Source organism: Streptomyces longisporoflavus, from assembly GCF_014649775.1.
GTDB lineage: Bacteria > Actinomycetota > Actinomycetes > Streptomycetales > Streptomycetaceae > Streptomyces > Streptomyces longisporoflavus.
Map to the genome: position 1 here is coordinate 1 of NZ_BMTR01000027.1, position 82,622 is coordinate 82,622.

General features: G+C 68.9%; 79 protein-coding genes and 2 pseudogenes. 32 read left to right on the plus strand and 49 right to left on the minus strand.

The genetic code is table 11. The features are described 5' to 3' along the window. The 3 genes from IE226_RS35835 to IE226_RS35845 all read right to left on the minus strand — a co-directional run. Positions 1-258: WXG100 family type VII secretion target (locus IE226_RS35835; protein WP_506417424.1), on the minus strand; the 258-nt coding region annotated here is incomplete at its 3' end. Between the two features lie 115 nt (positions 259-373). After that, positions 374-1,015 (minus strand): hypothetical protein, encoded by a 642-nt coding sequence (locus IE226_RS35840; RefSeq protein ID WP_190085667.1) that lies wholly within the window; start codon positions 1,013-1,015, stop codon positions 374-376. A gap of 96 nt (positions 1,016-1,111) precedes the next feature. Then, the gene (locus IE226_RS35845) at positions 1,112-1,390 is read right to left on the minus strand and encodes a GntR family transcriptional regulator (protein WP_190085668.1); all 279 of its coding nucleotides are present in this window, start codon (positions 1,388-1,390) and stop codon (positions 1,112-1,114) included. Between the two features lie 160 nt (positions 1,391-1,550). Here IE226_RS35845 and IE226_RS44360 point away from each other — a divergent pair, with 160 nt between their 5' ends. Together IE226_RS44360 and IE226_RS35855 are read left to right on the plus strand one after the other, a co-directional pair. After that, a complete protein-coding gene (locus IE226_RS44360) occupies positions 1,551-1,841 on the plus strand; it encodes a hypothetical protein (protein WP_229871751.1) in 291 nt (96 codons plus the stop codon). After that, complete coding sequence (locus IE226_RS35855) at positions 1,838-2,161, plus strand: hypothetical protein (protein WP_190085741.1); 324 nt, start codon at positions 1,838-1,840, stop codon at positions 2,159-2,161. Before IE226_RS44360 ends, IE226_RS35855 begins: the two co-directional genes overlap by 4 nt. A gap of 113 nt (positions 2,162-2,274) precedes the next feature. On the opposite strand, the gene IE226_RS35860 is transcribed toward IE226_RS35855, so the two are convergent. After that, on the minus strand, positions 2,275-2,439 hold the full coding sequence (locus IE226_RS35860) for a hypothetical protein (RefSeq protein ID WP_190085669.1): 165 nt from the start codon (positions 2,437-2,439) through the stop codon (positions 2,275-2,277). 190 nt (positions 2,440-2,629) lie between these two features. Here IE226_RS35860 and IE226_RS35865 point away from each other — a divergent pair, with 190 nt between their 5' ends. The 8 genes from IE226_RS35865 (at position 2,630) to IE226_RS35900 (ending at position 11,657) form a co-directional block, all read left to right on the plus strand. Then, positions 2,630-3,313: a hypothetical protein gene (locus IE226_RS35865; protein WP_190085670.1), complete on the plus strand. Its 684-nt coding sequence runs from the start codon at positions 2,630-2,632 to the stop codon at positions 3,311-3,313. Continuing rightward, positions 3,310-4,341: a hypothetical protein gene (locus IE226_RS35870; RefSeq protein WP_190085671.1), complete on the plus strand. Its 1,032-nt coding sequence runs from the start codon at positions 3,310-3,312 to the stop codon at positions 4,339-4,341. The genes IE226_RS35865 and IE226_RS35870 overlap by 4 nt, the downstream gene beginning before the upstream one ends. Before the next feature lie 457 nt (positions 4,342-4,798). Next, complete coding sequence (locus IE226_RS35875) at positions 4,799-5,137, plus strand: hypothetical protein (protein ID WP_190085672.1); 339 nt, start codon at positions 4,799-4,801, stop codon at positions 5,135-5,137. Position 5,138: 1 nt separating this feature from the next. Next, entirely contained in the window at positions 5,139-6,377 is a 1,239-nt protein-coding gene (locus IE226_RS35880) for an enoyl-CoA hydratase/isomerase family protein (protein ID WP_190085673.1), read from the plus strand. Positions 6,378-6,485: 108 nt separating this feature from the next. Continuing rightward, positions 6,486-7,226 (plus strand): hypothetical protein, encoded by a 741-nt coding sequence (locus IE226_RS35885; protein WP_190085674.1) that lies wholly within the window; start codon positions 6,486-6,488, stop codon positions 7,224-7,226. Next, a complete protein-coding gene (locus IE226_RS35890; RefSeq protein ID WP_190085675.1) occupies positions 7,153-8,028 on the plus strand; it encodes a hypothetical protein in 876 nt (291 codons plus the stop codon). Before IE226_RS35885 ends, IE226_RS35890 begins: the two co-directional genes overlap by 74 nt. A 151-nt stretch (positions 8,029-8,179) precedes the next feature. Continuing rightward, entirely contained in the window at positions 8,180-10,288 is a 2,109-nt protein-coding gene (locus tag IE226_RS35895; RefSeq protein ID WP_229871752.1) for a hypothetical protein, read from the plus strand. 13 nt (positions 10,289-10,301) lie between these two features. Continuing rightward, positions 10,302-11,657 (plus strand): hypothetical protein, encoded by a 1,356-nt coding sequence (locus IE226_RS35900; RefSeq protein WP_190085734.1) that lies wholly within the window; start codon positions 10,302-10,304, stop codon positions 11,655-11,657. 3 nt (positions 11,658-11,660) lie between these two features. Here the strand turns inward: IE226_RS35900 and IE226_RS35905 are convergent, their stop codons facing one another. Next, positions 11,661-12,173 (minus strand): hypothetical protein, encoded by a 513-nt coding sequence (locus tag IE226_RS35905; RefSeq protein ID WP_190085676.1) that lies wholly within the window; start codon positions 12,171-12,173, stop codon positions 11,661-11,663. A 62-nt stretch (positions 12,174-12,235) separates the two neighbouring features. Here IE226_RS35905 and IE226_RS35910 point away from each other — a divergent pair, with 62 nt between their 5' ends. Together IE226_RS35910 and IE226_RS35915 are read left to right on the plus strand one after the other, a co-directional pair. Further along, positions 12,236-12,403, plus strand: coding sequence for a hypothetical protein (locus IE226_RS35910; RefSeq protein WP_190085677.1), 168 nt, complete (start codon positions 12,236-12,238; stop codon positions 12,401-12,403). A 238-nt stretch (positions 12,404-12,641) separates the two neighbouring features. Further along, positions 12,642-13,238 carry a hypothetical protein gene (locus IE226_RS35915; protein WP_190085678.1) on the plus strand — a complete coding sequence of 199 codons (597 nt, stop codon included), beginning with the start codon at positions 12,642-12,644 and terminating at the stop codon, positions 13,236-13,238. Between the two features lie 91 nt (positions 13,239-13,329). Here IE226_RS35915 and IE226_RS35920 read toward each other — a convergent pair whose 3' ends face one another. From IE226_RS35920 to IE226_RS35945, 6 genes are all read right to left on the minus strand, one after another. Next, positions 13,330-13,911: a hypothetical protein gene (locus tag IE226_RS35920; protein ID WP_190085679.1), complete on the minus strand. Its 582-nt coding sequence runs from the start codon at positions 13,909-13,911 to the stop codon at positions 13,330-13,332. 2 nt (positions 13,912-13,913) lie between these two features. Beyond that, on the minus strand, positions 13,914-14,531 hold the full coding sequence (locus IE226_RS35925; RefSeq protein ID WP_190085680.1) for a hypothetical protein: 618 nt from the start codon (positions 14,529-14,531) through the stop codon (positions 13,914-13,916). Between the two features lie 24 nt (positions 14,532-14,555). Continuing rightward, positions 14,556-15,269 carry a hypothetical protein gene (locus IE226_RS35930; protein WP_190085681.1) on the minus strand — a complete coding sequence of 238 codons (714 nt, stop codon included), beginning with the start codon at positions 15,267-15,269 and terminating at the stop codon, positions 14,556-14,558. A gap of 131 nt (positions 15,270-15,400) precedes the next feature. Further along, on the minus strand, positions 15,401-16,804 hold the full coding sequence (locus IE226_RS35935) for a hypothetical protein (RefSeq protein WP_190085682.1): 1,404 nt from the start codon (positions 16,802-16,804) through the stop codon (positions 15,401-15,403). A 3-nt stretch (positions 16,805-16,807) separates the two neighbouring features. Beyond that, the gene (locus tag IE226_RS35940) at positions 16,808-17,131 is read right to left on the minus strand and encodes a hypothetical protein (protein ID WP_190085683.1); all 324 of its coding nucleotides are present in this window, start codon (positions 17,129-17,131) and stop codon (positions 16,808-16,810) included. A gap of 103 nt (positions 17,132-17,234) precedes the next feature. After that, positions 17,235-17,537 (minus strand): WXG100 family type VII secretion target, encoded by a 303-nt coding sequence (locus IE226_RS35945; RefSeq protein WP_190085684.1) that lies wholly within the window; start codon positions 17,535-17,537, stop codon positions 17,235-17,237. Between the two features lie 389 nt (positions 17,538-17,926). On the opposite strand from IE226_RS35945, the gene IE226_RS35950 reads away from it, so the two are divergent. Further along, on the plus strand, positions 17,927-22,651 hold the full coding sequence (locus tag IE226_RS35950; protein WP_190085685.1) for an FtsK/SpoIIIE domain-containing protein: 4,725 nt from the start codon (positions 17,927-17,929) through the stop codon (positions 22,649-22,651). Positions 22,652-22,717: 66 nt separating this feature from the next. Here IE226_RS35950 and IE226_RS35955 read toward each other — a convergent pair whose 3' ends face one another. After that, positions 22,718-24,376: a serine/threonine-protein kinase gene (locus IE226_RS35955; RefSeq protein ID WP_190085686.1), complete on the minus strand. Its 1,659-nt coding sequence runs from the start codon at positions 24,374-24,376 to the stop codon at positions 22,718-22,720. 149 nt (positions 24,377-24,525) lie between these two features. Then, entirely contained in the window at positions 24,526-25,413 is an 888-nt protein-coding gene (locus IE226_RS35960) for a menaquinone biosynthetic enzyme MqnA/MqnD family protein (protein ID WP_268251308.1), read from the minus strand. A 336-nt stretch (positions 25,414-25,749) separates the two neighbouring features. On the opposite strand from IE226_RS35960, the gene IE226_RS35965 reads away from it, so the two are divergent. Further along, a complete protein-coding gene (locus IE226_RS35965; protein WP_006138897.1) occupies positions 25,750-25,953 on the plus strand; it encodes a cold-shock protein in 204 nt (67 codons plus the stop codon). Between the two features lie 263 nt (positions 25,954-26,216). On the opposite strand, the gene IE226_RS35970 is transcribed toward IE226_RS35965, so the two are convergent. Beyond that, positions 26,217-26,837 (minus strand): helix-turn-helix domain-containing protein, encoded by a 621-nt coding sequence (locus tag IE226_RS35970; RefSeq protein WP_190085688.1) that lies wholly within the window; start codon positions 26,835-26,837, stop codon positions 26,217-26,219. 114 nt (positions 26,838-26,951) lie between these two features. On the opposite strand from IE226_RS35970, the gene IE226_RS35975 reads away from it, so the two are divergent. Continuing rightward, the gene (locus IE226_RS35975) at positions 26,952-27,782 is read left to right on the plus strand and encodes an AzlC family ABC transporter permease (protein WP_190085689.1); all 831 of its coding nucleotides are present in this window, start codon (positions 26,952-26,954) and stop codon (positions 27,780-27,782) included. Next, the gene (locus tag IE226_RS35980; protein WP_190085690.1) at positions 27,779-28,093 is read left to right on the plus strand and encodes an AzlD domain-containing protein; all 315 of its coding nucleotides are present in this window, start codon (positions 27,779-27,781) and stop codon (positions 28,091-28,093) included. Before IE226_RS35975 ends, IE226_RS35980 begins: the two co-directional genes overlap by 4 nt. On the opposite strand, the gene IE226_RS35985 is transcribed toward IE226_RS35980, so the two are convergent. After that, positions 28,059-30,011, minus strand: a complete 1,953-nt coding sequence (locus tag IE226_RS35985; protein ID WP_190085691.1) for an AMP-dependent synthetase/ligase — start codon at positions 30,009-30,011, stop codon at positions 28,059-28,061. The genes IE226_RS35980 and IE226_RS35985 overlap by 35 nt on opposite strands. A gap of 188 nt (positions 30,012-30,199) precedes the next feature. Here IE226_RS35985 and IE226_RS35990 point away from each other — a divergent pair, with 188 nt between their 5' ends. Both IE226_RS35990 and IE226_RS35995 read left to right on the plus strand, forming a co-directional pair. Beyond that, positions 30,200-31,216, plus strand: coding sequence for an AraC family transcriptional regulator (locus IE226_RS35990; protein ID WP_190085692.1), 1,017 nt, complete (start codon positions 30,200-30,202; stop codon positions 31,214-31,216). 87 nt (positions 31,217-31,303) lie between these two features. After that, positions 31,304-32,479, plus strand: coding sequence for a lipase family protein (locus IE226_RS35995; RefSeq protein WP_190085693.1), 1,176 nt, complete (start codon positions 31,304-31,306; stop codon positions 32,477-32,479). 134 nt (positions 32,480-32,613) lie between these two features. Here IE226_RS35995 and IE226_RS36000 read toward each other — a convergent pair whose 3' ends face one another. From IE226_RS36000 to IE226_RS36010, 3 genes are all read right to left on the minus strand, one after another. Next, positions 32,614-33,570: an AraC family transcriptional regulator gene (locus IE226_RS36000; RefSeq protein ID WP_190085694.1), complete on the minus strand. Its 957-nt coding sequence runs from the start codon at positions 33,568-33,570 to the stop codon at positions 32,614-32,616. Between the two features lie 50 nt (positions 33,571-33,620). Further along, positions 33,621-34,280: a hypothetical protein gene (locus IE226_RS36005; protein WP_190085695.1), complete on the minus strand. Its 660-nt coding sequence runs from the start codon at positions 34,278-34,280 to the stop codon at positions 33,621-33,623. 298 nt (positions 34,281-34,578) lie between these two features. Then, positions 34,579-36,051 (minus strand): MFS transporter, encoded by a 1,473-nt coding sequence (locus IE226_RS36010; RefSeq protein ID WP_190085696.1) that lies wholly within the window; start codon positions 36,049-36,051, stop codon positions 34,579-34,581. Between the two features lie 152 nt (positions 36,052-36,203). On the opposite strand from IE226_RS36010, the gene IE226_RS36015 reads away from it, so the two are divergent. Beyond that, positions 36,204-37,058 carry a helix-turn-helix transcriptional regulator gene (locus tag IE226_RS36015; RefSeq protein WP_190085697.1) on the plus strand — a complete coding sequence of 285 codons (855 nt, stop codon included), beginning with the start codon at positions 36,204-36,206 and terminating at the stop codon, positions 37,056-37,058. 23 nt (positions 37,059-37,081) lie between these two features. On the opposite strand, the gene IE226_RS36020 is transcribed toward IE226_RS36015, so the two are convergent. The 3 genes from IE226_RS36020 to IE226_RS36030 all read right to left on the minus strand — a co-directional run bounded on the left by IE226_RS36020 (position 37,082) and on the right by IE226_RS36030 (position 42,168). Next, positions 37,082-38,731, minus strand: coding sequence for an alpha/beta hydrolase (locus IE226_RS36020; RefSeq protein ID WP_229871755.1), 1,650 nt, complete (start codon positions 38,729-38,731; stop codon positions 37,082-37,084). 95 nt (positions 38,732-38,826) lie between these two features. Further along, positions 38,827-40,725 carry an AMP-dependent synthetase/ligase gene (locus IE226_RS36025; RefSeq protein ID WP_190085698.1) on the minus strand — a complete coding sequence of 633 codons (1,899 nt, stop codon included), beginning with the start codon at positions 40,723-40,725 and terminating at the stop codon, positions 38,827-38,829. A 165-nt stretch (positions 40,726-40,890) separates the two neighbouring features. Next, positions 40,891-42,168 carry an acetyl-CoA C-acetyltransferase gene (locus IE226_RS36030; RefSeq protein WP_190085699.1) on the minus strand — a complete coding sequence of 426 codons (1,278 nt, stop codon included), beginning with the start codon at positions 42,166-42,168 and terminating at the stop codon, positions 40,891-40,893. A gap of 72 nt (positions 42,169-42,240) precedes the next feature. Here IE226_RS36030 and IE226_RS36035 point away from each other — a divergent pair, with 72 nt between their 5' ends. Continuing rightward, a complete protein-coding gene (locus IE226_RS36035; RefSeq protein WP_190085700.1) occupies positions 42,241-43,560 on the plus strand; it encodes a 3-oxoacyl-ACP reductase in 1,320 nt (439 codons plus the stop codon). 145 nt (positions 43,561-43,705) lie between these two features. Next, positions 43,706-44,548 (plus strand): MaoC/PaaZ C-terminal domain-containing protein, encoded by an 843-nt coding sequence (locus IE226_RS36040; protein WP_190085701.1) that lies wholly within the window; start codon positions 43,706-43,708, stop codon positions 44,546-44,548. 18 nt (positions 44,549-44,566) lie between these two features. On the opposite strand, the gene IE226_RS36045 is transcribed toward IE226_RS36040, so the two are convergent. Both IE226_RS36045 and IE226_RS36050 read right to left on the minus strand, forming a co-directional pair. Beyond that, the gene (locus tag IE226_RS36045) at positions 44,567-45,202 is read right to left on the minus strand and encodes a TetR/AcrR family transcriptional regulator (protein WP_190085736.1); all 636 of its coding nucleotides are present in this window, start codon (positions 45,200-45,202) and stop codon (positions 44,567-44,569) included. A gap of 260 nt (positions 45,203-45,462) precedes the next feature. Beyond that, a pseudogene (locus IE226_RS36050) lies at positions 45,463-45,615 on the minus strand (dicarboxylate/amino acid:cation symporter); the annotation flags it as partial. A gap of 67 nt (positions 45,616-45,682) precedes the next feature. Here IE226_RS36050 and IE226_RS36055 point away from each other — a divergent pair. Then, the gene (locus IE226_RS36055; RefSeq protein WP_190085702.1) at positions 45,683-47,125 is read left to right on the plus strand and encodes a recombinase family protein; all 1,443 of its coding nucleotides are present in this window, start codon (positions 45,683-45,685) and stop codon (positions 47,123-47,125) included. A 122-nt stretch (positions 47,126-47,247) separates the two neighbouring features. Here the strand turns inward: IE226_RS36055 and IE226_RS36060 are convergent, their stop codons facing one another. The 3 genes and pseudogenes from IE226_RS36060 to IE226_RS36070 form a co-directional block, all read right to left on the minus strand. Then, a complete protein-coding gene (locus tag IE226_RS36060; RefSeq protein ID WP_190085737.1) occupies positions 47,248-48,624 on the minus strand; it encodes a replication initiator in 1,377 nt (458 codons plus the stop codon). A 295-nt stretch (positions 48,625-48,919) separates the two neighbouring features. Beyond that, positions 48,920-49,117 carry a hypothetical protein gene (locus tag IE226_RS36065; RefSeq protein ID WP_190085703.1) on the minus strand — a complete coding sequence of 66 codons (198 nt, stop codon included), beginning with the start codon at positions 49,115-49,117 and terminating at the stop codon, positions 48,920-48,922. Then, a pseudogene (locus IE226_RS36070) lies at positions 49,114-50,343 on the minus strand (FtsK/SpoIIIE domain-containing protein); the annotation flags it as partial. The pseudogene IE226_RS36070 and the gene IE226_RS36065, both read right to left, overlap by 4 nt. Positions 50,344-50,420: 77 nt before the next feature. On the opposite strand from IE226_RS36070, the gene IE226_RS36075 reads away from it, so the two are divergent. Further along, a complete protein-coding gene (locus IE226_RS36075; RefSeq protein WP_229871756.1) occupies positions 50,421-50,900 on the plus strand; it encodes a hypothetical protein in 480 nt (159 codons plus the stop codon). 68 nt (positions 50,901-50,968) lie between these two features. On the opposite strand, the gene IE226_RS36080 is transcribed toward IE226_RS36075, so the two are convergent. The 7 genes from IE226_RS36080 to IE226_RS36110 form a co-directional block, all read right to left on the minus strand. Continuing rightward, complete coding sequence (locus tag IE226_RS36080) at positions 50,969-52,360, minus strand: restriction endonuclease subunit S domain-containing protein (RefSeq protein ID WP_190085705.1); 1,392 nt, start codon at positions 52,358-52,360, stop codon at positions 50,969-50,971. Then, entirely contained in the window at positions 52,357-54,351 is a 1,995-nt protein-coding gene (locus IE226_RS36085) for a type I restriction-modification system subunit M (protein WP_190085706.1), read from the minus strand. The genes IE226_RS36080 and IE226_RS36085 overlap by 4 nt, the downstream gene beginning before the upstream one ends. Before the next feature lie 405 nt (positions 54,352-54,756). Continuing rightward, positions 54,757-56,121: a dicarboxylate/amino acid:cation symporter gene (locus tag IE226_RS36090; RefSeq protein ID WP_190085707.1), complete on the minus strand. Its 1,365-nt coding sequence runs from the start codon at positions 56,119-56,121 to the stop codon at positions 54,757-54,759. A gap of 468 nt (positions 56,122-56,589) precedes the next feature. Continuing rightward, on the minus strand, positions 56,590-56,880 hold the full coding sequence (locus IE226_RS36095) for a DUF4229 domain-containing protein (protein ID WP_190085708.1): 291 nt from the start codon (positions 56,878-56,880) through the stop codon (positions 56,590-56,592). Between the two features lie 114 nt (positions 56,881-56,994). Then, on the minus strand, positions 56,995-57,519 hold the full coding sequence (locus IE226_RS36100; protein ID WP_190085709.1) for a GNAT family N-acetyltransferase: 525 nt from the start codon (positions 57,517-57,519) through the stop codon (positions 56,995-56,997). A 150-nt stretch (positions 57,520-57,669) separates the two neighbouring features. Further along, a complete protein-coding gene (gene mqnE, locus IE226_RS36105; protein WP_190085710.1) occupies positions 57,670-58,833 on the minus strand; it encodes an aminofutalosine synthase MqnE in 1,164 nt (387 codons plus the stop codon). Positions 58,834-58,935: 102 nt separating this feature from the next. Then, a complete protein-coding gene (locus IE226_RS36110; RefSeq protein ID WP_190085711.1) occupies positions 58,936-59,394 on the minus strand; it encodes an Lrp/AsnC family transcriptional regulator in 459 nt (152 codons plus the stop codon). A gap of 164 nt (positions 59,395-59,558) precedes the next feature. On the opposite strand from IE226_RS36110, the gene IE226_RS44945 reads away from it, so the two are divergent. Further along, positions 59,559-59,687 carry a hypothetical protein gene (locus IE226_RS44945; protein WP_268251307.1) on the plus strand — a complete coding sequence of 43 codons (129 nt, stop codon included), beginning with the start codon at positions 59,559-59,561 and terminating at the stop codon, positions 59,685-59,687. Here IE226_RS44945 and IE226_RS36115 read toward each other — a convergent pair. The 3 genes from IE226_RS36115 to IE226_RS36125 are packed head-to-tail and all read right to left on the minus strand — an operon-like array spanning position 59,684 to position 62,757. After that, positions 59,684-60,364 carry a UbiX family flavin prenyltransferase gene (locus IE226_RS36115; RefSeq protein WP_190085712.1) on the minus strand — a complete coding sequence of 227 codons (681 nt, stop codon included), beginning with the start codon at positions 60,362-60,364 and terminating at the stop codon, positions 59,684-59,686. The two genes, IE226_RS44945 and IE226_RS36115, sit on opposite strands and share 4 nt — an antisense overlap. Before the next feature lie 9 nt (positions 60,365-60,373). Further along, complete coding sequence (mqnP, locus tag IE226_RS36120; RefSeq protein WP_190085713.1) at positions 60,374-61,297, minus strand: menaquinone biosynthesis prenyltransferase MqnP; 924 nt, start codon at positions 61,295-61,297, stop codon at positions 60,374-60,376. A 2-nt stretch (positions 61,298-61,299) separates the two neighbouring features. Continuing rightward, positions 61,300-62,757 carry a menaquinone biosynthesis decarboxylase gene (locus IE226_RS36125; RefSeq protein ID WP_190085714.1) on the minus strand — a complete coding sequence of 486 codons (1,458 nt, stop codon included), beginning with the start codon at positions 62,755-62,757 and terminating at the stop codon, positions 61,300-61,302. An 88-nt stretch (positions 62,758-62,845) separates the two neighbouring features. Here IE226_RS36125 and IE226_RS36130 point away from each other — a divergent pair, with 88 nt between their 5' ends. Together IE226_RS36130 and IE226_RS36135 are read left to right on the plus strand one after the other, a co-directional pair. After that, positions 62,846-63,169 carry a PLDc N-terminal domain-containing protein gene (locus IE226_RS36130; RefSeq protein WP_190085715.1) on the plus strand — a complete coding sequence of 108 codons (324 nt, stop codon included), beginning with the start codon at positions 62,846-62,848 and terminating at the stop codon, positions 63,167-63,169. After that, a complete protein-coding gene (locus tag IE226_RS36135) occupies positions 63,169-64,080 on the plus strand; it encodes a LysR family transcriptional regulator (RefSeq protein ID WP_190085716.1) in 912 nt (303 codons plus the stop codon). Before IE226_RS36130 ends, IE226_RS36135 begins: the two co-directional genes overlap by 1 nt. On the opposite strand, the gene IE226_RS36140 is transcribed toward IE226_RS36135, so the two are convergent. The 8 genes from IE226_RS36140 to hemL form a co-directional block, all read right to left on the minus strand. Next, positions 64,025-64,942 carry a DMT family transporter gene (locus IE226_RS36140; protein WP_190085717.1) on the minus strand — a complete coding sequence of 306 codons (918 nt, stop codon included), beginning with the start codon at positions 64,940-64,942 and terminating at the stop codon, positions 64,025-64,027. The two genes, IE226_RS36135 and IE226_RS36140, sit on opposite strands and share 56 nt — an antisense overlap. A 212-nt stretch (positions 64,943-65,154) precedes the next feature. Then, on the minus strand, positions 65,155-66,261 hold the full coding sequence (gene ccsB, locus IE226_RS36145) for a c-type cytochrome biogenesis protein CcsB (RefSeq protein WP_190085718.1): 1,107 nt from the start codon (positions 66,259-66,261) through the stop codon (positions 65,155-65,157). Next, positions 66,258-68,054: a cytochrome c biogenesis protein ResB gene (resB, locus tag IE226_RS36150; protein ID WP_190085719.1), complete on the minus strand. Its 1,797-nt coding sequence runs from the start codon at positions 68,052-68,054 to the stop codon at positions 66,258-66,260. The genes ccsB and resB overlap by 4 nt, the downstream gene beginning before the upstream one ends. Positions 68,055-68,057: 3 nt before the next feature. Continuing rightward, complete coding sequence (locus IE226_RS36155; protein WP_190085738.1) at positions 68,058-68,822, minus strand: cytochrome c biogenesis CcdA family protein; 765 nt, start codon at positions 68,820-68,822, stop codon at positions 68,058-68,060. Positions 68,823-68,832: 10 nt separating this feature from the next. Further along, entirely contained in the window at positions 68,833-69,462 is a 630-nt protein-coding gene (locus IE226_RS36160) for a TlpA family protein disulfide reductase (protein WP_190085720.1), read from the minus strand. 66 nt (positions 69,463-69,528) lie between these two features. Next, complete coding sequence (locus IE226_RS36165; protein ID WP_190085721.1) at positions 69,529-70,758, minus strand: polysaccharide deacetylase family protein; 1,230 nt, start codon at positions 70,756-70,758, stop codon at positions 69,529-69,531. Between the two features lie 229 nt (positions 70,759-70,987). Continuing rightward, positions 70,988-71,671 (minus strand): histidine phosphatase family protein, encoded by a 684-nt coding sequence (locus tag IE226_RS36170; RefSeq protein WP_190085722.1) that lies wholly within the window; start codon positions 71,669-71,671, stop codon positions 70,988-70,990. Next, positions 71,668-73,005 (minus strand): glutamate-1-semialdehyde 2,1-aminomutase, encoded by a 1,338-nt coding sequence (hemL, locus tag IE226_RS36175; RefSeq protein WP_190085739.1) that lies wholly within the window; start codon positions 73,003-73,005, stop codon positions 71,668-71,670. The genes IE226_RS36170 and hemL overlap by 4 nt, the downstream gene beginning before the upstream one ends. A 162-nt stretch (positions 73,006-73,167) precedes the next feature. On the opposite strand from hemL, the gene IE226_RS36180 reads away from it, so the two are divergent. Next, positions 73,168-73,767 carry a hypothetical protein gene (locus IE226_RS36180; RefSeq protein WP_190085723.1) on the plus strand — a complete coding sequence of 200 codons (600 nt, stop codon included), beginning with the start codon at positions 73,168-73,170 and terminating at the stop codon, positions 73,765-73,767. Between the two features lie 32 nt (positions 73,768-73,799). Here the strand turns inward: IE226_RS36180 and IE226_RS36185 are convergent, their stop codons facing one another. The 3 genes from IE226_RS36185 to IE226_RS36195 form a co-directional block, all read right to left on the minus strand. After that, positions 73,800-74,390 carry an FMN reductase gene (locus IE226_RS36185; RefSeq protein ID WP_190085724.1) on the minus strand — a complete coding sequence of 197 codons (591 nt, stop codon included), beginning with the start codon at positions 74,388-74,390 and terminating at the stop codon, positions 73,800-73,802. Next, the gene (locus tag IE226_RS36190; protein WP_190085740.1) at positions 74,387-75,481 is read right to left on the minus strand and encodes an LLM class flavin-dependent oxidoreductase; all 1,095 of its coding nucleotides are present in this window, start codon (positions 75,479-75,481) and stop codon (positions 74,387-74,389) included. The genes IE226_RS36185 and IE226_RS36190 overlap by 4 nt, the downstream gene beginning before the upstream one ends. A 240-nt stretch (positions 75,482-75,721) precedes the next feature. Further along, on the minus strand, positions 75,722-76,309 hold the full coding sequence (locus IE226_RS36195; protein WP_190085725.1) for a TIGR03086 family metal-binding protein: 588 nt from the start codon (positions 76,307-76,309) through the stop codon (positions 75,722-75,724). Positions 76,310-76,405: 96 nt separating this feature from the next. Here IE226_RS36195 and IE226_RS36200 point away from each other — a divergent pair, with 96 nt between their 5' ends. Continuing rightward, complete coding sequence (locus tag IE226_RS36200) at positions 76,406-77,236, plus strand: helix-turn-helix domain-containing protein (RefSeq protein ID WP_190085726.1); 831 nt, start codon at positions 76,406-76,408, stop codon at positions 77,234-77,236. Between the two features lie 23 nt (positions 77,237-77,259). Here IE226_RS36200 and IE226_RS36205 read toward each other — a convergent pair whose 3' ends face one another. Next, positions 77,260-77,766 carry a GNAT family N-acetyltransferase gene (locus IE226_RS36205; RefSeq protein WP_190085727.1) on the minus strand — a complete coding sequence of 169 codons (507 nt, stop codon included), beginning with the start codon at positions 77,764-77,766 and terminating at the stop codon, positions 77,260-77,262. A gap of 73 nt (positions 77,767-77,839) precedes the next feature. On the opposite strand from IE226_RS36205, the gene IE226_RS36210 reads away from it, so the two are divergent. Together IE226_RS36210 and IE226_RS36215 are read left to right on the plus strand one after the other, a co-directional pair. Continuing rightward, entirely contained in the window at positions 77,840-78,175 is a 336-nt protein-coding gene (locus tag IE226_RS36210; RefSeq protein ID WP_135335738.1) for a YnfA family protein, read from the plus strand. Positions 78,176-78,243: 68 nt separating this feature from the next. Next, entirely contained in the window at positions 78,244-79,026 is a 783-nt protein-coding gene (locus tag IE226_RS36215; protein WP_190085728.1) for an SDR family NAD(P)-dependent oxidoreductase, read from the plus strand. A gap of 81 nt (positions 79,027-79,107) precedes the next feature. Here IE226_RS36215 and IE226_RS36220 read toward each other — a convergent pair whose 3' ends face one another. Next, entirely contained in the window at positions 79,108-80,301 is a 1,194-nt protein-coding gene (locus IE226_RS36220) for an RtcB family protein (protein ID WP_190085729.1), read from the minus strand. A 199-nt stretch (positions 80,302-80,500) separates the two neighbouring features. On the opposite strand from IE226_RS36220, the gene IE226_RS36225 reads away from it, so the two are divergent. Beyond that, positions 80,501-81,379 carry a DUF3558 domain-containing protein gene (locus tag IE226_RS36225; protein ID WP_190085730.1) on the plus strand — a complete coding sequence of 293 codons (879 nt, stop codon included), beginning with the start codon at positions 80,501-80,503 and terminating at the stop codon, positions 81,377-81,379. A gap of 116 nt (positions 81,380-81,495) precedes the next feature. Then, positions 81,496-82,350 (plus strand): DUF3558 domain-containing protein, encoded by an 855-nt coding sequence (locus IE226_RS36230; RefSeq protein ID WP_190085731.1) that lies wholly within the window; start codon positions 81,496-81,498, stop codon positions 82,348-82,350. Positions 82,351-82,622: the final 272 nt, after the last annotated feature.

Below are 82,622 nucleotides of genomic sequence, written 5' to 3' on the forward strand. Positions count from 1 at the left end.
CTCGTAGCTCTTCTTGAGCTTCTTCAGCTTGCCCGGCGCGTCCTCGAACTCCGCCGTGAAGGACTCGGCCGTCTTGCCCGCCCAGGTGAGGATCGCGTCCTCGCCCGCCATCCCCTTGATGTCCCGCAGGACCTTGGAGACGTCGTCGGCGAAATCGTGCAGGTTCTTCGCCAGGTTCCGCACCCGGTCCGGATCACCCGGCGTCGGGTCCTTGTCCAGGTCCAGGACATGCCAATCCGCCGGACGATTCCCCGCCATCCCGCAACCCCCGTCACGTCCGCCCCTCAAGTACCCGTACGCACACGCGAAGTTACTAGCCGCGTACGGGTGATGAAAAGGCGTCAGTGCCGCGGGGCGTCAGGGCCTGGCTCGCTTACTCCGCGAAGCGGAACGTCGACGTCACCGCGTCGAAGATGTCGAAGAACGACTCCGCCAGGTCCAGGATCTGGCTGCTCCCCGCCACCAGTGCGACCTTGCCCTCCTGGCCCGGGACCGGGATGAACGTCTGCATCAGTACGACGCGCATCGTGCGGTCGTCGCCGGGGACCGAGACGTCCTCGATGCCGTACGTGCGGGCAGCCAGCCCCACGCCCGGTATCTCGACCGTCTTCACCTTCCGGTACGTGTCGCCCTCGCGCTTGGCCTCCCGTACGCCGAGCTGGGCCACGATCGCGGCGGGGTCGGTCGGCATCACGTCGCCGTTCGACGTGCGGGCGCCGACCAGGGAGACCGTCACCGAGCCGGTGATCGGCACGTCGCCGCCGAAGCTCTCCGCCATGCAGCCGCAGTACAGGGCGCCGGACTGCCAGGCCTCCTTGGACGCCTTGCGCAGGAAGCCCTCGAAGGTGTTGCGGTGCGGTTCGAGCTCGGGGCGTTCGCGTATGCGGTCGTTGATCATCTGCCGGATGCCGGCGTCGCGCGACTCCGGGCGGACGTCGAACTCCCACCACGTCTCCGGCACCTTGATGCTGAAACCGCCGCGGGCGATGGTCTGCGCTTCGGTGTAGCGGGCCATGCTGTTGTCCCCGTCCCCTTTGTCGTGCGTCTTTGTCGTACGTCGACTCTGGCTGTCAGCGTACGAGGCGGCGGGGCGCGGCTTCACGCCGCGCGGCTAGCTCCCGGTGCCCGGTTGCGTGTCCGCGTTCGGCGCGACGTACGTACCGCGCTGCGGCACCGTGAAGACCAGGCCGTCTTCGACGAGCACTGCGATCGCCCTGCGGACAGTCGTCCGCGCAAGGCCGTACTGCTGGACAAGCTGGGACTCGCTGGCGATGGGCCTGTTGGGCAGCCAGTCCCCGCGCTCGATCCGGGCCCGCAGGATGCCCGCGAGCTGGCGGTACGGCGTCACTGGCCCTTCGTGATCAATTTCAGCATCCGGCTGGAAGTTCATGATCAAGAAGCTACTCGTACAGAGAAGGCCTCTGTCATAGAGCTACGTCTCTATACGTAGCGATACAAGGCGAGCTAAGTTGGAGCACGTAACACGCAGGACCCCCGCAGCCGCTGGAACGGCTCGGGGGCATGGCCAACGCTGCTCAAGGAGCGTCGACGTGAGAGACCCTATCGTTCGATTCCTGGGACGGATGCTTGCCGCGTTCGCCCCACGCCCTCGGGGCCGGCACCGCCTCGGCGGCGCCATCCCGCACCCGCGAATCCCGCTGCCCCCACCCCGCTTCACCGAACGCCTCGACGGTCAGGCGTCACCCCTCGTCCGCCCCTACCTCCTCACGCCGGACGAGCGTCGGCTCCAGCGCGAACGCCGCCGCGCCCTCTATCTGGCGACCCTTGGCATCGACACGGGCCCGCGGCACATCCACGGCGTAACGGTGGCCGCGCGGTGAACCCGCGTCCTCCGGTGCGGATGTGCGCCCGTTGCCAGCGCACCACCGACGCCCCCGTCCTCGTACACGAAGTGCATGCCGCGACCGGGCCGGGGTTCAACGTGTACGCGTGCGGGGAGTGCGCCGCGTCCTATCCGCCGGCCGGTGACGTCCTGGAGCTGCTCGACCTTGCCACCGCCCCGGCCCGGCGCTCCCCGTCCCGCCTCACCCTCCGCTTCTACAAGGTCAACTCCGACGGAGACGTCATCGAGGACCGCGGCGAGGTCGTGATCGTCGCGGACGACGATCTCGACGCTCATCGGCTCCAGTCCGGGGGCTGATCCAGGGGGTGGGCGGCGTTGCAGGAAAGTCCCGCCGCGGGGGCGGTTCTGCCGTACTTCGCCGGGACTTTCCTGCAATCCGTGCGCCTGTTGACCGGGGAGGGGGAGTTGAGTTACCCGTGGGGTTTCACCCAGGTCGCCGTCAGGTCCGCGGACGCGAAGGCCCATGCCCCGTCGGGCAGTGCTCCTCGGAGGGCGGGCAGTACTGCCAGGTATTCACGCGGGTCGACTCGAAAGCCGTGCCATTCTTCGTCCCAGTCGGCCTGCACGTACTTCATTTGATGGAGCTTTCCATTCCGCAACACTGGGCGGGCCATACGTCCGGGCTGCGACCGAACTGGGTCGGTTTGTACGGCCATTCGCCTCACGAGACCTTCACTACTCCGCAAAGTTAACCCTGGCGAAGGCATTGACCACTTCAGTACCTTCGGATGGCTTGTAGAACTGTCGCCCCACCGGGAGTCACACGTGAACCGCAGTCGCGCCCTGCCCGCCGCCGTCGTCTCGCTGACGGCTGCCACTGCTCTGCTCCTGACCGGATGCGGGGGTGGCGGCGACGACAAAGACTCGGGCAAGGACAAGATCGCTGGGGCGGACGAGGGGGGCGCGAAGAAGACTGCGTCGCCCAGCGACAAGGCGAGCGACGCAGGCGTCACCGACCGGCCGGAGATGAAGTTCCCCTCCGACGTGCAGCTCACCTTCGACAAGGCCAATGTGTCGGATCCGGCCCAGACCGCGGCCGCGAATGACGCCGAGAACTTCGTGAAGGCAATCCGGTACGGGATCGTGAAGCAGGACACGGAAGACGCCGCGTACAAGTTCTACTCCGAGTACCAGAGCCCGGCCTTCACCTACGCCAAGGACCAGATCAAGCAGCGCGTCGATGCGGGCTTCACGATTTCCGGAGAGATGCGGTTCACCAAAATCAAGGTCGAGCCGGTCAAAAACAAGAAGTCGACGGTTGTCTCCTTCTGCAGCGACAGCAGCAAGTTGTACAGCAAGGAAGTCAAGACCAAGAAGGTGCACCACACGAAGGAGAGCATCAGTGACTTCGACTCCTGGCAGGTCCTCATGACCGCATCCGACAGCAACAAGGGGCTGTGGCGGGCCAAGCAGGTCGAGGTGGCGACCAAGGCGGAGGAGTGCAGGTGAGGACACCGCGCGGAGCGGCACTGCTGCTCGCAGCCTGCTCGACCTCGCTCATATTTGTGGCGATCGGCCCTGCGGGCACCGCGACGGCCGGTGAGGACGGGCCCACCAACGGCACCACTTCGGCAAAGAAGCAGGGCGACACCCTGACCGCCCTCGCCAAGATCACCTATAGGTCTTCGGGCGGCGGCAAGGGCGGCGGCCCCATCACCTCTGTCGACACCAACTGGACCCCGCCCGCCTGCTGGTACGCGCCGGAGTGGAAGGCCACCGAGTTCCAGGAGTACCGCCAGCGGCTCTACTTCGGCGCCCGGCACGACCCGGACGCCCCGCGCGATGTTCTCGGTGAGATGTCCGACCAGAACCAGGCGTACGCCAAGGACGGCTACAACATCGACAAGGAGAAGGACGGGATGTGGTGGGGGGCCCAGCAGAACCCGGACGCCTCCATGGCCGACCAGTACGCGTGCGACAGGGAACCGTTCTGGGTCGAGAACGGCGAGACGCCCGATGTGCCGCAGGCCATCAAGCCCGAGATCCTCGCCGAACTCGCCTACAACCAGATCAAAGTCCCCGGCACTAAAGTCAGCCTCGCCCCCGACGGTCCCTCCAAGGTGAACCTCCCCACCTGGGCCTGGCTCGACAAGGGGGACTTCCAGCCCGTGTCCGTCACCGCCTCGCTCGACGTGCCCGGTCTGCACATCGAGGCCACGACGACCGCGAAGCCCACCGCGCTCAGCATCAAGCCGGGCACCGAGGACGCCGTCCGCATTCCCGCGTCCGGGAAGTGCGAGCTCAACGAGGACGGTTCGATCGGGGAGCCGTACGCGAAGGGCAAGGCGAAGCAGGAGCCGCCCTGCGGTGTGACCTACCAGCGCTCCTCCGGGAACGGGACGTTCAATCTCCAGGCCACCGCCACGTGGGACATCACCTGGACCGGGACCGGCGGTACGGGCGGCGATCTCCCGGACGGCGAATACGGGAACGACCAGCCGGTCACCGTAGAGGAAGTCCAGTCCGTCAACCGCTGACCAGGCGGGGTCGGTTGGCGTGGCGCGCGGTCGTTTGACCGCGCCGCCGCGCCGCCGCGCCCCGGCGAACGCAAGCAGGCCCTCCAACTCGATCTCGCGCGGCGCGACAGCGTCGACCGCGCCGGGATCCGGCGGAGGGCCTGTTGCCGTTCTCCGCTGCCCGTACGGGCTCCGCGCAAATGCCGTAGTAAAGGGAAGCAAAGAAGCTGGCAAAGGGAAGGGCAAGAAGTGGCGGTGGGCGTCGGGCCCTTGCCCCGCATAGTGGAACCTGCCCTTCACCGCCTCTTCACATTAAAGGTTCAGCACTCTCCCCTACCTCCGCCTTCGCTCTAGCAAGTCCCTACCCGACGAATACCGTTGGCCCCCTCGGCGATACCCTCGCCGGACGGAACTCGCGTGTGAACTGCCGCCGAGCTCCGGTACGACGAACGCCCAGAGAGAGACCGGGGGACACGACGTGAGCGATCTACGCCTCGACGACACGATCTTCGAAGAGCTGCGGAAGACCTTCTCCACGGTCAGCGATCGCATGGACGCCGCCCGGCGCACGCTCCGTGGCACGGACGGCTCCGTCGTCGGCGCGGGCAAGCTCGTCGAGGACGTGCACGAGTTCGCCGACGAGTGGGGTTACGGCGTCAAGCAGCTCGGCAAGCACACGCACGGCGCCGTGAAGATGATCAACAAGATCGGCGAGAAGTTCAGCGAGCTGGACCAGGAGCTCGCCGAGTCCCTCAAGTCGGCGAAGGCCGACTCGAAGGCAGGCCCGAAGGCGGGCTCGAAGAAGGAGGGCAAGTAGCGTGGGGCGTCGGCCTGCCTTTCCGCACATCGGCTGGGACCCCACCCCCGGGGACGTGACGGACACCCGTGAGCTCGCGAAGAAGCTGAGCGGGCTCGCCACGGAACTCGGCAACGCCGTACGGGACTTGGAGCGGATCGAGTGCGGGGCCTGGAAGGGCAAGACCGCGCTCGCCTTCACCGAGTACATCGGGCAGGACGTCACGCCCCTCGTACGCAAGAGCCACGAGTCGTTCGACAAGGCCTCCCGCGCGCTGCACAAGTGGGCCGGTGAGCTCCAGGATTTCCAGGACGAGGCGGACCGCCTGGAGAAGTCGGCCGGGGAGAAGCTGGATGCCCGGGCGGAGGCAAAGCCCGACAGCGAGGAGTCCGCCAAGGCGTCGGGAGACGTCGACGGGGTCGCCCAGAAGGTCCATGAGCTGGAGGAGCGCTACAAGCGTGCCGCCGGCAACATCAGCAAGGAGCTCGACAAGGCCGGCGACATCGCCCCGGACGAGCCCGGCTTCTGGGACAAGCTCACCAAGGGAGTCGCCGAAGCGTGGGACGCCACGGGCCAGTGGATCAAGGACCACGCCGACATGATCAAGCTGATCGGCGACCTGTTGAGTGATCTGAGCGGTGTTCTGGGGATGCTCGCGATCATCACTGCCCCCTTCGAGCCGATCGGCGCGATCTTCGCCACCGCTGCGGTTCTCACGAGCGGCCTCGCCCTGGTGTCGCATCTCGTGGCCAAGGCCGCGGGTGCCGACGTCAGCTGGGTGTCCATCGGGTTCGACGCCCTGGGGTCGTTGCCCGGCATCGGCGCCTTCTCCAAGGGGGTCAAGGTGGCTGACGGCGGCGTGGCCGCCGCGCGTGCGGCGCAACTGGGCAAGGGCTTCAAGGGTGTCTCGACCATCGGCCGCAACATCGTCGGCGTGGGTGACAACGTCGCCGGTGCCGCGAGCCTGACCATCAAGGGCAAGACGATCGGCCTGGGCGGTCTCAAGGCCGGGGGCTTCATCTCGACCGAGGGCGGACTCATGAACCGTATGAGCCTGGTCGCCGAGCAGACCGTCCGCAACGGACAGTGGATCGGCACCCGCGGTATCCCCGGCCTCAAGAACATCGACTCCATGAGCAATCTGGGCCGCGGGATAGACGCCGCGATCAAGATCGCACCCAAGGCCTGGTCCATCCCGAACCACATCGGGGAGATGACCAGCCCCGGCGATCGCCTCCAGGAATCCGCGGCAGCCCACTGAGCGGCCGCAGCAGCCCACTGAGCACCCGCACCCGCACCCGCACCCGCACCCGCACCCAAGGAAGTCGCGCCGCACCGAGCGGCCGCAAGCTGAGAGGACTTGAGGGCCGTGGACTGGTATCCGCCCCGGGACGAGACGCTGCTCATGCGCGTCAACGCCTCCTTCGCCACCGGGAGCGCCCCGAAGGTCGCCGGACTGCGATCTTTCCGGGACACCGAACGACGAGACATCGAAGGCGAACTCGTCGCCGGGGGCTGGCCGTCGGGCGCCGCCTTCGCCGTACGGGGAAAGGCGGACAGCGCGGGCGTACGAGCCCTGGACATCGCTCTGCTCGGCATCCCCCGCCTGCTCAACATGGTCGCGAACGCGGGCGCCCCGAGTGGCGCGCCCTTCGGTGATCCACAGAGCGCGGGAAAGCCGCAGGAACCGGAGAACGAGGTCGAGGACTTCCCCGTCGTCTGGGCCGCGCCGGGCACCACGGCCCGCACCCTGCCCTGGCAACTGGACCCCGCGCGGCGCCCCAAGGGATACCGCACCGAGACGGTGTTGACCGATCGCCGCCTCGTCGTGCTCGGCGTCGAGCCCTCGGCCGGTCTGGCGCCGGCCCGGGAATTGTGGGACCTGCCCAGAGACCGCGTGGCGGGCGCCGAGCGGATGACCTTCTCGGAAGGCGGGACCGACGTCAGGATCCGGTTCACGGATGGCTCCTGGACGCGCTGGAAGGCCGGCGACGCCGCCAAGTTCGTGGCCCGGATCAACGCGGAGGACGGGGACGATGAGCGATCTCGACGGGCGGACGGAGACGATGAGCGATCTCGACGTGCGGACGGAGACGATGAGCGATCTTGAGGGGCTGACGGAGACGATGAGCGATCTCGACCGGCTGATCGGTGAGCGCGTCGCCCGCACTGTGCCACCGATCACCTTCGTCGTGCCGGAGGGGATACACGCCCTGCCCGTGGACGCCTCGGCCGAGGAACGCGGTTCGGCCGCGGCCGACTTCGTACGCGAGCTCTATCCCGGCGGCGACGACACCCTCTGGGAATCAGCAGCCCCGTACTACGCGCAGGTCACAGCGGCGATGGCCACGGCCGGCCTCGCCTTCTCCGCGCTCGGTATCTTCGGCCTCGACGGCCCCGGTGTCGCCCACTGCTCGCTCACGGCTGCTTTCCTCAAGACGGACCACCGGGATCCTGATGTCGCGGCCCAGGGCACCCTGGCGACGCTCACGAGCGACCCGCTCAACGACGCGCGCTGGCTCGACCTGCCGTGCGGGCCCGCCGTTTCCTGTGTCACCTTGCGCGAACTCGCCCTCGATCTGGAGCCACCGCAGCCGGCGGAGGAACAACCGAAGCTCATCACCGGCCAGATACAGGTCCACATCCCCTTTCCCACCGGTCCCTACATGGCTGTCTTCACGCTCGACACGGCGTCCATGGAGTACTGGGGCGAGTTCTGCGACATGATCATGGCGATCCTCCAGACGGTCAGCTTCTCGGATCCGGAACCGGAACCGGAACCGGAAAAGGGCGGGACGGCTGGAGAGGACGGAACGGCCGGAGACGGCGGTCCGCATGTCAGGGGAGCCTCGGTCGTCGCACCCTCTGGAACTGTCCCCTGTCCGGCGGCAACGCCCCCGTCGCGACAGTAAGGTGCGCCCAATGAGCTACGGGGTGGGGCGACGGGTGAGCGGGTCGGGGAGCAGGGGGTACGAGGGGGCGGACGGCGCCCGGGGCATACGGGTAGACGGCGCCGGTGACATGCCGTGCGTGAGTCCTCGTGGACGGAGCCTCCTCGTCGCGGTGCTTGCCACCCTTTGCTCCGTTCTCCTCGCCGTTACCGGTGCGGGTCCAGCCGGAGCGGCACCTTTCCCAACGGATCCTTCCTCAACGGCACTTGCCCCGGCCGACGACAACGACGCCCCCACCCAAGCCGCCGCCCTCGCCGCCCTCCTCCGCGACAACCCCGTCCACGTCACCGACCAACTCCCCCGCGACATCCCCCGCTCCGCCGCCCCCGAGTTCGCCAACCTCGCCAAGCGCACCGGCGTGCCCACCTACGTCCTCGTACTGCCTGACCAGGGCAGCGGCGACCGGCTGCTCGCGGCCGTGCACGATCGGCTCGGGCGGGACGGTCTGTACGTGCTCGTCGATGAAATGGGGGTCGCCGATGCCGCCGCCTTCGGGGTACGCGCGCCCGCCGATGACGCGTCCACCGTGGCGCTCTACGAGCTTCCGTACGACGCCGGGCCCCTGCTCAGCTTCGAGCGGTTCACCGACGTCATCGCGCTCGGCGGCAAGAAGGCCGCCGAGCGTGCGAACGCCGCCCGCGAGAAGAACGAGGCCTCGGGCGGCGAAGGCGTCGAGGAACTGCACATCGACCCCGTCGACCGCGACAACCAGTCCTTCGTCACCGGGATCGCCCTCACCGGCGTACCGCTGCTGATCCTGCTCCTGAGTCCGTACGTACGGCGGTGGATCCGGCGGCAGCGGGCCACGGGCGGGCCGGGTGCGGTGGAGCGGCCGAGCGGATACCGGCGGCATTTCACTCCTCTCCGCATCGAAGCCGGCGTCGCCGTCCTCGCCGCCGCCACGGTCGCCCTCGGCGCCTCCCTCGCCTTCCACGAGGACTCGTCCCGCACCTCGCCGCCGCCCACCGCGTCCGACCTTTCGAGCCGCATCGAGCGCGTCGCCGCGGGGTTGCAGGAAGACGGGAAGCAGGGCGGGAAACAGGGCGGGGCGATCTACAGCGATCCCGAGAGCCCGCGTCCGCTCGATCCCGCCCAGCACCGCGAACTACTCGAACGAATCGAGAAGTTCGACCGCGGCCCCGTCCATATCGCCCTCGTCCCGCAGCTCACCGAGGACGAGTCCGGCGGCGAGCCGGAGATCTTCGTGGAGGCCGTGCGGAAGAAGATGGGCCGCGAGGGTGACCGCGGCGTGTACGTCGTCGCCGATCCGCTCGGCGGCTCCATCGAAGTCGTCACCTATGACGTACGTATCGACGCCAACCTCATCGCCTTCGACATCCCCGACTCCATCCGCTACGGCGATGACGACGACCGCTCCATCGACCACCAGCTCGGCGAGCGGCTCGACGACCTGATGACCTTCCTCGACAAGGCGCCGCGCACCGCGCACGCGGAGACCTCCTCGCTCGGCATGGACGACGCGCCCGAGCCCGTCGAGGACGAGGCCCTGCGCCCGCTCTTCTCCGGCGACTTCTGGCCGGGCCTCATGATCGGCGCCCTCGCGGCGGGGCTGCTCTTCGGGATCGTCGCCGCGATCCTGGGGCTGCTGCGGCTCGCGGTGCCGGGGCTGCGCCGGACGCCGGCCACCACCGTCTCGCCCGACGGCGCGCTGCGCTTCACGGCGCCGCCCGACCCTTCTCCGGACTTCCTGCGCCGTACCGCACGAGACGAACTCGACGCGCTGGCACGCGAGTTCGACGCGGCCGCCGATCTCCGTTCTTCTATCCGCACTCGCGTCTACGACTGTCTCGACGCCGCGACGCTGCTCGCCGACCGCGACCCCGACGGCCATGTCGACGCCGACGCCACACCCGCCGACCTGGCCGCCGCGATCGTCCTCGCCCGGGTCGGCCGGGGCGCGCTCGTCGGCGCCGACAAGCCCTGTTGCGGGCTCAACCCCCTGCACGGCCCGTCCACCGGGTGGCGTGACGCCCGGTACTCGCCGGACGACCAGCGCTTGCGCACCATCCCGGTGTGCGCGGAGTGCCGCGTCCTGGTCGAGGTGCAGCCGCGCCTCGCCTACACGCTCCGGCTCACGCTGCCGGGTGCGAGCCGCTCGGAGCGTGTGCCGTACGAGGATGCGCAGGGTCCGCTGCCCGCCATCGCCGACGGGGTGTCTCAACTCATCAGCCAGGTAAGGGAGTACGCCGGTGTTCAGTGACATGTTCGGTGACATGTTCAGTGACCTGAAGCGTCTCGCCGTGGTCGGGGCCGTCAGGCGCGCCGCGGCCGTGCTCGTCGCACTGGCCGCCCTGCTGGCCACGGCCGCGCCGTCCGTGGCGCAGACTCCGGACGCTCCCGCTCCGAGCCACGGCGAGAAGATCGCCGACGCCCTGCGCAAGTCGCCGGTGTACGTCGACGCCTCGTACGCCGACTCCGTGCCGCCCGCCCGCCAGAAGCAGCTCGTGCGGCAGATCGAGAAGACCGGCCTGCCGATCAAGGTCGCTCTGGTGCCGCTGGTCCAGGGGGACGCGTACGAAGGCGAGTCCGACGTCTTCGCCGAGGTCGTGCACGACCGCCTCGCCCAGCGCGAACTCATCCTCGTCACCGGGGGCGACAGGTGGACCGGCGATCTGAACGGCTTCGAGTGGCCCGGCGAGAAGCAGCAGGCCCACGACGCGGTGGGCGCGGTCGGCTTCCTGGACGAGATGAAGGACGCGGGGCTCGCGGAGCAGACGGAGAAGGCGATCGAGCTGATCGCGCGCGGCAACGGCACGAAGACGTACGAGAAGGCGACGGAGGACCTGGGGGCCGGCGGCGACAGCGGCAGCCGTCCCGAGGCGGGGTCGGAGGAGAAGAGCGAGGGCTCCTCCTCCTGGCCGGCCTGGTTGCTGCCGGTCGCTGTCGCGCTCGCGCTGGCCGGTCTCTCGCTTTCCGTCTTCCTCGTACGCCGCCGGGGGCGCGACCGGTCCGGCCGGTACCCGAGCGCCACGGGCGCGCCCTTCGCCTTCCCCCGGGCTGTTTTCGCGGCGGCGCGTACGGCGGACGAGGCGGCGCTGCGGCGCCAGACGGAGGCGGAGGTCCTCGCACTCGGCGAGGCGGCAGCGGAGGCGACGCCCGCCTCGACGCCGCGTCTACAGCGCGCGCTTGACGCCTACGCCGCCGCCGGGGCAGTCCTGGACTCGGCCCGCGGACTGCCGGACCTGGCGGGCGTCCTCGCCCTGGTGGCAGAGGGCCGGGACGCACTGGCCCCGGCCCGCGCCGGGGACGCCCCGCCTCTCCCCCTCTGTTTCTTCAACCCCCTGCACGGCCGCGCCGACATGCGCATCCGCTGGCGTCCGCTGGGCCGTCGCGATCAGCTGCACGTCGCGGCGTGCGAGGAGTGCGGGTCGGCGGTACGCGCCCGCCGGGCCCCGGAGGTACTGACGGCCGACTTCGAGGGCCGCACCATCCCGTACTTCGAGGTCCCGGCAGCCCAGAGCGTATGGGCAGCCACGGGCTACGGCTCCCTGCTCAGGGACACGGAGGGAGAAGCGGAGGGGCTGGCGGTGCGGGTGGGGCGGGGGGACTTTTCGCGGGGGCGGGGGTAGCGATCAGCCGATCGGGCCCCAGTCGCGCCGCGGTCGCGGCGGTTCGGCAGGTCCCGGTGCGGGTGTCGTGCGACTGCCTCGCCGCGGGGAGCGCGCCAGTGTCCACAGTCCCGTCGCTCCGACCACGATGAACGGCATCCCGAGCACCGTCGCAAACCCGAGCGCGAACCAGCCCCCACTCTCGCCGCCCATGAGCTGCCGTACCCCGGTGACGATCATCACCACGAGGAGAAATACGTAAGGCAGGGCCCACGGCCAGAAGTTGGGCTCCGGCGCCGGTTCGGCGCGGCGGCCCTGAGTGAAGGCCGCGTACCAGTAGCGGACGCACCACCAGGCCACCGTGTACACCGACAGCGCCCCCGCCGCGAACGCAACCCGCCAGAGCGTGCTGGCTCCGTCCCTCAACACCTCGCCCGTCATCACCGCCCCCAGCAAGAGCATGATGAGGAAGAGCAGGGTGCCGACAACCATGCGGTGCCGAGGGCTTCCTTCGAGGGCTCGATGCGAGATGAACATGCGGGCCACCCTAAGAGGGCCTGCCAACTCCACATCAGTTGGTCATGAGACACCATCAACGCATGGGGTGCTCCGCCACGCCTGGCAAGCTTCGTGAACCCCGCATGGACGACCTCCTCGACCCCGAGCAGGTGGTTTCCCTTGCGGCTCTGGTGGCTCTGATCTCCTACACCGCCTCCGTCGCCCGGAAGGTAACACTGGTCGACGTAACCCCGCAGGACGGGCCGTAACCGGAACTGGAATCGGAATCGGAATCGGAATCGCCGAGCGACACCCCGCCCTCGCGTCACGGCACGATGACGGTTCGCCGAATTAGTACGCCTTTTCCGCTTTCGACTCTGGTGGAACCGCCAACCCCACGGACAGCGTCGGCAGCTCCAAGGACAATGACAAGATCGTCGGCGTCGATCAGGGGAAGCCCGAGAAGTCGGCGGAGCCTTCAGCCACTCCGGCGCGATGGAGCTACGCATGATCTTCTACGAGACCGAGGCCGAGCCGGCCGAGTGGTTCCCGCTCCCCCTGCACTGGAAGGCCACGGACGTGCAGCGGATCGAGGAGTGGGCACAGACCTGCGCCGAGATCATGTATCGCCGTCACAAGGGCTGGTGGAAGCGGCCCGACCGCAAGGCGCTCACCGCCCGTTTCCGTCTCCTCCAGGAGGCTCACCCGCATCCGAGCATCCCCGCTGATCAGGTGTTCCTCTACGGCGGCGACCCGCGCCGTGTGCCCCAGCCGGTCTACGCACTCTCGGTCCGGTCAGACGGGGAGGACCGCAAGAAGGGGCTGCGCAAAGTGGTCCAAGCCGACGAGCAGAACCCGGTTCGCCCGTCCGACGTCACCCCCTTTGTCTTCGACCGCATGGGAGCGGAGGGTCTGCGCTGTCTGCGCTACTTCGGTGATGGCGAGCAGCTCTGCGTATCGGTCAACTACGGCTGGTGGTCCGAGGAGCATCAGGTTTACGCGTCGTTGCGCACCGTAAGCGGCGACCTCGGCTGGCTGTTCGCGCACGATGATGTCTTCGACGACTTCGCTCGGAGCGTGTGGTTGAACGAGAATCCGGAGTAGCCGGTTGCCCTGAGGAGCTGGGTCAACCGGTAGACCCGACGCCCTCCCTCGGTCAGCGACGAGGGCGGGTCAGGTACGGAGGGCTCGGAGGCTACCGTGCCTCCCGGCTCTTTCCCTTGCCCTTCTTCCGCAGCCTTCGCAGCCGTGTCCGGTGTGCGGCTCGGCGTTGTTCCTCGCGGGTCGAGTGGACTCGGTAGGCCGCCCAGGCCAGGGCCGCGGCAGTAACGGCGTAGGCGAGGAGAGCCGGGAAAGCGCCGTCGACCTGGCGACAAGTGGGGCTGGAAGAGCTGCAGTTGCGGCCCGGCAGTGCGGAGATGATGTACGCCGTCACGATCACCGGCACCGCCCAGCACACGCCCTTGGCTGCGCGACGTGCGACACGCCCCGGGGTCTCGTCGCCCCGCAGCGCGTCAGCTGCCCACAGGCCGCCGTAGGCTCCCGCGACGGCCAATACCCCGGCCATGATCCCGAAGAGCCACGCGCCGCCGGGCCAGTCCGCGATCAGGTTCGGCGACTCACGGATCACCGCGCGCCAGGCGCCCTTGGTCCAGAGGAACCCGGCGGCCAGGGCGAGCAGCGCCAGCACGAAGGCCACGAGGGCGAAGGCGTCGCGGGTGCGTGAGCTGGGGCGGGGGCTGGGGCGGGGGCCGGGGGTGCTGTCGGGGCGCGTCATCGTCAGTCCCAGTGCAGGGTGCCCGCCACCACGTCGAACAGTTCCACCATCTGGTCCGCCAGCGGGTCCATGGGCGTGGAGAAGTTCAGCAGCAGCCAGCTCTTGGTCGCGGGGATCGGTACGTAGTACGTGAGCAGGGTGTTCGGGAGCTCATTGCCCAGCTGGGACTCGGGGTCCGGGGCCTCCTTGCGGCGCTGGCGGACCGCCCTGCCCGCTGCCGCCAGGGTGACCACATCCACTTCGGCATCGGTCTCCGCCGATCCGTCCTTGCTCGCCAGATGCTCCGCCAGCTCTTCCACGTCCGTGACCTTCGGCCACTCGTCGGGACCCGGAATGCTGATGAGGAGCGAGGAGGCCAGGGGGAGTTGGCCGACCGACAGGGTGGAGATGTAGAGCTCGGTGCCGCCGACGCCGTACGCGCTCTTGGCCTTGCGCTGCATCTCCCGCATGAACTGCTTCTTGATGTGCGGGGCGTTGTCCACGCCCCGGAACTGCTGGTCCGCGAGGGCGACGATGCCTCGGTCGCGGTGTTCCGGGGCGAGCGGCAGCTGGAACCAGCCGTCGGGGACGATGACGTTGTAGTCGGAGGGCGGCGAAGTGAATTCGCTGGCGTTCTTCATGAGGTTCTGGGCTCTCGAATTCACTCAGGGTTGTTCGGGTTCCGGCTTCGCGTTCGGGCTCGGATTCGAGCCCGGATTCGTGCCCGGATTCGGCGTGAGTTCGTTTCCGTCCTCGTCCACCAAGTCCAGCCTCAGCGTCGGGACGATCTCGTCCACACGCTGTGTGTTCTCCTCCGTCAGCTGGATCTTCTCCCACGTCGCCGTGACGACGACCAGGCTCTGCATGCCGGGCGGAAAGACCGCGTACCTCACGAACTCGGTGATACGGCGGCCGAGGCCGAACATCCGCTTGATCTTCAGCGTCGCCTGGACACGCAGCGCGGGACCCGCCGCCAGTTCCAGGCGGGACACCTCCGGCTCCCCCACGACATCGCCGTTCTCCCACTCCAGGAGCAGCGGAAGGACCTCGTCCGCCGTGGGGCGCGGGACGCCCTCGTCGCCGTACGAGTCGACCATCAGGTTGATCAGGCCCTCGCCGCTCTCGGCGTAGTACGCCGCCGCGAGCGCCGGAGCGTCCTCGTTGAGGTTGAGCGCCCGTTCGGCCATGTCGTCGAAGACCGCGCTCTTCTCGATCTCCAGGGAGAGCGGGTTGAGCTCGTTGACCGTCTTCGTTGCCAGCGCCTTCGCCTCCGCCTTCGAGCCCTCGCGCAGCGTCAGGTCGACCCAGCCGGGCTGGAGGTCGATACGGACCGCGAAATCCTCGGACAGCGCCGGGATGTCGTCGTCAGGTGTGTTCACTGCGTTCCTTCTTCGGTGGGGGAGCACGGTGGGGGAGCAAGCCACTACGGTGGGGGCCAGCCAGGCCAGCCGATTCGGCGGGTCATTCGGCGGTCATCCGGCGGGGCGTTCGGCGGGTCATTCGGCGAGCCTCAGGCCACGAGCGGGTTGAGATTACCGTCAAGGCCGAGGCCGGCCAGCGTAATGCCCGCTCCGGTGACTCCAAGGCGCGTCGCCGTCTTCGAGATCTGGCTCACGGCATTCGCGTCGAAGTTACCGAGTCCGGCCGCACCCGCCTTGATTCCCTTCAGGTCGGACGCGACGCCGGGGTCGGCCATGGAGAACGACTTCCCGATGCCCTTGAAGGCACTTCCGCCGCCCCGCTCGGCCAGTTCGTTCCTGGCGGCCGCGAAGTTCCCTTCGCCCGGCTTGAGGGTTTTGAGATTCTTGCCCCAGGCCGCCTTCGAGAACGGCTCGGTGAACGGCTCCTTGAGGGACTTCCAGCCCTCGCCCCTCTCCAGCTTGAACTTCTTGCCGGAGAGCTTGCGCAGGTTCTTGTTCGCCCTGGTGACCTGCTTCGTGGTCCGCGCCGCTCCGGCCCGGTTCATCTTGCTGAGCGCCGTCTTCGCGAACTTGCCCGCCACCTTCGAGAAGGCCTTGCCCACGCCCATCAGCAGGAAGCCGACCGCCGCGAGGCCCACGTCCATCCAGTCCGCATTGCCCTGGAATACCTGGATGATGGTGCAGATGGTGGTGATCAGCGTGGCAATCATGGCGATTGCGCCCAGCACTCCCGCCAGCGCCTGGCCGATCACCGGAATCCAGCCGACCACCAAGGAAAGGATTCCGCAGACCGTGGAGATCAATTCCGTCACGGACTTGATGTCGTCGACGAGGGTCTCCCAGAACCCGTCCTTCAGGGAGTCGTCCGCGATGACGTCCTCGATCGCGTCACGGGCGCGCTTGGCCGCGTCGTCGCGGACCTTCCTGGCCTGGTTGATCTTCTGCCGGGCGGCCTCGATCTCGTCGCCCGCGCTGTCCCGCGCCTCTTCGAGCTTCTTCTTGTCTTCCTTGCTGCTGTCCTTGCCGTCCGCGCCGCCCTTGTCCTTGCCGCCCTTGTCCGAAAGGGCGTCCAGGCTCTTCTGGTTGGCGCTCTTGCGCTCCTCCGCGTCCTGCGCCTCCTTCAGCGCGAGGTCCGCCATCTCCTGGGCGCGGTTGAGGTCAGAGGCGTAATTCTTCGGCTTGGCGTGCAGCTTGTCGTCGAAACGACCGCCGACCTCCGTCACCTCACTGCCGAAGGCATCCGCCGCCGTGTCATACCGCTTGAAGGCAGCTTCCAGCTTCTTTACGTTGCCCTTGGCCTTCTCGCGGAACTCCTTGCCCGCCTTGCTGTCCCAGGCCTCCACCTCGGAGACCGCCTTGATGTTCCTGATCTGCTTCTCGAGCTCATCGGCGGTCTTGCGGAGTTTCTTCCCCAGATTCGCTACCCGGTCGGCATCACCGGGAATGGGGTCGCTGTCCGCGACCGGGTGCCAATCACGCGGGCGTCCGGCCATGGTTCAGCCCTTCTTCTTCGACTTGGGATCATCCGCACCGCGGATCGCCTCGGCCAACTGGTGGTCGATGTCCTCGTACGCTTCGGCGGCGGCCTTGGCGATCTGCGCGAGTGCGTCGACCTCGTCCGTCAGCCTTTTGCGGCTCAACTTCCAGTTGTCCGCGAAATCACCGAATTTGTCGGCGAGATCACCGTTTCCGAAGTCGTCCTCGTACTGACCGCCGAGATCTTCCAGGCCGTCGAAGGCCTTCTTCACGTTGTTGAGCCCGGTGCCCATGCCCTTGATCACGTCAAGGTCAAGCCTGGCCCGGTCGCCACCGCCACCCACAGCGCCCCCATGCGTTTCACTACCGACATACGACCGGTGCGATGGGCCGCCGCGAAACGCGGCGGCCCATCGCACCGGGTTGTTCACCTGCCCGAAGGCCGGGTCACTTGCCCTTGACGCCCTTGGCGAGGTCGTCGTCCAGGTCCTCGTACGCCTTCGCGGCACTGGTCAGGAACTTGCCCATGCCCGTGAGGCCCTCGATGGTGTCCTTGGCGCCCTTCTTGAACTCCTTGAAGGAGTCCTCGAAAGCCTGCGAACCCTTGCGAGTCGTGTAGCCGTTCTTCACCAGGTTCTCGACGTAACGCTCAAGGGCGTCGAGCTTCTCGTCGATCTTGTCCTTGGCGTCGTTCAGCTTGCCCGCCGCGGTCCGCATCTCCTCATAAGTGATATCGGCGTCTTTGGCCATGTGGCTTCACATCCAATCCAACTCGCCGCAGGGCCATCCCCCTTGGCTCCACCAGTGCGGGCCGCTCAAGCCCGTGCGCCCCCGCGTGCGAGGACGATCAGTTGCTCGTGCGATCTTCCGCTCTTGGGTCAGCAGCTTACGGGTGGGGCTGAAGTGAGCACAGCCCGGTTGAGTCACAGCTCTGCTATGAGCCCGTGCGGCTCCCGCACAGGCCGTTGCCTGTGGGAAGGGTGGAGCGGCTATCGTCACAGGCACTGTGGACAGCCTCGCGGGCACTGTGTGACGAGTGCCGCGCAGGCAGTGTGTACCAGTGCTTCACAGGCACTGTGGACCAGCCGCTGCGACCGCGTTCCGGAAGCGGTCACAAGCGTCTTATGGGGAGGACGATCGTGCGCCTGACTCTGACCGTCGTCGATCCGCTCGGCGGCGCGAACGCCGACGTCGTGCTCGACGCCGATCCTGAGTCCTCCGTCGGGGACATCGCCAGGGAGCTGGCCCAGCAGGTGGGTTACGGCGGTGGTGACGCCCAGATCATCCCGATCGGCGGGCATCAACTCCAGCCCGGCGGCGGCGGTCAGGGCGGGGCGCCGGTCGTCTTCGTGGACGGCTACCCCATCGACGCCTCCGCGACCATCGGGACCTCCGCGCTGCGCGAGGGCGCCGTGGTCAGCCTGCACGACCCGGCGGGCTGCCTGCCCGGCGAACCCAGCGGCCTCGTCGAGCTGCGCGTCGCGGGCGGCCCCGCGGCCGGCGCCGTGCACCGGCTCGGCATCGGGCGCTACGACATCGGCAGCGGCCCCGCCTCGTACATCCGTATCGACGATCCGGAGCTTCCCGCCCGGGCCCTCACGTTGTCAGTTGCAACCGATGGCACCTGCCAAGTCGCCGTACATGGGGACATAGACGGCGTGACCCTCGAGGGCAAGAAGTTCAGCGAGGCCGATGACAGCGATAAAGGCGAGAAAAGCGAGAAAAAGGGCGAGGGCGGCAGCAAGCCGGAAAAGCGCAAGAAGCGCGACAAGAACAACAGGGCGGACAGCGGCAACGGTAAAAAGCGGGACAAGGGCGAATGGCCGCTCGGCGCCCAGATCGCCGTCGGAAACACCCTGCTCGAACTCGACAGGTACCAGCCGCCCAACGCCGCCCTGAAATGGTCCGAGGACGGCACCGGTCTCGACTACAACCGGCCTCCGCGACTGCGCCCTCCCGAGCGGCAGACGAAATTCCGGCTGCCCAGTCCGGTACGTGACTTCGAGGCACGCCCGCTGCCCTGGCTGATGGCGCTCACACCGCTCGTCGGTGCCGTCGTATCTGTGATGATCTTCGGTCGCTGGTACTACCTGATCATGGCGCTGCTCAGCCCGCTCATCCTGTTCGGCAACTACTTCATGGACAAGAAGCACGGGCGTAAATCCCATGCCAAACAGGTCAAGGAGTACAACGAACACAAAGCGCGGATCGAGAAGGACGCGCAGGAAGCCCTCGTCGCCGAGCGGATGGACAAGCGGCAGGCCGTTCTCAGCCCGGCCGGCATCCTCTCCCTGGGCACCGGCCCCCGCACGCGCCTCTGGGAGCGGCGGCGCACCGACTCCGACCATCTCCTGGTGCGTGTCGGCACCGGACGGCTCGACTCCGAGGTCGTGCTCGACGACCCCGAGCAGGACGACCACAAGCGCGAGGTCACCTGGAAGATCGAGGACGCGCCCGTCGCGCTCTCGCTGCGCGATCTCGGCGTCATCGGCATCGCGGGTCCCGGCGACTCGGCGAAGGCGCTCGGCCGATGGGCCGTCGCGCAGTCCGCGGTCCTGCACAGCCCGCTGGACGTGCAGTTCTACATACTGACCGAGAACTCCGCGCGCGAGACCTGGGACTGGACGCGCTGGCTGCCGCACGCGCGGCCCTCAGGGTCCCAGGACGTCAACCTGCTCATCGGCACGGACGCCGAGACCGTCGGCTCCCGCATCGGCGAGCTGACCCAGATCCTCGCCGCGCGCCAGAAGGCCGCCAAGGAGAACAACCGCGGCGGCGCGACCTCCTTCGGCGATCCCGACATCGTCGTGGTGTGGGACGGCTCGCGGCGGCTGCGGTCGATGCCCGGCGTGGTGAAGCTGCTGCGCGAGGGTCCCGCCGTCTCCATGTACGCGCTCTGCCTCGACGACGAGGAGCGGTTCCTGCCCGGCGAGTGCCAGGCCATCGTGATCGCCGAGCCGAAGGCCGCGGAGATCGGCCTGCCCGCCCCCTCCACGCCCGCCATGCCTGACGCAACCACGCCCGCCGCCAACGCTCCCGGCGGCTTCCCCTCCTTCCAGGCCTGGCACACGACCGCCGCGAACGAGGGCGAGCAGGGCGCCGAGAAGCCCCTCGAACTGCGGCTTCGCGTCGAGAAGACCGACGCCGCCCGCATCCGTGACGTACGGCCCGACTTCGTCTCCGCCGCCTGGTGCGGGCGGCTCGCCCGCGCGCTCTCCCCGTTGCGGGACATCAGCGGCGAGACCGAGGACTCGGCGCTGCCCGGCTCCTCCCGGCTGCTCGACGTGCTCCAGCTCGAGCCGCCGACGGCCGACCAGATCACCGCGCGCTGGCGGATGGGCGGGCAGTCGACGATGGCCGTCATCGGTGAGTCGTACGACGGTCCTTTCGGCATCGACATGCGGCGCGACGGGCCGCACGGTCTGATCGCCGGTACCACCGGTTCCGGTAAGTCGGAGCTCCTGCAGACCATCGTGGCGGCGCTCGCCGTGGCCAACACCCCCGAGAACATGACCTTCGTCCTCGTGGACTACAAGGGTGGCTCCGCGTTCAAGGACTGCGTGAAGCTGCCGCACACCGTCGGTATGGTCACCGACCTCGACGCGCACCTCGTCGAGCGCGCCCTGGAGTCCCTGGGCGCCGAGCTGAAGCGGCGCGAGCACATCCTCGCCGCCGCCGACGCCAAGGACATCGAGGACTACCAGGACCTGGTGCGCCGCGATCCCTCGCACCCGCCCGTGCCCCGGCTCCTCATCGTCATCGACGAGTTCGCCTCCATGGTGCGTGACCTGCCGGACTTCGTGACGGGTCTGGTCAACATCGCCCAGCGAGGCCGTTCGCTCGGCATCCACCTGCTCCTCGCCACGCAGCGTCCGAGCGGTGTGGTCTCCCCCGAGATCCGCGCCAACACCAACCTCCGTATCGCCCTGCGCGTGACGGACGGCGCGGAGTCCGCGGACGTCATCGACGACCCGGCGGCGGGTCACATCGCCAAGAGCACGCCGGGACGTGCGTACGTCCGCCTCGGTCACGCCTCGCTCGTCCCCTTCCAGTCGGGTCGTGTCGGTGGCCGCAGGCCCGGCGCCGCCGACCCCGCGCTGCTCGCGCCGTGGGCGGGCGCGCTCGGGTGGGAGGACCTGGGCCGTGCCGCGCTGGTGAAGCCCAAGGCGGCGGCGCGCGAGGAGGAGGAGATCACCGACCTCAAGGTCCTCGTGGACGCCGTGCGTGACGCCAACGCGACCATGGGCATCCCCGCCCAGCACAGCCCGTGGCTGCCGGCGCTCTCCGAGCAGCTCCAGCTCGACGAGATCCCGCTGCCGGCCGTGAGCGACAAGCCCGGAGCGCTCGCGCCCGCGCCCTTCGGTCTGGAGGACATCCCCTCCGACCAGGCACGCCGCCCCGTCGCGGTCAACTTCGAGACGTTCGGGCACCTGCTCATCGGCGGCGCCCCGCGCAGTGGCCGCTCGCAGATCCTGCGTACGATCGCGGGCTCCATCGCCCGTACGCACTCCTCCGCCGACGTGCATCTGTACGGCATCGACTGCGGCAACGGCGCGCTCAACGCGCTGACCCGGCTTCCGCACTGCGGCGCCGTCGTCAGCCGCAACCAGACCGAGCGTGCCGTGCGGCTCATCACCCGGCTCAAGGGCGAGGTCACGCGCCGCCAGGACCTCCTTGCCGACAAGGGCTTCGCCGACATCGGCGAGCAGCGGGCCGCGGTGCCGGAGGACGAACGCCTTCCGCACATCGTCGTACTCCTCGACCGCTGGGAGGGCTGGCTGCCGACCCTCGGCGAGTACGACCACGGCGAGCTGACGGACGAGTTGCAGGCGATGATGCGCGAGGGCGCGAGCGTCGGCATCCACCTGGTCATCACCGGTGACCGCCAGGTCCTCATCGGCCGCATGGCCTCGCTCACCGAGGACAAGTACGGCCTGCGGCTCGCCGACCGCTCCGACTTCTCGATGCTCGGCATGAACGCGCGCAAGGTGCCCGAGGAGATTCCGCCGGGTCGCGGCTTCAAGAACGAGCACGGTACGGAGACGCAGTTCGCGCTGCTCTCCGAGGACTCCACGGGCCAGGGTCAGGCCGCCGCGCTCTCCGAGATCGGCGAGGCGGCGGCAGCGCGGGACGCGGATGTGCCGCGGGCCCGCAAGCCGTTCCGTGTGGACAGCCTGCCGAGCCGTATCAGCTTCGCCGACGCGTGGGAGATGCGGGACCCGGAGGCCTCGCGCTCCAAGCTGTGGGCCCTCGCGGGCATCGGCGGCGACGACATCATGGGCTTCGGCCCGGACCTCGCGCAGGGCGTGCCGACGTTCGTGGTGGCGGGCCCGGCCAAGTCGGGCCGCAGTACGACGCTGATGAACCTGGCGCGCTCGTACATGACGCAGGGCGTACGCCTCGTGATCGCCGCCCCGCGCCCTTCGCCCCTGCGCGAACTGGAAGGCCAGGAAGGCATCCTGAAGGTCTTCAAGGACGACGACATCGAGAGCGACGACTTCAAGGAGGTCGTGGAGTCCGCGTCCCCCGAGGACCCGATCATCTGGATCATCGACGACGGCGAGGTCCTGGAGGACTGCGACGCCGAACGCGAGTTCAAGCGCCTGGTCCAGCGCGGCGCCGAGCGGGGCCTCGGCCTCATCATCGGCGGCGACGAGGAGGAGGTCTGCGGTGGCTTCTCCGGCTGGCAGGTAGAGGCGAAGAAGGGCCGCCGCGGCATCCTGCTCTCCCCCCAGGACTCCTCGAGCGGCGAACTGATCGGCATCCGCACGACCCGCAGCATGGTCGGCGGCCCGATCGCCCCTGGCAAGGGCCTGCTGTACACGGGCAGCGGGGAGCCGGTGACGGTCACGACTCCCCTGTGACGCGCCGTCCCGCCCACCCTTGCCGCAGGGCGATCGGGTGGGCGGGAAAGGCCGTCCGGTCCAGGCTCACGTACGTGAGAGTCGTGCCTCCGGATTGCCCGACTCCGCGTTCTCCGAGAGGTACATCAGGTCGTCGCCCTTGGGGCGGAGGCGGACCGTGTGGGTGTTCTTGGTGCACTGTGCGGCGCTGTCCGGCCGGCCCTTGCCGCGGGCCACGATCTCGTTCTGCGACACCGACTTCAGGGTCAGGTCCACCGCGCAGACTCCGCCCAGTTGGTCCGTCTGCGTCATGACCGCGAAGCGCTCGCCCACCTTGCCCTGCTCCACCTTGAGCCGGAACGTGCCCATCGGGACCGCGCCGTTCGCCGCGACCGCCTGGCCTTCCCAGGTGCCGCGGTAGGAGGCCGGGACCTTGCCCGCGTCGTCGTCCGATGTTCCGCCGTCGCCGGGCTGGTCGCTCGCCGTGGCGGCCGGGGGCTGCTGCGGGCCCGCGTCGCTCGACTTCTCGCCGTTTCCGGGGAGCAGCCCGAACACGAAGACGGAGCCCACCGTCACCGCGGCCAGCGCGCCCGCCACGCCCAGGACCAGGGTGCAACTGACCTTGCGGCCACGCCCGTCGGACCCGCTCGGCGTCGATGTCGCGGTGGCCGAGAACCTCACCCGGCCGGGCTGCCGACTGTCCGGTGCGGTCTCCGACGCCTGCGTCGGGACGTAGGCCGCCGCCGGCATCGGTGCGTACGACGGGTCCGGCGGGCCGAAGGAGCCGCTGCCCACCGCCGGAGCGGCGAACGGCACGGGGCCCGACGGCTGCTCCGCGACCCCGGCCCCGTCCGTCTCCAGGTCGAGGATCCGTACGGCGCTCCGGCTCACCCGCTCCACCAGCGGGCCCGGCAGCCATCCCGCCGCCACAAGACCATCCGCTCCCGCGGGCGCCAGACGCCGGGCGATCTCGGCCGGGGCCGGGCGCTCACCAGGGTCCTTGGCCAGGCACTGCCGGGCCAGATCGCGCAGCTCACCCGTCAATGAGCCGAGATCCGGCTCCTCGTGCACCACCTTGTAGAGGAGCGCAGCCGAGGAGTCACCGGGGAACGGCGAAGACCCCGTCGCCGCGTACACCAGGACGGCGCCCAGCGAGAACACGTCCGCCGAACCCGCGACGCCCCTGCCGAGGATCTGCTCCGGCGCCATGTAGCCGGGCGAGCCGACGGAGACTCCGGTCGACGTCAGCGAGGCCGTGCCGTCCGTCGCGCGTGCGATGCCGAAGTCGATCAGGCGGGGACCGTCCATCGTGAGCAGGACGTTCGACGGCTTCACGTCACGGTGGACGAGGCCCAGGCCGTGTACGTGGGCGAGCGCCTCCGCCAGGCCCGCCACCAATACGCGTACGGAGTGCGCGGGCAGCGGGGACAGGTCCCGTACCGCCTCCGCCAGCGAAGGACCCGCCGCGTACCCCGTGGCCACCCACGGAACCGCCGCCTCCGGGTCGGCGTCCAGGACCGGCGCCGTCCAGTCGCCGCCCACCTTCCGCGCCGCGTCCACCTCGCGCCGGAAGCGGGCGCGGAACTCCTCGTCGAGCGCGAAGTGCGGATGGACGACCTTCACCGCGACCGTACGGCCACCGGAACTGCGCCCCAGGTAGACCCGGCCCATACCGCCCGAACCCAGTCGGCCGAGCAGCCGATAGGGCCCGATGGCGGTCGGTTCGCCGGGATCGAGCGGGTGCATGACGAAGGCCTCCCCCGAACGCGCCGCACGGACGCGGCCACTGTCTGAAGCTCAGCTCAGGGTAGTCCGCGGCCATCACCGGCGGCCCCGGCCGTTGGCCCGGCTAGCACGGCAGGGCTTGCGGTGGCTGCCCCGCCCGCGGCCTTCGGTCAGGCGGGGTGCGGCTCCAGCAGCTCCACCTTGACGTCCGCCGGGAACCCCGTCGTCTCCCCCACCCTGCGCGCGAACTCCTCGACGCCCTTCAACTGCGCGCTCCCGAACCGGAAGTCGAGCGTCGTGAAGTACTGCTCCAGGACGGTGGCGTCGAAGGCCTCCCAGCGTGCCGCCTGCTCGGCGACCTTGCCGACCTCCTCCAGGGAGAGGTCCCGCGAGGCGAGGAACGCCTTGTGCACGGCGTGCACGACCTCGGGCTCGCGCCGCGCGTAGTCCCGCCGGGCCGCCCAGACCGCGAAGACGAACGGCAGACCCGTCCATTCCTTCCACATCTGGCCCAGGTCGTATACGTCGAGACCCAGCCGCGGGGCGTCGATCAGGTTCGCCCGCAGCGCCGCGTCCCCGATGAGCACGGCGGCGTCCGCCTCCTGCATCATCACGCCGAGGTCGGGCGGGCACGTGTAGTAATCGGGCTGCACGCCATAGCGCTCGGCGAGCAGCAGCTGCGCCAGGCGCACGGAGGTGCGCGAGGTCGAGCCGAGCGCGACCCGCGCGCCGTCCAGCTGGTCGAGAGGCACCTGCGAGACGATCACGCAGGACATCACCGGGCCGTCGCAGCCGACCGCCAGATCGGGGAAAGCGACGAGATCGTCGGCGTTCCTGAGGAACTCGACGAGAGTCACGGGTGCGATATCGAGATCGCCCCGCACCAACTGCTCACTGAGCTTCTCGGGGGTGTCCTTCGTGAGCTCGAAGTCGAGCAGCGTTCCGGTGCGCGCGAGGCCCCAGTACAGAGGCATGCAGTTCAGGAACTGAATGTGGCCGACGCGCGGCCGGGGGGTGCGGTGATGGCCGGGGGGCTGATCCGCGCCTGCCCCGGCGATGGTGTCAACGGGAGAATTGTCCACATCGGGGAGGCTAGCCCCCTTGCGGTACGGTGCGGAAAGCGGGGCCTCGTTCCCGCCCTTGTCAAGAGCTTTCGACCTGGTACGTCAACCCCTCTGGGGGGTCCGTCAAACATCCGGGTGACGTGATCTTGCCCCCTATTGCATTCGGCTGCCTGCGTGCTAAGCTCGCCGCAAGTTGCAGTTTGGTTTCCCTTGCAGTACAGAGCCTGCGGAGCATGTAACCCGCAGGCTCTCGTCGTTTTCAGACTTATGCAGTTGTTTCAACAATCGCAGGTTCTGGAGCAGGGCAACCCTTTGGCCCAAGGAGGGCTTATGGCTACCGGAACCGTGAAGTGGTTCAACGCCGAAAAGGGCTTTGGATTCATCGCCCAGGAAGGCGGAGGCCCCGACGTCTTCGTCCACTACTCCGCGATCAACGCAAACGGCTTCCGCTCCCTTGAGGAGAACCAGGCCGTGAGCTTCGACGTCACGCAGGGCCCGAAGGGTCCGCAGGCGGAGAACGTCACCCCCATGTAGTGGGGCGCCCCATGCGAATGGGGCGTGTGACAGTTCCGGTGACTTGATCCGGACATGGATAGCAGTACCCAAGGGGCCCTGCCTTTCCGCGTGAGCGGGGGGATGGGGCCCCTGCCTTTTTCTGGCCCCTGGGCCTTTTGCGGGGTTGGGGGGGTGGGGTCGGGGGGGTTTTCTCTCTGCGGGTGGTTTTGGGCTGGGCGCGCAGTTCCCCGCGCCCCTTCGGGCGCAGTTGCCCGCGCCTCTTCGGGCGCGGTTTCCCCTGGCTACACGTGTTGCATGATCAGGACGAAGGTTGTGTTCGGGGTCAGGGCCTCGTAGAGGTGGGGGACGTCGCCTCTGTACGACATGTAGTCGCCGGGCGCCAGTTCCTCCGGGGCGTCGATCGGGCCCGCCAGCAGGCGGCCCGTGGAGACGATCAAGTGCTCCACGGACCCCGGGATGTGCGGCTCCGACTCCCGTACCGAGCCGGGCTCCACCGCCCCGTGGTAGATGTCGCGCCGGACGCCGGAGGGCCCGGGCGAGAGCAATGTCCCCGCGTACGACGCCTGTTCGGCGTGCATGGTCGGGCCCTCGCCCGCCCGGATCACCGTCACGGGGGGCGCCGGTGACTCCACCAGGACGCTGAACGGCACGCCCAGCGCGACGGCGAGGGCCCACAGCGTCTCGATGCCCGGGTTGCCGGTGGCCGCCTCGAGCTGGGAGAGCGTCGACTTCGCGATCCCGGCCCGCTTGGCCAGCTCGGAGAGCGAGATCCCCGCCTTGGTGCGCTCGCGGCGCAGGGCGGCGGCGACCCATTCGCGGGGGAGGCCGGCGGGGGCGGCTGCGGCCCCTCCGTTACCGGCAGGCGCTGGCGCTGGCGCTCCGGAAGCTTCGCCGTCGGTCATTGCTCGCGCTCCTTCGCCCTGGCTGTCGCCGTAGCGGCGTTCATTCGGTCGTTCGCTGTAGCGGACCATTCGTTCGCCTTGACGAACGCGATCCCCTCCAGTCATCGTACTCCTATGCGTTCGTCACACCGAACAGAAAGCCCGCCAGAGCGAACGAACGAAGGTTTCGTCCGCCTCTCCCACCTACCTCGCGGCGTCCTGCGCGACATCGCACTCGTCTGGCTCGCCGACGCCGTCGTCGGTGTCTCCTTCGGCGCGATCGCCGTCGCGGGCGGCCTGCCCGTGTGGGTGCCCGTCCTGATGTCGCTGCTCGTGTACGCGGGCTCCGCCCAGTTCAGCGCGGTCGGCATCCTCGCCGCGGGCGGCGGCCCGGTGGCCGCGGCGGCGACCGGCCTGCTGCTCAACTCCCGTACGGCGGCGTTCAGCCTGGCCGTCGCGGACAGCCTGGGGCGCTCCCGGGCCGCGCGGTTCCTCGGCGCGCATCTGATCACCGACGAGACCGCGGCCTTCGTCCTCGCCCAGCCGGACCAGAAGCGCCGCAAAGCCGCGTTCTGGATATCCGGGCTCGGCCTTTTCGCCGTATGGAACGTCAGCGTTCTGGGCGGCGCGCTCGCCGGGTCCGTCATCGGCGACACCGCACGCTTCGGGCTCGACGCCGCGTTCCCCGCGGTGCTCCTCGCCCTGGTCCTTCCCGCGCTGCGCGCCGACAGCATGACGCGGCGGGCGGCAGCCGCGGGTGCCGTGATCGCGGTGGCCGCCGCGCCCGTGCTGCCCGCCGGGGTGCCGGTGCTGCTTGCCCTGCTCGGGCTGCTGGCGGCGCGGCGCGGGCCCGGGCCCCGGTCCAGGTCCGGGCCCAGGTCCGAGTCCGGGTCCGGGTCCAGGTCCGGGCGGGCCGTCGGCCGTCGTGGACCGAGCCGTACCGCCGCCCCCGGGAGTGACTCGTGAACGCCTACCTCGCCTGTGTCCTCGTACTCGCCGCCGGAACGTACGCCTTCCGTCTCGCGGGGCCCCTGCTGCACGGGCGCGTCGAACTGCCCGCTCGCCTCCAGGAACTCCTGACCGTCGGGGCCACCGTCCTGCTCGTCGCTCTGCTCGCCACCGGCGCGCTCACCGAGGGGCACGGCTTCGCTGGTTGGGCTCGGACGATCGGCGTCCTGGCCGGCGGGGTGCTTGCCTGGCGGAAGGCCCCGTTCGCCGTGGTCGTGGTGGGCGCGGCGGCGGCTACGGCGTTGTTGCGTCTTGCGGGGGTGGCTTGACCGGCGCCGGATCGTGCTTCTCGGGCGGGCTCGTGTCCTGCCGGTACGTCCCGTACAGGCCGTCGATCACCTCCGCGTACCGCTCCGTCACCGCCCGCCTGCGCACCTTCAGGCTCGGCGTGAGCAGGCCGTCCTCCACCGTGAAGTCCTCGTCGAGGAGGGCGAATCCGCGGATGCGGGCCGGACGCGAGACCTCCGCGTTGGCCGCGTCCACCACGTCCTGGACGAGGGCGCGGACGCGGGGGTCCTGCGACGGCGGCTCGGCCGGCGTCACGCCCTCCCGCTCCGCCCAGCCGCTGATCTCCTCCGCGTCCAGCGTGATCAGGGCGACGGGGTAGGGGCGGTGGTCGCCCACCATCACGGCACGGGACACGAAACGGGAGCGCTGGAGGGCGAGTTCAGTCAGTGACGGGGTGAGGTTCTTGCCGCCGGAGGTGATGATCAGGTCTTTCTTGCGGCCGGTGACGCTGAGGTAGCCGTCGGCGTCGAGGGCGCCCAGATCGCCGGTGTGCAGCCACCCTCCGTCGTCCAGGGCTTCGCGGGTGGCGGCGGGGTCCGCGTGGTAGCCGGGGAAGACCATCGCGCCGCGGGCGAGGATCTCTCCGTCGTCGGCGATACGGACCTCGCAGCCTTCGACGGGGCGGCCGACCGTGCCGTACCGGACCGCGCCGGGGTGGTTGAGGCTGATGACGCCGGCCGACTCGGTCATCCCGTACCCCTCGAAGAACGCGATCCCGCAGGCCCGCAGGAAGTCGATGACGTGCGGCGCGATCGGGGCGCCGCCGGTCAGCGCCCACCGCACGCGCCCGCCGAGCGCCTGCCTCACCAGGCTGTAGAGGGCCTTGTCCGCGGCCTCGTACGCGTCCCGGAGCTCGGGCGGCAGGGCGCCGTCCGCCGCGAGGACTCCGATGCGTATCGCCTCCTCGAAGCGTTCGCGACCCCCTTCCTGCGACTCCGCGAGGGAGAGCACGACGGAGTACACCTTCTCGAACAGCCGGGGTACGGACGGCAGATGCGTGGGCTTGGCCTCTGCAAGCTCGGCTACCACGTTCTCGATCTTCCCGCCGTAGAAGCAGAGTTCGCCGCCCTGTACGAGGGTCGTGAACTCGATGAGCTGGGCGAGGAGGTGGGCGAGCGGGAGGTAGAGGTACGTGGAGTCACCGGGGCCGCCCTGGATCAGGGGCAGCGTCGCGGACTGAACGGCACCGAGATTGCCGTGGGTGAGCAGGCAGCCCTTGGGCAGGCCGGTGGTGCCGGAGGTGTAGGTGATGGTGGCCGGGTCGGCGGGGGTACGGGCCCGGGCGCGGGCCAACAGGTCGGTGGGTGGGGGTGGTTCGGTGGGCTGGGGTGGTTCGGTGGGCTGGTCGGGGGTGGTGAGTCGAACGCCTTCGGAGCCCTGCTCGTGGGGGAGGCTCGGGCTCCCGTCAGCGTCCCGCGCACGGTCAGCGCCCTGCTCACCACCCCCGCCCACCACGCACTCCGTCAACACCAGCACATGTCGTACGTCGGGCAGGGCGGAGCGCAGGACGTTGATCTTTGCCGCCTGTGTGGCCGTTTCGACCAGGACGACCGAAGCCCCTGAGTCGCCGATGACCCACTCGACCTCCTCGTCGCCCGCCGTCGGGTAGACGGGGACGACCACCGCGCCTGCCGCGAAGGCGGCGAAGTGGGCGTAGGTCCACTCGGGGCGCGTCTCCGCGAGGATCGCCACGCGGTCGTTCGGGCGGACGCCGAGTGTGAGGAGCCGGGTGCCGAAGTCCCTTACGCGGGCGCGTAGTTCCTCGTACGAGATCACCTGCCACGCCCCGCCGCTTTCGGACACCGTGGACCTGAAGCGGAGGGCGGGCAGCTTGCCGTGGCGGTCGGCCGCCCACTCGGTGAGGACGGCCAGGGTCTCGGGACGCTCCGTCGGCTGCATGCGTACGACGCTAGGGACACCGCGGCCCGTCCCGGGATGACGGGAAGCGTCAGCGGGATTGACCGGGAAGCTCAGCGCGGCGCTTCCGAACACGCGGGAACGCGGCGCTTCCGAACACGCGGGAACGCGGCGCTTTCGAACACGCGGCGTCGAGTTCGAGAAGGGGACTGACGGGGGAAGGTCACCCCATGCCGAGCCGGACCATCACCGTCCACCACGTCCGCGCCATGCTGCACGGCGCCGAACGCCACGGAATCGACACCGTCCCGCTGCTCCGCACCGCCCAGATCCCGCCGCTCCTCCTCGGCGACGACCGGGCCCGCATCACCGAGGTGCAGTTCGCCCGCCTCTTCCGGGAGCTGTACCGCGCCACCGGCGACGAATTCCTGGGCCTCGGCTCGGCCGCCAGCAGGCCCGGCACCTTCGCGATGATGTGCCACGCGTCCATCGGCTGCCGAGACCTCGGCGCCGCCATGGAGCGGGCGGTCACCTTCTACGGGCTGTTTCCCGGCGGCCCCGACCTCACGCTCGAGCACCGCGGCACCGGCAGCGCCGTCTTCGCCGTACGCAACGACCTCGAACACGACTACTTCCTCGCCGAGTGCCTCGTCATCATCTGGCACCGCCTGTGCAGCTGGCTCATCGGACGCCGCATCCCGCTCCACTGGGCCGAGTTCGGGCACCCGCCGCCCCCGCACAAGGACGAGTACGGGCTGCTCTTCGGATGCGCAGTCCGCTTCGGCGCGCCACGGACCGGCGCCGGGTTCGACGAGCACTGGCTGTCCGCACCGCTGATCCGGGACGAGGCGGCGCTCGACGGGTTGCTGAACCGGGCGCCGTTCGATCTGCTGTCACGGCGCGAGTACGGGACGACGGTCGCCGAGCAGGTGCGGCGCGCCCTGGCCCACGCGCTGCGCACCTCTCCCCGCCTGCCCACCCTCGGCGAGATCGCCGCCCGCCTCGCGATGAGCCCCGCGACGCTGCGGCGGCGCCTCGCCGGGGAGTCCACCTCGTACCAGCGGTTGAAGGACGCCGTGCGGCGCGACGCGGCGATAGCGGGGCTCGCCGAAGGCTCGGAGCCGATCGCCGAACTGGCCGCGCGGCTCGGCTTCTCGGAGGACACCGCCTTCCACCGGGCCTTCCGCCGGTGGACGGGAACCACGCCCGGCGCCTACCGCTATGAGAACCGGGGTCAACAAAGCTGAGCGCTCCCGCCAGCGCCGGACTTACCCGCCCATCACTACGGTCGTCGCCTGCACACCCCAGCCACTGAGGACAGTTGGGAGAGCCGCATGCACGTTCGTACCAGCGCAAGAGCCCTGGCCGTGGTGGCCGCGCTCGGTCTTTCGGCCGCCGCCGTGCCGGTCACGGCGCAGGCCGCCCCGGCGGAGGATGCCGCGGCGGAAGTTGCCGCGCCGGGTGACCTGATCAGCTCCGCGCCGAGCAGCTTCCACCCGCTCCCCGGCCAGCCGACCAACACCAAGGCCTGGAAGATCAACTACCGCTCGACGACGGCCAAGGGCGAACCGAACACCGTCTCCGGCACCGTCATCGTGCCGCAGGACGGCCGCAAGGGGCCGCGCCCCCTCGTCACGTACGCCGTCGGGACCATCGGCATGGGCGACCACTGCGCCCCGAGCGCCGGCTTCCCCAAGGGCACGACGCTCGAAGCCAACCTCATCCAGCAGCTCACCCTGCGCGGCTGGGCGGTGGCGGTGACGGACTACGAGGGCCTCGGCACGCCCGGCGACCACACCTACACGGCGGGCAGGGCCGCCGGGCAGGCCATGCTCGACGCCGCCCGCGCCGCGATCCGCCTGCCCGAAGCGGGGCTCGGCGCGGACACCCCGGTCGGCATCATGGGCTACTCACAGGGCGGCCAGGCCTCCGGCTGGGCTGCCGAGCTGCACGGTTCGTACGCCCCCGAGCTGAAGGTGAAGGGCACGGCGACCGGCGGCATACCGGGCGACCTGATGAAGGTGGCGGACTTCAACGACGGCTCGTACGGCTCCGGCCTGATCTTCATGGCGGCGATCGGCCAGAACGCGGCCTACCCCGAACTGAACCTGGAGTCGTACCTCAACCCCGCCGGCAAGAAGCTGATCGGCATCCTGCGCAACAGTTGCGTGGCGGACGGCGCGGTGCTCGGCGCCTTCAAGAAGATCTCCGACATGACGGTGAAGAACCCCCTGGACCAGCCCGACTGGCAGCAGCGCCTGCGCGAGTCGACGGTCGGCACCCGGGCTCCGGACACGCCGGTGTACCAGTACCACGTGATCACCGACGAGCTGATCCCGTACGGCGTGGGCAAGCAGGTCCGCAAGGACTGGTGCGCCAAGGGAGCGAACGTGGAGTGGCACACGGTCCCGCTCGGCGAGCACGTCTCGGGGGTCATCACACAGTCCCCGCTGGCGATGAACTGGCTGGCGGAACGCTTCGCGGGGAAGCCGGCGCGGGGCAATTGCTGACCGGTCTGGTGTGAGGGCGGTGCGGGGCAATTGCTGACCGGCCGGGTGTGAGGGCGGCGCGGGGCAATTGCTGACCGGCCGGATGTGAGGGCGGTGGCGTGTGACGGTCCGCGAGGTCCGTCACACGCCGTCGCTCAGATCGACGCCGCCCGCTTCACCGTCGCCGCCCGCCCCATCGGGGCCGCCACCGCTACGTCCACGTCCACCTCCACCGGAATCCACAGCTCCGCATCCGCGTGCGCGCCGTCGTCCGAGAGGCGGGCCCGCAGGATCTCGGGACCGGGCCTGCTCCGGTACGGATTCGACGGGAACCACTGCGTGAACACGTCCCGCCACAGATTCTGCAGCGTCTGCGGGAAGGGCCCCGCGCTCTCGAAGACGGCCCAGGTTCCGGCCTCGACGGCGAGCGACTGCATGTCATCGGGCACGTCCGCGCTGGTCACCACGCCCTGGTAGTAGTCGAGTTCGGTCCCCTCGGCGCGGCTCTCGTCCAGTTGGTCGCTCACCGAAACAAGCCCCTGCGGCTCCTGGTCCCGGTCCTGGTCCGGCTGACCCTGACCCTGATCCGACAGGCTCTCGATGCGCCGCAGCGTCTCCTGGCCGATCCCCCGGATGAACTCGGCGATGTGCGGATTCACGCCCTCGTGGACGAGCGGGACGCGCGCCTTCCTCCCGACCACCCGGAACGCGTCCCTCTCCACGACCCTGTACCGCATGCTGCTGCTCCCCTCGACGACGAGGCGAAAGGACATCCGCGGCTGGGAGTGCAGCGTCGCACCGCCGCGTCTGGCCTCGCCGGGCCCGACCCCGTGCATGGCACGGAACGCCCGCGCGAAGGCCTCACCCGACGAGTAGCCGTACCGCACGGCGATATCGAGCAGCGTCCGCTCCCCGGCAAGCACCTCGCCGCCCGCGACGGTCAGCCGCCTGCGCCGGATGTACTCCGACAGCGGCAGCCCCGCGAGGCCGGAGAACAGCCGCCGGAAGTGGTACTCCGACGTCACGGCCGTCCGCGCCAGCTCGGCCACGTCGATCGGCTGATCGAGATGGCTCTCGATCTGCTCCATGGCCTGGTTGAACCGCTCAAGCACCCGGCCTCCCACCCTTTCGTTCTCTCGTTCTCTCGTTCTCTCGTTCACGACTAGCGGCGGGGCGCCCCGTACCAGCGCCAGGAGGTCGGGCGCGGGTGGCCGAGGAGGTCGGCGCGGCCGGTGGCCCAGAGCAGGGTGGGCCAGGGGTCGGTGTCGTGCGGGGCGTCCGGGAAGAGGCGGACGAGTACGCGGGCGCAGATGTCGGCCGGGGGCGCCCACGCCAGGCCCAGGCCTTCGGCCAAGTCGTGGGTGTGTACGAGGGTTTCGACGATGCCCATCGCGGCGAAGCCCTCGGGGTCGGAGATGCCGTAGCCGTGGTAGGCGCGGGTCGTCTGTGGCGCCGCACGGACCATGGCGATCAGCAGCGCGCCGCTGGCTTCCAGGACCTGGAGCAGCCCGGCGGGGCCCGCGGTGCGGTTCGCGTGGATGGCGTTGGAGGGGCCGCCCGGCCTGCGGGGCTCCCATATGAAGGGCACCTCGCCCGTCAAGGGGGGCTGCCGGGGGCCGAGTTGAGCCGCGTACGCGAAGAGGTCGTCGCTCAGATGCTCCACCGTCTCCCAGCAGTCCCACTCCAGCGTGCCCGCCTTGCCGTCCCAGGCCGTGGCCGGCGCGTCGCGGAGGGTGGTGAGGGCGAGCTGGACGGCCCGGTCGAGGTCGTCGGCGGTTACGGGGGCGGGCGTGGGGGCGTCTTCGTCGGCTTGTCGGCGCATGCGGGAACGGTAGCCGCGCGACAGCCGCTGCCCCCAGCGATATTCACCGGCCGGGGCCGGCCCCGGCCGGCCGAAGCGTGGGGCTCACGCCAGGCGCCCCGCCGAGCGCGGCGCACGGACACACCGCCGCCCGCCTCCGCAGGCGCGGCCACAGGCGCGGGCGCACCACCGCAACCCGGCCGGGGCCGTGCCGTATCTGCGGTCAATGCAGGAAAGTCCCGCCAGAACAGGCCTTCTCGCGGCCCTGCGCGGGACTTTCCTGCAATCCGTCTCTCCCCTGCCGGGGCCCCGGCAGGGCTCAGCTCCGGCCGTCCCTCGGCAGTAGCCACGCCGCCAGCGCCGTCGTCCCGCACAGCAGCAGGCCCACCGCTACCAGCGCCTCCCGCATGCCCGGCACCGAGAAGCCCGTGCCGCCCTCCGTCGCGAGGAGTGCGCCGAAGAGGGCCACCGCCATCGCGCCGCCCGTCTGACGCAACGCGTTGAGCAGGCCGGAGGCCGTGCCCGCGCGGTGGGCGGGGACCGCGTCCATCAGGAGGGCCGTCAGTGCGGGGACCGCGAACGCGCCGCCCATGCCGGTCGGGACGAGCAGGACGAGGACCAGCCAGAGCGGGGTGTCCGCTGCCAGGGGCAGGAGCACGAACATCGCGAGGGCGAGTACCGCCTGTCCCGCCACGATCACCCGGCGGCGGCCGATCCGCTCCGCCATGCGCGGCGAGACGAGGTTCGTGGACGTGATGATCACCGCCAGAGGCACGAACATCAGGCCCGCAGCGATCGCTGACATGCCGCGCAGCTGCTGGAAGTAGAGGCCGAGCAGGAAGACGATCCCGTAGAAGCCCGCGTTGACGGCGAAGCCGATCGCCAGCGAGACGGCGACCTTGCGCTCGCGCAGCAGCCCGAGCGGGACCATGGGCGCCGCGTGCCGCTTCTCGGCGGCGTGGAAGCCGAGGCCCGCCGCGACGGCGAGGGCGGCGGCGCCGAGCACCGGCGCGCTGGTCCACCCCAGGTGCCCGCCCTCGATGACGGCGAACGCGAGACCCGCGAGGGCGAGTACGGCGGTTGCCTGGCCTGTGAGGTCGAGGGGCGCGGGACGGCGCGGGGAAGGTGCGGTGCGGGCGAGCAGGGCGAGGATCACCGCGCCGAGCGGCAGGTTGAGCAGGAAGACCGCGCGCCAGCCCGCCGCCTCGGTGAGTACGCCGCCGAGTACGGGCCCGGCGGCCATGGCGACGGAGCCGCCGACCGTCCACAGGGCGATGGCGCGGGCCCGGCGGCGCGGGTCGTCGTACGCCTGGCGGATCAGCGCGAGCGAGGCGGGCATCACGATGGCCGCGGCCCCGCCCTGCGCCACGCGGGCGGCGACGAGGGCACCGATGCCGGGGGCGAGGGCGCAGGCGAGCGAGGCGAGGGTGAAGAGACCGACACCGCAGACGTAGGCACGCCGTGCGCCCGCCCGGTCGGCGAGGGCTCCCGCGGAGAGCATGAGAGCGGCGAACATCAGCGTGTACGCATCCACGACCCACTGCAGACCCGCCATGCCGCCGTGCAGGGAGGTACGAATCGCGGGCAGCGCGATGTTCACGGCGGACACATCGACGGTGATGACGGTAAAGCCGAGGAGGGAGGCGAGGAGGGCGAGGGCGGGGGCGGGGGCCGAGGGAGCGCAGGCGGACGCGGAGGGGCCGGACGCGGCCGAGTCGGGGGCGCAGGCGGCCGAGGCGGACGCCGAGCGGGCGGAGGTGGCCGAGGCGGACGGAGTGGGAGGGGGCGGCATGTTTGGGGAACTCCTGTGATGCGGGGTGATCGGGTGGGTGGGTGGGGGAAGCCGCTTCAGGCTCCGCCAGATCCCCCGCCCCCGGCAGACCGCAGCGTTCCTGGCCCTGACACGGCCCCCCACGCCCCGCCCCCGCCGGGGACAATGGATGAATGGCGAAAGCAGAGGGCACGGAACTGGGCCGGTACCTGCGGGCACGACGCGCGCAGATCAGCCCCGCCGACGCAGGCCTCCCGCAAGGGACGGGCCTGCGCCGCACCCCCGGCCTGCGCCGAGAGGAGCTCGCCACCCTCGCCGGGGTGAGCGTCGACTACTACACGCGCCTCGAACGCGGCCGCGAGAAGAACCCCTCCCCCTCGGTCATCGACGCCCTGGCCCGCGCCCTGCGCCTCAGCGGCGACGCCCACGAGCGCATGCACGAGCTCGCCGAACTGGCATCGGGCCGCCTCACGGAACCGCACCCCACCCCGGGAGACACGGTCCGCCCCAGCGTCCAACGCATGCTGGACAACCTGAGCCCGTACCCCGCGTACGTGATCAGCCGCCACAGCTACATGCTGGCCGCGAACCCGGCGGGCCGGCGCCTCATGCCGGGCCTCTGGGACTGGCCGGCGGAGAAGCGCAGCGTCACGCGCTATGTGTTCCTCCACCCCGTGGGCCGCGTGCTCTACCGCCCCTGGGAGGAGACCGTCGCCAAGTCCGTCGCGCACCTGCGCGCGGTCGGCGGCGTCGACGTGGACTCCCCGCAACTGACCGCCCTGGTCGGCGAACTCCTGCTCAAGTCGCCGGACTTCGCCCGCCTCTGGGAGCGCTACGACGTGAAGGAACGCGGGGGCGGCACCAAGTCCTTCGACCACCCGAAGGTCGGCCCGATGACGCTCACGTACGAGGTGATGAGGCTGGCGAGGACGGACGGCCAGCGCCTTGTGGCCTACCAGGCCGAGCCGGGCAGCGCGGACGAAGAGGCGATGCTGCGCCTCGACCCGGCGGCCCGCGCTTTCCGCTAGCCGCCGCCCACCGCCGCTACCCGCTACTCCTCTTCCTCCACCCCGCACGAGCTCCCGTTCGCCGGCATCTCCCCGTACAGCAGGAACCCGTCCACCTTCTCGCGCACGCACTTAGACCCGGCGTAACCGGTGTGCCCGTCGCCCTTGTTGTCCAGGACGACGGCCGCCGAGCCGAGGCGCTTCGCGGTCTCCTCGGTCCAGCGGTAGGGCGTGGCCGGGTCGCCGCGGGTGCCGACGAGGAGGAACTCGGGGCTCTTCACGTCGCGTACGTCCTCGCGGATGTAGTCCGTGCCGGCGGGCCGCCCGAAGCAGAAGAGGACCGGCATGAGCATCGACTTGCCGAAGATGTCGGAGGTCGACTCGAACTCCTTCTGGAGCTTGGTGACCTCCTTCTCGACGTTCTTCTCGGAGGGGCGGTCCGGGTCGTCCGCGCAGTTCACGGCCATGAGCGCGGCGGCCATGTTGTCGGCGGGCACGTCCTCGGGCGCCCGCCCCGGCGTCCGGACCGGCGTCCGGCCGAGCACCTCCGCAAGCCCGTTGGCCGGAGTCTGCTGGGCCAGGGAGCCGCCCATCCGCAGCAGCGCGCGCGGGTCGCCGTCCGCGAGAAGGGCGCCGAGGGCCTGCGAGAGCGCGGGCCACGACTGCCTGCTGTAGAGCGCCTGCCCGAGTATGTCCACGACGTCCTGACCGGTGAACTCCCCGCCGTCGGAGGACTGGAGCGGATATGAGTCGAGGCCCTTGATCAGTTCCGACATATGCTCACGGGCGGCGCGTGAGTCCGTGCCGAGGACACAACCCGCGTTGTCCGTACACCATGTGGTGAAGTTGTCGAGCGCGGTCTGGCGCCCCTCGGCGCTGACCAGCGCCTGCTCGGCGACGTCCTCGGTCAGCGTGTCCACACCGTCGAGGACCATCCGCCCGACGTTCTTCGGGAACTGCGCCGCGTACACGGAACCCAGCCGCGTCCCGTACGAGAAGCCCAGGTAGTTGAGCTTCTTGTCGCCGAGCACCTGCCGCATGACGTCCAGGTCGCGCGAGACGTTGACGGTGCCGACGTACGGGAGGACGGGACCGGACTCCTTCTTGCAGGCCTCGGCGATCTTGCGCATCTGGTCGAGCATGGCCCCGGCGTCGTCGGAGCCCCCCTTGACCTCCGGGTCGTCCGCGCCGGCGTCGTTCCCGCAGCTGACGGGCGAGCTCTCGCCCACGCCGCGGGGGTCGAAGGAGACCACGTCGTACCCCTTGCCGAGGTACTCGAATTCCTTCTGCGCGTTCAGCAGCCCCGAGACACCGGCGCCGCCGGGCCCGCCGAAGTTCAGCAGGAGCGAGCCGCGGGGCTTGCCGCTGGACTTGATGCGGACCATGGCGAGCTTGATCGTGTCGCGCTTCGGATGCGCGTAGTCGAGGGGAACCGTGATCTTGCCGCACTGGATGTTCTTGTCCTCGGGGACGGTCGTGGCATCCGAATCGGCGACGAGCAGGCCTGCCCCGTCCCCTTCGCACGCGCCCCAATCGATCTTCTGCGAGTAGTAGCGGGAGAGATCGGGTGAGGGCGAGGGTGAGGGCGAGTGCAAGGGCGAGGATGCGGCCGCCGCGCTCTCGCCCGGCAGCCAGGCCCCTGCCCCCATGACGGCCAGCGCGGTAGCGCCGGCGAGCGCAACAGCTCTGCGCACGGCAACCTCCCAGGGTCGGCCCCTCGATCACCCTAAGGGCGGGACAGCGCCCCCGCCCGTTCAGGTGACAGGGAGTAATGACCGTCCCCCTACGGCTACCTTGCGTGTCCGTACAAGTTTTCGATGTCCGCCGCGAAGTCCCGCTCGATGGCATCCCGCTTCAGCTTCAGGGACGGCGTCAGATGGCCGCTCTCCTCCGTGAAATCCACGGGCAGTACGGCGAAGCGGCGGATGGACTCGGCGCGGGAGACGAGCTTGTTGGCATCGTCGACGGCGCGCTGGAGGGTCTCGCGCAGTTCGGGGTCGTCCACGAGACCGGGGCCCGTGTGCGCCTTCTTCTTCATGCGGCACCAGTGCGCGATGCCGTCCGCTTCGAGCGTGATCAGGGCGGTGATGTAGGGCCGGGCGTCGCCGACCACCATGCACTGGCCGATCAGCGGGTGGGCGCGCAGCCAGTCCTCCAGCGGGGCGGGCGTCACGTTCTTGCCGCCGGTGGTGATCAGGATGTCCTTCTTGCGGCCCGTGATGGACAGGTAGCCGTCGGCGTCCAGGGCGCCGATGTCCCCGGTCGCGAACCATTCCTCCGTCGCGGGCACGGCACGACGGGCCTGCCCGTCCCAGTACCCGCCGAAGACCTGCCCGCCGGCGAGCAGCACCTCTCCGTCGTCCGCGATCCGCACACGGGTGCCGGGCAGCGGCCAGCCCACCGTGCCGAGGCGCGGCTTCAGGGGCGGGGTCACGGTCGCCGCGGCCGTGGTCTCGGTGAGGCCGTACCCCTCGAAGATCTCGATGCCCGCTCCCGCGTAGAACGCGGCGAGGCGGCGCCCGAGCGGCGAGCCGCCGCAGATCGCGTAGCGCACCTTGCCGCCGAGTGCGGCGCGGATACGCCGGTAGACGAGCGGGTCGTACAGCGCGCGGGCCATCCGGAGGCCGAACGACGGGCCGGGTCCCGTGCCGTGCTGCCGCGCCTCGACCGCCTCGCCATAGCGGACGGCGATACGGGCCGCGCGGTCGAAGGACGAGGCGCGGCCCATCTTCTCGGCGGTGGCGCGCCCGGTGTTGAAGACCTTCTCCAGGACGTACGGGATGGCGAGCAGGAAGGTGGGCCTGAAACCCCCCAGGTCACCCAGCAGGTCCTCGGTCTGAATGCTGGGCGCGTGGCCGAGCCGTACCCGTGCGCGCAGACAGCCGACGGCGACCATGCGCCCGAAGACGTGCGAGAGCGGCAGGAAGAGCAGCGTGGACGCGGGCGCCTTGCTGACGGACTTGAAGACGGGGTGGAGCAGTTCGATGGCGTTGTCGACCTCGGCGAAGAAGTTGCCGTGGGTCAGGACGCAGCCCTTGGGCCGCCCGGTGGTGCCGGAGGTGTAGATGAGCGTGGCCGGGGAGTCGGGCCCCAACCCGGCGCGCCGACCCTCGACTTCGGCGTCCGATATCCCTTCGCGCCGCCCCAGCTCGGCGAGCCGCCGCACGTCGCCCTTCTCGAAGGACCACAGGTGCTCAAGGTCGGGTATCCGGTCCCGCTCGGGCCCGAGGGACGCGGCGAGCGCGACGGTCTCCACGGCGAGGGCGACGGCGCCCGAGTCCTGGAGTATCCACCGGGTCTGATAGGCGGAGGAGGTCGGATAGACGGGCACGGTGACGAGCCCCGCCGCCCAGCCCGCGAAGTCGAGCAGCGTCCACTCGTACGTCGTACGCGCCATGATCGCGAGCCGGTCGCCCGGAGCGAGGCCCTCGGCGATCAGCCCCTTGGCGACGGCGAGGACCTCGTCGGCGAACTCCGCGGCCGACACGTCCCGCCACCGCCCGTCCTCCCCCTTCCGGGAGAGCACGGCTTCGGCGGGGGCCTCACGGGCGTTGTCGAAGGGAATGTCGGCGAGGGACCCCTCGCGGACGGCGGCGGCGAAGGCCGGTACGGAGACTTCGCGCACGACGCCGTCGAGGTGCCGCAGGTGGGGTTCGACGAGGACGGGTTGCGGGGGGACGGGCGGCATGGGGGCGGCTCCTTGTGCGGGTGGGGTTCAGCCTGTCCGGCGTTCGGGGACGAACTCGGCGAATCCGGTGATCAATGGTGCGCGGGGGCCGGCGGAGCCGGCTTCGGGGAAGGGGCGGGCCCGGGGAGTCGACGGCGAGTCGTCACCCCGGCTCGGGAGCGGCCCTCACTCCCGCTCGAGAATCGCCGTCACCCCCAGCCCACCAGCCGCGCAGACAGAGATCAACCCGCGCCCGGGAGTCCCCCGCTCGGCGAGCAGCTTGGCCAGGGTGGCGACGATGCGCGCGCCCGTGGCGGCGAACGGGTGTCCCGTGGCGAGCGAGGACCCGGCGACGTTGAGCCGGTCCCGGTCCACGACCCCGAGGCCCTGCTTCTCCCACGCGGCCAGCGTGGCGAGCACCTGCGAGGCGAACGCCTCGTGGATCTCGACGAAGTCGAAGTCCGCGAGCCCGAGCCCCGCCCGCTCCAGCATCCGCGGCACGGCGTACGCGGGCGCCATCAGCAGCCCGTCCTCTCCCCCGACGACGTCACCGCCGATGAAGTCGACCGCGGCGCTCTCGTACGCGCTCAGATAGGCCTGCGGTTCGTGCCCGCGCTCCCGCGCCCACTCCTCGCTCGCGAGCAGCGTGAGAGCGGCGCCGTCCGTCAGCGGGGTGGAGTTCCCGGCGGTCATGGTGGGGTCGGCCCGGTTCACCCCGAAGACGGGCTTCAGCTTCGCGAGCTTCTCGACGCTCGATCCCGGCCGCAGATTCTGGTCCCGGTCGAGACCGCGGAACGGTACGACGAGCCCGTCCAGGAACCCCCTGTCGTACGCGGCGGCGAGCCGCTGGTGGCTGCGGGCGGCCAGTTCGTCCTGCGCCGCGCGCGTGATGCCCCACGCCTGTGCGGTCACGGCGGCGTGCTCGCCCATGGAAAGGCCGGTGCGGGGCTCGGCGTTGCGCGGGATGTCGGGCACGAGGTGCGAGGGACGCACGCGGGCGAGCGCCTTGACCCGGCCTCCGGTCGTCTTGGCGCGGCGCGCGGCGAGGAGGATCTTCCGCAGGGAGTCGTTGACGCCGAGGGGTGCGTCGCTCGCGGTGTCGGCGCCGCCCGCCACGGCCGACTCGGTCTGGCCCAGCATGATCTTGTTGGCGGCGGCGATGACGGCTTGCAGGCCGGTGCCGCAGGCCTGCTGGATGTCGTACGCGGGTGTGGTCGCCGCGAGTCGCGAGCCGAGGACGGTCTCGCGGGCGAGGTTGAAGTCCCGGCTGTGCTTGAGCACGGCGCCGGCGACGAACTCGCTCACGGCGCCCGGCTCCTCCAGGCGGTACCGCTCCACCAGCCCGTCGAGCGCGGCGGTCAGCATCTCCTGGTTGGACGCGGTCGCGTACGGGCCGTCGGAGCGCGCGAAGGGGATGCGGGCGCCGCCGATGACCGCCACGCGGCGGGTGGTGGGCAGTTTCATGTCTCGACCAGCTCCTGACCCTTGAGTAACCTTACTCTGAAGTAAATTTACGACCGAGCTGGGAGTTGGACAATGGCCGACCGCTATCTGAACTTCACGGGCACCGCACCCGGCCGCTTCCTCACCCGGAGGCTCGGACTGCCGCAGCCGTCGGCCCTGCGGCGCTGGACGCCGGAACGCCCGCAGCTTGAAGGAGAGTTGCTGCACCTGACGGCCGGGGAGTCCGCGTACGAGAAGGACCTCGCCTCGATCTTCGCGCGCACGCGTCTGAAGCCGACGGAGAATTCCTCTTCCTCCCGTCCGGCGGCGGCGGTTCTGGACGCAACCGGCATAAGCGACACTCCCGGCCTCGCGCTCGTGCACGCGGCGCTGCATCCCGTGGTGCGCTCGGTGGCGGAGAACGGCCGCGTCGTGGTCCTCGGCGCGCCGCTCTCCCCCTCCGACCACCACCAGGCGGCGGCGCAGCAGGCCTTGGAGGGCTTCGTACGTTCCCTGGGCAAGGAGCTGGGCAGGGGCCGCACGGCGACGCTGGTCCGCATGCGCTCGGCGCCGGCCGCGGAGTCCACACTGCGGTTCCTGCTCTCACCGAGGTCGGCGTACGTCAGCGGCCAGGTGATCGAGGTGGGGGACGCCGAACTGACGGCTCCGGGCGACTGGGACCGCCCGCTGTCCGGCCGTACGGCGCTGGTCACGGGGGCGGCGCGGGGAATCGGGGAGGCGGTGGCGGAAGTCCTCGCGCGGGACGGCGCGCGGGTGGTCGTACTCGATGTCCCCTCCGCGCAGGCGGATTTGGTACGGGTCGCCGACCGGCTCGGCGGGACCGCGCTGCCGCTGGACATCACGGCGGACGACGCCGGGGAACGCATGGCGGCGGCGCTGGCTCCCGGCGGCCTCGACATCCTCGTCCACAACGCGGGGATCACGCGGGACCGCAAGCTGGCCAACATGCCCGCGGAGCGCTGGAACCCGGTCCTGGACGTGAACCTCACGAGCGTGCTGCGCACGACGGACGCGCTGCTCGCGTCCGGGACGCTGAACCGGGGCGGGAGCGTCGTGGCCACGGCGTCGATCGCCGGGATCGCGGGGAACGTGGGGCAGACGAACTACGCGGCCAGCAAGGCGGGAATCATCGGCCTGGTACGGTCCCTCGCGCCGGGCGCGTACGCGGAACACGGGGTTACGGTGAACGCGGTGGCCCCCGGATTCATCGAGACGAAAATGACGGCGGCGGTGCCGCTGTTCATCCGCGAGGCGGGGCGGCGGATGAACTCCCTTGCGCAGGGGGGTCTGCCGGTGGACGTGGCGGAGACGACCGCCTGGCTCGCGGGGGCCTCCAGCGGGGTGAACGGTCAGGTCATCCGGGTTTGCGGGCAGAGTTTGCTTGGCGCGTAGCTGCTTTACGGGGGGGGGCTTACTGGGCCGGGGTTTCTCTCCCGCCCACCCGCCCGTTTGCCCCGTGTCTTTACCTGGGCGAACACGCTCTCCCACCCACCCGCCCGATTGCCCCGCGTTGTTCACACCCGTTCGAAAGGTCCCCATGCTTGCCCCCCTTCTTCTTCGTGGTGCGGTGCTTTCGCCGTTCAAGCGGCCGCGGGCCGATGCCTCGTTGCCCGGTGATCGAGAGACCCGCGGCGGCGTTCGCCCCGATGCCGTGCAGCTCGCCGCCTACTCCCGGCTCGCCGGCTACCCCGCCCCCCAGCACACCCTCCCCCTCCCCTACCCCCACGTCCTCGGCTTTCCGCTGGCCATGCGGCTCATGACCACCCGCGCGTTCCCGCTGCCGCTCCTCGGACTCGTCCACACGTCCATCGAGATCACCCAGCACCGAGCACTGACGACGGACGACAGCCTCGAACTCTCCGTGCACGCAGCCCGGTTGACCCCGCACCGCCGCGGCACCGAAGCCACCCTCGTCACGGAAGCCCGCGTCGACGGCACCCCCGTATGGACGTCGAACAGCACGTATCTCGCCCGGCATCGCACCAGTGACACCAGTGACGCCAGTGACACCGGCGCGCCCGACGCACCCACCGCACCCCGCAAGAGCGACGCCGCCCCCCTCCCCGCCCGCGCCGAATGGCAGCTTCCCGCGGACCTCGGGCGCCGCTACGGCGCCGTCTCAGGTGACCGCAACCCCATCCACCTGCACCCCCTCACCGCACGCGTCCTCGGCTTCCCCCGGGCCATCGCCCACGGCATGTGGACCGCGGCCCGCTGCATCGCGGAGCACACGGAATACGAGACACCCGAATCCGCCCGCGTACAGGTCGACTTCAAGGCCCCCGTGCTGCTCCCGGGCACCGTCACCTATGCCGCCGACGGCCCCGGCTTCGAGCTGCGCGGCGGCGACAGGGTCCACCTCAGCGGAACCCTCCGCTGAGAAGCCGCGCTGCCGCCGCTAGGGAACCCAGCGCCGCCCCTCCATCAGATTCCCGAGGCCCGCCCACGCGAAGTTCATCAGCGTCGCGGCGGCCTCCTTCGCGGACACCGACGCATCCCCGTTCGCCCAGCCGGCGAGCGACTCCGCGGCGCCCACCAACGCCTGCGCCAGGCCCGCCACTTCACGCTCGGCCAGTTCGGGCTTGCGGTGCGCCTCCCGTGCCGCCTCCGCGATCAGCGACGTCACGAACGCCACGATCTCCTCGCGCATCACGGCGACCTCGGCGGCGAACGGCTCCCCTTGCGTACGCGCCTGGTTGTGCAGCACCACCCATGCGTCGGGCCGCTCCGCCGTATGCGTGAAGAAGGCCTGGAGACCGGCCCACAACTGCCGGTCGGCGGAACCCTCGCCGCGCGCCTCCCCGCCTGTCCCGCCGCTCACCCCGGCCCGCACCGCCGCGACCAACGCCGCCGCCTCCCGCCGGATACACGCGGTGAACAGCTCCTCCTTGGAGTTCAGGTACAGATACACCAGCGGCTTCGAGACTCCCGCGACCTCCGCGATCTCGTCCATCGAAGCCGCCCGGTACCCCCGCTGCCCGAAGATCCGCACGGCGGCATCCAGCATCTGCTGCTCCCGCACGGCCCGCGGCATCCGCTTCTGTCGCTTCACCGCCGCACCCCCGGCCTTCACATCGCCCACCCCGGACGCCCGCCTTCCGCACCACCTGTGCCCACAACCTGTGCACAGACCGACCAGCCTACGGTCAGCCCCGAACACTCGGACGGCCGGGCGGCCGGGCGAGCGAGGGCCGCCGCGAGCTTGGCGCCTGACCCGATCAGGCACGCGACAAACGTGCCCCGCACCCGGAACGAATCCAGGTGCGGGGCACGCTCGGTACGAGCGGGGGGACGTCAGGCGGCGACAGGCACCGACTGCCGCTCGTCGGCGGGAGCCTCGAACTCGTCGAGCGGCGAAGCCGACGCGTGCTCGTAGGCCTCACGGTCCAGGATCTTCTCGCGGGCCGCGACGATCACCGGCACGGCCGCCTGACCGGCCACGTTCGTAACCGGACTATAGGTATGTACGTTGAACAGTGCGCAGGTTAGTCGTCCAAGACCTCAGGGGTGGGGCATGGCCAAGCCGAAGCGTGTAGGGATCTACGTCCGGATCAGCAAGGACCGCAAAGGTCAGGAGCTCGGCATCCAGCGCCAGGAGAAGGCATGCCGAGAGCTATGTGAGCGCATGGGGTGGGGGGTCTACAAGGTCTACCCCGAGAACGACATCTCGGCATCGACCACGAGCAAGAAGCGCCGCCCGCAGTATGCGGAGATGATGCGTGACGCCCGTGACGGATTGATCGACGGAGTCGTCGTGTATTCGATCGACCGACTGACGCGCCGGATCAGCGAGTTGACCAGCTTCCTGGAGGAGCAGCAGGAGCAGGGGTTCGCCTTCGCCACGACAGAGGGCGAGGACACTCATAGCGCGAACGGCCGGATGATCCTGACCATCAAGGGCGCAGTGGCCCAGCAGGAGACCGAGCGGATGTCGGAGCGCGTGAACAACTCTCTCCTTCAGCGGCGCGAGCAAGGCAAGCCGCACGCTGGTGGCAAGCGTCAGTTCGGGTTCAAAGAGGGCACGCACTTCCAGGAGTTGGACGACGACGAGACGGAGCTCATCCGCGCCGGATACCGGATGCTCATGGACATCACGCCGAAGACTCCAGGCGACGTAGCACGTTCGTGGAATGCATCAGGGGTGACGACACCCCAGGGTGGAGTTTGGACGATCAACGCCGTCAAACGGGTCTTCCGGGCAGAGCGCACCGGAGGCATCGTCACCCACAAGGGACGCGATATCGGTGACAGCATCTACGGCTCCCCGCTCACCCGCGAGCAGTGGGAGAACATCCAAACAGTCCTGGACGGCCGCGCGACTCCGACCGCGCAGGGCCAGGGCAAGCGGAAGCACGTGTACTCAGGGTTCCTCCAGTGCGGGCACTGTAAGTCGACGATGCGTGTCCAGTGGGCGACCATCCAGGGACGCACGTTCCGACGAACGTTCTGCCACTCCGGCCAGCGCAATCCCTACGGGGGGCTCGGCTGCGGGAAGGTCAACCGCAAGTACGAGTGGATTGAGGACCGCTTGAACGAGGTCGTGGAAGCCGCCTTGTCGAAGCGCAAGCCTCAGCAACCATCGGAAACGACAGAGGATCTCTCGGGCGCGATCAGCCTGCTGGAGGACCGTATTCGCGCGATGCGAGGAAGGTGGAAGGCGGGCCAGATGGAAGACGAGGACTACTTCGACTCGCTCACCCACCTTCGCGACGAACTCCAGACACTGCGCACCCGTGAGGCCGCGACGGTCGTACGAGAGTCACGCGCCGAGACGGATGTCTGGTCCGTGTGGCAAGACGACAGCATCGAGAACCTGGAGCGACGCCGGGCGATCGTTGCCAGCGTGATCGACAAGGTCGAGGTATTCAGCATCGGGCAGGGCAGGCGGAAGCCGCCCGAGATCAGTTCCATCAGGATCACGCCGGTCGGCGCAGACGATCAGGCTCCCTCAGGCTGACGGCCCTGGAGCGGTCGGAGGCATACCCATCGACAATCGCCGAGAGGCGAGCGTCGTAGTCCTCCGGCGGCACCCAACGGTCGAGGACCTCCGAAATCCAGTCGGGCAGCGGCGGCGACATCTCATCTGCCATGGGCGCCCTGCCGCCCTTGACGCTCCTCCCACACCAACTCCCGGTTGTGGGCTAGATCATCCGCGACCCCAGCCGCGATAAGGGCCGCACCTGGCGTATGGCCCGCGCCGACGTACCGCCACTGCGCCTCAGCGACCATGCCAGCCACGCCCTCGTCCGGCTCGCCATGCCCCTCGTGCTCTGCTCGGTCAGCACGCAGCGCCGCGTAAGTGGTGGAGTAAGCGCGGGACTTGGTCAGGATGTGACCGCGGTAGCCAAGGGTGTGGGCCCACGCTCGCAGGTGCAGCGGCTCGTACTCGGGCAGCCCGCCGAGGCGCCAGCAGGTGCGCATGAGGGTCCGGACGTGGTCTGTCACCGGGACCATGCCGATGTCTGCCCAGGCTGAGATCCGGTGATCGGTTCCAGCGCCCGTCTCGCTCGCACCCTTGGAGACGTACTTCGCGACGTACGCGGCTACAGCGTCGTCGTCCGGTCCCGTGCCGCTGGAGTGCAGTGGGCGGGTGTCGACCTGGACGCCCCAGCGCAGGGCGAGTTCACCGATGGCGGGGCTGTAGGGGGTGCGGACCAGGACCCGGCTCCCGGAAGCGCGCACGGCATCCGCGAGTTGGCCGACCCTTCCACAGGCCGGGGGTTCGTCGTCAGGTCCGGCAGGGCCGTCGAGGCGGACGACCGCGTGGACGTGGACTGCGGCGCGCTTCTGGTACTCGGCGACGCGGGCGAAGGACAGGCGTGCGTGATCGGGGAAGCGTGATTGCACGAGGCCGGCAGAGGAGGCGAGGTGTCGGCGGACGCCGATGACGAAGCGGTCCCAGAGCTTGCCCGCGTGTGCGTGCCACAGAGCGTGTGCCGGGTAGTCGTAGCAGTCGGCGCAGAGGGGTTGCCCGACGAGTGCGTCATCCGGACCGTGCGCGGTGGCACAGCCGAGGGGGCGCCCGTGCTCGCACTCTCCTCCGTCGCGGCGGGGGCGGCAGCGCTCCCCGGCCCGGTGTACGGGCCCGAAGGAGGGGGCGGTGAGGGTGATGAAGAGCCGGGGTCGGTCGCGGACCGTGGAGGGGACGTTCTTGCCGCCAAGGAGGCCCGCGCGGACGAGGTGGAAGGTGTCTCCGGCATGGAGTCTGGAGCAGGGTGCGCAGACGGTCGCGCGTCGGTTGCGGCAGCGGACGGAGAGCCGTTCGCCGGGTTCGTTGCGGGTGTCGTAGTGCCGCAAGATCACGCCGGTCGTTGCATCCAGGGTGGTGGTCGAGCCAGAGAGGTGGATCGGGTGGGTACAGCCGCCCGTGGCAGTGATCTGTTCCAGCCAGCGGGGGAACTTGGGGTCTTGGGCGATGCGGATGGCGTCACGGTCTGCTTCGGAGAGCTGACGCAGGCGCGCCGCGCGGTCGAGGGCGGCGCGCCTGTCAGCCGGGGTGAAGTCCGGGGTGATGGTGGGGACCTTCCGGGGTGGGCCGCCGAAGCGGCACGGTTGATGGGTGGTGGCGCGTGGTCGTCCATGGGGTTCGCTCCTTGCTCGGTCAGGTGGTGCGGATCGTGCTCAGCGGATGGTTCCGGCGCCCCGACAGATGCGGCAGCGGTGGCGCATTCCGGTCCAGGTCCTACGGGAGCCTTCGCCCTTGCAGTTCGGGCACCTCACGCGACTCATGGGCATGTCTCGGTCCTTCCTGCTAGGGGTGGGAGAAGCCGTTGATGAGCCAGGTCACGAGACCGTGGATGGTGAAGACCACCGGGGTCTGTCCGAGGTAGACCCCGAAGAGGCCGATGCAGACCGCTTCCCAGGCCCGTACGTCGCGGGAGCGGACGAGGAGAACGGCGATGATCCCGAAGATCACCGAGAACGTGAACGCCGTACCTTCGCTGATCACTTGCCGTCCCCTTCCAGCGCCGCAAGAGCGCGGTCTATGGCGGGCAGTTCGGGCGTCATGGCCGCGTACTTCATGGCCGTCGTGACCGCCTCTTCGGTCGGCGTGAGGTGGGAGCGGGCGCGGCCCCATCCGCCGTCCGGTCCGGTGCAGACCGCCACACCCTGTTCCTGCGCAGTGATCGACTGGGCGACGGCCACCGCATCCTTGTTGAGATCGCCGATGGTCATCTCTGCCGTGCCGGGGTCGTTGACCCGGTGGCAGATACGGCCGCCGAGCTGGGCCCGCAGCGCCGTGACTCCGGGGCCGAGATCGGAGCCGACCCGCTGGCCCGCGACCACCAGGTGCATGCCGAGTGCGGCACCGAGTTGGGCCAGGCGCAGGAGCAGGGTCGAGCACTGGTCCGCTTCCGCCTTGCCCTCGCGGGTGCCGTCGGAGAGATACAGCTCTGCCAGCTCATCCACGATCACCACGACCGGTACGGGCCGCAGCAGGTCCGGGAGCTCCCAGATGGAGCGGGCCCCGGCCGACCGGCAGGCAGCCATGCGCCCCTGCATGTCGACGACGAGCGCCGCCAGCACGGCGACTGCCTCACGTCGGCATGTGGTGAGCGCGCTCAATCGGCTTGAGAACAGGCCGAGTTCCATGCCGCCCTTGCAGTCGATGCCGACCAGCGCGACGGGTTGAGGGGCGAGCTGGGTGATCAGCCGTGCCAGTAGCGTGGACTTGCCTGAGCGGGTGGCCCCGGCGATGAGCCAGTGCGGCACCGTCCGCAGATCCATCACCCAGGCCCCGCCGCTCTCCAGTGCGCCGATGAGCGCGGACAACAGCGCGGCGGGAGCCGTCGCCAGGCCGGGCCGGGCCAGCGGATCACTGGCGGTTGCCGTCAGCAGCACGATGCCGCGTTCCGGCGAGGTGACGCGCACGGCATGGACCTTCCACGCGTGGGTGAGTGCGTCAGCCGCCTTCATGTACGTCGCCGGAGTCTGCCCGGCGTGCAGGCGCACGATCACCGTCAGGCCCATGCGGGTAGCGCGCGGGAAGGAGAGGCGCGGAGCCACCGGCCGCAGGGGATCGCCTTTCACGACCAGGTCCCCAACCAGCCCACGGGGCGGACGCCGGGACACGGCAAGGTCGTTGAGCATCGCGACCCTGCGCCAGGTGGCCAGCACCCGCAACGCGGTGGCCGGGTAGCCCGTCACGTACCAGTGCCAGGCCGGACGCCGTCGAAGCCGGGCACGTCGCCGATCAGACGCACTCCGTCGGCGTGCAGTTGTACGCGCACAAGGCACGTGCCGCCGCGCGCATGGGCAACGCCCGCTTGGTCCGCGACTCGCTGGACGCCGGACGCGCGAGGCTGGACCGCCTACCGCGGCCGGACCACCCTGAGCACCACTTCATCATCGACCCCGATAAGTGGGACTTCTATGAGATGGACGCCTATCGCCTACTCGGCGATGACGAGCGCGCCGCCACCCATGCCCGGTCAGTGATCCGCATCAGTACAGGCCCTAGCGGGACCGAGATCTCACCGATGCGAGCGGCGGAAGCCCGCCTCACCCTAGGGGTCGCGGCCGCCCGCACAGGAGACATAGAGGAGGCCGTGGGTATGGGCACCACAGTACTTCAGGCCGACCGGAAGTCGCTTCCGTCTCTACTCCTGGTGGCTAACGAGCTAGACAAGGAACTCCGTTCCCGTTACCCACGCGAGGCTGCCACGCGTGACTTCCACGAACGGATCTTGAGCATCACGCGCGGCACCACCACGCCGGAGCTTCCCTTCTGACGGACGACGCCGCGACCCAAGCAGCCATACAGGCAACGAGCGCCTTTCTACGCCCCCAAGACCCTTCTTCAGCCGGCTCGCTGTACCGGAATCTCTTGATCGGGGAACCCATGACTCAGATGAGACTCGACCATTGCCACAGCCTCATCCATGAGCTCGCGAGATCGCGTAAACAGCTCCCAGGCGTCTTCCGCACGTTTGGCCAGGTCCTCAGAAATCCGCGGAATCCGAATGTCTTCCACATCCCACGGGTTTAGATGATCAATAACGGAACCGAAAGACAGGGCGTTAATCTGAATCCTCGTCTGCCGTGCTGCAATGGCTAGCCACACCGCACCTGGCGACACTCCGGCACGGGGAACGATTCTCATTACGTCATTACTCGCCAACCAGCCACTACGGCCGCGAGTCACCAGAGAGGCGGACCCTTGCCGCCCCTCGGAGCGACCGACAGCCCCGAAAATCGTCATTCCCTCTTCCAGCTCATAGACGGAAGCTTCTTTGAAGGACCTGTCTGCCACGCGCCTCAAGTTGATGGGATCCAACTGCAGGAGTTGACGGCCAGAAAGAATAGGCCTGCCATTCGCCCCACTTACATAATACCGCTTGTACCTAACAGGAAGAACAGCCCGAGCAATGTCACCGCACCGAACCGACCGATCAGACAGTGCAGCCTTCCTGGCCTTCCTCACAGAAGGGTGATGGAATGCAGCATCTAGTCTATTATCAAGGTCCCGGGAACTACTAGTCCAATGCTTAAATCCTGAACTTTCGCTTTCCGCGATCGGGAACATTGAATCAACTTCACTGAACAGAGAAAGCATGCTTGATCTGGCTAGATCTGCTGCTTTAACGCTGTCCCTGACAAGACCACTCACCTTTTCGCGCCATGGGTCCTCAATGAACGCAATTGGCACGGAAGAGATATCACCCGTCGTGACGTGGTCGATGACAGAACCACTCTTTCCCCGACGGATGAGCGCCTGACCTGTAGGTGTCTTCAGGTAGGCCAATACGTAGAATCGCGTCTGGACATCATCCACGTTAATGCGAATCATGTCATGACTCAGTGCGAAGTTGGAGATGTAGCTATCGGCGTACGCGACTGGGCCTAGATTCCGTCCTGAGCACGTCTGCAGGATTGTCCCTTCGGCCGGGACCAATCGGGCGACATCGCGATTTCGCTCCCTCGAAAGTCGATCTTTCGGGACAGGGGTGAAATCAAATACATCGTACGGCCTGAGGTACGGCACGCCATCTTCTTCTGGTGCAGCATAGGCCCGCGCGAAACGCGGCGGGTCCCAGACCGTGGCGATACTTTCGAGTGATACAACGCGTTTGCCGCTTGCTTCGAGCAGTGAAATTTTCTCACTAGCAGCGACCCCTGGCGAGGTGAAAAAATGCGCGTCCAACCTGTCGTTCAAAAACGCAGAACGAGATCGAACATGGGTGATTTTCATCGCTGCTCACTCAGCCAAGCAAGATAGGCGCGGGCAACATCAGGCAAGTCGTCATCGACTAGACGTTCTTCTACTTCAAGCGTCTTCAGAACTTCTTCACCTGTGCTTTGGTCGATCTCCGAGATCGTTTCCTGGCGCGTGACAAGCACGTCATCACCAGCCTCCGTTCTGCGGAAGATCGTGTTTCCCCGCTTGTCATGACCAATTTGATCTGTAGTGGCCATGAAAATCGGATACTCCAGCTCCCCGCGTTGTGCTGCCTCTTTCTCCTCCTTATCGAGGCGGCGTGCAATTACCATCGACGTCTGCGTGTCATTCTTCGGCTGGAATAGTTCGCGCGCCATGTCAGTCACTGCAAGGATCTGCGTGTTCTGCAGTAGCCACGTACGCACATATCCGAGAGCGGGATTGTTCAGAATCCCATTTGGGATGACGATGGCAAATCGACCAGTCCCAGGTTTGAGGAGTTGAACGCATCGCTCAATGAAGAGGATTTCGGGCGGCTGGTTCTTCTGCAAGGAGGCGCGACCATTCTGGTCGATTCGCCGGACCCACGAACCGTCGTCCTGCCTGTCCCACATCGAGGCAAGTTCATATTGCTCAAGAATTTCCTCATCATCAATGAGGATGTTAGCGCCGAATGGAGGGTTGGCCACTATCACATCGTAAGATCCCAGGCGGACCCTGCGTTCAGTTTCAGCGTCCCACGTACGGGGATTCGCCAGACTGTTCGCCTGCCATAGGCCACCAGAGCCATCGTTATTCATGACCATGTTCATCTTGGCGGCGCGCACGAGACCCGGATTTAGGTCGAGCCCATATACGCACTGCGAGAGATATTCATTCCGCGCCCGATACAGTTCCTGGCGCTCCTCATCGGTACCACGGCTAGGATCGATCCAGTTTGCCCGCTCTGCGCTTTCAATATGTTCGAGGGCGTGATTCATTGCCGTAATAAGGAAGCCGCCGGTACCACACGAAGGGTCGATTAGCCTCTGGTCAGGTTGCGGATTCAGCATCGTGACTGCCATCCGGCACGCATTACGCGGCGTGAAGAACTCTCCTCGGTCACCCCGCAGGTTAGAGCCAACAATTTCTTCGTAGGCTACGCCCTTTACGTCGACAGGGGAGGCGAGAAGCGAATAACCTTGCAGCTGACTCACGACGAAAGCGACAACCGTCGGCTTCAGATCGATCGTCGTGTCCGCTGGCGGAAAGATGGCACCGTACTTGCTAAGCACCTTTTCGTTAAATACTTTCTGAATCCGTGTCTTCACGGATGCAGCCGTTGTCGCGTTGGCCCGTTCAGATGCCGAGACGTAAAAGTCGAGGCGCTTTGAGCGCTCATCTTCAATCTTGCAAAAGATGATTTTCAAGAGTTCCCAGAAGGCTTCCGCCTTCTGCTTTCCCTCGGTGCCCGCAATGTAGTTATGACACCTCCTGAATGCGAAGAGTAGGTTGTCTGCTGTGGCAGGCTTAAGATCTTTTCTACTCGGCCTCTGAGCTTCTGCCTCAGTTTGCCCAAAGGCCGGAATGTCGATGATCTCTTCGAAAGAGAATCCACCTGCGTTGTCAGTTCGCTTGGCGATGCAATACTGCTCATCCCCGTTGGTCCAGAGACCATACTTCGCATTTAGACTTGCCGCCAAGTAACTGCGGAGCTGCTCAACCCCTTCCTTTTTATTAGAGGGGCTTGTTCCGGGTTTCTTGGTTTCTACAATCAAATAGATATTTTCCTGCTTGTGCTCAGCGCCAGGCAGGAATACCGCGACGTCAACACGTCGCCGCGAGGAGCCAACTCGCACTGGGTACTCGGGCTCGCAGTCGCTAGCGACGTACTTGTACTGCCGAACAAGAGCCTTCTCTAGGTTCTGTCGTACGTACTCTTCGGCGGTATCACGAACGTGACGCTGCGTCAGGAAGTCGGCGACCTTACCCTCCGGGACTGCCCCCGTACGGATCGTTACCGGTGGTGCAGTAGGTGCTGACATACCGTCTGTGCGCCTTTCTTGTTGGGCTGACTCGGCAGGACTGCCACCAAGACTATGAGTATCGAGCCTGCCAACGTGGGACTTGATCGCAACGAGCAACGATCGCCACTCATCATGGTCACCCCGACACTTGTCCATATCCTGCCAGCATCATGATATCGAGCAACCGTTCGACATAGGCGGTTGGGGCACTGTACGGAGCTGGCCGCGACGACGGCAAAGGGCCGCGACGCGAGACTATTGGCCAGAGGATCAGGAAGATTCGGGCTGCGCCTTCTTCTCGCGACTGACAGGGCCAAGGGTGCGAGGTCATGCCCATCACGCATGCCCTATGTCCCCTCGCAAACGTGCCCCGCCCCGGAACGAATCCAGGTGCGGGGCACGCTCGTTACGAGCGGGGGGACGTCAGGCGGCGACAGGCACCGGCTGCCGCTCGTCGGCGGGCTCCTCGTCGTACCCGTCGAGCGGGGACGACGTGGCCTTCGCGTACTTGTCGCGGTCGAGGATGTTTTCCCGCGCCGCCACAATCAACGGTGTTGCAACTTGACCGGCGACGTTCGTGGCGGTGCGCATCATGTCCAGGATCGGGTCGATGGCGAGCAGCAGGCCCACGCCCTCCATCGGCAGGCCCAGCGTCGACAGGGTCAGGGTCAGCATGACCGTGGCGCCCGTCAGACCGGCGGTGGCGGCGGAGCCGACGACCGAGACGAAGGCGATGAGCAGGTACTCCTTGACGCCCATCTGCACGTCGAAGATCTGCGCGACGAAGATCGCGGCGATCGCCGGGTAGATCGCGGCGCAGCCGTCCATCTTCGTGGTGGCGCCGAACGGCACCGCGAAGGACGTGTACTCCTTCGGCACACCGAGGCGCTCGGTGACCTTCTGGGTGACCGGCATCGTGCCGACCGAGGAGCGCGAGACGAAGGCCAGCTGGATCGCGGGCCAGGCGCCCTTGAAGAACTGCACCGGGTTGACCTTGGCGACCGTGGAGAGCAGCAGCGGGTAGACGCCGAACATCACCAGGGCGCAGCCGACGTAGATGTCGGCGGTGAACGTCGCGTACTTGCTGATGAGGTCCCAGCCGTAGTCGGCGATGGCGAAGCCGATGAGGCCGATGGTGCCGATCGGCGAGAGCTTGATGACCCACCACAGGGCCTTCTGGAGCAGCGCGAGGACGGACTCGCTGAGGTCCAGGATCGGCTGCGCCTTGTCGCCGATCTTCAGTACGGCGATACCGGCGACGGCGGCCATGAAGACGATCTGCAGGACGTTGAGCTGGGTGAACGGCGTGACGACGTCCGTCGGGATGATGCCGGTGAGGAAGTCGAGCCAGGAGCCCGAGGTCTCCGGCTTGGCGCCGTCCTTCGGGGTGAGGCCGGTACCGGCGCCCGGGTTCGTGAGGAGGCCGATCGCGAGGCCGATGACGACCGCGATCAGCGACGTGATCATGAACCAGACGAGCGTCTGCGTGGCGAGCCGCGCGGCGTTGTTGACCTTACGCAGGTTGGTGATCGACACCAGGATGGCGAAGAAGACGAGCGGGGCGACCGCCAGCTTCAGGAGCCCGATGAAGGTGCTGCCGATCTTGTCCAGGGTGGTGACGAGCCAGGAGATGTCCTGGCTGCGGGCCAGCCAGCCGAGCAGGACGCCGAGGACCAGACCGCCGAGGATCTGCGCCCAGAACGGCAGCTTGAGGAATCTGGGTATCCGGGAGCCGGACTTCGGCTGCTCGGCCTTGTCGGCCGTGGATACGGGGGAGTTCGCGGACACGGACACACTCCGGATAAAGGCGGGGGACGTGAGGGAGCGGCGACCGCGAGGGGGTCAGACGGAACGGCCTTGACGGCGCCGCCGCATTGCGGATGTCACTTGATGCTTGTCGCTCGCGCTGTTCGCAGAGGACTCGGAGAATTCGGAGGCTCAGGTACAGCGGCGACAGGCCGCGGACATGCAGCGGCAGAGATCGACATGCAGGCGCGCCACGAGCGGAACGCTCATGGCGATGCGGTGCGCGGCTGCTGTCTTCATGTCGAACACGTTAACACTTGAACTTTGAGAACATCAAAGGTGTTGTTTGAGGTAGACGAGGCCGATCGGAGGCGAGGGACCCTCCGGGACGCAAGAAACCCCGGCCCGAAGCATGATGCTCCGGGCCGGGGTCGAGGCTTTTGTGACGAACCTTACGAGGGTGCGCAGGCCGCTGCGGCGGCTGCGACTTCGCGCGGGCGGCTGGGCCGGCTACGACTTCGCGCGGGCGGCGTCGTCGGCGACGTCCTCCATGGTGCGGTTCGCCTCCAGGTTGGCCTTGGTGCGCTCCACGCGCTCGACGACCTGGATCGACGCCCGGTCCCGCTCGCCCCGCAGCACCACGAAGCTGATGGGCGCGGAGACGACGAGGGCGAGCAGCAGCACCCACAGGAGGTTGGAGTCCCCGAGGCCCTTGGGCACGATCCCGGCGTAGACAAGTCCCCAGACCGCGAAAAAGCAGCCCACGAAGATCCCGAGGCGCATCAGCGTGTAGCGGAGCATGTCAATCCACTCTTCCGTTCCGAAATAGGCCCGAGTAGGACGAGCCACTCCAGTGAAGCATGGGAGGGGGCGCGCCCGGCAAGGGGGTGAGCCATCCCCCGCCTCCCCGCGCTCTCAGCCGAGCGGCAGCAGCATCGTGATGTCGTCGCGGTCGTCACCGGGGGCGACGCGGATCGCGCCGGGCACCCGCCCGACCTCCTTGTATCCGCAGGACTCGTAGAACCGGTCGACCCCCGTGCCGCCCCGGCAGGTGAGCCGGATCGCCTCGATGCCGTCGATCCCGCGGGCGGCGTCCGCGGCGGCGGCCATCAGGTCGCGCCCGTACCCCTTGCCCTGGTGCTCGGGGTGCACCATCACCACGTAGAGCCAGATCCAGTGCCGCATGAGGCGGTGCGTGTTGTACGCGAGGAAGGCGGTCGCGGCGACGGTGCCGTTCTCGTCGTACCCGACGAGCAGCCGGGTGTGCCCTTCGCTCAGCTGGGCCAGGCGCTTGAGCCACTCGGGCCGTATGTCCTCGACGGTCACGGGCGGTACGAAGCCGACGGCTCCGCCCGCGTTGGACACGTCGGCCCAGAGGGCGAGGACGCCGTCGCGCAGGGCGGGGTCGATCTCCGGGTCCAGCTTGAAGGTAAGCGTCATAGATCGAGGTTAACCATTACAGCGAGGACGCCTCAACCGCGTTCCGCATGCCGGACGACACGCCTGACGGCAGAGCGAGTCCCGGCCGGAACAGAGCGAGCCCCGGCCGCAGGAGAGGCCGGGGCTCGCGCACAACGCACGGCGTGCGGGTCAGACCCGCATCGCCTGCGGGGACTCCCGCAGCGAGCGGTCGGGCCCTTCGTACTCCCGGATCGACTCGTAGCGCGTGTTCCGCTCGACGGGGCGGAAGCCCGCCTCGCGGATGAGGTCGAGCAGGTCCTCGCGCGTCAGCTTGTTCGGCGTACCGAAGTTGTCCGCGTCGTGCGTGATCTTGTACTCGACGACCGAGCCGTCCATGTCGTCCGCGCCGTGCTGCAGCGCGAGCTGCGTGGTCTGGAGGCCGTGCATGACCCAGAAGACCTTGACGTGCGGGACGTTGTCGAAGAGGAGCCGCGAGACCGCGAAGGTCTTCAGTGCCTCGGCACCCGACGCCATGGTCGTGCGCGCCTGGAGGCGGTTCCTGACCTTGCCGTCCTTCATGTCCACGAAGTCGTGCTGGTAGCGCAGCGGGATGAAGACCTGGAAGCCGCCGGTCTCGTCCTGGAGCTCACGCAGGCGCAGGACGTGGTCGACGCGGTGGCGGCGCTCCTCGATGTGGCCGTACAGCATCGTGCACGGGGTCTTGAGACCCTTCTCGTGCGCGAGGCGGTGGATGCGCGACCAGTCTTCCCAGTGGGTGCGGTGGTCGACGATGTGCTGCCGCACCTCCCAGTCGAAGATCTCCGCGCCGCCGCCGGTCAGCGACTCAAGGCCCGCTTCGATCAGCTCGTCCAGGATGTCGGACGCCGACATGCCGGAGATCGTCTCGAAGTGGTGGATCTCCGTGGCCGTGAACGCCTTCAGCGACACGTTCGGGAGCGCCTTCTTGAGCTCGCTGAGCGAACGCGGGTAGTAGCGCCACGGCAGGTTCGGGTGCAGACCGTTGACGATGTGCAGCTCGGTGAGGTTCTCGCCCTCCATCGCCTTGGCGAGGCGGACGGCCTCCTCGATGCGCATCGTGTACGCGTCCTTCTCGCCCGGCTTGCGCTGGAACGAGCAGTACGCGCAGGAGGCGGTGCACACGTTCGTCATGTTGAGGTGACGGTTGACGTTGAAGTGCACGACGTCGCCGTTCTTGCGCGTGCGCACCTCGTGGGCGAGACCGCCGAGCCAGGCCAGGTCGTCCGACTCGTAGAGCGCGATGCCGTCCTCGCGGGACAGCCGCTCGCCGTCCCGGACCTTCTGCTCGAGATCGCGCTTGAGACCTGCGTCCATGCCCTCGCCCTTACCTCTCCCTACCGACCTGCCACAAACTCCCGCCAACCGTACTCCCCCACCCTTCGGGCGGGAGGGGCCCCCATAGGTGGCGCTCCGCGCCTAGGACTCCTCCTCGGGCAGCTCTCCGACCCGGTTCTCCCACTTCGTGGAGAGCACGATCGTCGTACGCGTCCTGGAGACGCCCTTCGTGCCGCTCAGCCTGCGGATCGTCTTCTCCAGGCCGTCCACGTCACTGGCGCGGACCTTGAGCATGTACGAGTCGTCGCCCGCGATGAACCAGCAGTCCTCGATCTCGTGCAGGTCCTTGAGGCGGCGTGCCACGTCCTCGTGGTCGGCGGCGTCCGAGAGGGAGATGCCGATGAGGGCGATGACGCCCAGGCCGAGCGACGCGGAGTCCACCGTCGCGCGGTAGCCGGTGATGACGCCCGCCGCTTCGAGGCGGTTGATCCGGTCCGTGACGCTCGGTCCCGAGAGGCCGACGAGGCGGCCGAGTTCGGCGTACGAGGCCCTGCCGTTCTCGCGCAGGGCCTGGATGAGCTGCCTGTCCACGGCGTCCATAGGTGCGATGCCTTTCATTATTCAGCGATACCGCGAGTCTATGTGTAGAATCTAAGGCGCAACAGGGTCTACACCCTGTGAATCTTTCAGGATCTCCGCCGATCGGCGAGGATTCTTCAAGCAAAGCTTCTTTTTCAAACACCACATCAGGAGTGAGACACCCCGTGTACTCGATCGAGATGGCCTACGCCCGGATGCGCGAGCTGCAGGACCTGGCCAACCGCTCGCGTGCCCACAAGCCCACCGCGCCCACGGCCGAGCACCGCACGAAGCACGCCGCCAAGAAGCGCTAGTCCCCCCGGGGAGCCGAGCCCGATCCGAGCTCGCCCTCCCAGCGGCGGTACAGCCGGTGCGGCACCCCTGCCGCGTCCAGCGTCCGCCCGGCGACGAAGTCCACCAGATCCTGGATGTGCGTCGCCCCCGCGTAGAACGCCGGAGAGGCGGGCAGCACGATCGCGCCCGCCTCGTCCAGCGTCACCATGTGCTTCAGCGTCTGCCCGTTGAGCGGTGTCTCACGGACGCAGACGACCAGCCGCCGGCCTTCCTTGAGCGTCACGCTCGCCGACCGCTGCAACAGATCCTTCGAGAGACCGAGCGCCACCCCGGCCACGCACGCCGTGGACGCGGGCACGATCAGCATCCCCTTGGTCGCGTACGACCCCGACGAAGGCCCGGCAGCCAGATCCCCGGCGGCCCAGTACCGCACGTCGTCCACCGGGACCTCGAACGTCCCCGGCTTCCCGTCGGCACCGCGCCCGAGCCACTGACGCAGGTCCTCCTGCCAGTGCGCGTCCCGGAATGCGATGCCCGTCTCGTCCAGGATCGTCAGTCGCGAGGCCCGCGAGACCACCAGGTCCACGCTCTCCCCCGCCGCGAGCAACGCCCGCAGCACGGCGGCGGCATACGGGGTCCCCGAGGCCCCCGACACCCCCACGATCCAAGGCTTACGCTGTGTATCTCCTGGCTTCACGCTGTGAGCCTAGACGGTCAGGCCGCGCACCAGCAGATCGAGCAGCGCGCAGACGAACAGCGCGATACCGATAAAGCCGTTGACCTGGAAGAAGGCGCGGTTGAGCCGGGAAAGGTCGTGCGGCTTCACGAGGGAGTGCTCGTACAGGAACGCGCCCGCGACGATCGCGAGGCCGAGCCAGAGGAACGGGCCCGCGCCGGTGTCGGCGGCGTACCAGACGAACAGCGCGGTGGTCACCAGGTGGCAGCCGCGCGCTCCCCAGATGGCGGCGGGGATGCCGAACCGCGCGGGCACCGACTTCACGCCCACCTCACGGTCCGTCTCCACGTCCTGGCAGGCGTAGATCAGGTCGAAGCCGCCGATCCAGACGCCGACCGCGAGGCCGAGGATGACCGCCTGCCAGGACCACTCGCCGGTGACCGCGATCCAGGCGCCGATCGGACCGATCGCCTGGGCGAGGCCGAGGATCGCCTGCGGGAAGTTCGTGAACCGCTTGCCGTACGGATAGACGACCATCGGGATCACCGCGACGGGCGCGAGCGCCAGGCACAGCGGGTTGAGCAGCGCGGCGGCGCCCAGGAACACGACGACCGCGATCAGCGCGCCGGTCCAGGCGGACTTCACCGAGACGGCGCCCGTGACGAGCTCGCGGTGCGCGGTCCTCGGGTTACGGGCGTCGATCTCCCGGTCGATGATCCGGTTCGCGGCCATGGCGAACGTCCGCAGGCCCACCATGCAGATCGTGACCAGGAGCAGCCGCCCCCAGTGGATGTTCTCGTCCAGCTGGAACATCGCGGTCAGGGCCGCGATGTAGGCGAAGGGCAGGGCGAACACCGAGTGCTCGATCATGACGAGGCGCAGGAACGCCTTGACCTTGCCGGGCGGCGCGGGCTCGGGCCCGAAGAGTTCCGGGGTCGCTGAATCAGCACTCATCTTTAGAGCCCGTACTCCTTCCAGCGGCGGTCGACCTTCGACGCCGTCTCCGGGTCGGACTCGACCATGTTCGGCCAGCCCCCGTCCCGGGTGTATCCCTCCTCGGGCAGCTTCTTCGTCGCGTCGATGCCCGCCTTGCCGCCCCAGAACTGCTGGTAGGAGGCGTGGTCGAGGTGGTCGACGGGACCTTCGGCCACCGTCAGGTCGCGCGCGTAGTCGGTGTTGCCGAGCGCGCGCCAGGACACTTCGTGCAGGTCGTGGACGTCACAGTCCTTGTCCACGACCACGATCAGTTTCGTCAGGGACATCATGTGCGCGCCCCAGATGGCGTGCATGACCTTCTGCGCGTGCTTCGGGTACTTCTTGTCGATCGAGACGATCGCGCAGTTGTGGAAGCCGCCGGACTCCGGCAGGTGGTAGTCGACGATGTCCGGGACGATCACCTTGAGCAGCGGCAGGAAGAAGCGCTCGGTGGCGCGGCCGAGGGGGCCGTCCTCCGTGGGCGGGCGGCCGACCACGATCGACTGGAGCAGCGGACGCTTCCGCATCGTCACGCAGTCGATCTTCAGCGCCGGGAAGTCCTCCTGCGGCGTGTAGAAGCCGGTGTGGTCGCCGAAGGGGCCCTCTGGGAGCATCTCGCCCGGCTCCAGCCAGCCCTCGATGACGACCTCGGCGTGCGCGGGCACCTGGAGCGGGACCGTCTTGCAGTCGACCATCTCCACGCGCTTGCCCTGGATGAACCCGGCCAGCATGTACTCGTCCATGTCGCCGGGCAGCGGCGCGGTCGAGGCGTACGTGACGGCGGGCGGGCAGCCGAAGGCGATCGCCACGGGGAGCTTCTCGCCCCTGCGGGCGGCCACCTGGTAGTGGTTGCGGCTGTCCTTGTGGATCTGCCAGTGCATGCCGATGGTGCGCTTGTCGTGGCGCTGGAGGCGGTACAGGCCGAGGTTGCGCACCCCGGTGTCGGGGTCCTTGGTGTGGGTCAGGCCCAGGTTGAAGAAGGAGCCGCCGTCCTCGGGCCAGGTGAAGAGCGCGGGCAGCTTCTCCAGGTCGACGTCGTCGCCGGTGAGCACGACCTCCTGCACGGGCGCGTTGTCGGACTTCACCTTCTTCGGCGGTACGTGCGTCATCGCGCCGAGCTTCCCGAAGGCCTCGCGCACCCCGACGAAGCCGTGCGGCAGCTCCGGCTTGAGAAGGCCGCCGATCTTGTCGCTGATCTCGGCGTACGACTTCAGGCCGAGCGCCTTCAACAGGCGCCGGTCCGTCCCGTACACGTTCATGGCCAGGGGCATCGCCGAGCCCTTGACGTTCTCGAAGAGGAGCGCGGGGCCGCCGGACTTCTGCACCCGGTCGGTGATCTCGCCGACCTCCAGATACGGATCGACCTCGGCCTTGATGCGCTTGAGATCGCCCTCGCGCTCCAGTGCACGGAGCAGGGAGCGAAGATCGTCATAAGCCATGCGTTCCAGTATCGGTCACCGGCTACCCTGGCCCCGTCACCGGGGCCCGTACGCCGCCCTTCCTTCGTCGCTTGGGGAATCGCGCAACATGCTCAGGTATCTGCCCTTCCTGCTGGTTCTGGCCGTATGGATCTACGCCTTCATCGATGTCCTGAACACTCCGGAGAAGGAGATCAGGCATCTGCCGAAGGTGATCTGGGTCATCATCGTGCTGCTCTTCGGCGAGGTTCTCCTCGGTCCGATCGCCTGGTTCGCCACGGGCAAGGTGCGCAAGACCTCCGCCGCCGGAGGTGGTCCGCGCGCCGGGCGCGGCGGACAGTGGGTGGCACCGGACGACAACCCCGAGTTCCTCAAGTCCCTCAGGGACGAGGACCCGGACGGCAAGAAGCGGGACAAGGGCACTGACGGCTGATGGAACTACGGCTGCTCGTCACCTTCGAGAAAGTCGCGACCGTGCTCAGCTTCACGCAGGCCGCGGCCGAGCTGAAGTACGCCCAGTCAAGCGTCACCAGCCAGATCCGCTCCCTGGAGTCCTCGCTGGGCACCGAGCTCTTCGACCGGCTCGGCAGCCGCATCCGGCTCACGGACGCGGGTGAGCGCCTGCTGCCCTACGCCCGGCAGATCATCGAGCTGACGGACGAGGCGCGGGCCGCGGTCGTCGGCGCCGATGAGCCGGCCGGCGCGATCGCCGTCGGCACGATGGAGTCGCTGACCTCCTACCGGCTGCCGCCGCTGCTCGAACTCTTCCACCACCGCTACCCCGGTGTGCAGCTCTCGCTGCGCCCCACTCTGGGCGACGAGACACGCCAGGCGCTGCGGCAGGGCACGTACGACGTCGGGTTCCTCATGGAGCGGGAGACGGAGCACGCGGGCCTGGAGACCGAGGTCCTGGCCGAGGAGCCGCTGGTCCTGGTCTGCGCGCCGACCCATCCGCTGGCCGCGCACGGGGCGGACTCGCTCGCCACGGGCGATCTGGCGGCGGTGCAGCTGGTCGGCACGGAGCCCGGCTGCCCCTACCGGGATCTGTTCGAGGACGAGCTGCGGGTGCGCAACGGCGCGCCGCCGCCCTTCATGGAGTTCGGCACGATCGAGGCCACCAAGCGAGGTGTCGCCGGTGGCCTCGGGGTGGCGCTGCTGCCGCGGATGGCGGTGCGCGAGGAGCTGTCCTCGGGGGTCCTCGTCGCTCTGCCGTGGGAGCCGCCGTTCGTCCTGCACACGCAGCTCGCGTGGCGGGCGGGGAAGCGGCTTCCCTCGCATGTGCGGCTCTTCATCGAGCAGTCTGTACGGCTGGTGCGGGAGCAGACAGCGGAGACGGTGAACTAACCACTGCCCGGGGTGACTTGGCGCGGTTGACCTTCAGGCTCGCGAGGACGATCAGCGGTACGCCGAGCGCCTGGACGAGGCCGATGTGGTGTCCGTAGACGGCCCAGTCGGCGACCATCGCGACCGCCGGGTACGTGAAGGCGAGCACGGCGATCTTGGCGGTGGGCAGCTTCGCGTACGCCGCGTACATCAGGACGTACATCAGGCCGGTGTGGATGACACCGAGTCCGACCAGCCAGCCCCAGCCGGTGCCGGTGCCGCTCATCGCGCCGAAGTTCGCGAAGGGCAGCAGGAGCGGGATGCCGACGACGACCTGGATCAGGGCGATGAGGTGGGGGCGTACGCCGGTGATGCGCTTGGTGACGAGGGTGGAGAGGCCGTAGAGCAGCGCGGCCAGGAGCGCGAAGCCGATGCCGGTGAGCGAGCCGAGGCCACCGGGACGCACCCCGGAGACGAGGACGAGTCCGGCGAACGCGGTGCCGAGCCACATGAGTTGATGCTTCGTCAGCCGCTCGCGGAAGATGACCGCGCTGAGCAGCACGAGCAGGAACGGCTGCGTGTGGTAGACGACGGTGGCCAGCGAGATCGAGGTCTCCTCGTACGCCTTGAAGAGGAACACCCAGTTGAAGACGATGAACGCCCCGCCGAGCGCGGCGAGTCCGAGCTTCTTCGGGGTGATGCCGTGGCCGCGGAAGTAGCCGCGGGCGAAGGCGTAGGCGCCGAGGGCGATGGCGCCGAACAGGACACGGAAGAACACGACGTTGAAGGCCGACGCGCCCGATTCGACGACGAAGATCCCGAGGGTGCCGGAGAGCACCATCGCCGCGGTGAGTTGGGCCGTTCCCTTGTTCTCTGAGGTCATGCCAAGAAGCTACGAGCGGACGTATGCGCTGGTCCACGAGCCGGCGGGGCGTCCTGCCGATGGGGCCATCGGCGGTGGCGATGACCCCAGGCGGGAGCACGCGACGCCTGCGCACGGCAGGCGACGCACGGCAGGCGGCGTACGACGAAGGCCGGTTCCCGTGACCCGGTGACAGGTCACGCGAACCGGCCCGTGAGCCGTGCGAGAAGGCGTCAGACGCCGGCGTACGAGTGCTTGCCGGTGACGAAGATGTTCACGCCGTAGTAGTTGAACAGCCAGCAGCCGAAGGCGATCAGGGCCAGGTAGGCGGCCTTGCGGCCCTTCCAGCCCGCGGTCGCGCGCGCGTGCAGGTAGCAGGCGAAGGCGACCCAGGTGATGAAGGACCAGACCTCCTTGGGGTCCCAGCCCCAGTAGCGGCCCCACGCGTCGCCGGCCCAGATCGCGCCCGCGATGATCGTGAACGTCCACAGCGGGAAGACCGCGGCGTTCACGCGGTAGCCGAACTTGTCGAGCGAGGCCGCGGCGGGCAGCCGCTCCATGACGGAGGTGGCGAACTTGCCGGGCGTCCCGCCGCGCTCCAGCTTCGCCTCGTAGCTGTCCCTGAAGAGGTAGAGCACCGTGGCGACGCCGCCGACGTAGAAGCAGGCTCCGCAGAAGATCGCGGTGGAGACGTGGATCCACAGCCAGTACGAGTGAAGGGCGGGAACCAACTGGTCGCTGGCGGTGTACAGGACGGTGACGGCGAGACCGAGATCGAGGAGGACCGTGGTGATCAGCGGCAGGCCGAGCCAGTTGACGTTCTTCTTCAGCGCCATGAGCACGAGGTACACACCGACGGCCATGGTGGAGAACGTCAGGTTGAACTCGTACATGTTGCCCCACGGCGCCCGCTGCACCGAGAGGGCGCGGGTGAGCACACCGCCGAACTCGATGAGGAACCCGAGCACGGTGAGGGACACGGCGATACGGCCGTAGAGGTCGCCCTTCTCGTCACCGGCCGCGGCGCCGGGACCGTCCGGCACGTCACGGCGTCCGGCGGCGGAGCGCGTGACGACCTTGGGGGCGCTCTGCGGCCGCTCCAGGACGGCGGTGCCGCCCGCAGCCTTGGCGGTGACCGCGGGCGCCTTGACGGCGGCGTCGGTCTTCGCGGTGAGCGCGGAGGCCGTGCGGGCGACCTTGCTGCGGCTGCCGAGGATCCACTCGGCCATGTGCGCGAAGAAGGCCAGGAGGTAGACGGCCATCGCGGAGTACACCAGCACATTGCTGATGCTCGCGAGGTTCTCGTTCGGTTCGGCGGCGAGGGTGGTGGCGAGATTCACTTCTCAGCCCCTTCGGCAGGAACAACTTGGGGGGTGGAATCGGCATGTTCGGCATGTTGGGCGGCCGCATGCCCGGCTTGGTCTGCTTCGGGCGCGCTCGGCGCCTTCTCGTGCAGGTGCTCGGCCAGCCGGCCGAGCTCTTCGGGCAGCTTGGCGGACTCGCTGCGGCCGAGCCCGGCCATCTCTACGACGGTGACGCCGTCGGCGCCCCGGACGGCCCGCACCCACACGCGGCGGCGCTGGATGAACAGCGATCCGGCGAGGCCGACGATGGCGGAGATGGCCCCGACGAGCGCCCACATGCTGCCGGGCTGCTGGGAGATCTGGAAGGTCGCCCAGCGCTTGATGTCCTTCTCGAAGGTGATCGAGCCCGCGCCGTTGGGCAGCTTCATCGTCTCGCCGGGCACCATCCGCTGCTTCAGGAGCTCGCCCTTGGCGTCCTTGAACTTGGTCATCTTGCTGGTGTCCAGCTGGTACACGTTCTGCGGAAGACCGGAGTCCACGCCGAGGCTTCCGTGGTACGCGGACAGCGCGAGCACGGGATAGTCGAGCGCGGGGAACTGGGAGAACATGTTGCCCTGCCCGGAGCCCGCGAACGTCGGCACGAAGAAGGCGTTGAAGCCGAGCTGCTCCTTCTTGCCGTTCTTGTCGCGGTAGCCGTCGAGGACCTTGATCGCGCCGGTGGCCGTGCCGTTCGAGTCGATCGGCAGGAGCGGCGTGGACTGGCGGCTGACGACCTTGCCCTTTCCGTCCCGCACGGTGACGGTCGGCGCGTAGCCCTGGCCGATGAGGTAGACCTTCGAGCCGTCGACCTCAAGGGGCTTGTTGACCTCGATGGCCTTCTTCTTCTCGGGGCCGTCGATGCCCTCGCTGTAGGTGACGTTCGCCCGGTAGGTGCGCGCCGTGCCCTTCTCGGGGCCCTTCCTCTCGAACGTCGACTCGAAGCTGTCCAGCCTGAAGCTGAACGGCGCCAGGTCGTCGGTGTTGAAGAGGTTGCCGGACTTGAAGTTGTCGTACTGGGTGAGGGTGTTGGAGAACCCGTCCCCCTGGACGATGAGCTTGCCGCCCTCGGACTTGAACAGGGCGCCGACGGCGAAGGCCACCAGGAGCACGATCAGCGAGATGTGGAAGAAGAGGTTGCCCGCCTCACGCAGGTAGCCCTTCTCCGCGGCGACGGACGCCGGCGCGCCGCCCTTGCCGGACGCGAGGTCCGCGCGGAACCGCCGGCCCTTGAGCAGCCCCAGCGCGGCCTCGTGGACCTGCTCGGGCTCGGCCTCGGTGCGCCACGTGGTGTAGGCGGGCAGCCGGTCGAGCCGTTTGGGAGCGCCCGGCGGACGGCCGCGCAGCTGGCCGACGAACTGCCAGGTGCGGGGCACGATGCAGCCGATGAGGGAGATGAAGAGCAGGATGTAGATCGCCGAGAACCACACCGAGCTGTAGACGTCGAACAGCTGGAACTTCTCGTAGATCGGCGCGAGCGTGGTGTGCGCGGCCTTGAAGTCCTGGACCTTCAGCTCGTCGATGCTGGTCTGCGGGATCAGCGAACCCGGGATCGCGCCCAGCGAGAGCAGCAGGAGCAGGAGCAGCGCGACCCGCATCGAGGTCAGCTGCCGCCACATCCAGCGCACCCAGCCGACGGCCTCGCGGGCCGCCCAGGCGAGCCAGCCCCCGGCACCGGGCGCGCGCTTCCCGCCGAAGGAACCGGGCATCGCCCGGTCCACGGGTGCGGTGGAGAGCTGGGAGCCCGCGGCACCCAGATCGTTCTGCTCTTCAGGGGCTTCGGTCTTGCTCATGGATCAGATCCCCACCGTGTAGCCGTTGGACCAGACCTGCATCTGCTGCAAGATGCTGTCCCAGACGCCGGTGACAAGCAGCAGTCCGGTCGCGATCATCATGATGCCGCCGATGCGCATCACCCAGACGTAATGCTTCTTGACCCAGCTGAACGCGCCGAGCGCCTTGCGGAAGGCGATCGCCGCGAGGATGAACGGGACGCCGAGCCCCAGGCAGTACGCGACGCTCAGTATGGCCCCGCGGCCCGCGTTCGCCTGATCGAGGGCCAGCGCGTTGACGGACGTGAGTGTCGGCCCGACGCAGGGCGCCCAGCCGACGGCGAAGAGCGCGCCCAGTATCGGGGCGCCCGCGAGGCCGGCGGCTGGCTTCTTGTGGAAGCGGAACTCCCGCTGGGACAGCCACGGCATGAGCCCCATGAAGAAGACGCCGAGGACGATCATCAGCGCGCCGAGGACCTTGGTGATGACGCCCTGGTAGTCCTGGAGGTTCTGTCCCGCGTAGCCGAAGAGGGCCCCGGTGGAGACGAAGACGGCGGTGAAGCCGAGCACGAAGAGCCCGGCCCCGGCGGCCATCCGCCCCCGCTTGGCCTCGGCGAGGTCCGTGCCGCCGACCCCGGTGACGTAGGACAGATAGCCCGGCACGAGCGGCAGCACGCACGGCGAGAAGAAGGAGACGAGGCCGCCGAGCAGTGCGACGGGGAGCGCGAGGAGGAGCGCTCCGTTCATGACGGTCTGGTTCGCTTCGCCGGCGGCGGCGAGAGTGGACATCACGGGGAAATCACTTCTCCGCGATCAGCGGGTCGATCATCTTGCGCAGGTTCTTCTCGTTGAGCGCCTGCTGCGAGCGGGCCGCGATCTTGCCGTCCCGGTCCAGGATGATCGTGGAGGGGATGAACTTCGGGTTCATCGTGCCCTTGGGGAAGCGCAGCATCAGCTTGCCCATCGGGTCGTGCAGGCTCGGGTAGTGGATTCCCCACTCCTTCTCGAACGCGAGCGCCGGGTCCTTCTGCGGGTCGCGCGTGTTGATCCCGACGAACTGCACGTCCTTGTCCGCGAGGTCCTTCGAGACCTTCGCGAAGTTGGGCGCCTCGGCCCGGCAGGGCGAACACCAGGAGCCCCAGACGTTCAGGACGACGATCTTGCCCTTGTAGTCGTCGACGTCGAGGTGCTTGCCCGTGAGGGTCTCCCCGTCGAGCTTCGGCCCGTCCTGCCGCTCGCCCTTGTCGGCGGTGGCGATGCCGTCGGAGCCGGTGACGAAGTTGGTGTTCCCCGAGCCGCCGGACGTGCCGCCCGAGCTGCACGCCGACAGGGTCAGCGCGGCGACCGCGGCCCCAACGCCCAGCAGGGCGGTGCGGCTGCGGCTACGGCTGCGGTTCGTGCTGCGGGGGGCGCGGCAGGCGGCACTCATGTGAAAAGTTTCGCATGTCTGTTTCGGGGATCTTCCGCACCCCCCGGGGTTACGGAAAGTCCCATTTCAGACGCCCTTCCCGAGTCCCTTCCAGCCACCCGCGGGCGCCTGGCCGACTTCGAGGCCCTGCAGCTCGGCGAGAACCTTCGGGTCCTGGACGTCGAGCCAGTCGACGAACTGCCGGAAGGAGACGAGACGCACGTCCTTCTTCCCCGCGATGTGCTTCAGGGCCGCCTCGACGGCGTCCATGTAGATGCCGCCGTTCCACTCCTCGAAGTGGTTGCCGATGAAGAAGGGCGCGCGGTTGGACTCGTAGGCCCGCTTGAATCCGGCTATGTAGGACTCGGTGGCCTGCTTGCGCCATGCCGGGTAGTTGGCCGGCGGGGCCTTCGTGGAGTTCTGCGACTGGTTGGCCAGGATGTTGTAGTCCATGGAAAGGACCTCGAAGGTGTGGCCGGGGAACGGCATCGCCTGAAGCGGCAGATCCCAGACGCCCGTCTTCTTCCGGGGCCAGCGCTGGAGGCCGCCGGACGAGGAGGCGTCGTAACGCCAGCCGAGCTTCTTCGCCGTCGGCAGCAGGTTGTCCTGGCCGAGGAGGCAGGGGGTTCGGCCGCCGACGAGTTCCTTGTCGTAGTCGAAGGGCAGCGACGGCAGATCGGTCCAGCCGGTATTCGTGCGCCATTCCTTCACGAACGACATGGCCTGGTCGATTTCGCTCTGCCATTGTGCGGGCGTCCAGTTGGCGACCGTGCCGCTGCCCGCGCAGAAGTGCCCGTTGAAGTGCGTGCCGATCTCATGGCCTTCGAGCCAGGCCTGGCGTACGTACTTCAGCGTCTCCTTTATGTGACCGTCGGTGAGGTAACCGATGTCGGATGCGCCGACCGCGTTGTTCGGCGGCTTGTACATCCGCTTCTTCGACTCGGGAAGGAGATAAAGCCCCGAGAGGAAGAACGTCATGCGCGCGTCGTGTTCCTCGGCCAGCTTCAGGAAACGCGGGAAGAGGCCGTTGCCGACCTCGCCGGCGCCGTCCCAGGAGAAGACCACGAACTGCGGGGGCGTCTCGCCCGGCTGGAGGGGGACGGGCTTGCCGGGCTGGTTCGGCTGCTTTCCCGTGTACGAGGTCGAGCCGTCGCCGATCGGCTTCGCCGGACGCTTTCCGCCGCCGCGGCCGTCCTTGGCCTTGTCCGCGGAACCGCCCGCCTGACTGCCGCCGCCCGTGCCGCAGCCCGCAAGTCCCACGGCGGCGGCGGTCCCGACGCCGAGCCCGATCATTCCCCTGCGACTGATGTCGCGCATTCCATCCCCATTCGTCGTGCCCTTCGTCCATGCACGATGGACGCCCCGTTAGAGGGCACGACGAACAAGGGGGTTCCGACAAGTAGGCACATATTGAGTGCCTTTTACCGAGAACGGACATACAGTCGCGAGCCGATTACCTGGCGTGGGCGCCCCGAAGGGGCGCGGGGAACTGCGCACCCGGCCACGACGACGCCGCAGACAATCGACGGCAATACCAGCGGAGCGCTTATGCGCCGTACGCCTTGGCCTTCCCCTTAGCCGGCTTCGCGCCCGCGAGGAGATGCGCGGGAACGAGATCCCGGGCCGGCTCGGTGTATCCCACCGAGACGATTTTGTCGCCGCGGTACGTGAAGGTCGTCAGGGAGGCGAGCGTGCACTGCCGCTTGCGCGGGTCGTGCCACAGACGCCGCTTCTCCACGAAGCTCCGCACGATCCAGATCGGCAGCTGATGGCTGACGCACACCGCCTCGTGCCCGCGGGCCGCGTCCTTCGCCGCGTCCAGGGCGCCCATCATCCGCACGACCTGCTCCACATACGGCTCGCCCCAGGACGGCTTGAAGGGGTTGACCAGGTGCTTCCAGTTCTCCGGCTTCTTCAGCGCGCCGTCGCCCACACCGAAGGTCTTGCCCTCGAAGACGTTGCCCGCCTCGATGAGCCGCGCGTCCGAGGCCAGCTCGAGGCCGTGCTCCTTGGCGATCGGCGTCGCCGTCTCCTGCGCACGGTCCAGGGGCGAGGCCACCACGTGCGTGATGTCCCGCGTCGCGAGGTGCTCGGCGACCCGGTCGGCCATCTGCCGCCCCAGCTCGGAGAGGTGGTAGTCGGGAAGACGCCCGTAGAGGATCCCCTCCGGGTTCTCCACCTCGCCGTGTCGCATCACATGGACGACGGTGAGCTCGCTGCCCGCACTCATGCGGTGGCCTCCGTGGTGGGTTCAGTGGCTTCGGCCGCCGCGCGCGCCGCCGCGGGCAGGGCCGCGGCGATCTTCTCGATCGCCTGCTCGTCATGGGCGGTGGAGACGAACCAGGACTCGAAGGCCGACGGCGGGAGATACACGCCCTGCGACAGCATCGAGTGGAAGAACGCGGTGAAGCGGAAGGACTCCTGGGTCTTCGCGTCGTCGTAGTTCCGCACCTCGCGCTCGGTGAAGAAGACGGAGAACATGTTCGACGCGTTCTGCAGCCGGTGCGCGACACCCTCCTTGGAGAGCGCGTCGCTCACCAGGGCGCGCAGCTGCCCGGAGACGATGTCGACCTTGTCGTACGCCTCGTCGTCGAGCAGCCGCAGCTGCGCGAGGCCCGCGGCCGTCGCCACCGGGTTACCCGACAGGGTGCCCGCCTGGTAGACGGGACCGACCGGGGCGAGGTGCTCCATGACGTCGGCGCGGCCACCGAAAGCGGCGGCCGGGAAGCCGCCGCCCATGACCTTGCCGAAGGTCATCAGGTCGGGCCGCACGCCGTCGACGCCGAACCAGCCCGCCTTCGACGTACGGAAGCCGGTCATCACCTCGTCCGAGATGAAGAGCGCGCCGTTCTCCCTGCACAGGTCGGCCAGGCCCTGGTTGAAGCCCTCGCGCGGCGGCACGACGCCCATGTTGCCCGGCGACGCCTCGGTGATGACGCAGGCGATCTCACCGGCGTTCGCGGCGAACGCGGCACGCACGGCCTCGATGTCGTTGTACGGAACGACGATCGTGTCGCCCGCCTGGGCGCCGGTGACACCGGGGGTGTCCGGAAGCCCGAACGTGGCGAGACCGGAGCCGGCCGCGGCGAGCAGCGCGTCGACGTGACCGTGGTAACACCCGGCGAACTTGATGATCTTGGCGCGGCCGGTGAAGCCGCGCGCGAGACGGATCGCCGACATCGTCGCCTCGGTGCCGCTGGACACGAGCCGCACCTGCTCGACGGGCTCGATGCGCGCGACGATCTCCTCGGCGAGCGCGACCTCGCCCTCGCCGGGCGTTCCGAAGGACGTGCCACGGGCGACGGCCTCCTGAACTGCGGCGATGACATCAGGGTGGGAGTGGCCGAGGATCATCGGCCCCCACGAGCAGACGAGGTCGACGTACTCACGGCCGTCGGCGTCCGTCAGGTACGGACCGGTACCGGACACCATGAAACGGGGCGTACCACCCACAGCGCGGAAAGCGCGCACGGGAGAGTTCACACCGCCGGGCGTCACGGCCGCCGCACGGTCGAAGAGAGTCTGCGAAACTGGGGCGCTATACGGGAAGCTCACATGAACCATGGTGTCAGAGGCTTCGGACATCCTGCGGACAGGTGTTTCACTCGACGTTTTAGCCGGTGACCGTGGGGGAGGTCACTGACACGATGATCGGGTTGCGCGGCGGGGGCCGCGAGGCCTAGAAAAGCAGGGGCGGGCGCCCTGGAAAAGCAGTCGGGTGGAGATATGCATCGCGGTGGCGGACTGGGCGAGGGGACCGACGGCCTGGGTCCCCGGCGTGCCCGGCGGATCGGCAAGCACCGACGCGAGGCGGAAGCGGCCGAGGCGGAGGCCTTGGCACGGGGCGAGACGGAGCAGGACCGGGCGGCAACCAGGAGTGGCCGGGTGGGTGGGGTGACCTACAAGTACTTCGGAGCTCCGGACGGCGCGACCGCCGCCCGCGTGCCCATCTCGATGCGTCCCGAGGAGCTCGGCGGCGACGAGCTCGGCATGGGGGGCATGTTCACGAAGATCAAGCCGGAGACGGTGGCCGCGATGGTCCTGACCGGCATCGAGGGCATACCCCTGCACAAGGTGCCCCCACTCGAACTGGTCGTGCTCCACCCTGACTACGCCGTGGTGAAGCTCCCCATGACGGTCGTCGATCCGCTGCGCGGCGTCGGCGAGGAGTCGGTGGGCGCGGCGGCCTTCATCTGGTCCACGGTCCCCGACCGCGGCGGTCCGCGCGACGCGTTCAACGTCTATCAACTGCTGCACGAATGGCAGGACTTCAGCCACCGGCTGCATGACGCGGGGCATCAGGCCTACTGCCTGGTGTGGCCCTGACCCGAGCCCCGCGTCCGCCGCTCCGCTCTGGCTTACTCCGGCCGCAGTGCCGCCAGTTGCTGCTCGAAGGGGATCAATTCCTCCTCCCGGACCGGCGCATGCCGCATGTTTCCGGCCAGCTCGGCCAGTTCGGTTGCGGCCCGCTCGATGCGCTCGTCCAGGCCGTCCGCGCCCCAGTCCTCGGACGCCGCGTACACGGCCGTCGGTACGACAAGGGCCCGCAGATAGGCGAAGAGCGGTCGCATCGCGTGCTCAAGGACCAGCGAATGCCGCGGGGTGCCGCCGGTCGCCGCGATCAGCACCGGCGTACCGGCGATCGCGTCCTTGTCCAGGACGGTCAGCACGTCGAAGAACGACTTGAACAGACCGCTGTACGAGGCGGAGAAGACCGGCGTGACGACGATCAGGCCGTCCGCGCCCTTCACCGCGTCCGCCGCCGCGCTCAGCTCCGGCCCCGGGAACCCGGTGACGAAGTTGTGCGCGATCTCCACGGCCAGGTCGCGGAGTTCGACGGTCTCGATCTCCACGTCGGTACGGCGTCCGGTGGCCGCCGCGAGACGGTCGGCCAGGAGGCGGGTGGAGGACGGGACGCTGAGCCCCGCGGAGACTACGACGAGCTTCATGCGTCGACTCCCTTCCGGTTCTGGGCGGATGCCACGCGCGCGGCGTGGGTCGGCGCGTCCGGGACGGTGGCCGGGCGGTTCTTGGCGAACTCCTCGCGCAGGACCGGGACGACCTCCTCGCCGAGGATGTCCAGCTGCTCCAGGACGGTCTTGAGGGGCAGGCCCGCGTGGTCCATCAGGAACAGCTGGCGCTGGTAGTCGCCGACGGTGTCGCGGAAGGACAGCGTCCGGTCGATCACCTGCTGCGGGGAGCCGACGGTCAGCGGCGTCTGGGACGTGAACTCCTCAAGGGAAGGACCGTGTCCGTAGACGGGCGCGTTGTCGAAGTACGGCCGGAACTCCTTCACCGCGTCCTGCGAGTTCTTCCGCATGAAGACCTGACCGCCGAGCCCGACGATCGCCTGCTCCTCGGTGCCGTGCCCGTAGTGCGCGAACCGGCGGCGGTAGAGGTCGACCATCTTCTTGGTGTGCTCCTGCGGCCAGAAGATGTTGTTGTGGAAGAACCCGTCTCCGTAGTACGCGGCCTGCTCGGCGATCTCCGGGGAGCGGATGGAGCCGTGCCAGACGAAGGGCGCGACGCCGTCAAGGGGGCGGGGCGTCGAGGTGAACGACTGGAGGGGCGTACGGAACTTGCCCTCCCAGGTCACGACGTCCTCGCGCCACAGCCTGTGCAGGAGCGCGTAGTTCTCGACGGCGAGGTTGATGCCCTGGCGGATGTCCTTGCCGAACCACGGGTACACCGGCCCCGTGTTGCCGCGGCCCATCATCACGTCGGCCCGGCCGCCGGCCAGGTGCTGGAGCATCGCGAAGTCCTCGGCGATCTTCACCGGGTCGTTCGTGGTGATGAGGGTCGTGGACGTGGAGAGGATCAGGTTCTCGGTGCGGGCGGCGATGTAGCCGAGCATCGTGGTGGGCGAGGAGGGGACGAACGGCGGGTTGTGGTGCTCGCCGGTCGCGAAGACGTCGAGCCCGACCTCCTCGGCCTTCAGCGCGATGGCCACCATGGCCTTGATGCGCTCGTGCTCGGTGGGGGTGCGGCCCGTGGTGGGGTCCGGCGTCACGTCGCCGACGCTGAAGATCCCGAACTGCATGCCGGATCCGGACTGCATGGCTGACTCACTCTCCGCAGGTTGTTGACGCTTCAACTATACCTGCGGAACGGTGGTGGGTCGGGGGGTATTCCCGGGCAGGGGTGCGGGCCTGCGGGCGGGCAGCCCGGCGGACCGGCAACCCAGCGAGCCAGCAGCCCGGCAACCCGGCAGCCCGGCGGGCTGGTCCGCAGCGATCGGGAGGTGCCGGCTGAGGCCGTTCCGGCTGACGGGCCGGGGGACCTACGGGGTCCAGCGAGGGTCGCGGCCCGTCTCCGCAAGGAGTCGTTCCAGCTCGGACGCGCCCTCGGGTACGGCGACCGGCTCCCCGAAGACGCCCATCTTCCGGGCCGTCGGACCCAGGCCCGCGACCGCTTCCCGCAGCGCGGGGACGACGCCGCTGCTCTCGGGCGCGGCCTCGTACTCCTGCCCCGTGGCGCGCGCCAGATCCCAGGCGTGCACGGTCAGGTCGAGCAGCGCCATGCAGCCCACGGTCCGGGCGGGCATGTCCATCGCGCCCGTGGTGCCCTCGTCGGCGCCGGGCGCGGACCAGGCGGCGACCAGCTTGCCTGCCTCTTCGGCGAAACGGTCGCGCCAGTCGGGCCCCTCGGCGACGGCATCCGGGGTCTCGCCGCCGAAGTCGGAGTTCTGCTTGGCGGCGAGCGCCTGGAACTGGACGGTCACCTGGAAGAGGTGGTTGACCAGCGCCTTTACGTCGTACTCGGCACACGGCGTGGGGTCGGTGAGGCTGCCGTCCGGAATGGCGCGGACCACCGGGACGGCGTGGGTCGTGGCCGCCTTCAGAAGGTCGGCAATGCTGTTCTCGCTCATGCCACGACGGTATGGCGGTGGCCGCCCCCGCGGCTTGAAGAAACGCGACACGTACGAGCCCCCCGGCGTCCCGGTACCCCGGCATACGATCCAGGCATGGCCGACGCCGACGCCCTCCCCTCCGGCCCGCGCGGCGACACCAAGGGCATCGTCGACGCAGCCGGGCTCCTCGCCCGCGCACGATTCCGCCGGCATCCGGCCGCGCCCGCCCTGCGCCCCTACGTGGAGCAGTACTGGCTGATCGACTGGGACCTGTCGGAGCCGTACGCCTCGCACGTCGTCCCGCATCCGTCCGTGAACGTCGTCTTCCAGAGCCTCCCCGGCCAGGAGCCCTTCGCCGAGGTGGCGGGGATCGGGCTCGACCTCTTCACCCAGAAACTGGAGGGGCGGGGCCGGGTGTGCGGGGTGAAGTTCCGGCCCGGCGGCTTCCGGCCGTTCGCGCCCGCGCGGCCGGTGTCCGCCTGGACGGGCCGGCGGTTGCTGCCCCTGGAAGAAGTGTTCGCCGAGGTACCCGAAGGCGCCCTCGACGCGGTGCTCTCGCCCGACGGGGAGCACGCGCGCGTGGCGGCACTCGACGCCTTCCTCCTCGCCGTCGGCCCCGCGCCCGACCCCCGTGCGGACCTCGCCATGTCCCTCGCCGAACGTATCCGCACGGACAGCGGCATCCGCCGGGTCGGCGAGTTCGCCCGCGCGGAGGGCATGTCCGTACGGACGCTCCAGCGGCTGTTCTCGGCGTACGTGGGGGTCGGCCCGAAGTGGATGATCCTGCGCCACCGGATCCACGAGGCGCTGGAGCGTGCCGAGACGGGCCGCGATGTGGACTGGGCGGACGTGGCCGGCACGCTCGGCTACGCCGACCAGGCCCACCTGATCAGGGACTTCACGGCGACGGTGGGCGTACCGCCGACGGCGTACGCCCCGCACTGATGCCGGGGGCGGGTTTCACGTCATCAGCGCAAGTCGACGCTCCAGTCGTTGCACCGCATCCAGTGCCCCTTCGGGTACTCGAAGTCGTGCTCGCCCCCCGGTGTGAACCCGGCCTTGCGGCACACCCCGTTCGAGGCCGCGTGGTCAGCGGAGGGGAAGGCGTACAGCCGCCGGTGCCGGCCGGCGGCCCTGGCCTCCTCGACGATCAGCCGGGCGGCCCCCGCCGCGATGCCCCGCCCCTGGAAAGCGGGCAGCACGCTCCACCCCGTCTCCCAGATGAACGCCCCCTGCCAGGACGTCTCCCAGTACCCGATGGACCCGACAGCGGCGTCGCCGTCCACCTCGATCCGGAACATTTGCCCCCGGTCCTCGAGGGTCAGATAGCGGCGGTGCCGGGACACCAGCTGCTCAGGCGTCTCGGGCCCGCCCAAGTGGGCGGTCATCTCGGCGGAATTGCAGGCGACCAGAAGATCGAAGTCCCCCTCCGCCCAGGGAACCAACCTCGGACCGGCCAACGGCGATCTCTCCATGGCGGCCACGGTACGGCGAGGCACTGACATTGACCCTCCCGATACACACCACGACGCGTGCCACGATCACCCCATGCTGATCGCCCGCTCCGCCGCCCTCTTCGTCCTCGCCGCGCTGTTCGAGATCGGCGGCGCCTGGCTCGTCTGGCAAGGCGTGCGCGAACACAAGGGGTGGGCGTGGATCGGCGCGGGGGTCATCGCGCTCGGCGTGTACGGCTTCGTGGCCACGCTCCAGCCCGACGCCGAGTTCGGCCGCATCCTGGCCGCGTACGGCGGGGTCTTCGTGGCGGGATCGATCGCCTGGGGCATGGTCGCCGACGGCTACCGGCCCGACCGCTGGGACGTGACCGGGGCGCTGATCTGCCTGGCGGGCATGGCGGTGATCATGTACGCGCCGCGGGGGCGCTAGCCCGGCGTCCTATCCTGGCGGAACAGGCCAGGAACACACGTACGCATCAGGACGCACAAGGAGCAGCCATGACCGCCGCCGCGAACGCCGCGCCCGCCGCCACCCGCATCGCGATCGTCACCGGCGCGAGCAGCGGCATCGGTGCCGCCACCGCGCGCGGCCTCGCGGCAGCCGGCTACCGCGTCGTCCTCACCGCTCGCCGCAAGGACCGCATCGAGGCCCTCGCCGCCGAGATCACGGCCGCGGGCCACGACGCCATGGCGTACGCCCTCGACATCACCGACCGCGCGGCCGTGGACGAGTTCGCCACCGCATTCCGCAAGGTCGCCGTCCTGGTCAACAACGCGGGCGGCGCGCTCGGCGCCGACCCCGTCGCCACCGGCGACCCCGCCGACTGGCGCCAGATGTACGAGACGAACGTCATCGGCACCCTGAACGTCACCCAGGCCCTGCTCCCGGCACTGACCGCGAGCGGCGACGGCACGGTCGTGGTCCTCTCCTCCACCGCCGGGCACGGCACGTACGAGGGCGGCGGCGGTTACGTGGCCGCCAAGCACGCCGAGCACGTCCTCGCCGAGACCCTGCGCCTGGAGATCGTCGGCACCCCGGTCCGCGTCATCGAGGTCGCCCCCGGCATGGTCAAGACGGAGGAGTTCGCCACAACCCGCTTCGGCGGCGACACGGAGAAGGCCGCGAAGGTGTACGCGGGCGTGGCGGCCCCCCTCACGGCGGACGACGTCGCGGACACGATCACCTGGGCGGTAACCCGCCCGCCGCACGTGAACATCGACCTCCTGGTGGTCCGCCCCCGCGCCCAGGCGTCGAACACGAAGGTGCACCGGGAGCTGTAGCCCCTCGGGCCGACCCGATGCGGCGACGGGAGAACGCGGTGTGGGGCCCGGACCGCTGACGGTCCGGGCCCCGCCTACGGTTCAGCCCTTCACACAGATGACCTGCTTGAGCTTGGCCACGACCTGGACCAAGTCGCTCTGCTGGTCGATGACCTGCTCGATCGGCTTGTACGCCCCCGGGATCTCGTCCACGACACCCGAGTCCTTGCGGCACTCGACGCCCCGCGTCTGCTCCTCCAGGTCCCGCGTCGAGAAGCGCTTCTTCGCGGCGTTACGGCTCATCTTCCGGCCCGCGCCGTGCGAGGCCGAGTTGAAGGACGCTTCGTTCCCGAGGCCCTTCACGATGTACGAACCCGTGCCCATCGAGCCGGGGATGATCCCGAAATCGCCGCTGCCGGCCCGGATCGCGCCCTTCCGCGTGACAAGGAGGTCCATCCCGTCGTACCGCTCTTCGCTGACGTAGTTGTGGTGGCAGGAGATCACCGGCTCGAAGGCCACCTTCGCCTTCTTGAACTCCTTGCGGACCACGTCCTGGAAGAGCCCCATCATGATCGAGCGGTTGTACTTCGCGTACTCCTGCGCCCAGAAGAGGTCGTTCCGGTACGCCGCCATCTGCGGGGTGTCCGCGATGAAGACCGCGAGGTCGCGGTCGACGAGGCCCTGGTTGTGCGGCAGCTTCTGGGCCACCCCGATGTGGTGGTCGGCCAGCTCCTTGCCGATGTTCCGCGAGCCGGAGTGCAGCATCAGCCAGACCGAACCCGACTCGTCCAGACAGAACTCGATGAAGTGGTTGCCACTGCCGAGCGTCCCCATCTGCTTTATAGCCCGCTCCTGACGGAACTTGACCGCATCGGCGACCCCGTCGAACCGCGACCAGAAGTCCTCCCACCCGCCGGTGGCGAACCCGTGCAGCCGCCCCGGATCCACGGCGTCGTCATGCATCCCCCGCCCCACCGGAATCGCCTGCTCGATCTTCGACCGCAGCCGCGACAGGTCGCCCGGCAGGTCATTGGCCGTCAGGGACGTCTTCACCGCCGACATTCCGCAGCCGATGTCGACCCCGACCGCCGCCGGGCACACCGCCCCCTGCATGGCGATCACCGAGCCGACCGTCGCGCCCTTGCCGTAGTGGACGTCCGGCATGACGGCCAGGCCCTTGATCCAGGGCAGGGTCGCCACGTTCCGGAGCTGCTGGAGTGCGACGTCCTCGACCGAGGCCGGGTCCGTCCACATCCGGATCGGTACCTTGGCCCCCGGAACCTCCACGTACGACATGGCGTCCTCATTCCCCCGTGCTGTCTGTGACGCCTGTAGGTGAACAGACGTGCTCAAAGTGTCTTAGCGCAAATACCGGTGCCAAGGTCCACGAAAGGGATGACGGACCGGCGTCCACGGCATTGCGTGCGATACACATTGTGTCCACCGGTCGCCCGTCAGCGGCAACCGAATAACCCCGCGAGAAGGAGCCCACACGGTGCAGCGGAAGGCCTACGTACCGGGCGTCGCAGCCCTCATCGCGGCGCTGCTCGCCGGCTGCACGGGCGGGGGCGCCCTCGGCGGCGAGGCGGACGACTCGAAGCCCGGCGAGACCGGCACCACGACCGCGGCCGCCGAGCCCGGCAAGTACCGCACGCTCCGTGAGCCCTGCAGCCAGGTCGAGACCGGCACGCTCGACTCGATGCTGCCCGGCCTGAGGGAGATGACGGACGAGGAGCAGCGGGAGAAGGCGTACGAGGGCGTGCCGACCGTCACGTACGACACCGACCGGCGTGTGGGATGCCGCTGGAAGGTGGAGTCCTCGGACGCCACCCACCATCTGCTCGTCGACTTCGAGCGCGTCGTCTCGTACGACACGGCCGTGAGCGACGACACCCGTGCGACGGAGGTCTACTCGTCGAAGGTGCAAAAAGCTCACCTGCCCGAGCCCTCGGCCACCGTGCCGGTCGACGACGAGCAGGAGGAGGGTTCGGACACCGCCGAGCCGTCCGAGGACGCCGCATCGGGCGCGGACAAGTCCGGCAAGGGTGACGAGAAGGACAGCGGCAAGGGTGCGGGTGACGCGGACGACAGCGCCTCCGGCGGTGCGCCGACCGGGGCCGCCACACCGCCCGGCCTCGAACCCCGCGCCCTGGAGGATCTGGGCGACGAGGCCTTCCTGGACGACGCGCTGACCACGGCAGCGTCGGCGACCCGACACCGCACCGTGACTGTGGTCTTCCGCACGTCGAACGTCATCGTGACCATCGAGTACGACGAGCAGCCGGGGCGGCGCACCGATATCCCCGACAGCAAGGAAATGCAGGACAAGGCGCAGGAACTGGCCGGAACGCTTGCCGACAAGTTCAGCGAATAGCGACGGTTCGGACGGGTGACCGTCTCCGTGGAAGCGGAGCCGCCCGCGTCGGGCACGGCGTACCGTGGCCCATCGAACCGACGACAGCCGTCTTGAGTGACTTGAGTGAAGGAACCATGCGCCGACCAGCACAGCGACTCACCCGCATACTCACCTGCGCAGCCGCCGTACCGGTGATCCTCATTGCCTCCGGCTGCTCCTCCGACTCCGGCGACTCGGGCTCGGACGGGGCCAAGAAGGACTCGGGCCCGAAGGCCTCCGCGTCGGCCTCGGGCAAGGACAAGCCCGCGGCCGTGGAGAAGGCGGCGTTCGACAAGCTGCCCGAGCCCTGCGACGTCCTGTCGAAGAAGACGCTCGACGATCTCGTCCCGAAGGCGAAGGACAAGTCGGGCAAGGCGGGCACGTCCGACGACACCTCGGCGCGCGGCACCTGCTCCTGGGACAGCCTGGAGAACAACGGCGTCGACGGCTCGCAGTTCCGCTGGCTCCGCGTCTCGCTGCTGCGCTTCGACTCGGACGCGTCGCTGGGCAGCGGTGCCGAGCGCGCGCAGAACAGCTTCGCCAAGCAGGTCGCGGACGCGCAGGCGACGGAGGGCGCGAAGAGCGTCAAGACGGAGCCGGTGCCCGGGCTCGGCGACCAGACGACGGTCGTGCACTACGACCTGAAGAAGGACAAGGAAAGCTTCAAGCAGCAGACGGTCGTGACGCGCGTGGAGAACGCCGTCGTCACGATCGACTACAACGGCGCGGGCCTGGCGGGCGACAAGGCGCCGAGCTCGAAGGAGCTGTCCAAGGACGCCGAGAAGGCCGCGAAGGAGGCCGCGGAGGCGGTCGTCTCCGCGAACAAGGCGGGCGGCGGGGCGAGCGACGGTTCCGGCAGCGCCTCGAAGGACTCCGACGGCGACAAGTCCGGCTCGAAGGACTCGAACGACTCCAAGGACCCCAAGTCCAGCAGCAAGCCCAAGAGCTGACGCAGAACGCCGACAGCCGGCGCCAACTGCCGACAACTGGCTTGTAGACAGCGGAAGTTGTGGAGCCCGGCCCCCCGGTGGGCCGGGCTCCTGCCGTACCGGCACACCGTCTTCCGCATGCGTGTGCCAGGCTGTCGCTCGCAACAAACCGAACAGGGAGGGGTTCGCGGGTGGCCGCGATGCAGCTGACACGCACGCACCGGATACTCATCGGCGTGGTCGTCGCCGGTGCGGTCGTCATCGCCGGTATCGGGTTCGCGGGGTCGTACGCG

Excerpts from the sequence above, each read along its gene's own strand:
- IE226_RS35845 (WP_190085668.1), bottom strand. The coding sequence starts at position 1,390 with ATGAACTTCCAGCCGGATGCTGAAATTGATCACGAAGGGCCAGTGACG.
- IE226_RS36100 (WP_190085709.1), bottom strand. The coding sequence starts at position 57,519 with ATGACGCTTACCTTCAAGCTGGACCCGGAGATCGACCCCGCCCTGCGC.
- IE226_RS36210 (WP_135335738.1), top strand. The coding sequence starts at position 77,840 with ATGCTGATCGCCCGCTCCGCCGCCCTCTTCGTCCTCGCCGCGCTGTTC.
- IE226_RS36230 (WP_190085731.1), top strand. The coding sequence starts at position 81,496 with ATGCGCCGACCAGCACAGCGACTCACCCGCATACTCACCTGCGCAGCC.
- IE226_RS36085 (WP_190085706.1), bottom strand. The coding sequence starts at position 54,351 with ATGTCAGCACCTACTGCACCACCGGTAACGATCCGTACGGGGGCAGTC.
- IE226_RS36220 (WP_190085729.1), bottom strand. The coding sequence starts at position 80,301 with ATGTCGTACGTGGAGGTTCCGGGGGCCAAGGTACCGATCCGGATGTGG.
- IE226_RS36165 (WP_190085721.1), bottom strand. The coding sequence starts at position 70,758 with ATGCGCGACATCAGTCGCAGGGGAATGATCGGGCTCGGCGTCGGGACC.
- IE226_RS36135 (WP_190085716.1), top strand. The coding sequence starts at position 63,169 with ATGGAACTACGGCTGCTCGTCACCTTCGAGAAAGTCGCGACCGTGCTC.
- IE226_RS36155 (WP_190085738.1), bottom strand. The coding sequence starts at position 68,822 with ATGTCCACTCTCGCCGCCGCCGGCGAAGCGAACCAGACCGTCATGAAC.
- IE226_RS36170 (WP_190085722.1), bottom strand. The coding sequence starts at position 71,671 with ATGAGTGCGGGCAGCGAGCTCACCGTCGTCCATGTGATGCGACACGGC.
- IE226_RS36160 (WP_190085720.1), bottom strand. The coding sequence starts at position 69,462 with ATGAGTGCCGCCTGCCGCGCCCCCCGCAGCACGAACCGCAGCCGTAGC.
- mqnP (WP_190085713.1), bottom strand. The coding sequence starts at position 61,297 with ATGAGTGCTGATTCAGCGACCCCGGAACTCTTCGGGCCCGAGCCCGCG.
- mqnE (WP_190085710.1), bottom strand. The coding sequence starts at position 58,833 with ATGGACGCAGGTCTCAAGCGCGATCTCGAGCAGAAGGTCCGGGACGGC.
- IE226_RS36055 (WP_190085702.1), top strand. The coding sequence starts at position 45,683 with ATGGCCAAGCCGAAGCGTGTAGGGATCTACGTCCGGATCAGCAAGGAC.
- IE226_RS36095 (WP_190085708.1), bottom strand. The coding sequence starts at position 56,880 with ATGCTCCGCTACACGCTGATGCGCCTCGGGATCTTCGTGGGCTGCTTT.
- IE226_RS35995 (WP_190085693.1), top strand. The coding sequence starts at position 31,304 with ATGCACGTTCGTACCAGCGCAAGAGCCCTGGCCGTGGTGGCCGCGCTC.
- IE226_RS36030 (WP_190085699.1), bottom strand. The coding sequence starts at position 42,168 with ATGAAACTGCCCACCACCCGCCGCGTGGCGGTCATCGGCGGCGCCCGC.
- IE226_RS36180 (WP_190085723.1), top strand. The coding sequence starts at position 73,168 with ATGCATCGCGGTGGCGGACTGGGCGAGGGGACCGACGGCCTGGGTCCC.
- IE226_RS36080 (WP_190085705.1), bottom strand. The coding sequence starts at position 52,360 with ATGAAAATCACCCATGTTCGATCTCGTTCTGCGTTTTTGAACGACAGG.
- IE226_RS36040 (WP_190085701.1), top strand. The coding sequence starts at position 43,706 with ATGCTTGCCCCCCTTCTTCTTCGTGGTGCGGTGCTTTCGCCGTTCAAG.
- IE226_RS36200 (WP_190085726.1), top strand. The coding sequence starts at position 76,406 with ATGGCCGACGCCGACGCCCTCCCCTCCGGCCCGCGCGGCGACACCAAG.
- IE226_RS36125 (WP_190085714.1), bottom strand. The coding sequence starts at position 62,757 with ATGGCTTATGACGATCTTCGCTCCCTGCTCCGTGCACTGGAGCGCGAG.
- IE226_RS35925 (WP_190085680.1), bottom strand. The coding sequence starts at position 14,531 with ATGAAGAACGCCAGCGAATTCACTTCGCCGCCCTCCGACTACAACGTC.
- IE226_RS36045 (WP_190085736.1), bottom strand. The coding sequence starts at position 45,202 with ATGCCGCGGGCCGTGCGGGAGCAGCAGATGCTGGATGCCGCCGTGCGG.
- IE226_RS36215 (WP_190085728.1), top strand. The coding sequence starts at position 78,244 with ATGACCGCCGCCGCGAACGCCGCGCCCGCCGCCACCCGCATCGCGATC.
- IE226_RS35920 (WP_190085679.1), bottom strand. The coding sequence starts at position 13,911 with ATGACGCGCCCCGACAGCACCCCCGGCCCCCGCCCCAGCCCCCGCCCC.
- IE226_RS36010 (WP_190085696.1), bottom strand. The coding sequence starts at position 36,051 with ATGCCGCCCCCTCCCACTCCGTCCGCCTCGGCCACCTCCGCCCGCTCG.
- IE226_RS36025 (WP_190085698.1), bottom strand. The coding sequence starts at position 40,725 with ATGCCGCCCGTCCCCCCGCAACCCGTCCTCGTCGAACCCCACCTGCGG.
- IE226_RS35975 (WP_190085689.1), top strand. The coding sequence starts at position 26,952 with ATGCGTTCGTCACACCGAACAGAAAGCCCGCCAGAGCGAACGAACGAA.
- IE226_RS35935 (WP_190085682.1), bottom strand. The coding sequence starts at position 16,804 with ATGGCCGGACGCCCGCGTGATTGGCACCCGGTCGCGGACAGCGACCCC.
- resB (WP_190085719.1), bottom strand. The coding sequence starts at position 68,054 with ATGAGCAAGACCGAAGCCCCTGAAGAGCAGAACGATCTGGGTGCCGCG.
- IE226_RS35945 (WP_190085684.1), bottom strand. The coding sequence starts at position 17,537 with ATGGCCAAAGACGCCGATATCACTTATGAGGAGATGCGGACCGCGGCG.
- IE226_RS36185 (WP_190085724.1), bottom strand. The coding sequence starts at position 74,390 with ATGAAGCTCGTCGTAGTCTCCGCGGGGCTCAGCGTCCCGTCCTCCACC.
- IE226_RS35955 (WP_190085686.1), bottom strand. The coding sequence starts at position 24,376 with ATGCACCCGCTCGATCCCGGCGAACCGACCGCCATCGGGCCCTATCGG.
- hemL (WP_190085739.1), bottom strand. The coding sequence starts at position 73,005 with ATGGTTCATGTGAGCTTCCCGTATAGCGCCCCAGTTTCGCAGACTCTC.
- IE226_RS35970 (WP_190085688.1), bottom strand. The coding sequence starts at position 26,837 with ATGACCGACGGCGAAGCTTCCGGAGCGCCAGCGCCAGCGCCTGCCGGT.
- IE226_RS35890 (WP_190085675.1), top strand. The coding sequence starts at position 7,153 with ATGAGCGATCTCGACGGGCGGACGGAGACGATGAGCGATCTCGACGTG.
- IE226_RS35965 (WP_006138897.1), top strand. The coding sequence starts at position 25,750 with ATGGCTACCGGAACCGTGAAGTGGTTCAACGCCGAAAAGGGCTTTGGA.
- IE226_RS35990 (WP_190085692.1), top strand. The coding sequence starts at position 30,200 with ATGCCGAGCCGGACCATCACCGTCCACCACGTCCGCGCCATGCTGCAC.
- IE226_RS35985 (WP_190085691.1), bottom strand. The coding sequence starts at position 30,011 with ATGCAGCCGACGGAGCGTCCCGAGACCCTGGCCGTCCTCACCGAGTGG.
- IE226_RS36190 (WP_190085740.1), bottom strand. The coding sequence starts at position 75,481 with ATGCAGTTCGGGATCTTCAGCGTCGGCGACGTGACGCCGGACCCCACC.
- IE226_RS36205 (WP_190085727.1), bottom strand. The coding sequence starts at position 77,766 with ATGGAGAGATCGCCGTTGGCCGGTCCGAGGTTGGTTCCCTGGGCGGAG.
- IE226_RS36075 (WP_229871756.1), top strand. The coding sequence starts at position 50,421 with ATGGGCAACGCCCGCTTGGTCCGCGACTCGCTGGACGCCGGACGCGCG.
- IE226_RS36140 (WP_190085717.1), bottom strand. The coding sequence starts at position 64,942 with ATGACCTCAGAGAACAAGGGAACGGCCCAACTCACCGCGGCGATGGTG.
- IE226_RS36195 (WP_190085725.1), bottom strand. The coding sequence starts at position 76,309 with ATGAGCGAGAACAGCATTGCCGACCTTCTGAAGGCGGCCACGACCCAC.
- IE226_RS36130 (WP_190085715.1), top strand. The coding sequence starts at position 62,846 with ATGCTCAGGTATCTGCCCTTCCTGCTGGTTCTGGCCGTATGGATCTAC.
- IE226_RS36015 (WP_190085697.1), top strand. The coding sequence starts at position 36,204 with ATGGCGAAAGCAGAGGGCACGGAACTGGGCCGGTACCTGCGGGCACGA.
- IE226_RS35840 (WP_190085667.1), bottom strand. The coding sequence starts at position 1,015 with ATGGCCCGCTACACCGAAGCGCAGACCATCGCCCGCGGCGGTTTCAGC.
- IE226_RS35905 (WP_190085676.1), bottom strand. The coding sequence starts at position 12,173 with ATGTTCATCTCGCATCGAGCCCTCGAAGGAAGCCCTCGGCACCGCATG.
- IE226_RS35910 (WP_190085677.1), top strand. The coding sequence starts at position 12,236 with ATGGGGTGCTCCGCCACGCCTGGCAAGCTTCGTGAACCCCGCATGGAC.
- IE226_RS35860 (WP_190085669.1), bottom strand. The coding sequence starts at position 2,439 with ATGAAGTACGTGCAGGCCGACTGGGACGAAGAATGGCACGGCTTTCGA.
- IE226_RS35900 (WP_190085734.1), top strand. The coding sequence starts at position 10,302 with ATGTTCAGTGACCTGAAGCGTCTCGCCGTGGTCGGGGCCGTCAGGCGC.
- IE226_RS35915 (WP_190085678.1), top strand. The coding sequence starts at position 12,642 with ATGATCTTCTACGAGACCGAGGCCGAGCCGGCCGAGTGGTTCCCGCTC.
- IE226_RS36035 (WP_190085700.1), top strand. The coding sequence starts at position 42,241 with ATGGCCGACCGCTATCTGAACTTCACGGGCACCGCACCCGGCCGCTTC.
- IE226_RS36005 (WP_190085695.1), bottom strand. The coding sequence starts at position 34,280 with ATGCGCCGACAAGCCGACGAAGACGCCCCCACGCCCGCCCCCGTAACC.
- IE226_RS36110 (WP_190085711.1), bottom strand. The coding sequence starts at position 59,394 with ATGGACGCCGTGGACAGGCAGCTCATCCAGGCCCTGCGCGAGAACGGC.